This window comes from uncultured Pigmentiphaga sp. (assembly GCF_937950555.1).
Classification (GTDB): domain Bacteria; phylum Pseudomonadota; class Gammaproteobacteria; order Burkholderiales; family Burkholderiaceae_B; genus Pigmentiphaga.
This window is the reverse complement of sequence record NZ_CALFCW010000012.1, coordinates 1-115,343: the sequence shown is the minus strand read 5'-3', so window position 1 is coordinate 115,343 and position 115,343 is coordinate 1. Positions and strand designations below refer to the sequence as shown.

At 65.5% G+C, this 115,343-nt stretch carries 101 protein-coding genes, 2 tRNA genes and 1 pseudogene (1 of these 104 running past the window's edge); 62 read left to right on the top strand and 42 right to left on the bottom strand.

Annotation, left to right across the window (positions count from 1 at the left end):
- From Q0319_RS02045 to Q0319_RS02020, 6 genes are all read left to right on the top strand, one after another.
- Positions 1-599: the 3' portion of a 4-hydroxy-tetrahydrodipicolinate synthase gene (locus Q0319_RS02045; protein WP_299450574.1), read on the top strand. 337 nt of this gene lie to the left of the window's left edge; only the last 599 of its 936 coding nucleotides appear in the window; its start codon lies off the left edge, out of view; the stop codon is at positions 597-599.
- Between the two features lie 19 nt (positions 600-618).
- A complete protein-coding gene (locus Q0319_RS02040; protein WP_296470863.1) occupies positions 619-1,398 on the top strand; it encodes an SDR family oxidoreductase in 780 nt (259 codons plus the stop codon).
- 185 nt (positions 1,399-1,583) lie between these two features.
- Positions 1,584-2,588 carry a tripartite tricarboxylate transporter substrate binding protein gene (locus Q0319_RS02035; protein WP_299450572.1) on the top strand — a complete coding sequence of 335 codons (1,005 nt, stop codon included), beginning with the start codon at positions 1,584-1,586 and terminating at the stop codon, positions 2,586-2,588.
- 15 nt (positions 2,589-2,603) lie between these two features.
- Complete coding sequence (locus Q0319_RS02030) at positions 2,604-3,863, top strand: D-amino acid dehydrogenase (RefSeq protein WP_299450570.1); 1,260 nt, start codon at positions 2,604-2,606, stop codon at positions 3,861-3,863.
- A 103-nt stretch (positions 3,864-3,966) separates the two neighbouring features.
- Positions 3,967-6,153 carry a glycogen debranching protein GlgX gene (gene glgX / locus Q0319_RS02025; RefSeq protein ID WP_296470919.1) on the top strand — a complete coding sequence of 729 codons (2,187 nt, stop codon included), beginning with the start codon at positions 3,967-3,969 and terminating at the stop codon, positions 6,151-6,153.
- 98 nt (positions 6,154-6,251) lie between these two features.
- On the top strand, positions 6,252-8,168 hold the full coding sequence (locus tag Q0319_RS02020; protein WP_299450567.1) for a PAS domain-containing protein: 1,917 nt from the start codon (positions 6,252-6,254) through the stop codon (positions 8,166-8,168).
- Positions 8,169-8,264: 96 nt separating this feature from the next.
- Here the strand turns inward: Q0319_RS02020 and ppa are convergent, their stop codons facing one another.
- The 5 genes from ppa to hemC form a co-directional block, all read right to left on the bottom strand.
- A complete protein-coding gene (gene ppa / locus Q0319_RS02015) occupies positions 8,265-8,801 on the bottom strand; it encodes an inorganic diphosphatase (protein WP_296466294.1) in 537 nt (178 codons plus the stop codon).
- 71 nt (positions 8,802-8,872) lie between these two features.
- Positions 8,873-10,168 (bottom strand): heme biosynthesis HemY N-terminal domain-containing protein, encoded by a 1,296-nt coding sequence (locus Q0319_RS02010; RefSeq protein WP_299450566.1) that lies wholly within the window; start codon positions 10,166-10,168, stop codon positions 8,873-8,875.
- A gap of 2 nt (positions 10,169-10,170) precedes the next feature.
- The gene (locus Q0319_RS02005; RefSeq protein ID WP_296466299.1) at positions 10,171-11,325 is read right to left on the bottom strand and encodes a uroporphyrinogen-III C-methyltransferase; all 1,155 of its coding nucleotides are present in this window, start codon (positions 11,323-11,325) and stop codon (positions 10,171-10,173) included.
- Positions 11,322-12,152, bottom strand: coding sequence for a uroporphyrinogen-III synthase (locus tag Q0319_RS02000; protein ID WP_296466302.1), 831 nt, complete (start codon positions 12,150-12,152; stop codon positions 11,322-11,324). Before Q0319_RS02000 ends, Q0319_RS02005 begins: the two co-directional genes overlap by 4 nt.
- Positions 12,153-12,155: 3 nt before the next feature.
- Positions 12,156-13,079: a hydroxymethylbilane synthase gene (gene hemC, locus Q0319_RS01995; RefSeq protein WP_296466306.1), complete on the bottom strand. Its 924-nt coding sequence runs from the start codon at positions 13,077-13,079 to the stop codon at positions 12,156-12,158.
- Between the two features lie 164 nt (positions 13,080-13,243).
- Between hemC and ppc the strand changes: the two genes are divergently transcribed.
- Positions 13,244-16,087 (top strand): phosphoenolpyruvate carboxylase, encoded by a 2,844-nt coding sequence (gene ppc / locus Q0319_RS01990; protein ID WP_299450563.1) that lies wholly within the window; start codon positions 13,244-13,246, stop codon positions 16,085-16,087.
- Positions 16,088-16,336: 249 nt separating this feature from the next.
- Here ppc and Q0319_RS01985 read toward each other — a convergent pair whose 3' ends face one another.
- The 4 genes from Q0319_RS01985 to metE form a co-directional block, all read right to left on the bottom strand.
- Positions 16,337-17,065, bottom strand: coding sequence for a TerC family protein (locus tag Q0319_RS01985; RefSeq protein WP_299450561.1), 729 nt, complete (start codon positions 17,063-17,065; stop codon positions 16,337-16,339).
- A 440-nt stretch (positions 17,066-17,505) separates the two neighbouring features.
- Complete coding sequence (gene sucD, locus Q0319_RS01980; protein ID WP_296466316.1) at positions 17,506-18,387, bottom strand: succinate--CoA ligase subunit alpha; 882 nt, start codon at positions 18,385-18,387, stop codon at positions 17,506-17,508.
- A gap of 35 nt (positions 18,388-18,422) precedes the next feature.
- Positions 18,423-19,586: an ADP-forming succinate--CoA ligase subunit beta gene (gene sucC, locus Q0319_RS01975; protein WP_296466319.1), complete on the bottom strand. Its 1,164-nt coding sequence runs from the start codon at positions 19,584-19,586 to the stop codon at positions 18,423-18,425.
- A 371-nt stretch (positions 19,587-19,957) separates the two neighbouring features.
- Positions 19,958-22,261: a 5-methyltetrahydropteroyltriglutamate--homocysteine S-methyltransferase gene (gene metE, locus Q0319_RS01970; protein WP_299450558.1), complete on the bottom strand. Its 2,304-nt coding sequence runs from the start codon at positions 22,259-22,261 to the stop codon at positions 19,958-19,960.
- A gap of 114 nt (positions 22,262-22,375) precedes the next feature.
- Between metE and Q0319_RS01965 the strand changes: the two genes are divergently transcribed.
- Positions 22,376-23,302, top strand: a complete 927-nt coding sequence (locus Q0319_RS01965) for a LysR family transcriptional regulator (protein WP_299450556.1) — start codon at positions 22,376-22,378, stop codon at positions 23,300-23,302.
- Between the two features lie 61 nt (positions 23,303-23,363).
- Here Q0319_RS01965 and Q0319_RS01960 read toward each other — a convergent pair whose 3' ends face one another.
- The 8 genes from Q0319_RS01960 to Q0319_RS01925 form a co-directional block, all read right to left on the bottom strand.
- Entirely contained in the window at positions 23,364-24,986 is a 1,623-nt protein-coding gene (locus Q0319_RS01960) for a hemagglutinin (RefSeq protein ID WP_299450554.1), read from the bottom strand.
- 69 nt (positions 24,987-25,055) lie between these two features.
- Positions 25,056-25,346 carry a hypothetical protein gene (locus Q0319_RS01955; protein WP_299450552.1) on the bottom strand — a complete coding sequence of 97 codons (291 nt, stop codon included), beginning with the start codon at positions 25,344-25,346 and terminating at the stop codon, positions 25,056-25,058.
- A gap of 73 nt (positions 25,347-25,419) precedes the next feature.
- On the bottom strand, positions 25,420-25,902 hold the full coding sequence (gene recX, locus Q0319_RS01950; protein WP_296471340.1) for a recombination regulator RecX: 483 nt from the start codon (positions 25,900-25,902) through the stop codon (positions 25,420-25,422).
- A complete protein-coding gene (gene recA, locus Q0319_RS01945) occupies positions 25,889-26,959 on the bottom strand; it encodes a recombinase RecA (protein WP_296471337.1) in 1,071 nt (356 codons plus the stop codon). The genes recX and recA overlap by 14 nt, the downstream gene beginning before the upstream one ends.
- 117 nt (positions 26,960-27,076) lie before the next feature.
- A complete protein-coding gene (locus tag Q0319_RS01940) occupies positions 27,077-28,117 on the bottom strand; it encodes a MaoC/PaaZ C-terminal domain-containing protein (protein WP_299450548.1) in 1,041 nt (346 codons plus the stop codon).
- Positions 28,118-28,141: 24 nt separating this feature from the next.
- On the bottom strand, positions 28,142-28,996 hold the full coding sequence (locus Q0319_RS01935; RefSeq protein WP_299450546.1) for a CoA ester lyase: 855 nt from the start codon (positions 28,994-28,996) through the stop codon (positions 28,142-28,144).
- Positions 28,997-29,033: 37 nt separating this feature from the next.
- A complete protein-coding gene (locus Q0319_RS01930; RefSeq protein ID WP_299450544.1) occupies positions 29,034-29,771 on the bottom strand; it encodes a GntR family transcriptional regulator in 738 nt (245 codons plus the stop codon).
- An 11-nt stretch (positions 29,772-29,782) separates the two neighbouring features.
- A complete protein-coding gene (locus Q0319_RS01925) occupies positions 29,783-30,979 on the bottom strand; it encodes a CoA transferase (protein ID WP_299450542.1) in 1,197 nt (398 codons plus the stop codon).
- Positions 30,980-31,082: 103 nt separating this feature from the next.
- Here Q0319_RS01925 and Q0319_RS01920 point away from each other — a divergent pair, with 103 nt between their 5' ends.
- The 11 genes from Q0319_RS01920 (at position 31,083) to Q0319_RS01870 (ending at position 41,742) form a co-directional block, all read left to right on the top strand.
- A complete protein-coding gene (locus Q0319_RS01920; RefSeq protein WP_299450540.1) occupies positions 31,083-32,063 on the top strand; it encodes a tripartite tricarboxylate transporter substrate binding protein in 981 nt (326 codons plus the stop codon).
- Positions 32,064-32,139: 76 nt separating this feature from the next.
- Positions 32,140-32,829: a response regulator transcription factor gene (locus Q0319_RS01915; RefSeq protein ID WP_296462797.1), complete on the top strand. Its 690-nt coding sequence runs from the start codon at positions 32,140-32,142 to the stop codon at positions 32,827-32,829.
- Between the two features lie 15 nt (positions 32,830-32,844).
- Positions 32,845-34,317 carry a sensor histidine kinase gene (locus Q0319_RS01910; RefSeq protein ID WP_299450537.1) on the top strand — a complete coding sequence of 491 codons (1,473 nt, stop codon included), beginning with the start codon at positions 32,845-32,847 and terminating at the stop codon, positions 34,315-34,317.
- Positions 34,318-34,657: 340 nt separating this feature from the next.
- Positions 34,658-36,283, top strand: coding sequence for an MFS transporter (locus tag Q0319_RS01905; protein WP_296462914.1), 1,626 nt, complete (start codon positions 34,658-34,660; stop codon positions 36,281-36,283).
- 173 nt (positions 36,284-36,456) lie between these two features.
- A complete protein-coding gene (locus Q0319_RS01900; RefSeq protein WP_363322227.1) occupies positions 36,457-37,206 on the top strand; it encodes an ABC transporter ATP-binding protein in 750 nt (249 codons plus the stop codon).
- Between the two features lie 116 nt (positions 37,207-37,322).
- Entirely contained in the window at positions 37,323-38,123 is an 801-nt protein-coding gene (locus tag Q0319_RS01895) for an efflux RND transporter periplasmic adaptor subunit (protein ID WP_299450533.1), read from the top strand.
- Between the two features lie 9 nt (positions 38,124-38,132).
- The gene (locus tag Q0319_RS01890; RefSeq protein ID WP_299450530.1) at positions 38,133-38,888 is read left to right on the top strand and encodes an MtnX-like HAD-IB family phosphatase; all 756 of its coding nucleotides are present in this window, start codon (positions 38,133-38,135) and stop codon (positions 38,886-38,888) included.
- Between the two features lie 23 nt (positions 38,889-38,911).
- Positions 38,912-39,772, top strand: a complete 861-nt coding sequence (locus Q0319_RS01885) for an alpha/beta fold hydrolase (protein ID WP_296462812.1) — start codon at positions 38,912-38,914, stop codon at positions 39,770-39,772.
- A complete protein-coding gene (locus Q0319_RS01880; RefSeq protein WP_296462815.1) occupies positions 39,769-40,125 on the top strand; it encodes an EamA family transporter in 357 nt (118 codons plus the stop codon). The genes Q0319_RS01885 and Q0319_RS01880 overlap by 4 nt, the downstream gene beginning before the upstream one ends.
- Complete coding sequence (locus Q0319_RS01875; protein WP_296462818.1) at positions 40,125-40,532, top strand: EamA family transporter; 408 nt, start codon at positions 40,125-40,127, stop codon at positions 40,530-40,532. The genes Q0319_RS01880 and Q0319_RS01875 overlap by 1 nt, the downstream gene beginning before the upstream one ends.
- On the top strand, positions 40,519-41,742 hold the full coding sequence (locus Q0319_RS01870; RefSeq protein WP_299450527.1) for a DegT/DnrJ/EryC1/StrS family aminotransferase: 1,224 nt from the start codon (positions 40,519-40,521) through the stop codon (positions 41,740-41,742). Before Q0319_RS01875 ends, Q0319_RS01870 begins: the two co-directional genes overlap by 14 nt.
- A gap of 20 nt (positions 41,743-41,762) precedes the next feature.
- Here Q0319_RS01870 and Q0319_RS01865 read toward each other — a convergent pair whose 3' ends face one another.
- Positions 41,763-42,233 (bottom strand): DUF1854 domain-containing protein, encoded by a 471-nt coding sequence (locus tag Q0319_RS01865; RefSeq protein ID WP_296462824.1) that lies wholly within the window; start codon positions 42,231-42,233, stop codon positions 41,763-41,765.
- The gene (locus Q0319_RS01860) at positions 42,230-44,461 is read right to left on the bottom strand and encodes an ABC transporter ATP-binding protein (RefSeq protein ID WP_299450645.1); all 2,232 of its coding nucleotides are present in this window, start codon (positions 44,459-44,461) and stop codon (positions 42,230-42,232) included. The genes Q0319_RS01865 and Q0319_RS01860 overlap by 4 nt, the downstream gene beginning before the upstream one ends.
- Before the next feature lie 380 nt (positions 44,462-44,841).
- On the opposite strand from Q0319_RS01860, the pseudogene cphA (Q0319_RS01855) reads away from it, so the two are divergent.
- Together cphA (Q0319_RS01855) and cphA (Q0319_RS01850) are read left to right on the top strand one after the other, a co-directional pair.
- Positions 44,842-46,989 (top strand): annotated as a pseudogene (cphA, locus tag Q0319_RS01855) (cyanophycin synthetase); the annotation flags it as partial.
- Positions 46,990-47,067: 78 nt separating this feature from the next.
- Complete coding sequence (gene cphA, locus Q0319_RS01850) at positions 47,068-49,689, top strand: cyanophycin synthetase (RefSeq protein ID WP_299450524.1); 2,622 nt, start codon at positions 47,068-47,070, stop codon at positions 49,687-49,689.
- On the opposite strand, the gene Q0319_RS01845 is transcribed toward cphA (Q0319_RS01850), so the two are convergent.
- Genes Q0319_RS01845 through Q0319_RS01835 form a run of 3 tightly spaced genes read right to left on the bottom strand, consistent with a single transcriptional unit; the run spans position 49,643 to position 52,987 of the window.
- Positions 49,643-50,518, bottom strand: coding sequence for an arginase family protein (locus Q0319_RS01845; protein ID WP_296462832.1), 876 nt, complete (start codon positions 50,516-50,518; stop codon positions 49,643-49,645). The two genes, cphA (Q0319_RS01850) and Q0319_RS01845, sit on opposite strands and share 47 nt — an antisense overlap.
- Complete coding sequence (locus tag Q0319_RS01840) at positions 50,518-51,567, bottom strand: peptidogalycan biosysnthesis protein (protein WP_296462921.1); 1,050 nt, start codon at positions 51,565-51,567, stop codon at positions 50,518-50,520. Before Q0319_RS01840 ends, Q0319_RS01845 begins: the two co-directional genes overlap by 1 nt.
- Positions 51,568-51,610: 43 nt before the next feature.
- Positions 51,611-52,987 (bottom strand): aminotransferase class III-fold pyridoxal phosphate-dependent enzyme, encoded by a 1,377-nt coding sequence (locus Q0319_RS01835; RefSeq protein WP_296462836.1) that lies wholly within the window; start codon positions 52,985-52,987, stop codon positions 51,611-51,613.
- Between the two features lie 480 nt (positions 52,988-53,467).
- Here Q0319_RS01835 and Q0319_RS01830 point away from each other — a divergent pair, with 480 nt between their 5' ends.
- Positions 53,468-54,925 carry a TolC family protein gene (locus Q0319_RS01830; protein ID WP_299450521.1) on the top strand — a complete coding sequence of 486 codons (1,458 nt, stop codon included), beginning with the start codon at positions 53,468-53,470 and terminating at the stop codon, positions 54,923-54,925.
- Positions 54,926-54,928: 3 nt separating this feature from the next.
- Positions 54,929-56,053 (top strand): ABC transporter permease, encoded by a 1,125-nt coding sequence (locus Q0319_RS01825; RefSeq protein ID WP_299450520.1) that lies wholly within the window; start codon positions 54,929-54,931, stop codon positions 56,051-56,053.
- On the opposite strand, the gene Q0319_RS01820 is transcribed toward Q0319_RS01825, so the two are convergent.
- Together Q0319_RS01820 and Q0319_RS01815 are read right to left on the bottom strand one after the other, a co-directional pair.
- Positions 56,054-56,908 (bottom strand): fused MFS/spermidine synthase, encoded by an 855-nt coding sequence (locus tag Q0319_RS01820; RefSeq protein ID WP_296462844.1) that lies wholly within the window; start codon positions 56,906-56,908, stop codon positions 56,054-56,056.
- Positions 56,909-56,950: 42 nt separating this feature from the next.
- Positions 56,951-57,361: an RcnB family protein gene (locus Q0319_RS01815; protein ID WP_296462847.1), complete on the bottom strand. Its 411-nt coding sequence runs from the start codon at positions 57,359-57,361 to the stop codon at positions 56,951-56,953.
- A gap of 244 nt (positions 57,362-57,605) precedes the next feature.
- On the opposite strand from Q0319_RS01815, the gene Q0319_RS01810 reads away from it, so the two are divergent.
- The 3 genes from Q0319_RS01810 (at position 57,606) to Q0319_RS01800 (ending at position 59,250) form a co-directional block, all read left to right on the top strand.
- Complete coding sequence (locus Q0319_RS01810) at positions 57,606-58,058, top strand: MarR family transcriptional regulator (RefSeq protein WP_296462850.1); 453 nt, start codon at positions 57,606-57,608, stop codon at positions 58,056-58,058.
- Between the two features lie 142 nt (positions 58,059-58,200).
- Positions 58,201-58,626 carry an organic hydroperoxide resistance protein gene (locus Q0319_RS01805; RefSeq protein WP_296462853.1) on the top strand — a complete coding sequence of 142 codons (426 nt, stop codon included), beginning with the start codon at positions 58,201-58,203 and terminating at the stop codon, positions 58,624-58,626.
- Between the two features lie 240 nt (positions 58,627-58,866).
- A complete protein-coding gene (locus Q0319_RS01800) occupies positions 58,867-59,250 on the top strand; it encodes a WYL domain-containing protein (RefSeq protein WP_296462856.1) in 384 nt (127 codons plus the stop codon).
- Between the two features lie 19 nt (positions 59,251-59,269).
- Here Q0319_RS01800 and Q0319_RS01795 read toward each other — a convergent pair whose 3' ends face one another.
- The 3 genes from Q0319_RS01795 to Q0319_RS01785 are packed head-to-tail and all read right to left on the bottom strand — an operon-like array spanning position 59,270 to position 64,905.
- Positions 59,270-61,612 (bottom strand): sulfatase-like hydrolase/transferase, encoded by a 2,343-nt coding sequence (locus Q0319_RS01795; RefSeq protein ID WP_299450518.1) that lies wholly within the window; start codon positions 61,610-61,612, stop codon positions 59,270-59,272.
- Positions 61,613-61,625: 13 nt separating this feature from the next.
- Entirely contained in the window at positions 61,626-62,744 is a 1,119-nt protein-coding gene (locus Q0319_RS01790; RefSeq protein WP_296462861.1) for a formylglycine-generating enzyme family protein, read from the bottom strand.
- Positions 62,731-64,905, bottom strand: coding sequence for a sulfatase-like hydrolase/transferase (locus Q0319_RS01785; RefSeq protein ID WP_299450517.1), 2,175 nt, complete (start codon positions 64,903-64,905; stop codon positions 62,731-62,733). The genes Q0319_RS01790 and Q0319_RS01785 overlap by 14 nt, the downstream gene beginning before the upstream one ends.
- A 185-nt stretch (positions 64,906-65,090) precedes the next feature.
- Here Q0319_RS01785 and Q0319_RS01780 point away from each other — a divergent pair, with 185 nt between their 5' ends.
- Both Q0319_RS01780 and Q0319_RS01775 read left to right on the top strand, forming a co-directional pair.
- Positions 65,091-65,759, top strand: a complete 669-nt coding sequence (locus tag Q0319_RS01780; RefSeq protein WP_296462869.1) for a response regulator transcription factor — start codon at positions 65,091-65,093, stop codon at positions 65,757-65,759.
- Positions 65,760-65,815: 56 nt separating this feature from the next.
- Complete coding sequence (locus Q0319_RS01775; RefSeq protein ID WP_299450515.1) at positions 65,816-67,612, top strand: hypothetical protein; 1,797 nt, start codon at positions 65,816-65,818, stop codon at positions 67,610-67,612.
- Positions 67,613-67,720: 108 nt separating this feature from the next.
- Here Q0319_RS01775 and Q0319_RS01770 read toward each other — a convergent pair.
- Positions 67,721-67,797, bottom strand: a tRNA-Met gene (locus Q0319_RS01770).
- A 374-nt stretch (positions 67,798-68,171) separates the two neighbouring features.
- On the opposite strand from Q0319_RS01770, the gene miaB reads away from it, so the two are divergent.
- The 11 genes from miaB to gloA all read left to right on the top strand — a co-directional run bounded on the left by miaB (position 68,172) and on the right by gloA (position 79,465).
- Positions 68,172-69,545, top strand: coding sequence for a tRNA (N6-isopentenyl adenosine(37)-C2)-methylthiotransferase MiaB (miaB, locus tag Q0319_RS01765; protein WP_296462875.1), 1,374 nt, complete (start codon positions 68,172-68,174; stop codon positions 69,543-69,545).
- A complete protein-coding gene (locus tag Q0319_RS01760; RefSeq protein WP_299450512.1) occupies positions 69,542-70,561 on the top strand; it encodes a PhoH family protein in 1,020 nt (339 codons plus the stop codon). Before miaB ends, Q0319_RS01760 begins: the two co-directional genes overlap by 4 nt.
- Entirely contained in the window at positions 70,536-71,033 is a 498-nt protein-coding gene (gene ybeY, locus Q0319_RS01755) for an rRNA maturation RNase YbeY (protein ID WP_299450510.1), read from the top strand. The genes Q0319_RS01760 and ybeY overlap by 26 nt, the downstream gene beginning before the upstream one ends.
- Before the next feature lie 26 nt (positions 71,034-71,059).
- Positions 71,060-71,959: a transporter associated domain-containing protein gene (locus Q0319_RS01750; protein WP_296462883.1), complete on the top strand. Its 900-nt coding sequence runs from the start codon at positions 71,060-71,062 to the stop codon at positions 71,957-71,959.
- 8 nt (positions 71,960-71,967) lie between these two features.
- Positions 71,968-73,605, top strand: a complete 1,638-nt coding sequence (gene lnt / locus Q0319_RS01745; RefSeq protein WP_296462887.1) for an apolipoprotein N-acyltransferase — start codon at positions 71,968-71,970, stop codon at positions 73,603-73,605.
- A gap of 114 nt (positions 73,606-73,719) precedes the next feature.
- A complete protein-coding gene (gene glyQ / locus Q0319_RS01740) occupies positions 73,720-74,619 on the top strand; it encodes a glycine--tRNA ligase subunit alpha (protein WP_296462890.1) in 900 nt (299 codons plus the stop codon).
- The gene (gene glyS, locus Q0319_RS01735) at positions 74,619-76,748 is read left to right on the top strand and encodes a glycine--tRNA ligase subunit beta (RefSeq protein WP_299450507.1); all 2,130 of its coding nucleotides are present in this window, start codon (positions 74,619-74,621) and stop codon (positions 76,746-76,748) included. Before glyQ ends, glyS begins: the two co-directional genes overlap by 1 nt.
- Before the next feature lie 3 nt (positions 76,749-76,751).
- Positions 76,752-77,327 (top strand): D-glycero-beta-D-manno-heptose 1,7-bisphosphate 7-phosphatase, encoded by a 576-nt coding sequence (gene gmhB, locus Q0319_RS01730; protein ID WP_299450505.1) that lies wholly within the window; start codon positions 76,752-76,754, stop codon positions 77,325-77,327.
- A 3-nt stretch (positions 77,328-77,330) separates the two neighbouring features.
- Positions 77,331-78,074: a lysophospholipid acyltransferase family protein gene (locus Q0319_RS01725; RefSeq protein WP_296462899.1), complete on the top strand. Its 744-nt coding sequence runs from the start codon at positions 77,331-77,333 to the stop codon at positions 78,072-78,074.
- 37 nt (positions 78,075-78,111) lie between these two features.
- Positions 78,112-79,023 carry a SprT family zinc-dependent metalloprotease gene (locus tag Q0319_RS01720; RefSeq protein WP_296462902.1) on the top strand — a complete coding sequence of 304 codons (912 nt, stop codon included), beginning with the start codon at positions 78,112-78,114 and terminating at the stop codon, positions 79,021-79,023.
- Positions 79,024-79,069: 46 nt separating this feature from the next.
- Entirely contained in the window at positions 79,070-79,465 is a 396-nt protein-coding gene (gene gloA / locus Q0319_RS01715; RefSeq protein ID WP_296462905.1) for a lactoylglutathione lyase, read from the top strand.
- Positions 79,466-79,472: 7 nt separating this feature from the next.
- On the opposite strand, the gene Q0319_RS01710 is transcribed toward gloA, so the two are convergent.
- A complete protein-coding gene (locus Q0319_RS01710) occupies positions 79,473-80,630 on the bottom strand; it encodes an FAD-dependent oxidoreductase (RefSeq protein WP_296462909.1) in 1,158 nt (385 codons plus the stop codon).
- Positions 80,631-80,761: 131 nt separating this feature from the next.
- Between Q0319_RS01710 and Q0319_RS01705 the strand changes: the two genes are divergently transcribed.
- Together Q0319_RS01705 and Q0319_RS01700 are read left to right on the top strand one after the other, a co-directional pair.
- Positions 80,762-81,703: an AraC family transcriptional regulator gene (locus Q0319_RS01705; protein ID WP_299450502.1), complete on the top strand. Its 942-nt coding sequence runs from the start codon at positions 80,762-80,764 to the stop codon at positions 81,701-81,703.
- 78 nt (positions 81,704-81,781) lie between these two features.
- Complete coding sequence (locus Q0319_RS01700; RefSeq protein WP_296466174.1) at positions 81,782-83,011, top strand: spore maturation protein; 1,230 nt, start codon at positions 81,782-81,784, stop codon at positions 83,009-83,011.
- A gap of 16 nt (positions 83,012-83,027) precedes the next feature.
- On the opposite strand, the gene rsmA is transcribed toward Q0319_RS01700, so the two are convergent.
- The 4 genes from rsmA to Q0319_RS01680 are packed head-to-tail and all read right to left on the bottom strand — an operon-like array spanning position 83,028 to position 88,565.
- Positions 83,028-83,825: a 16S rRNA (adenine(1518)-N(6)/adenine(1519)-N(6))-dimethyltransferase RsmA gene (rsmA, locus tag Q0319_RS01695; protein ID WP_296466171.1), complete on the bottom strand. Its 798-nt coding sequence runs from the start codon at positions 83,823-83,825 to the stop codon at positions 83,028-83,030.
- The gene (pdxA, locus tag Q0319_RS01690) at positions 83,822-84,817 is read right to left on the bottom strand and encodes a 4-hydroxythreonine-4-phosphate dehydrogenase PdxA (RefSeq protein ID WP_296466168.1); all 996 of its coding nucleotides are present in this window, start codon (positions 84,815-84,817) and stop codon (positions 83,822-83,824) included. The genes rsmA and pdxA overlap by 4 nt, the downstream gene beginning before the upstream one ends.
- 8 nt (positions 84,818-84,825) lie before the next feature.
- Positions 84,826-86,307: a peptidylprolyl isomerase gene (locus tag Q0319_RS01685; RefSeq protein WP_299450498.1), complete on the bottom strand. Its 1,482-nt coding sequence runs from the start codon at positions 86,305-86,307 to the stop codon at positions 84,826-84,828.
- The gene (locus Q0319_RS01680; RefSeq protein WP_299450495.1) at positions 86,304-88,565 is read right to left on the bottom strand and encodes an LPS-assembly protein LptD; all 2,262 of its coding nucleotides are present in this window, start codon (positions 88,563-88,565) and stop codon (positions 86,304-86,306) included. Before Q0319_RS01680 ends, Q0319_RS01685 begins: the two co-directional genes overlap by 4 nt.
- A gap of 163 nt (positions 88,566-88,728) precedes the next feature.
- On the opposite strand from Q0319_RS01680, the gene Q0319_RS01675 reads away from it, so the two are divergent.
- From Q0319_RS01675 to Q0319_RS01590, 18 genes are all read left to right on the top strand, one after another.
- The gene (locus Q0319_RS01675) at positions 88,729-89,808 is read left to right on the top strand and encodes a phosphotransferase (RefSeq protein ID WP_299450493.1); all 1,080 of its coding nucleotides are present in this window, start codon (positions 88,729-88,731) and stop codon (positions 89,806-89,808) included.
- The gene (gene murU, locus Q0319_RS01670; protein WP_299450490.1) at positions 89,808-90,485 is read left to right on the top strand and encodes an N-acetylmuramate alpha-1-phosphate uridylyltransferase MurU; all 678 of its coding nucleotides are present in this window, start codon (positions 89,808-89,810) and stop codon (positions 90,483-90,485) included. The genes Q0319_RS01675 and murU overlap by 1 nt, the downstream gene beginning before the upstream one ends.
- A 30-nt stretch (positions 90,486-90,515) precedes the next feature.
- Positions 90,516-91,862, top strand: coding sequence for an aminopeptidase P N-terminal domain-containing protein (locus Q0319_RS01665; RefSeq protein ID WP_296466154.1), 1,347 nt, complete (start codon positions 90,516-90,518; stop codon positions 91,860-91,862).
- 21 nt (positions 91,863-91,883) lie between these two features.
- A complete protein-coding gene (locus tag Q0319_RS01660; RefSeq protein ID WP_296466152.1) occupies positions 91,884-93,077 on the top strand; it encodes an FAD-dependent monooxygenase in 1,194 nt (397 codons plus the stop codon).
- A gap of 109 nt (positions 93,078-93,186) precedes the next feature.
- The gene (gene dusB / locus Q0319_RS01655; RefSeq protein WP_296466149.1) at positions 93,187-94,191 is read left to right on the top strand and encodes a tRNA dihydrouridine synthase DusB; all 1,005 of its coding nucleotides are present in this window, start codon (positions 93,187-93,189) and stop codon (positions 94,189-94,191) included.
- A gap of 21 nt (positions 94,192-94,212) precedes the next feature.
- Positions 94,213-94,449: a helix-turn-helix domain-containing protein gene (locus Q0319_RS01650; protein ID WP_296466146.1), complete on the top strand. Its 237-nt coding sequence runs from the start codon at positions 94,213-94,215 to the stop codon at positions 94,447-94,449.
- Between the two features lie 59 nt (positions 94,450-94,508).
- Positions 94,509-96,095, top strand: coding sequence for a bifunctional phosphoribosylaminoimidazolecarboxamide formyltransferase/IMP cyclohydrolase (gene purH, locus Q0319_RS01645; RefSeq protein WP_296466143.1), 1,587 nt, complete (start codon positions 94,509-94,511; stop codon positions 96,093-96,095).
- A gap of 9 nt (positions 96,096-96,104) precedes the next feature.
- Positions 96,105-96,650, top strand: coding sequence for a crossover junction endodeoxyribonuclease RuvC (gene ruvC, locus Q0319_RS01640; protein WP_296466141.1), 546 nt, complete (start codon positions 96,105-96,107; stop codon positions 96,648-96,650).
- Positions 96,651-96,693: 43 nt separating this feature from the next.
- The gene (gene ruvA, locus Q0319_RS01635) at positions 96,694-97,269 is read left to right on the top strand and encodes a Holliday junction branch migration protein RuvA (RefSeq protein ID WP_296466139.1); all 576 of its coding nucleotides are present in this window, start codon (positions 96,694-96,696) and stop codon (positions 97,267-97,269) included.
- 240 nt (positions 97,270-97,509) lie between these two features.
- Entirely contained in the window at positions 97,510-98,577 is a 1,068-nt protein-coding gene (ruvB, locus tag Q0319_RS01630) for a Holliday junction branch migration DNA helicase RuvB (RefSeq protein ID WP_296466137.1), read from the top strand.
- A gap of 381 nt (positions 98,578-98,958) precedes the next feature.
- Positions 98,959-99,396: a tol-pal system-associated acyl-CoA thioesterase gene (gene ybgC / locus Q0319_RS01625; protein ID WP_296466135.1), complete on the top strand. Its 438-nt coding sequence runs from the start codon at positions 98,959-98,961 to the stop codon at positions 99,394-99,396.
- 48 nt (positions 99,397-99,444) lie between these two features.
- Positions 99,445-100,122 (top strand): protein TolQ, encoded by a 678-nt coding sequence (gene tolQ / locus Q0319_RS01620; protein WP_296466133.1) that lies wholly within the window; start codon positions 99,445-99,447, stop codon positions 100,120-100,122.
- Positions 100,122-100,568: a protein TolR gene (gene tolR, locus Q0319_RS01615; RefSeq protein ID WP_299450480.1), complete on the top strand. Its 447-nt coding sequence runs from the start codon at positions 100,122-100,124 to the stop codon at positions 100,566-100,568. Before tolQ ends, tolR begins: the two co-directional genes overlap by 1 nt.
- A 6-nt stretch (positions 100,569-100,574) precedes the next feature.
- On the top strand, positions 100,575-101,564 hold the full coding sequence (gene tolA / locus Q0319_RS01610; RefSeq protein WP_299450477.1) for a cell envelope integrity protein TolA: 990 nt from the start codon (positions 100,575-100,577) through the stop codon (positions 101,562-101,564).
- Between the two features lie 92 nt (positions 101,565-101,656).
- A complete protein-coding gene (tolB, locus tag Q0319_RS01605; protein WP_296470882.1) occupies positions 101,657-102,922 on the top strand; it encodes a Tol-Pal system beta propeller repeat protein TolB in 1,266 nt (421 codons plus the stop codon).
- A 180-nt stretch (positions 102,923-103,102) separates the two neighbouring features.
- Positions 103,103-103,636, top strand: coding sequence for a peptidoglycan-associated lipoprotein Pal (pal, locus tag Q0319_RS01600; RefSeq protein WP_296470877.1), 534 nt, complete (start codon positions 103,103-103,105; stop codon positions 103,634-103,636).
- A gap of 17 nt (positions 103,637-103,653) precedes the next feature.
- On the top strand, positions 103,654-104,427 hold the full coding sequence (ybgF, locus tag Q0319_RS01595) for a tol-pal system protein YbgF (RefSeq protein WP_299450474.1): 774 nt from the start codon (positions 103,654-103,656) through the stop codon (positions 104,425-104,427).
- An 86-nt stretch (positions 104,428-104,513) separates the two neighbouring features.
- Positions 104,514-104,589: transfer RNA gene (locus Q0319_RS01590), tRNA-Lys, on the top strand.
- Positions 104,590-104,612: 23 nt separating this feature from the next.
- Here the strand turns inward: Q0319_RS01590 and Q0319_RS01585 are convergent.
- Positions 104,613-105,638, bottom strand: coding sequence for a site-specific integrase (locus Q0319_RS01585; RefSeq protein WP_363322232.1), 1,026 nt, complete (start codon positions 105,636-105,638; stop codon positions 104,613-104,615).
- Positions 105,554-105,871: a helix-turn-helix domain-containing protein gene (locus Q0319_RS19335; RefSeq protein ID WP_363322231.1), complete on the bottom strand. Its 318-nt coding sequence runs from the start codon at positions 105,869-105,871 to the stop codon at positions 105,554-105,556. Before Q0319_RS19335 ends, Q0319_RS01585 begins: the two co-directional genes overlap by 85 nt.
- 212 nt (positions 105,872-106,083) lie before the next feature.
- Between Q0319_RS19335 and Q0319_RS01580 the strand changes: the two genes are divergently transcribed.
- From Q0319_RS01580 to Q0319_RS01570, 3 genes are all read left to right on the top strand, one after another.
- Positions 106,084-106,332: a hypothetical protein gene (locus tag Q0319_RS01580; RefSeq protein ID WP_299450469.1), complete on the top strand. Its 249-nt coding sequence runs from the start codon at positions 106,084-106,086 to the stop codon at positions 106,330-106,332.
- Positions 106,333-106,501: 169 nt separating this feature from the next.
- Positions 106,502-107,308 (top strand): DUF6036 family nucleotidyltransferase, encoded by an 807-nt coding sequence (locus Q0319_RS01575; protein ID WP_363322226.1) that lies wholly within the window; start codon positions 106,502-106,504, stop codon positions 107,306-107,308.
- Positions 107,309-107,418: 110 nt separating this feature from the next.
- Complete coding sequence (locus Q0319_RS01570; RefSeq protein ID WP_299450464.1) at positions 107,419-107,820, top strand: hypothetical protein; 402 nt, start codon at positions 107,419-107,421, stop codon at positions 107,818-107,820.
- 779 nt (positions 107,821-108,599) lie between these two features.
- On the opposite strand, the gene Q0319_RS01565 is transcribed toward Q0319_RS01570, so the two are convergent.
- From Q0319_RS01565 to Q0319_RS01535, 7 genes are all read right to left on the bottom strand, one after another.
- Entirely contained in the window at positions 108,600-109,187 is a 588-nt protein-coding gene (locus Q0319_RS01565) for a TrbM/KikA/MpfK family conjugal transfer protein (protein WP_299450461.1), read from the bottom strand.
- Positions 109,188-109,344: 157 nt separating this feature from the next.
- On the bottom strand, positions 109,345-109,785 hold the full coding sequence (gene pilM, locus Q0319_RS01560; RefSeq protein ID WP_299450458.1) for a type IV pilus biogenesis protein PilM: 441 nt from the start codon (positions 109,783-109,785) through the stop codon (positions 109,345-109,347).
- A 98-nt stretch (positions 109,786-109,883) separates the two neighbouring features.
- Positions 109,884-111,167 (bottom strand): shufflon system plasmid conjugative transfer pilus tip adhesin PilV, encoded by a 1,284-nt coding sequence (gene pilV, locus Q0319_RS01555; RefSeq protein ID WP_299450454.1) that lies wholly within the window; start codon positions 111,165-111,167, stop codon positions 109,884-109,886.
- 11 nt (positions 111,168-111,178) lie between these two features.
- The gene (locus Q0319_RS01550; protein WP_299450451.1) at positions 111,179-111,964 is read right to left on the bottom strand and encodes an ATPase, T2SS/T4P/T4SS family; all 786 of its coding nucleotides are present in this window, start codon (positions 111,962-111,964) and stop codon (positions 111,179-111,181) included.
- A gap of 194 nt (positions 111,965-112,158) precedes the next feature.
- Positions 112,159-112,632, bottom strand: coding sequence for a type 4 pilus major pilin (locus Q0319_RS01545; protein WP_299450449.1), 474 nt, complete (start codon positions 112,630-112,632; stop codon positions 112,159-112,161).
- Positions 112,633-112,637: 5 nt separating this feature from the next.
- Complete coding sequence (locus Q0319_RS01540; protein ID WP_299450447.1) at positions 112,638-113,771, bottom strand: type II secretion system F family protein; 1,134 nt, start codon at positions 113,769-113,771, stop codon at positions 112,638-112,640.
- A 9-nt stretch (positions 113,772-113,780) separates the two neighbouring features.
- Positions 113,781-115,343 (bottom strand): ATPase, T2SS/T4P/T4SS family (locus Q0319_RS01535; RefSeq protein WP_299450444.1); only part of this gene is annotated, 1,563 nt, incomplete at its 5' end.

The window sequence follows — 115,343 nt, the reverse complement described above, 5'->3', positions numbered from 1 at the left end:
GCGGCTCCGAGTCCGACATCGAGGACTATTTCCTGGAAGTGGCCGACGCCACCGACCTGCCCCTGGGCATCTACAACAACCCGCCGCGGGTGAAGACCGACCTGCACTGGGACAACCTGCTGCGCATCTTCAAACACCCCAACTACGTCGTGCACAAGGAATCGACCACCCGCGTGGGGCAGGTCGCGCAAGTGCTGCGTGCGCGCCCCGACGTCTCGGTGATGTGCTGCGACTCGCCCAACCTGGGGCTGGTCGTGCCCACGATGAGCCTGGGCGGACACGGCACGGCCAACATGACCGGCAACATCGCACCGGCCGAGATCGCCGTGATCTCCACCCCCTGGAAGACCCCGGACGTTTCGGTGACCTTCCGCGACATGTACCTGCACATGCTGCCCATGCTGCACTTCTCCTACTCCGCGATCAACCCGGTCGCGATCAAGTCGCTGATGAAGGCCGTCGGCCTGCCCGCCGGCGACCTGCGCAAGCCGCTCAAGGCGCTGGCGCCCGAAGCGCTGCAAAAGGGCCTGCGCATCGTCCGCGAACTCGAGCTGGACAAGAAGTACGGCTGGAGCTCACCCGAGCTGAAGTCGGCCTAAGCCTCACGGGAAACGGTTCATGGACCTCGGCATCCAAGGCAAGAAGGCGCTGGTGTTCGGCGGAAGCCGCGGCATGGGGCGCGCCTGCGCGCTCCAGCTGGCCAAGGAAGGCGTCCACGTCACCATCGCCGCGCGCACGCTCGCCACGCTCGAACAAGCTGCGGCCGAGATCTCGGCGCAGACCGGCAACCCGGTCACGTTCGCGGTGGCCGACATCACCACCGAGGCAGGCCGCGACGCGGCACTAGCGGCCTGCCCCGCGCCTGACATCCTGGTGAACAATGCCGACGGTCCGGCGCCCGGCGACTTCCGCAAGTGGTCGCGCGACGACTGGATCCAGGCGCTGGACTCGATGATGCTGGGGCCGATCGAAATGATCCGGCGCACCGTCGACGGCATGATCGAGCGCAAGTTCGGCCGCATCGTGAACATCGTTTCGCGCAGCGTGAAAACGCCGCAGGTCGAGTTGGGGCTTTCCAACGGCGCCCGCTCCGGGCTGGTGGGTTTCGTCGCCGGGCTGGCGCGCCAGACGGTGCGCCACAACGTCACGATCAACAACCTGCTGCCGGGTGTATTCGCCACCGACGCCCAGCGTCGTCACATCGAGGGCATGCTCGCCGATACCGGCAAGACCTTCGAAGAGCTGTGGGAAGAACGAGGGCGCAACAATCCTGCCGGACGCTACGGCCGCGCCGAAGAGCTGGGTGCGTTGTGCGCCTTCGTCTGCTCGGCGCATGCCGGCTACATCACGGGGCAGAGCATCCTGATCGACGGCGGCGGGTATCCCGGGACGTATTGACCTGTCCGGGAACGCGCGCGAGCCTCGCTCCGTGCCAGGTCAACGCCGAAAGGCAGGGCTGGCGACCGCCGGGTTTGCCCGCGGGAGAAGCACGTTGGGCTTACACCCTGAAACAAGCATTTTCTAATAACTCAAAAATCTAAGAAAAACGGAGACAATTTGCTTTTCGCAATATGGGGAACAACATGAACCGCTTTACCCGCCGTAGTTTTCTGAACACCGCCCTCGCGGCCGCCGGGCTCGCAGGCGCCGCCACGTTCGCCGCTCCCGCCCTGGCCCAAGGGGACTATCCCAACCGCCCGATCACTATCGTCGTCCCCCACGCCCCCGGCGGCGCGGTCGACAGCACCGCGCGCCTGTTCGCGGACAAGCTCAAGGACGAACTCAAGCAGTCCGTCGTGGTCGAGAACCGCGCTGGCGCTTCGGGGATGATCGGAGCCGCTCACGTCGCGCGCGCCGAACCGGACGGCTACACGCTCTACTTCAACGCGTCCATCCACGCCATCAACCCGCTGCTGTACAAGAAAACCATCAAGTTCGACGCTGTCAAGGACTTCGCCCCGGTCAGCATGTTGGCGCAAGGCGCGCTGATTTTCAGCGTGAACCCCAACGTTCCGGCCAACAGCGTCCAGGAATTCACCGCCAAGCTCAAGGCCGAACCCAAGAAGTACACCTTCGTCACCAGCGGCTTCGGCTCGGCCGGGCACCTGGCTGCGGCCCTGTTCCTGCACGAGACCAACCTGACCAAAGACATCCCCATCGTGCTGTACAAGGGGGCCGCCCCCGCGCTACAGGACCTGGTCGGCGGGCAAGTCTCGGCCATGATGGATCCGATGCTCTCGTCGCTGCCGCACGTGAAGGCCGGCAAGCTGCGCCCCCTGGCCGTGACCGGCCGCGAACGCAGCCCGCTGCTGCCCGACGTGCCGACCATGCGCGAATCCGGCTTCAAGGACTTCGAGTTCTATTCCTGGTATGGCCTGTGGGCGCCCGCCAAGGTGCCGGCCGAGATCGTGAAGAAGCTCGACGCTGCTTCGGCCAAGATCATGGCTTCGACCGAAGTCAAGGAGCGCCTGGCCTCCCTCGGCTTCGAATCGGCCTACAAGAACTCGGCCGACTTCGCCAAGTACATCGATGCTGAAATGGCGCGTTATCAAAAGATCATCGACGCCGCCAACATCACTGTCGAGTAAATACGCACAGCGTTCATGAAGGTTCTCGTGCTGGGCGCCGGGGTAGTCGGCGTCGCAACTGCCTACTACCTCTGGAAAAGCGGCCACGAAGTCACGGTGGTCGACCGCCAGCCCGGCCCCGGCCGCGAGACCAGCTACGGCAATGCCGGCGGATTGTGCCCCAGCTTCGCCGGCCCCTGGGCTGCACCCGGCATGATCGCCAAGGTGCTCAAGCAGTCGGTGCAGCCCAACTCCCCCATCCGATTCTCCCCCCTGCCCGAACCGCACAAGGTCGCATGGGTGCTGCAATGGATGCGCAATTGCAATGCCGAGCGCTTCCGCATCAACAAGCTGCGCATGCAGCGCGTCGCGCATTACAGCCTGCGCTGCTTGCGCGAGATCGCGGCCAGCGAACCGATTCCCTCGTTCGACTTCCACGAGGGTGGCGTGCTGCAAGTCTTTCGTACGCAAGCCGAACTGGACCTCGGCCGACTTGCGGCCAAGACGCTGGAAGAATACGGCGTGCCCTGGCGGATCCTGGCCCCCGAAGAGATCCCTGCTGTCGAGCCGGCCATGGCCCACAGCGAGGCGACGATGTCAGGCGCCCTGCACCTGCCGGCGGATGCTTCCGGCGACAGCCACAAGTTCGCCGTCGGCCTCGCGGGCTTGTTGCAACAGCGCGGGGTCGCGTTTCACTACAACGTCGAAATCCAGTCCCTGGTCCACGCCGGAGACGCCATCGCCTCGGTCCGCACGTCTCGAGGTGAACTGCATGCCGATGCCTACGTCGTCGCGCTGGGCAGCTACGCTCCCTTCCTGTTGCGCCCGCTCGGCCTGAACCTGCCGGTCTATCCGCTCAAAGGCTATTCCATCACCGTGCCCGTGTCCGAGCCCGATGCGGTGCCTCGCATGGCGGTCATGGACGAGCACTACAAGATCATGATCTCGCGCCTGGGCGATCGCATCCGCGCTGCCGGCATGGCTGAGCTCACGGGCTATGGCCTGTCTCTCGATCCCGCGCGCCAGGCCTTGTTGACCCGCGTCGTGCGCGAGCTATTCCCGCATGGCCTGGACTGGAGCCGGGTGGAATTCTGGGCCGGGCTGCGGCCCATGACGCCGGACGGCCCGCCCATCCTGGGGCGCACCCGGTGGGGCAACCTGTTCCTGAACAGCGGACACGGCTCCAACGGCTGGACCCAGTCGTGCGGCACGTCCAAGATCGTGGCCGACATCGTATCGGGCCGCACGCCCGAGATCGACCTGGACGGACTGACGGCCGAGCGATTCCACGCCTGACCTGCAAGCCTGCCTTGTTTCGCTTACTTTTTTTACCTCGCCGTAGGAGACGCCGGCCCGCGCCTGTAGCATGCTATGGGTCAGCTCACCGCGGAAGAAGCACATGGCAAACGGGCAATACCGGCTCGCCGAAGGCCGCCCCTATCCCTTGGGAGCGACGTGGGATGGAAAGGGCACTAATTTCGCGCTGTTCTCCGCCCACGCGACAAAGGTCGAGCTCTGCCTGTTCGACGCAGGCGGCCGCGAGATCGAGCGGATAGAACTACCAGAGTTCACGGACGAAATCTGGCACGGCTATTTGCACGGCCTTCAACCCGGAACCTTGTATGGCTACCGCGTGCACGGCCCCTACGTTCCGGACGAGGGCCATCGCTTCAACCCCAACAAACTCCTGCTCGACCCGTATGCGAAGGCGCACTCGGGACACTTGCAATGGGCACCCGAAGTCTTTGGCTATCGTATCGGCGACCCGGACGGCGACTTGTCCTTCGACGAGCGGGACAGTGCGCCTTTCGTCCCCAAATGCATGGTGGTGGACAGCGCCAGCGGCGAGCGCCCGGACCGGCTACGCGTCCCCTGGGACATGACGGTGATCTACGAGCTGCACGCGGCAGGCTATACCAAGCTGCATCCGGCCGTTCCGCCGGAGTTGCGCGGAACCATCGCCGGATTGCAGCATCCGGAAGTCGTCGGCTACATACGCAGCCTTGGCGTCACGTCGGTCGAACTGCTGCCGGTGCACACCTTCGTCAACGACAATCACCTGCTCGAGAAAGGACTGACCAATTATTGGGGCTATAACACCCTCGGATTTTTCGCACCAGACCCGCGCTATTTCGCCGGCCATCCTGTGCAAGAATTCACGAGCATGGTGGATCGCTTCCACGCCGCAGGACTGGAAGTCATCATGGATGTGGTCTACAACCACACGGCCGAGGGCAATGAGCTCGGCCCGACGCTCTCGTTCAAAGGCATCGACAACGCTTCGTACTACCGGCTGCTGCCCGATCAGCGCCGCTATTACATCAACGATACGGGAACTGGCAACACGCTGAACCTGAGCCACCCCCGCACGCTGCAAATGGTTACCGACAGCCTGCGCTACTGGGCCACTGAGATGAAGGTGGACGGTTTCCGTTTCGACCTAGCCACCATACTCGGCCGTGAAACGCATGGCTTCGACGAAGGGGGAGGATTCCTCGACAGTTGCCGCCAGGACCCTGTGCTCTCGAGCGTGAAACTCATCGCGGAGCCTTGGGATTGCGGGCCGGGCGGCTATCAGGTGGGCGGCTTTCCACCGGGATGGGCGGAATGGAACGATCGCTTCCGCGACACGGTGCGCAGCTTCTGGAAGGGAGACCCTGGAACTGCCGCAGACTTTGCCACCCGCATCACGGCCTCGGGCGACAAATTCAATCGGCGCGGGCGCAAACCCTGGGCCAGCGTCAATTTCATTACGGCGCACGATGGCTTCACCTTGAACGATCTCGTCTCCTACAACGAGAAACACAACGAAGCCAACGGCGAAGACAACCGGGACGGCCATTCCGACAACCGCTCGTGGAATTGCGGTGCCGAAGGGCCGACCGATGACCCGTCCATCCTGGCCCTGCGCGAACGCCAGAAGCGCAACATGCTGGCGACGCTGCTGTTGTCGCAAGGCACGCCCATGATGCTTGCCGGCGACGAATTCGGACGAACGCAGCGCGGCAACAACAACGCCTACTGCCAGGACAACGAAATCAGCTGGGTGGACTGGGAGGGGATAGACGATGCCGGACGCGCCCTGCAAGAGTTCGTGCGCAAGCTGACCTATTTGCGGCGGCGCCTGCCGGTGCTCAGGCGGAACCGCTTCCTGACAGGCGAGTACAATGAGGCATTGGACGTCACCGACGTCCAATGGCTTTCGCCTGCCGCCACGCCCCTGACGGGCGAGCAATGGGCAGATGAGTCCATGCGCTGCTTCGGCATGCTCATCGACGGCCGTGCGCAAGCGACCGGCATCAAGCGCCCCGCTTCGGATGCAACCTTGTTGTTGGTGTTCAACGCCCATCACGACGCCGTCAACTTCACGCTCCCCGACGTACCAGGACCCGACGTTTGGACCTGCCTGCTGGACACCAATATGCCGGTACGGGAAGACCTACCCGTATTCAGTGCCGGCGACGTTTACCAAGTCACGGCACATTCGCTTTTGCTGTTCGCGCTCGAAGCGAAGGGGGCTTCGGCACGCGTGTTTGCAACCATCGAAACGCGCCTGACGGACACCTCGGAAACGGCTGCCGGCTAAGCCCGCCCCAGGATTTTTCGTCTTTGCCCAACGCGGGTACAATGGCGCGCTCAACGTAAAAACGTAACTTTTTATTTCAGTTGATAGCGTCAACCCCGATGTCCGCCGACCGAGCGAGCCTGCATGGGAACGATGCGCGCGATGCCGCCCCCGCGTCGCGCATGGCTCGGCCCCGCCTGCGCGGACGCCGCCTCGTCTATTCGTTCTCGATCCTTGCGCTCCTGGCCTGCGCCGTCACCGGCGGCCTGCATTGGCCGATCGCCTTGCCGCTGATCGCGACACTCGTGGTCGGCGCCATCATCCTTCCGCTGCGCGAGTCGGCCTTGCTGGTCGTGGCATGCGTAGTATTCACGTCGCTGCTCGACTTTTGGCGCGCGATCATGGGCCCGGTGCCGCTCGTCTGGCGCATGCCCGACATACCGCCGGCCCCACTGTTCGCCATCACTGCCCTGCTGTCGGTCGCCATCGTCCACTTGTGCCTGCCCGCCCTGCAAGCCGCCATCGTCGAAGCAGCGGGCCACGCCGCACGGGCCGCGCCGCGCCAACCGGCAGCGCGCCTAGAGCCTTTGCTCGACGCCTTGCCGCACCCGATCGCGATCGCTGACGAGGATGGCATCCTCACCTACGCCAACGCTCCTTACCTCAGGCTACTGGACAAATCCTCCGCCATCGTGTTGGGCCGGACGGTCCGGGAGCTTTGGCCCCGCCGCGCCGCGTCGCTTTTCGCCGCCCCACTCGAGCGGGCCTCGCGCGGCGACGCGGTGAATTTCCGGCTGCCCTTCACGACGCCTGACAACGTACAACGCGAATTCGACGTCTTCCTCTCGCCTCACCAGGGCGAAGAGGGAACGGCGAAAGCGACGCTGATGATGCTGGTCGACGTGACGGACACCGTGCGGGCACAACACGGACTCGTCGAACGGGAATCGATGTACAAGGCCGTGATCGAGCATGCGCCCATCGGCATTCTCAGCCATGTCGACGGCCTGTTGATCTATGCCAATCCTGCCGCGCAGATGATGCTCTCGGCCGACTGGCCGGGCCGCGTCATCGGGCGGTCTTTCTCCGATTTCATCATCGAGAAAGACCGCGAAAAAGTACGCCGCCGCATCAACGATCTCTCCCAGGCTCCAGGTTTTGCCGAGTTCAAGCCGTACCGGCTCGTCGCGCTCGACGGCCAGAAGCGGGACATCGAGCTGGCCGCGATCAGCGTCACCCGCGACGGTAAACAGCGCGTGGAATTGTTCTGCGTCGACGTAACCGAGCGCCGCATGCACGAAGACAAGATACGCCAGCTGAATGAAACCCTGGAATTGCGGGTGGCCGAGCGCACCGCAGAACTAGAAGCCTTCACCAGTTCGGTCAGCCACGATTTGCGCGCCCCTGCGCGCCAAATCATGTCGGCGGCCGACATCATGCTACGCAAGACGGACAAGCCTGGCAGCGACCTCAAGCCCATGCTGTCCGCCCTGTTGACCACGGCCGAGCGCATGAACCGCACCATCGACGCATTGCTCGAGCTCTCCCGGCTCGGGCGCGCGGGCATCGTGCCTTCCCTCTGGCCGCTGGGCCCCATGGTGGAAGAAATCCGCGCAGAATTGAGCGCGAACCTCGGCGACCGCTCGATCACCTGGCGTATCGACGAGCTACCGCGGGTTTTCGCTGATCCCAATCTCATCCGCCTGGTCCTGGTGAACCTGATCGACAACGCGATCAAGTTCACCCGTTACACCCCCGATCCGCTCATCGAGATCTGGGCCGACGTATACGACCAAGCGACCGCGATCAACATACGCGACAACGGCGCCGGTTTCGACATGCGGCACGCGGGCAAACTCTTCACCATGTTCAACCGCCTCCATTCGAACCGGGACTTCGACGGCACCGGCGTCGGGCTGGCCCACTGCCGGCGCATCATCGAACGCCACGGCGGACGCATCGTCGCGCACGGCGAGCCCGGCAAAGGCGCGACCCTGCGCTTTACCCTTCCCCACGCTCCGGCCATCCAAGCATAAAAAAACTCCCGCGCACCCATCGAGCGGGTTCGCGGGAGTGCGTCGGGATGGGCGCGAAGCCTGCCACCTCGGCGCTTCGCACCGGCGCGCCGGCCTTTACTTGCCGGCTTGCTGGTGACGGGTGATGCCCTGCGAGATCTCTTGGCGGGCGGCATCGGGGCCGTCCCAGCCCTTGACCTTGACCCACTTGCCCTTCTCCAAGTCCTTGTAATGCTCGAAGAAGTGCTGGATGCGCAGCAGGTACTCGGGGGGGAGATCTTCAGGTTTCTGCCAGTCCCGATAGATCGGCAGGATCTTGTCCACCGGCACGGCCAGCAGTTTCGCATCGCCACCCGCCTCGTCGTCCATGTTGAGTATCCCGATGGGCCGGCACCGCACGACGGCGCCCACTGCGACGGGATGCGGCGTGATGACCAGCACGTCGACGGGATCGCCGTCGTCGGACAGCGTTTGCGGCACATAGCCGTAATTGCACGGATAGTGCATGGCCGTCATCATGAAACGGTCGACGAAGAGCGCGCCGGTCTCTTTGTCGATTTCGTACTTGATCGGATCCGCGTTCATCGGGATCTCAATGATGACGTTGAATTCTTCCGGCGCCTTCTTGCCGGGACCGACTCGATCGAGATTCATAACAGACTAAAACGTAGGACAAAAAAATCGGACCGGCCGCGAGCAGCCAGCATGGAGGGTTGGACGCCGGATCACAGTCCGGCGGCGCGATCGGGCGCGACGGCCTCTTCGCTTTCGAATTGCGGGCTCGCCGAGGTCGGCCCGAACAGCACCGCGTCGTCGGCCTTGAGCACGGGCACGCCTATCATGCCCTCGGTCGCTAGCCGCCAATGACGCACGGCTTCCGCAGCGCGATCGGTACGATCGTACAGGCTCGCCAGCAAGGCGTGAGTGCGCGGGTCGTCACGCTCGCCCAGGCTGCGCTCGAGATAACGTTGGGCCGGCCCCCACAGGCGGCCGCACAGGCAAAGCGTGCCGAGCGCCTGCAACAAGTCGGGATCGTTCGGAGACTCGCGCAGCCAGCCCTCCGCTTTTTCCAGCCGCGGCTGGATCTGGTCTGGGCTGCAGCGCGCATAAGCCCGCAAGAGCTCCGGCGTCAATTGCGCGTCGAGCGCATTTTCGAGAATTGTGCGCGTGCGCAGCTCGTCGCCGTCCGCCTCGAACACGGCGGCACCCGCCAGGGCCACCTCCGGCAGCACGCGCTCATCGTCTTTCAAGTCTTTCCAGATGGCACGCCGGGCGCCAGGGTCATTGGCGGAACGCAGCAGCTCGGCTGCCGCCTGGGCGATCATGCGGCTGCCTGCGACGGGATGCAGCGCGTTGCGCTTGGACAAGTTGCGCGCCAGCTTGAGCACCTCACCCCAATGCCCCAGGTCGCGATGCGCACGCAGCATCAGCCTGAGCGTATGCAAATGGCGCGGCCCGTTTTCATGGAGCTGCGACAGCAAGGCCAATGCCTCTTCCGGCCGCTGTTGGTCGAGCAACATCTCGGCCTCGACGATGGTCACTGCCGGCGTCAGGGATGCGTCGTTCCCGGCCGCCTCGCGCGCCTGCGCGATCAGCGCATCGCGCCGTTCGAATTCTTGCATGGCGTGTGCCGCGCGGGCCGCAGAGAGGCTGGACAGCACCCTGCGGGAAGGAACATCGGTCTGGCCAGCCACGCGGCTCATGTCGGACTCGGCCTTTGCGTAGCGCCCTTCCAGCAGGTTGATCCAGCCCCGCTCAAGCAGCTCCTGCTGCTGGGCAAGCGCGCGACGCTCGCGCCAGCGGCGCACCCGGACGGGCAATTGCAATGTCCACGCTATGGCCCGCAACGCGCCGTACAGCACCACAAACAAGACGACCAGGATCAACGCAGCCAAGCTGGCCGACAGCTCCACGCGGTAAGGAGGCAAGAGCAGCGCGACGTTGCCCGAGTGATAGCGCAGCCCCACCGCGACGCCCACGGCGGCAACCAGCAACAGCAGTGTCCAGAACCAGGTGCGCATGTCTACCTCTGCGCGCCCTGCGCCCCGCTGCGCGGCAACACCGACCGCACCGCCGCAAGGCTATCGTTGAGGGTGGGGAGTTCGATGGTGATGTCGGTGTCGCGTATCTGCTTGAGCAGCGCCATCGCGTTCCGCGTCGCCGGAGCGGCAGGGTCGAAATAAGCCTGCAGCGCCTGCGAGACCGCATCCAGGTCGGCACGCCACGCCTGCTCCTGCCGCGACAGCAGGGCGAGCCGGGCGTTGAGCAGGCGCAGCTTGAGATTCTCGCGCACGATGGCGCCTTGCTCGGGCGAAACCAGCAGCGCTTCGGGCTTGTCGATGCGACGGATGCGGATCAGGTCGCGCAGGTCGTGCATGAAACTGTCGCGCAGCGACGCCCACCAGGCGAAAGCCGGTTTCCACCAACGCTCATCTTCCACGGCAGGCTGCGGCTCGGCAGGCTCGGCAGGTCGAGCTTGGGCGGAATCTGGTTCGGCAGGCTGCACCGTCGAGAGCAGCGGCAGGCGGTCGAGCAAGGCGATCAGCTGGTCGAGCTTGACCACCAAGCCTGCGACGTCGATGGACGGCAGGCCGCGCAGGCGCTCCAGGTCCTGCGCGATGGCCCGGCGCACCGCCGCGAACTGGGGACGATCGGCGCGCGCCAGCCGGGCGTCGGCCACTTGCAGCGCGGCGATGGAATTCTGCACATTGCCTGCCAGCTGGAGCTGCTGTGCGGCGATGGAAAGCGCCTGCTCGACTTCGATCAGGATCCACTCATCTTCGCCACGCGACAGTTCCTGGTAGAGCTGCTCGAGCGCAGCCTGCTGGCTCTGGGACTCCAAGACCTTGGACTCGAGCACGGCAAGCCGGTCGTTCGTCCCCTGTGCCACGGACAGCGCTTGGCGCGCGCGTGCTTGCGCCTCCCGGGCGAAGGAATCGATTTCGTTGAAGCGGCGGGCAGATTCGCGGCCGATGGCATCGACCAGCTGCTGCTGGCGCCACAATGCGGCCGCGAGCACCACGATCACGATCAGTGCGAAAGCCAGCACCGTGCCGAGCCAAGGGAAGGAACGGTGGGAGCGCCCCTTCGGGAGGCGGTTGGCGCGCTCGGCTGCCGGACGGGATTCGTGGGGCGCGGAACCCTGGGAAGCGGGAGGAGCGTTCTCGGATGCAGTCATGACACCGATTCTATCGCGGCCAGGATGGCCTCATCCCTGGGCGCGCAAGTTTGTAACATTGGCGGTTCGCCGCGCTCCGGCCTGGCTTGGCCGAGCACTGCTATTAGATGCCGGGCGATGCGCGGATGGGTTGCTATCAGGCGACAATCCGCCCACCAGTCGAGCAGGCCATGCTCGCTCAATTGCGCACGCACGGCATCCACCCCTTCGGCACTGGTCAGCAGCCAGGTCACGGGCCGCCCCTGCCGGGCCAGCGCCCGTAGCGCCGCGAGCAGTTCCGGCGACCAGACGTGCGGCTGCCGGCAATAGGCCGCATAGACAGTGAGCACGACGCCAGCCTCGCGCAAGCGCTCCGCCAGCCATTCGCGACCGCTGCCCTGCCCGCCCTCGCGGCCACCGCGCACGATCAACGCCCTGGCGGGCAAAGGGTCGGCGGCCAGCACTTGCCACAGCGCCTCGGAATCGAACTGCGGGCTATCGTCGGCCGGCTGGATGACCCGCGGCGCCGCGCCGAATGCAGGATGGGCACGCAAGGCCCGGCCACTGGACGGGCCGACCACCGCTGCCGCGACGTGCCGCGGCCAAGACCAAGCGGGGCCGGCCGATGCCAGCCATTTGTCCAGGAAGAAGCGGACCGCGTTGCCGCTGACGAATACGACGAGCCCGAAATCCGCTGGGTCGGGTGCTGGGCCTTCCCGCGGCGTCAGGCGCAGCGCCGGCGCATCCAGCACCAGCCAGCCGCGCGCCGCCAGCGTCCTCGCCAAACTTTCGTTTTGGCCTTCGGGGCGCGTCAGGACGACAGTCGGCGCACTGGGCAACGAAAACATGGATCAGCCTAAAGCAGCGAGCAGTTCGGCCGCTCCGGCCCGCAAGAGATCGTCGGCCACTTCCAGGCCCAAGGCTTCCGCCTGTGAAACGGGACCGACCCGTTCGGCGCGCACCAAACGGGTGCCGTCAGGCATGGCCACCATCGCGCGCAGCCGCAGGACGTCTGCTTGCGTTTCCGCGTGCGCAGCGAGGGGCACTTGGCACGATCCCCCCAGCCGTCGCGACACGGCGCGCTCGGCGAGTGCCTGCGCCATGGTCGGCGCGTGGGTGAGAGGTGCCAGCAAGGCGCGCAGGTCCTCCCGGTCGGCGCGGATTTCTATGCCCAGCGCGCCCTGTCCGGCGGCAGGCAGGCTGTCGTCCGGCGACAGCAGCATGCGGATGCGATCGCCCAGCCCGAGGCGCCGCAGCCCCGCGGCCGCCAGGACGATGGCGTCGTATTCGCCGCGATCCAGCTTCGCCAGGCGAGTCTGCAGATTACCGCGCAAGGGCTTGACCTGGAGCTCCGGATAGCGCGCCCGCACTTGCGCCTCGCGTCGCAGGCTGGACGTGCCCACCACCGCACCCGGAGGCATCTCGGCCAAGCTGCCATAGCGCGGCGACACCAGCGCATCGCGCGGATCTTCGCGCTCCATGACGGCGCAGAGCGCAAACTCGGAAGCCAGATCCACCGGCACGTCCTTGAGCGAGTGCACGGCGAGGTCGGCACGCCCGTCCAGCAGCGCCGTTTCCAGCTCCTTGACGAACAAGCCCTTGCCGCCGACCTTGGACAGCGTACGGTCGAGAATGCGATCGCCGCGCGTCGTCATCCCGAGCAGCTCGACGCGGCATTGGGGATACAGCGCGCGCAGCTTCTCCTGGACGTGCTGGGCCTGCCACAGGGCCAACTGGCTTTCGCGCGTGGCGATGATCAAGCGATCGGTATTCAAAGGGAAGTCTCTGCTAGGTGGGGACGGGCGTTTGCGCATGCGGCCATGCCCGGGAAATTATAGAAGTATTCGATGCGGCGCCGCTTTTCGTGGCATGCTTGCCGTCGCGCCTCACCCAGCCCATGCAGCCACCCATGCCAACGACGACACAAGCTCGACGCGACATGACTTCCTCGCCTCACGACCCCGATCTTCCTCTACGCAACGACATTCGACTACTTGGCCGGCTCCTAGGCGACGTCATCCGCGCCAGCGAAGGCGCCGGCGTATTCGACACCATAGAAACCGTACGCCGCATGGCCGTGCGGTTCCGGCGCGACGGCAACGCCAGCGATGGCCGTGCGCTGGAAAGGCGCCTCAAGCAGCTCACGCCCGATGAAGCCAATTCCGTGGTGCGCGCCTTCACCTACTACCTGCACCTGGCCAATATCGCGGAAGACCGCGACCAGAACCGCCGCCGGCGCGCCCGCCTCCTGCGGCAGGATGCACCTGCGCGCGGCAGCCTGCAGGACGCCGTGACACGCCTGCGGGCGGCCGGGGTCAGCCAGGCACGGATGCGCCAACTCCTGGACGACGCACTAATCTCGCCGGTGCTGACCGCACACCCGACGGAAGTGCAGCGCAAGAGCACGTTGGACGTGCACAAGGAAATCGCCCACCTACTGCAGGGCCGGGACCTGCCGCATTCGACGGAGGAAGCGTTCGAGCAGACGCTGGCGTTGCTGGGCCGCATCGCGACCTTGTGGCAGACGCGCATGCTGCGCAACTCCCGTCTCACCGTCGCCGACGAGATCGAGAACGCGCTGTCGTACTACCGCAGCACCTTCCTGCCGGTCATCCCTCAACTCTACGCGCATTTATCGCGCCTCTTGGGCCGAGAACCGGGCGATCCGTTCGGCCCCCTGCCCGATCCGTTCAAGGCCTTCCTGCGCATGGGCAGCTGGATAGGAGGCGACCGCGACGGCAACCCCAACGTCTGCGCAGAGACCTTGAACTTGGCGCTACTGCGCCAAAGCGCAACGGTTTTCGAGTATTACCTCGACGAAACGCACGCCCTGGGCGCCGAGCTCTCCATGAGCTCGCTGCTGACCCCGGCCACCGGTGCCTTGCTGGCGCTGGCCGAACAGGGAGGCGACGTTTCCGAGCATCGCCGCGACGAACCCTACCGGCGCGCCTTGATCGGCGTTTATGCTCGCCTGGCCGCCACGGCGCGCGCCTTGACCGGTCGCGAGCTCGCCCGGCGGGAAGCCCAGCCGGCCCCGCCCTACGCGCGCCCCAGCGAATTCGCTGCCGACCTCGCCATTCTCGCGGAGTCGCTCGACGAACACCATGCTTCTCCCGTCGCCCGGCTACGCCTGGCTGGGCTACGGCAAGCCGTGGAAGTGTTCGGTTTCCACCTGGCCACCCTCGATCTGCGCCAAAGTTCCGACGTACACGAACGCACGGTGGCCGAACTCCTGGCACGCGCGGGCGTGGAAGCCGACTACGCGGCCCTGGACGAAGCGGCGCGCATTGCGCTCCTACGACGAGAGCTCGCCCAGCCCCGCCCGCTGGTTTCCCCCTGGATCTCGTACAGCGAAGAAACGACGCGCGAGCTGGAGATCTTCCGCGCCGCTGCGCAAGCTCGCGAGCGCTTCGGCACACAAGCGGTGCTCCACGCCATCGTTTCCCATGCCGAATCCGTGAGCGACCTGCTGGAGGTGCTCCTCCTGCAACAAGAAACCGGGCTCATCGCCCCCGGAAGCGGAGGCAACCGGGATCGCCCCCCGGCGGAAGGCGAGGGCTTGATGGTCGTGCCCCTGTTCGAGACCATTCCCGACCTCGCAGAGGGGCCCCGCATCATGGCGCAGTTCCTGGACCTGCCGGAAGTCCGGGCCCGCGTGAAGCGCGCCCAGCGCGGCGTTCAGGAGGTCATGCTGGGATATTCCGACAGCAACAAGGACGGCGGCTACCTCACCTCGAACTGGTCGCTCTATCAGGCCGAGCGTGCGTTGGTCGAAGTGTTCGCGGCGCGCAAGGTACGGCTCAGGTTATTCCACGGCCGCGGCGGCACCGTGGGCCGCGGTGGCGGCTCCAGCTACGACGCGATCCTGGCGCAGCCGCCCGGCACCGTGGCGGGGCAAATACGCCTCACCGAGCAAGGCGAAGTCATTCAGAGCAAATACAAAGACGCCGACATCGGCCGCTGGCACCTGGAGCTGCTGACGGCCGCAACGCTCGAGGCCAGCCTGGCCCACAGCACGGAAAGCGCCTCGGCCGAGGATGCGCTATTCGCCACGTATGGTCCGACCATGGATCGCCTGTCGAAAACCGCGATGGCGGCGTACCGCGCACTGGTGTACGAAACGCCGGGATTCGCCGATTACTTCTTTGCGTCCACGCCCATCTTCGAGATCGCAGAGCTCAACATCGGCTCGCGCCCTGCCTCGCGCAAGGCCACGAACCGCATCGAAGACCTGCGTGCCATCCCCTGGGGATTCTCGTGGGGACAATGCCGTCTGCTGCTCCCGGGATGGTACGGCATGGGTTCGGCCATCGAGGAATATCTGCGCCACGGAGAAGGAACCCGCCGCGCGCGCGTGCAGCACTTGCAGGCCATGGCCAGCGAATGGCCATTCTTCCGCACGCTGCTCTCGAACATGGAAATGGTGCTGGCCAAGACGGACTTGGTCATCGCTTCCCGGTACGCGCAACTGGTGCCGAACGCGGCGCTGCGCAAGCGGATTTTCAGCACCATTAGCGACGAATGGAAACGGACGATGAGCGCCCTCAAGCTCATCACCGGCCGCCGCCAGCTCCTCGCGGACAATCCCTCCCTCGCGCGCTCGATACGCGACCGCATCGCCTACATCGATCCGCTCAATCACGTGCAGATCGAGCTGCTGCGTCGCTATCGCGCCGAACGCGCCAGGCGGGGACACGCCAAAAGCGAGTCGGCAGGCAGGACCCAGAACGGCATTCACCTGACCATCAATGGAATTGCCGCCGGCCTGCGCAATAGCGGGTGACGGCGAATCGCCTGCGCTGGCCCCAGGAGGGATCAGCGCAGGTAATGCACCGCCACCGCAATCGCGACCCCCGCCACGCCGATCAGCACGAGCAACTGCATCAGCGTCAATCCCTTTTCTCTTCCGTGCATAACCACCTCTGGCACCGCCTGTGGGCGATGCAACTTGGATTCATACCCTACAAATGACGACGCCCTGCCAGGCAGGGCGTCGTCGGCGAAGCGGCACGCCAGGTGCCGCAGACTGCGATCAGGCTTGCTCGACAGCCTCGGTCTTCTTGCGCCGTGCCAGCCACGTGCCCACGGCAACGACGATCAGCGCACCCACGATTTCGGCAGCGTAGGTGATCTGAGTGTTGTACTGTGCGAGCGACGATGGCTGGATGAGGTTGTTCTGCACCGCGACGTCGGTCACCAACATGCCGCCGGCGATCCACCCCAGGAGCGCCCCGCCGAACGTGACCACGATGGGGAAGCGGTCGATCAGCTTCAGGACCAGCGTGCTGCCCCAGATGATGATGGGCACGCTCACCAGCAGGCCGAAGATGACCAGGCCAAGCTGGTGTGCCTCGTCCGCACGCTGGGCGGCGCCGGCGATGGCGATCACGTTGTCCAGGCTCATGACGAAGTCGGCCACGATGATGGTCTTGACCGCGCTCAGCAGCGTGGCGCCACCGTCGATGTTGTCGTGCGACTCATCCTCGGGCACCAGCAGCTTGATGCCGATCCAGAACAACAGCAAACCGCCCACCACTTTCAGGAACGGGATCTGCAGCATCGTGACTGCAAATGCGATGAGCACGACCCGTAATGCGATCGCCCCCGCCGTTCCCCACAAGATACCCTGCAAGCGACGCTTGGGAGGCAGGTTGCGGCATGCCATTGCGATGACGACCGCGTTGTCTCCGCCAAGCAGAACATCGATCAGAATGATTTGGAGTACCGCCGCCCAGCTGAGCGTCTGGAAAAATTCAAGCACGTATAAGCTCCCTTAGATAGATCCGGACGAGCCGCATTTCATCGAAAACCGGCCCTTCCAATTTCTTTGTATCCCATGCACGTCCGGAAAGCCCTCCCCCATGCGTTCGGGAAACGCCCCCCACCCCGGGAATGCGCCCTACGCTCTTCGCTGGGCGGGGCATACGATGACTAAGTTGTGACACAGCCGTCAAGCCGGGTGATTGCCTAGGCTGCACCGAGGCATCGGCACCGCCACGACGCCCATGGCAAGCGGCACTCGATCCATCTGGACCAACGGCCACCGCCAACCATCACAGGCGGAACACTGATGCCAAAAACCAACATCAACAACATTTGAACGAGGACCGGGATGAAGGCCATCGAGCCGGATTTCACGCCAACCTCCTTCAAACGGCAACGGGCGCGGCGAGGCCCGCCGCGCCCGTCACGTGCGGTCGCTTACAGCACGGACTTGAGCAGCTTACCCATCTCGGACGGGTTCTTGGTGGTCTTGATGCCGCAGGCTTCCATGATCTCGAGCTTGGCCTGCGCCGTGTCGGCGCCGCCAGAGATCAGCGCGCCGGCATGACCCATGCGCTTTCCGGGAGGTGCGGTGACGCCCGCGATGAAGCCGACGATGGGCTTCTTCATGTTGTCCTTGGCCCACTGGGCGGCGTTGACCTCGTCCGGACCGCCGATTTCGCCGATCATGATGACGGCGTCGGTGTCGGGATCGTCATTGAACATCTTCAGCACGTCGATGTGCTTGAGGCCGTTGATCGGGTCGCCGCCGATGCCCACCGCGCTCGACTGGCCCAAGCCCAGCTCGGTGACCTGCGCCACGGCTTCGTACGTGAGGGTGCCCGAACGGCTGACGATGCCGATGCGGCCCTTGCGGTGGATATGGCCGGGCATGATCCCGATCTTGATTTCGTCGGGCGTGATGAGGCCCGGGCAGTTGGGTCCGAGCAGCAGCGTGCGCTTGTTCTGAGCACGCATGCGATTGCGCACTTCCAGCATGTCGCGCACGGGGATGCCTTCCGTGATGCAGATCACGAGGTCCAGGTCGGCCTCGACGGCTTCCCAGATCGCGGCGGCAGCGCCCGCGGGCGGCACGTAGATGACCGACACGGTGGCGCCGGTGGCAGCCTTGGCCTCGGCCACGCTGGCGTAGATGGGCACGCCTTCGAAGTCTTCGCCGGCCTTCTTGGGATTCACGCCGGCCACGAAGCAGTTCTTGCCGTTGGCGTACTCGCGGCACATGCGGGTGTGGAATTGACCGGTCTTGCCGGTGATCCCCTGCGTGATGACCTTGGTATCTTTGTTGATCAGAATCGACATTTCGAGTCCTTAATATCCTTTGCTGAGCGCAACGATTACTTCTTGGCAGCGGCCACGACGGCGGTGGCGGCTTCGGCCATCGTGTCGGCGCTGATGATGGGCAGGCCGGAGTCGGCGAGCATTTTCTTGCCGAGCTCTTCGTTGGTGCCCTTCATGCGCACCACCAGCGGTACGCTCAGGCTGACGGCCTTGCACGCGGCGATCACGCCTTCGGCGATGACGTCGCAGCGCATGATGCCGCCAAAGATGTTGACCAGGATGGCTTTCAGGCCGGGGTTCTTCAACATGATCTTGAAGGCCTCGGTCACCTTCTCGGCCGTGGCGCCACCACCGACGTCGAGGAAGTTGGCCGGCTCGCCGCCGAACAGCTTGATGGTGTCCATGGTGGCCATGGCCAGGCCGGCGCCGTTGACGAGGCAGCCGATGTTACCGTCGAGCTGGATGTATGCCAGGCCGAACTTGCTGGCCTCGATCTCGGCCGGATCTTCCTCATCCGTGTCGCGGTATGCCACGATTTCGGGATGGCGGAACAGGGCGTTCGAGTCGAAGTTGAACTTGGCGTCCAACGCGACGATCTTGCCCGCGCCGGTGACGATCAGGGGGTTGATTTCCGCCAGGTCGGCGTCGGTTTCGACGTAGCAGGTGTACAGCTTCTGGATCTGCTCGGCCGCGTCGGCAACCGAAGCCTCGGGAACGCCGATGCCACGGGCCAGCTGCGAAGCTTCCTCGGTGGTCAAGCCGGTTGCCGGGTCGACGAACACCTTGAGGATTTTCTCGGGGGTGGCGTGGGCGACCTCTTCGATCTCCATGCCGCCTTCGCTGGAAGCCATCACGCAAACGCGCTGCGAGCTGCGGTCGGTGACGATGCCGACGTACAGCTCCTTCTTGATGTCGGCGCCTTCCTCGATCAGCAGGCGGCGCACTTTCTGGCCCTCGGGGCCGGTTTGGTGCGTGACCAACTGCATGCCCAGGATCTGGCTGGCCAGCGTACGCACTTCCTCGATGGATCGCGCAAGCTTGACGCCACCGCCCTTGCCGCGGCCGCCCGCGTGGATCTGGGCTTTTACGACCCAAACCGGACCGCCCAGTTGTTCAGCGGCCTTGACGGCCTCGTCTACCGAAAACGCGGGGATGCCGCGCGGAACGGTGACGCCAAATTTCTTCAGAAGCTCTTTGCCCTGATACTCGTGGATTTTCATGCGGAGCCTTCGCTGTCGGGGAGACGTTGAATGTTCGGTTGAAGATGACCAGCGCCATGAGGAGTCATGCGCCTGGCTACGGATGGAGATAGCGCCTTCGTGGCCACGGCCGGATGGACAAATGCCCACGCACCCGCGCTCGGGACGAGCGAGGCCGTGGGCGTTCGCATAGCGAGGCGGTCTGCGGTTACGGACATGCGCTAAAGGACGCCCGATTGCATCAGGCGCTGGCAAACGGGCGCAGCGTGGAAGCAATGGGCAGGCGATAAAACCCGGAGAGTATAACCCAGGCGGCCATGCCGGCCGCTCCCGGGGTTGCCCGGAACCTGCGGTCCAGGTTGTATCGCGTTTTTGCGCTGCCGGCAGCGGCCTTACGCCGCCTCGCCGCGCAGCCGATGTGCCGCCTCCACCATTTTGCTGAGCGCAGCCTCGGTCTCGGGCCAGCCCCGCGTCTTCAAGCCGCAGTCCGGATTCACCCACAGACGCTCCGGGGGCAACCGCGCCCGGGCCTTGCGCATGAGCCCGACCATCCATTCGACGTCCGGCACGTTCGGGGAATGGATGTCATAGACCCCAGGGCCGATGTCGTTGGGATAGCGGTAATCCTCGAAGGCCGCAAGCAGCTCCATGTTCGAGCGCGAGGTTTCGATCGTGATCACATCCGCATCCATCTCGGCAATGGCTTCGATGATGTCATTGAACTCCGAATAACACATGTGCGTGTGAATCTGCGTATCGTCCCGGACGCCCGCGGCGGCGAGCCGGAAGCAGTCTACCGCCCACCGCAGGTACCCTGGCCATTGCGAACGACGCAGGGGTAGCCCTTCGCGGAATGCGGGTTCGTCGATCTGGATGATCCGAATGCCGGCTGCCTCCAGATCCAGCACCTCTTCGCGCAGCGCCAGCGCCAGCTGGCGGCAAGTCTCGCTGCGCGGCTGGTCGTCGCGCACGAAAGACCACTGCAACAGGGTGACGGGTCCCGTGAGCATCGCCTTGACCGGCTTGTCGGTGAGCGACTGCGCATACGTGGTCCAGCCGACGGTCATCGGCGCCGGGCGCGAGACGTCTCCGTAGAGAATAGGGGGCTTCACGCAGCGCGACCCATAGCTCTGTACCCATCCGTTCCGGGTAAAGGCGAAGCCGGCCATCAGTTCGCCGAAGTACTCCACCATGTCATTGCGCTCGAACTCGCCATGCACCAGGACGTCCAGCCCGATGCGCTCCTGGAAGGCGATGCAGTCCGCGATGGCCTGCCGCAGCGCCTTCTCGTACGCGGCGTCGCTGAGCGAACCGTCGCGCCAAGCGCGCCGCAGGCCCCGGATCTCCGGCGTCTGGGGAAAAGAGCCGATCGTGGTGGTGGGAAAGCTGGGCAAGCGCAGCCGCGCCCGCTGCAACGCAATCCTCTCTCCGAAAGGTGGGCGCCGGAGGCTCAGCTCGCGGGACGCCGCCACGGCCTCCCAAACTCGCGGGTCGTGAATGCGGCGCGAACGGGCGCGCGCCTCAAGGGCGCGGCGCTGCCTCGCCAGCGCTTCGGCGACCGGCGATTCGGCGGCGCCCCCCGGGCCCAAGGCCTTGCGCAGCAGCGCCAACTCGTCGAGTTTCTGGTGGGCAAAGCTGAGCCAGCCTTTTAGCTCGTCGTCGAGCGCGTCCTCCTCGTCGAGGTCCACCGGCACGTGTAGCAGGGAGCAGGAAGGCGCCAACCACAAGCGTTCGCCCAGGGATGTCGCGACCGGCGACAGGCGTGCGAGCCATGCATCCAGGTCCGCCCGCCAGACGTTGCGGCCGTCTATGACTCCGGCCGACAGCACCTGGCCGGGCCGCAAGCCGGCCGCGACCGCCTCCAGCTGCTCGGGTGCCCGCACGAGATCAACGTGCAGCCCGGCCACGGGCAAATCCAGGGCGGCAGGCAGATTGTCCCCCAGCCCTCCGAAGTAGGTCGCAAGGAGGATGGGCGCCGACATGCGCGCCAGGCGCCCGTACACTCCCGCGAACGCGTTGCGCCAGCTCGCAGGAAGGTCCAGCACGAGTATGGGTTCGTCGATTTGCACCCATTGCACGCCCTCGGCCGCCAGGCGTCCGAGCACCTCTTCATAGACAGGCAACAGCGCGGGTAGCAGCGCCAGCTTCGCGGCATCGCCTGCCCCGGCGTAGGCCTCTCCCTTGCCCAGCCATAGCCAGGTCAACGGCCCCGGGATGACTGGCTTGACGGCATGGCCGAGCGCGTGGGCTTCGCGCACTTGGTCGAACAACGCCGTGCGCGCCACCCGAAACCGCTGGCCAGGGTGCAGTTCCGGCACAAGGTAGTGGTAATTCGTGTCGAACCACTTGGTCATCTCGCAGGCCGCCGCCGGCGCCCCGGCCGGGGCGCGGCCGCGGGCCATGCGAAACACGGTGTCCAGCGCCACGGGCTCGTCCCCTGGCTGGCCAAAGCGCGCAGGCACCGCCCCCAAGGTCGCCGACCATTCCAGCACGTGGTCGTACCACGCGAAATCGCCCACGGGCACCCAATCCATGCCAGCCTGCGCCTGGACTGCCCAATGGCGGGCACGCAGCTCGCGGCCCACGCGCTCGAGCTCGTCGGCCGAAATAAGGCCGGCCCAATAGCTTTCCAGCGCGCGCTTGAGCTCGCGTCGCGCGCCTATGCGCGGAAAGCCGAGATTGTGCAAGGTCGCCATGATGTCTCGATCCCCTATGCCGAAAAAGAAGAGGCAGACATTCTGCGGGCGCCATGCCGTGAATCAAAATCAAGTTCTACATATATAATATGAATTTAGTTCAAGTTTGCCGCCATGCTCGAGATCCGTCACCTGGAAACCCTCGTCGCGATACGCGACGGCGGCAGCCTCGTCGAGGCCTCTGAACGCCTGCACGTCACCCAGTCCGCACTCTCTCACCAGCTGCGCGAACTGGAAGAGCGGCTGGGCACGCAACTGCTCAACCGCCGCACCCGGCCGCTACGCTTCACTACCGCCGGCTTGCGCGTCTTGGCGCTGGCCGACGACGTCCTGCCAAGGATGCGCGCGGCCGAGCGGGAACTCAGAAAGCTCGCCGCCGGCCGCACCGGGCGCCTGCACCTTGCCATTGAGTGCCACTCCTGCTTCCAGTGGCTGATGCCGGCGCTGGACGTCTTCCGCGAACAATGGCCGGAAGTCGTGCTAGACCTGTCCGCGGCCTTCTCCTTCGCCCCCCTGCCTGCGCTGGTCCGGGGCGACCTGGACCTCGTCATCACGTCGGACCCGGTCAAGCTCGAGGCGGTGCATTACTTCCCGCTGTTCCGCTACGAACTGGTGCTGGCCGTCGCGCGCCACAGCCCCCTGGCGATGTACAAATACATTGAACCGGCGCACCTCCAGGACCAAACGCTGATTACCTACCCGGTGGAGCGAGACCGGCTCGACGTCTTCACCGCCTTCCTCGACCCGGCCGACATGGAACCCGCTGAAGTGCGGACGACGGAGCTCACGCCCATGATCGTCCAGCTCGTTGCGAGCGGGCGCGGGGTCGCCGCCCTGCCGAACTGGGCCTTGACGGAGTATCTGGACCAAGGGCTGCTACAAGCTTGCCGGCTGGGCCCGGATGGCATATGGCGCACGCTTTATGCCGGCGTGCGGGTGGAAGACCAGGAGACGCCTTACATCCAGAATTTCCTGGACATTGCGCGCGAGGTGACGTTCAAGACGCTGGCCGGGATACGGGCACCGCGGGCCGGGCGTTGAATGGGCAGCCTCCTAGCCCCCTACGCCCGGCCTGGGGTCGGCCCTGACCGGGGCACGCGACTTACTGCACGACCACCGTCAGGGCCGATCGAGGCGGCACCGCAACCGTTTCGGAATAGGTCGCGCCCGAAGGCCGCCGCACGACGGGGAAATGCCCCGAGGCCTTGAGGACGGATGGCGCACGCGCCGGCAGGTTGCGCGACGATGCATAGTCAGGACCATTGACGGCAGGTAGCACGTACCCATCCTCCTCGCGGCGCGGGTAACCGAAGCCGCTCGGCGACGTGGCCGGCAACAGGGCGAGCGCTGCCCCCCAATCGCGCAAGGCCGCGCGCACCCCTGCTCCGCCCGCTCGCTTGATCGCTTGGTCCAGCAACGTGAAAGAATCGGTCGAAGAGGTGCTGCGGACCAGGTCGCGATAAAACCCGATGCCGTAATGCCGTAGCAAATATCCTCCGAAATTGGCGGCGATGGGGTAGGAGAAGCAACTCGCGCCCGGGCTCGGCTCCCATGCCCGGATGTAGTCGCAATTCTGGCTTTGGCGTAGCCAGTTCGCGAAATCGCTGTCGCGCAGGGGATTGAAGCCGGGGATCACCCGCTCCGCGAGCAGGTCTTCCATCATGAGCGCCGAGGTTTCTTCCAGCCACACGGCGAAACGATAGTCCGGGCGTGCGCCGATGCGCGCCGCGCGCTGGTAGAAGTTGACCATGTGCGTCATTTCATGGGCCAAGGTGGTGTAGCCCGTGTTCCTGCCAAGCGCGCCCCCGAGGTACAGGGTTTCGGTATCCAGGAATAGCGCGACGGCTTCGTTGCTGAGCGGCTCGTAAGTCTTGAGGAAGGCGTTGGCGCTGAAAAAATAGCCCACCAGGCCCCAAGGAGCACGATCCGGCGTCAGGTTGGCCAGCACGATGTGCAGATCCTGGTCCGGGCCGATGAAGCCACCGCCCACGGTCTCCCCCCAGGGGGCCCCGACGAGATCGGTCACGATGGGATAGATGGAGTTCTGGTTCGAGGAGAACTTGGCCTGCATCGAGTCGAGCAGGGCATCGCTGATCTTCGCATCGCCCCGCTCGCCGTCCTGGACCCAAATGTTGAGCATGCGGCCGTCCGTGGCCGCCCACCGCCGCGCAAGCGTGGCCAGGAAAGACCTGCCGTCGGCATCCAGCCATTCTCGCGTGTCGCCTTCCGCTGCGGCGCTGACGGCCGCCACGACCCTATCCTGCCTCGGGGCCTGGCTGGCCCGCTCGATGGGTGGTTGGTAATCGCGAATGTGCGGGGGAATCACGTTGACGCCAGGCATGCGCATGACATCGCCCGGCTTCTGCTGGGTAGCCGACGAGGGGGGCTCCACCACCGACGCACTGATCGCAGGCATGGTGACGTCGTTGTCCGACACATTGGTAAAGACCAGCGTGACTGTACGGCCGCTTACGCCGCCCAACGCGATAGGCACCGAAGCGGTGGCACCGGACGCACTATTGTCGTAACGCCAGACACCCACTCCGCTGCCGCGATACGTCTGGGCATCGGCAGCTCCGCATTGTGCGCCGCTGCACGCAACGGATAGCGCCCCCGGGATCGAGCCGCCACTTCCGCCATCCCCCCCGCCGCCGCACGACGCCAGTACTGCCAACGCAAGCCCGGCCAGCAGCCGGGACACAACCATGGTGTAGCGATTCATCATGCCCCCGCCAAAAGATGTTTGGCCGCAACATACCATGTCTACCAGCAGGCCAGCCGACGATGGCACGGCTCAACGTATGGTGTTCACCTGCAATTGCGCGGGGCTCCCGTCGCCCGGAGCGCGCACGACCGTACCGATTACGGCCACCGTGCGCGATTGCACTTCCAAGATCTGCGACCGGGTCAAACCGAGCAGGTCCCAGTGTCCCTGTTCGGTTTCCAATACGGCGACCGCAAACGGCTCGTTTCCCTTGAGCGTGACGCGTCCCTCTACGGCGATCACGTCGCCGGGCTTAGGATGGGAAGGCGCGCAGGCTGATAGGAGAACGCCCAAGGCCAGGATGACGGACAAAGCTCGCATGAGTGTCTCGCGACGGCGTGGAAACGGGACGAGGCGCCGATGGCGCTGCGCATGATTCCTGCGCGAGGCGCGGTCAGTCCTCGACGAGATCGTCCAAGTCTACGCCGCGCAGCACCTGCCGGATAGTGGCTAATCCGAAGCCGCGGGACATCAGGAAGCGTACCTGCTTCGCCCGCTGCCCCGCATCGGTGGGCAACTGGCCGAAGCGCTTGCGCCACACCTCGCGGGCGCGGGCAAGCTCGGTGGATTGAAGTTCGTTGCGCAATTCGGAAATCTGCGCATCGCTGACACCATGCTGGCGCAGCTCGCGCACGATGCGCAAGGTACCCTGCTTGGCGGCAAGCCTGTGCACTACGCTTTGCGCGTAGCGCTCCGTGGACAGCCAACCTTCCTTCTCCAGGCTGTCGAGTACCGCGCGGACCTCGCTTTCCTCGCCGAAGCGGGCGAGCTTGCGCTCGAGTTCCACGCGGCTATGCTCGCGCCGGGACAAATAGCCTACCGCCCGGGCCTTCAACGAAAGCCCGGAAGCAGGCTTGCGGCCGTCATTCGTCTCCAAGCTCTTCGGCAACGTTACCGGCGACGCGCGCCGCAACGCCCAGGCGCTCGCGGACGCGGTTTTCGATCTCGAGCGCCATTTCCGCATGTTCCTTCAGGAATTCGCGGGCGTTGTCCTTGCCCTGGCCGATCCGCTCGCCGTTATAGCTGAACCACGAGCCGGACTTCTCGACGATGCCGGCTTGCACCCCGAGGTCTAGGATCTCGCCTTCGCGCGAGATGCCTTCGCCGTACATGATGTCGAAATCCGCGCTCTTGAACGGTGGCGCCACCTTGTTCTTGACGACCTTGACCCGGGTTTCGTTGCCGATGACCTCGTCGCCCTTCTTGATGGAGCCGGTGCGCCGGATGTCGAGCCGGACCGAGGCGTAGAACTTCAGCGCATTGCCGCCCGTGGTGGTTTCGGGGTTGCCGAACATGACGCCGATCTTCATGCGGATCTGGTTGATGAAGATCACCATGCAGTTGGTGCGCTTGATGGAGGCAGTGAGCTTGCGCAGCGCCTGGCTCATCAGGCGCGCCTGCAGGCCGGGCAGGGAATCGCCCATCTCGCCTTCGATTTCCGCCTTCGGCACCAGCGCCGCCACCGAGTCGATGACGATGAGGTCTACCGCGCCGGAACGCACCAGGGCGTCGGTGATCTCGAGGGCCTGCTCGCCGGTGTCTGGCTGCGAAATGAGCAGATCGGTGAGGTTCACGCCCAGCTTGGCGGCGTATTGGACGTCGAGGGCATGCTCGGCGTCGATGAAGGCGCAGGCCCCGCCCAGTTTCTGCATCTCGGCGATGACCTGCAGGGTGAGCGTGGTTTTCCCGGACGATTCCGGACCATAGATCTCGATGACGCGGCCGCGGGGCAAGCCGCCCACGCCCAGCGCGATGTCGAGCCCGAGCGACCCCGTGGAGACGACCTGGATATCGTGCTCGACCTCGTTGTCGCCATAGCGCATGACCGAGCCCTTGCCGAACTGCTTTTCGATCTGGGAAAGGGCGGCGGCCAGCGCCTTGGTTTTTTCGTTCTGGGCTGCGGCAGCCGCCTTGGAAGCTTTGGTGTCGTCCATTCTGGGATCCTTGGGTTGATGGGCGAATTATGGCACTGCCAGATACTGTATAAAAAAACAGTATGACATCGCAAGGCCCAAGGCCAATTAACAACGGTTCCGGATGTCCCGCGCCCCTCAATAACCCGCCTGCGAGTACACGGCAGCCGCGCGCCGGTAAACCATCAAGGCGCGGCGGAAGCGATTGACCATTTCGCCGCGCTGGTTCCTCGCCTCGGTCAGCACCGTCACCACGCCTCGGTCGGGACGCGAGCCGGAAGGCCGCGCCCCTTCCACCGTGGACCGCGCCTCGAGGGTGTCGCCCGGCATGAGGTCGACGCCGAACTCCACGTCGGTCCAGCCCAGGTTCACGGACACGCGGCCAAAGGTGCGGGTGGAAAGCGCCACCGCCACGGCGACTCCCCACGTCTGGGGAACGACGGGCGCAGGCAAGCCGATCGCGTGCGCGAACGCGTAATCGTGGCTCTGGGGCTGCCACTCCATCGACCGCAAGGCATGCAGCGTGGCTTCCTCGGCCAGCAAGGTCTTGCGGGGAGCATGGATGATGGTTTCCCCGCGCCTCAGGTCTTCGAAAAACAGCCCCGTCTGCTCGACCCAGGCTCCGTCGTCGCGCTGCACGTGCGACAGGAAACGCTCCTCCGTCGCCGGCCGCGCATCCGGTACCCTGTCCGGGCCTGTTGTGCTGCGCCACAGCTCGACGACATAGCGCAGCTCCGCCACCTGTTCGCCCCGCTGGTTGAAGCCGCGCGTCAACAGGCTGGCCCGCCCCGACTCCGCATCGACGGGCTCGGCGGCGAGTACCTCGGTTTCGGCGTAGAGCGTGTCGCCGCCGAACACGGGACGCGTCAGCGCAATGCTGGACATCGACGCAATGCGCCGCCTCCGGCCGAAGGTTTTCGCCGTCATGCCGATCAGCCGCTGCAGGGTCAGCGTGCTGACCATCAGCGGCCGGCGCCATTCGGTCTGCGCCGCATAGTGCTCATCGTAATGCACCATCGCCGAATTGACCGAGTCCAGCGCCTCCTCCACGTTGTCCTGCTGCGAAAAGGTCATCCCGGGGCGGTGGATATAGCGCTGCCCGGGAGCCAGGTGCTCGAACCCGAGGCCAAAACGTTCGGCGTAGATGCCGTCTCCCAATCGATAGTAGGCGGTATGCATGGCAATCTCCCCCAAGGAACTCCGTCAGGCGGCGGCCCGCTGCAAGATGCGGCAAGCGCGCCGGTACACCGGTTCGTCCACCATGACGGCATCCACGACGCAGGCCCTCCCTCTCGCAGCCTCGTATCCCGCAACGACGCGGCGTGCCCACTCCACCTGCTGGGGGTTGGGAAGGAAAGCTTCCATGATGATGGGGCACTGGCGTGGATGGATCGCCAGCTTGCCGTGGAAGCCCATCGCCCTTGCGCGCTTGCAGTCGAGGCGCAGGCCGGCATCGTCATCGATGAGCAGGTGCGGCACGTCCAGCACCGGCACGCCCGCGGCCGCGGCTTCGAAAATCAGGCGCCCCCGTACGTAGGCCAACGCCTCCCAACTGCCGTCTATCCCTGTCTCGGCGCAAAAGTCGGCCGCCCCGAACGCGAGGGCCGCCACGAAAGGCCCGGCCATTGCGATCTCTTCGGCGCATCGCACCCCCCGCACGGATTCGACCAGCGCCATCACGCGCACATCGGGATTGCGGCGTGCGAGGTGCGCATGAGCGGACCTCACCTGCGCCGCCTCCTCGGCCTTGGGCACGACGATCCAATCGAGCGCCGGCAGCATGCCTGCCACCCGCAGCGCGTAAAGATCTTCGAAGCCGGATTCGGACTGCGGCGGCGATATCCGCAGGCCTATCGCCGGCGTCCCCGGCCGCCGCATGGAAAGCCCTGCCAGCCAATCCAGGACCGCATGGCGCGCAGCCTCCCTCTCCTCGGCAGGCACGGCATCCTCGAGATCAAGGATGATGCCGGGTGCGCCGCTGCGCAGCGCCTTGTCGAACCGATCGGGCCGATTGCCCGGACAGAAGAGAAAGGTCGAAGGAACGACGGTGTGGGTCACGCTGGCTCTCCGTACGGATGCGGCCGGCGCGACCGCGTCAGCCGGTCGCTTCGCGCCGCATGGTGGTCGTAAACAGATGGCGGCCTTCCGGGAAGAGGCTGATCGAGGCCACGATCAAGTCTTTCTTCGCGCCGTAATACCAAGTGCGGGTACGCAACGTGGGCGTGCCAGGATGGGTTTCGAGCAGCCTGGCCTGCGCCTTGGTAAGCCGGACGGCATCGATTTCCTGCCGGATCTCGCAGACCAGGTCGCCCCGTCTTTCGGCCAGCAGTTCCGCGATCGACGCGCGATGCCCCTCGAGCTGCCCGACCGCATCCGCATACAGCGAGGGAACATGGTGCTCGCTGTACACCACGGGCGGCGCGCCATCGCTCTGCCTGAGGCCGGTCACCCGGATGAAGCGCTGCTCCGCCGGCAACCTCAATGCTTGCGCCGACGGCGCGCTTCCGTCTACTTCGCGGATCTCCACGGTCTGGAAGCGAAAACCCCGGGTAAAGCGCAAGATGTCGTCCACCGTACTGCCGACGTGGACGAAGCTGCCCGTGGGCTGGGTAGACTCTACCCTGGTGCCTATGCCCGGCCGGCGGCTGACCAGGCCCTGTACCTCCAGCTCGCGCAGCGCCCCCCGGACCGTGATGCGGCTCACGTTGAACTGTTTGCCGAGCTCGTTTTCGGTAGGCAGCAAGCTGCCGGCCGGATACTCGCCATCGCGGATCCGCTTGATCAAGGTCTGGGCCAGCAGCTTGTACTGCGAACCCGCACTGCGCTGGAACATGGGGAGACACGTCAGAGTACGCCGAGGGATCTAAGTCTACCTTGCTCCTCTTCCCCTACGCCGATCGAGCGGAGCAACGACTCGGTGTCCGCTCCCATCGACGGCGCCGCGGCGAGCGGGACCGCTTCGCGCGAGGTCTTGATCGGGCTGGCCAGCACGCGCATCCGGCCGCCATCATCCAGCACGACGTCTCGGATGCAGCCGCCCGCCCGCGCGAGCGGCGCCTCGAGGGCCTGAGCCACCGACAACACAGGCGCCGCAGGAACCGCGCCACCGAAAATTTCCATCCAATCCGCCGTCGTGCGCGTCCTCAGCACTTCGTCCAGCATTGCCGTCAGCACCTCCCGGTGCTCGGCGCGCCGGGCAAAGTTGGCGAAACGCGGATCGTCCGCCCATTCCCTGCGCCCGATGCATGCGCAGAGCGCGCGCCAGAATTTCTCTTTGTTGCACATGAGATAAATCCAACCGTCGCGGGTCGGGTAAAGCTGGCACGGTGTCAGCGAAGGGTGGGCCGAGCGGGCTTGCCGCGCGGTGTCGACGCCCATGTTCAGGTACCACGCCGCCACATAGTTCAGGTTGTGCAGCGCGACGTCATACAGGCTGGTGTCGATGTCGCCGCCCCGTCCCGTGCGCGCCGCGTCCAGGAGGCCGCTCACCAGCCCCAGGGCCATGACCACGCCCGTCATGTAGTCGACCAGCGAAAGTCCCATGCGGGCCGGGGGCGTGCCGGGTTCCCCCGTCAGCGCGAAATATCCGGCCTCCGCCTGCACGAGATAGTCGTAGCCGGGCCACGTCGCGCGCGCCCCTTCCCGGCCGTAGGCCGAGATGTGTGTACAGACCAGGGCGGGATTGGCATCCTTGAGCTGGTCGTAGGTCAGTCCCAGCTTGGCAGGGACGTCGCCGCGCAGGTTATTGACCACGCCGTGCGACGTGGCGGCAAGCCGGCGGAACAGCGCGCGCCCCTCTGGATGCGAAAGATTCAATGTCAGGCTCTTTTTGCCCAGGTTGAGGCTTTGGAAGAACAGGCTTTGGGCGCTCGCCGGCAGGCCGGGCAAAAAATGCGGGCCGACTTGCCGCGATACGTCTCCCTGGCCCGGCTGCTCGATCTTGATGACCTCGGCCCCCAGCGAAGCCAGCAATTGGGTGCCGAACGGCGCCGCGCCATACTGCTCCACGGCAAGAATGCGGAAACCTCGAAGCACGGACATGGATGCTCACCGAATGAGAGGCGGTTCTTTACTTTGTTATAACAATATAACAAAATAGCGCCACAAGAAAAGCCTTTCGGGCACCATCGAGGAGGAGATCATCATGAAGAAGCTGCTGCTGCCGCTTGGGCTCTTCGCGTTCCTGGCCGGGCTTCCCGCCGAAGGCGCAGACCGGGCGTTTCCGGACAAGCGGGTACGCGTCATCGTTCCGTTTCCGCCCGGCCAGGGCTCTGACGTCCTCGCCCGCGCGATCGGCGACAAACTCGGGCAGAAATGGGGGCAGCCGGTCGTGGTGGAGAACCGGGCCGGTGCCAACGGCGCGATCGCCCTCCAGGAGGTCGCGCGCGCCACGGGCGACGGCCACACGCTGTTGGTGACGTCCAATTCGCCCGTCGTCATCAATCCCAGCCTGTACAAGCAACTGCCCTATGACGTCGGGCGGGATTTCCGGCCGGTGACGCTGCTCGCCGCCACCGACATGCTCATGGTGGTGAACGCCCAATTCCCCGCCACGACGCTGCCGGAAGTCATCACCCATCTCAAAGCGCATCCGGGCGAATACAGCTACGGCTCGCCAGGCACGGGCTCAACCAGCCACCTGAGCATGGAGATCTTCAAGCAGCTTGCCGGCGTGGACGTCGTTCACGCCCCCTACAAGGGCAGCGCACCGGCGCTCACCGACCTGATCGGCGGCTCGATCAAGCTCATGATCGACGCCTTGCCGAGCGCCCTGCCGCAGGTCAAGGCCGGCAGAGTCCGCGCCATCGCGATCACGAGCAACGACGAACCGTCCACCATCATGCCCGAAGTACCGCTCGCCAGCGCCGCAGGCCTGAAAGGGCTGCCCGGGCGTGCCTGGTACGGCATGCTGGCTCCCAAGGCCACGCCCACCGACATCATCGACAAGATCGCCGCCGACGTCGAAAGCGTGCTGCGGTCTCCGGAGATCGCCGCCAAGCTGCCGCAGCTGGGCTTGGAGCCGGTCAAGCCGATGACGCCCGCCGAGTTCGGCCGTTTTCTCGACAAGGAAATGGCGTACTGGGTCGACGCCACGCGACGCACCGGCATGTACCAGGTGGAATAGCGCTAGTGACTCCGCCCACCGGCTGAGAGAAAATGGGGAGGGCCGCGACGCCAAAGCCCGACGCTACAATCCTCCCATGCGCATCCTCATCGCCGAAGACGACAACATCCTTGCCGACGGCCTGTCCCGCTCGCTGAGGCAGGGAGGCTACGCGGTCGATGCCGTGCACGACGGCGTGGAGGCGGACTCCGCCCTCGCTGCGCAGCCGTTCGACCTGCTGATCCTGGACCTCGGCCTGCCCCGCCTCTCGGGCATCGAAGTGCTGCGCCGCCTGCGCGCCCGCAACTCGCACCTGCCAGTGCTCATACTCACGGCAGCCGATAGCGTCGAGCAGCGCGTCAAGGGGCTGGACCTGGGCGCCGACGATTACATGGCCAAGCCGTTCGCGCTTTCAGAGCTCGAGGCGCGCGTGCGTGCCCTGACGCGACGCGGCGCGGGCGGCGGGCCGACCGTGCTGCGCCATGGGCGGCTGTCCTTCGACCAGGTCGGGCGCGTCGTTTCCATCGACGACCAGGTCGTGGAGTTGTCGGCGCGCGAGGTCAGCCTCCTCGAGGTGCTCTTGGCGCGCAGCGGGCGCATGGTCAGCAAGAAACAGTTGGTGGACCACCTCTGCGAATGGGGCGAAGAAGTCAGCACCAACGCCATCGAAGTGTACGTACACCGGCTGCGCAAGAAGCTGGAGCCGGGCGACGTGAAGATCGCGACGGTGCGCGGCCTGGGGTATTGCCTGGAACGCGACCCTGCCGCCCAGCGCGGCGCCGGCTGACCCCTCGCGCCGCGCATGGACGACGACCGCAGGGGCCTGACGCCCGTCCCGGCTCTCGAACGGCCGGCCCGGTCGCTGTTCGGCGAAATCCTGGATTGGATGCTGGTGCCGTTGTTCCTGCTGTGGCCGATCAGCGTGGCCATCACTTACGTCGTGGCCCAGTCGATCGCCGTGGCGCCCTACGATCGCGCCCTTGCCAACACCGTCTTGGCGCTGGCCCAACAGGTCCAGGACGTCAATGGCCGGGCCCGCCTGCAACTGCCGGATTCCGCCCGCGAGATGCTGCGCGCCGACGAAACCGACAGCGTTTTTTACCTAGTGCTGGGCAGCAAGGGTGAATACCTGGGCGGCGACCGCGAATTGCCCCTGCCTTCCCTGGAGCATCCGCTGCCGGGGATCGTGCAGTACCGGGATGACGTCATGCGTGGCTTTGCGGTGCGGGTCGCCTACACATGGGTGGCGCTACCGACGTCGCCAGGCGCGCAGCCGGCGCTGGTGCAAGTGGCCGAAACCCTGGAAAAGCGCTCGCAGCTGGCCAACGAGATCATCAAGGGCGTGATCCTGCCCCAGGTCGTCGTGCTGCCCCTGGCCGTGGTGCTCGTGTGGTTCGGGCTCTCGCGCGGCATCGCGCCCCTGGGCAAGCTGCAGGAACGGCTGCGGGCGCGCCGCCCGGACGACCTTTCGCCCATCGACGAGCGCGAAGTGCCGCAGGAGATCGCCCCATTGGTCCGGGCCATGAATGAGCTGCTGCAGCGCTTGTCGGCCAACGTGGCGGCGCAAAAGCGCTTCGTGGCCGACGCCGCGCACCAGATGAAGACGCCGCTCGCCGGCATCCGCACCCAGGCCGAGCTGGCGCTGCGCAATGATAGTCCCGAGGACATGCAGGCCAGCCTGCGCCACCTCATCGCCGGCGCGGAACGCGCCACGCGGCTGGTCAACCAGTTGCTCGCGCTCGCCCGCGCCGAGGATACCGGCAGCCCGCTCGACACCTCGATCCGCGTGGATCTCCAGGCGATCGCCAGCGAGCAGACGCAAAACCGGGTGCAGGAAGCACTGGCCAAGGGCATAGACCTCGGGCTGGAAGGTTCCGAGACGCCGGTCGAGGTCTCGGGCAATGCCTTGCTGCTCGCCGAGATGATCAGCAACCTCATTGACAACGCACTGCGCTATGCGCCAAGCGGCGCCGTGACCGTCCGCGTGACCGACGACGAAAAAGGCCCCCTGCTCGAGGTCGAAGACTCGGGCCCGGGCATTCCGGCCGAAGAGCGCGAGCTCGTCTTCGACCGCTTCTACCGCATTCTCGGCTCGGAGGCCGCTGGCAGCGGGCTGGGCCTGGCCATCGTGCGGGAAATCGCACAACGCCACCGGGCTGTGCTGTCGATCTCGGACAACCCGCGCAGCACGGCCCCGGGCATGCCCGGCACGCGCATCAGTGTCCGGTTTCCGCCCCACTCCGGTGGGCGGGCAGAAAATGCCATGACGGCGTAAGGCCTTCCCTCCGCCGGCGTGCTGGCATGGGCGCCCTGGCTGGCCGCCCGGCGCCGGTTGCCACGCTCCTGTGCCCGCGAAGACATCCCGCAGGGGCCGGCGCTTCCCTTCCCCGTTGGGGGAAACAGACATTCCTCACCATTCGGTGAAAATTCAGCCTAGCGTCAGCAATCCGTCAGTTTCGCGTCAGTGAGTATTTCTACCCTGAAATTTGAGTCCGGGCCTCGACGTCCGGGCCAAACTGCAATAACACCCTCAAGGCAGTACCTCACCGAGGAGACACCCATTCATGAGCTCCACCGCCAGCAGTACCGGGGCGCCCGTTCCGGCGTCACGCCCCATGACCAAGGAAGAGCGACGCGTGATTTTTGCCTCTTCGCTCGGCACGGTATTCGAGTGGTATGACTTCTATCTATATGGATCACTTGCCGCCATCATTGCGCGGCAATTTTTTTCTGGGGTCAACGAAACAGCAGCCTTCATCTTCGCACTGCTCGCATTCGCCGCCGGGTTCGCCGTGCGGCCCTTCGGGGCGCTGGTGTTCGGGCGGCTGGGTGACCTGGTCGGCCGCAAGTACACCTTCCTCATCACCATCCTGATCATGGGGTTCTCGACCTTCCTGGTCGGCGTTCTCCCTTCGTACGCCACGCTAGGCATCGCTGCGCCCATCATCCTCATCGTGCTGCGGCTCGCCCAGGGCTTGGCGCTGGGCGGCGAATACGGCGGCGCGGCCACCTACGTCGCCGAGCATGCACCGCACGGCAAACGGGGAGCGTATACCAGTTGGATCCAGACCACCGCGACGCTGGGCCTGTTCCTGTCCTTGCTGGTCATCCTAGGCGTGCGCACGGCCACGGGGGAAGAAGCCTTCGCCGCCTGGGCCTGGCGCATCCCGTTCCTGGTGTCCATCGTCCTGCTGGGCATATCGGTGTGGATACGGCTGCGGCTGAACGAATCGCCGGCCTTCCAGCGCATGAAGGCCGAAGGCAAGCAGTCCAAGGCGCCGCTGACGGAGTCTTTCGCCCGCTGGGGCAACCTGAAGATCGTGCTGCTGGCGCTGTTCGGCCTGACCGCCGGGCAAGCGGTGGTGTGGTACACCGGCCAGTTCTACTCCCTCTTCTTCCTGACCCAAACCCTGAAGGTAGACGGCTCCACGGCCAACATCCTGGTCGCGCTCGCCCTGCTCATCGGCACGCCCTTCTTCGTGATCTTCGGCTCGCTCTCCGACCGCATCGGCCGCAAGCCCATCATCATGGCCGGCTGCCTGATCGCGGCGCTCGCCTACTTCCCGCTGTTCAAGGCGCTTACGCACTACGCCAACCCGGCGCTGGAGGCCGCGCAGGAAAAGTCGCCGGTCGTGGTGGTGGCTGATCCCAAGACCTGCTCCTTCCAGTTCAACCCGGTCGGGACGGCCCAGTTCGTCAGCTCCTGCGACCAGCTGAAGTCCTTCCTCGCCTCCAACGCGGTGAACTACAGCAACGAGGCCGCGCCGCCGGGAACCCTGGCGCACGTGAAGATCGGCGACACGGTGATCCAGTCGTTCGAGGGCGCCGGCCTGCCGGCCGCCGAATTGAAAGCCCGCAGCGATGAGCTCCGGGCGCGGCTGACGGCGGAGATCCGCAACCACGGCTATCCGGCCAAGGCGGACCCGGCCCAGATGAACAAGCCCATGCTGGTGCTACTGCTCACGCTGCTGGTGATCCTGGTGACCATGGTGTACGGCCCCATCGCGGCGATGCTGGTGGAACTGTTCCCCACCCGGATCCGCTATACCTCGATGAGCCTGCCCTATCACATCGGCAACGGCTGGTTCGGTGGTTTCCTGCCCACCACGTCGTTCGCCATCGTGGCTGCCACGGGCAACATCTATAACGGCCTGTGGTACCCGATTGTCATCGCGCTCATGAGCCTGGTGGTCGGAACACTCTTCATCCGCGAAACGAAAGACAACCGCCTGGAGGCTTGATCTATCCAATAGGCGAGGGGCAAGACACCCCCGCCTACCGCGCGGCGCCTGTACAACAATTCCTCCCGGGCGCCGCGCCCGCCTTCCCGTCCTCCCACGTCTTGGGTTATCGTACGGTTGGTTACAACCCCGATGCGTGCGGGGTTTTGTTTTATCAGCCGTGGAGACTTGCCATGCGGGCAAACGAGCCCCGGGCCCCTCATCGCCCCCAGGGGAGCGCGCCGAGCCTCGTTGCTGAGTCTCTCAGCAAATCCTTTCTGTCCGGTAATGTTCGAGAACGGATCCTGCGCGACTTGTCAGTTAGCATTATGCCCGGCGAGCTCACCCTGATCTCCGGGCCTTCCGGCTGCGGCAAGAGTACCTTGCTGGCCATCCTGAGCGGCATGCTCCGCCCGGATTCCGGCACGGTTCGCGCTCTCGGACAAGACCTCGATTCGCTACAGCCGCGAGAGCTCGAACGATTCCGGCTCATGCATACCGGCTTCGTCTTCCAAGGGTTCAACCTTTTCCCGGCGCTCACTGCCCTCGAACAGGTTATGTTGCCTTTGCGCTACATCGGCCTGAATGCGGACCGCGCCAAGGAACGGGCCTGGTCGGCGCTCGAAGAGGTGGGCATGGAAGGGCGGGCCGGGCTGCGCCCTGCAGGCCTGTCGGGCGGCGAGCAGCAGCGCGTCGCCATTGCGCGCGCGCTCGCCAAGGAACCCGAGTTGCTTTTCGCTGATGAACCCACTAGCGCGCTCGATGCCAAGAACGGCATGAAAGTCATCGACATCCTGCACCGCATCGCCCGCCGGCACGGGGCCACGGTTTTGTGCGTCAGCCACGACCCTCGCCTGATCAGCCACGCGGACCGCGTCCTGACCATGGAAGACGGCCGCATCCTGGACGATCGCCGCACTGAGGCCGAGGCGGCCGCCATTTAGGAATTTGTGATTACGTGACTACGCTGTTTTCGTCCTTCGGCCTTGGAGTCCTCACGATATCGGCTGCTAGCCTGATGATGACGGGATGTTCCCGCCAACAGGAGCCCACGCAGAGCATGGCGGAACAACCGGCCTACGTCGCCGTCGCGCGGGGCCGCGTCGACGTCGAAGGCGGCCTGGTGCGCGTCGGCGCGGCGGTGGACGGGACGGTCATGCGCGTGCACGTGCGCGACGGCGACCAGGTCAAGAAGGGTCAAACGCTGATCGAACTCAATCCCGCCGCCGCGCAGTTGGCCGTGGACGCCGCCGAAGCAGAACTGCGGCAAGCCCAGGCGCAGGAACGCGTCCTGCGCGCCCGCCTGCCCGGCCTGCAGGAGCGAGCCCGGCGCCTGGCCGAAGCGGCCGCCGGCGGCGCGATAGACGGCCAGACCGCCGATGACGCCCGGCACGAAGTCGTCCGGTCCGAAGCGGAGGTTGCTGCCTCCCAGGCGGCTGTCGACGTCGCGCGCCAGAAACTGCGCGCCGCGCAATGGACGCTCGAGCGCCAGCAGGTGCGCGCCCCCGTCGACGGCGAAGTGGTCGGACTGAATGCCCAGGTCGGCAATGCCGTCGCGGCCCAGACGGAGCTATTGCGGCTGCTGCCCAAGGGCCGGCTGGTCGTCCGCGCAGAAGTCAACGAAGCCTATGTCGCTCCGCTGAAAAAAGGCATGCAGGCCGAAATCGTGGTCGAGGCCGCACCCGGCAATCCCCCGATAGCCGCTCGCCTCGAACGCATAGGCAGCGTCTTCCAGGTGATGGCGCCCAGCGACGATCCACAGGAACGGATCAGCCGCCGGGGCGTCGAATGCCTGTTGTCAATAGAAAATCCCGATAAGCTGCGTGTCGGCCAACGGGTACTGGTTCGTTTCCTTCCCTAAAGGCTTGTCATGTTGCTTAGTCAGTACGTCGCCGAAAACCAGCCTGGAGCCGAGTGGATCGTCTTGTGCGATTTCGACGGCACCATCTCGAAACGGGACGTCACCGACACCTTGCTGGAGCATTTCGGCAAGCCGGGATGGGAAGACCTGGAAGCCGCGTGGGAGCGCGGAGAAATCGGTTCGCGCGAGTGCATGGCCAAGCAGATCGCGCTCATCGACGCCAGCCGCGAAGAACTGGACGAATTGGTGGCCGGCATCGAGATCGATCCGCACTTTCCCGCCTTCGTGGCACGCGCGCGGGAGCTTGGCACGCCCGTGCACGTCGTGAGCGACGGCCTTACCTCGGTGATCACTGCCATCCTGGATCGCCACGGGCTGGCCGACCTGCCGGTCGTGGCGAACCGCTTCGAACAAACCGGCCCGCGCAGCTGGCAGTTGGCCTTTCCCTACGCGGATGGCGCCTGCCGCAAGGCGAGCGGCACTTGCAAATGCTCATACGGCTCCGTCGTGCGCACCGCCCACGACAAGATCCTCTACGTGGGTGATGGTGCCTCGGATTTCTGCGTGTCCGGCACGGTCGACCTGGTGCTCGCCAAGCACCGCCTGATCGAACATTGCCGCGAGCACGGGCTGGTCCACATTCCCATCGCGGGCTTCGACGAAGCACGCAATGCGCTCGATTTCATCCTGAGCGGTCAGCTGCACGCCATCGCGCAGCCTCCGCGTGGATTCGCGACATCGTCCGCCGCGGCCAGCACGGCTTGACGGCGGGCGCCACGACACATCTCATGATCAAAGCTGCGGATTATTATTTGAAGGGCGGCCGGGCCGGCGTGCTGCTCATTCACGGATTGACCGGCACCCCCAATGAAATGCGAACGGTCGGCAAGGGGCTGCACCGAGCCGGCTTCACCGTGTACGGCATGCAACTCGCAGGGCACTGCGGGGACGTCGAAGACCTCGTGCGCACGGGCTGGAAAGACTGGTACGCCAGCGTGCTGGAAGCAGTGGACCGGCTGCGCCAGGACGTCGACCACTGCTTCGTGGCCGGGTTGTCCATGGGCGCCGTGCTCGCCCTCAAGGCGGCGGCCGACAGGCCCGATGACATCGACGGCGTCGGCGTCTACGGCGCCACGTTCCGCTACGACGGGTGGAACATCCCGTGGTACCGGTGCTTTTCCTTCCTGCTGCCCTGGTTCAAGCGCTTCAACCTCTTTCAAGACCGGGTCTTCGAAGAAGAGCCGCCCTACGGGCTGAAAGACGAGCGCCTGCGCGCCTCGATTTCGTCCAGCATGCTCAGTGGCGACAGCGCCGAGGCAGGCTTGCCCGGCAACCCGTTCCCCTCCCTGGCCGAGCTGATCCAGTTGTCGGCCACGGTACGCAAGGAGCTGCACAAGGTCCGCTGCCCCTGCTTGATTATTCATGCAGCCGAAGACGACATGGCGAGCGTCAGCAACGCCCATCTGGTCATGAAGCGCGTGAGCGGGCCGACCAAACTGGTGCTCTTGCACGACAGCTATCACATGATCACCGTGGATCGCGAGCGGCGCGAGGTCATCCGCGAGTCGGTCGAGTTCTTCTCCAACATCGCCGCGCAGCGCAAGCACTCGGTCGAGGCGCAAGGCGTCCGGCTGGCCGCAGCACGATGACGCCGCTCGTCGCCCTGCTCTGGACGCTCAACGTCCTGGTGGACACTGGCGGCCAGCTCGCCTTCAAGGCCGCCGCCACCACTCCCGCGAGCGGGACCGGGCTGCAATACTGGCGCCAGCTGGCAAGACGGCCCTGGATCTGGATAGGCATAAGCTGCTACGTATTCGAGTTCGTCGTCTGGCTCGCCTTTCTGTCGCTCGTTCCGCTCTCAGAGGGCGTGCTGCTGGGTTCGATCAACATCGTTGCCATCATGATCGCCGGTCGCTTCTTCTTCCATGAGCGCCTGACGCCGCTGCGGGTCGCGGGCATCGTGCTGATTGCCATCGGCGTTGCCGTAGTGGGGCTGCCCTGATGCATCGCTTCTATCTCATCGGATTCGGCCTGCTGATGGCGTTCGACACCCTGGCGCAGATCAGCTTCAAGTACGCAGCCAACCAGGCCATGCCGCTCGCCGCGGACCTAGACTGGCTGCTGCGAGTATTCGGACAGCCCTGGATATACGGCGCGTTCATCGGATACATCGGCGCCTTCTTCACTTGGATGTCGCTGCTCAAGCGCGCTCCCATCGGCCCGGCCTTCGCCGCATCCCACCTCGAGGTCGTCACGGTCATGCTGGCGTCGGTATGGCTGTTCGACGAGCGCATCAGCGCCAGCCAGGCGTTCGGCGCGCTGCTCATCATCGGCGGCATCGTCTGCCTGGCCTTAGGCGAAGCGCAGGAAACCCGTAGCGCCGCGGAGCCCGGCCGTGCAGACCCCTAGCGTGCACCGCGCCGGCATCGAGGTTCCGCCTACCGCGGGCCTGCCGCTGCGCTGGCGCGACCTGCTTCCGGGCGGGCCAGCCGACCTGGAAGCCTGGCTCGCCGCCTGGCTACGCGTGCCGGCACTGCAGCTGGAATGCTCGGGCACGGCCTGCCTCATCGTGGCGCTGCGGACGCTGGCCGCCCGCAGCCCGCGCAAGACCGTGGTGCTCCCCGCCTACACCTGCCCACTGGTGGCACTGGCGGTTCACCACTGCGGGTTGCGAATGCGCTTGTGCGACTTGGCGCCGGATCATTTCGATTTCGATCCTGGGGCGCTGGAGAGCGCCTGCGATGACGATACGCTCGCCATCGTCGTCACGCACTTGGCAGGCCGGGTCGCAGACGTCGAATTCGCGCGGCGCTGCGCCGAGAAATGCGGCGCCGCCCTCATCGAAGACGCAGCCCAGGCGCTGGGCGCGCGCAGGGCGGGACAAAGCGTCGGCCTGGACGGCGACATCGGTTTCTTCAGCCTGGCCGCCGGCAAGGGGCTCAGCATTTTCGAAGGCGGCCTGCTGGTGGCCCGCGATCCCGCGCTGCGCCGCGCCTTGCAAGCGACCAGCGACCGCGTCGTCGGCCGTCACCTGGGATGGGAGCTGCGGCGCTGCCTGGAACTCATGGGCTACGCGGCGCTTTATGGGCCGCGCGGCATGCGGCTCGCCTACGGCCGGCCGCAGCGCGCAGCCCTGCGCGCCGGCGATCCCGTCCGGGCGGCAGGAGATGACTTTTCCTTCGACATTCCGGTTCACCGCGTAGGAGCGTGGCGCCGCGCGGTCGGGGCCAAGGCGGCAAGGCGGTTGCCTGCCTTTCTCGACCAGGCCACTGGGCGCGCCGCGCAGCGGCTTGCGCGCCTGCAAAGCCTGCCCGGCGTGACAGTGCTGCAGGACAGACCGGGAGAGCAAGGCGTCTGGCCGTTCTTCATGCTGGTCCTGCCCGATGCTGACACCCGTGCGCGCGCACTGGAGCGGCTCTGGGGCACCGGCCTGGGAGTCGGCCCGCTATTCGTCCACACCCTGCCCGACTACGATTACCTGCGCCCCATCGTCCCGGACGCCCCGCTTCCCCACGCCCGCGATTTCGCCGCGCGTACGCTAAGCGTCACTAACAGTCACTGGCTGGACGAGGAGCTTTTCGGCGCGGTCTGCCACGCCTTGGAATCGGCCTTGCGCTAACCGTCCCGCCGCGCCCGGCTTCAAAGAAAGCGGTCCAAGATCCGCCGGCTGTTCCTGTCAAGGCGCTCCAGGTCCCGTATGAGGAAGTGAATGCCGTGGCCATCGGAAATGAGCAGCTTGGACGACGAAATGCGCCGGATGTCTTGCTCGCTCTTGAGCCAGAGCTGCGTCTCGCCGCGATGTGTCTCGACCGTCCAGGTGGTGGGGGTGATGTAGCTGGCCACGCTCACGATGCGCAGGATCTCGGGCATGAACTCGCGACGGCCGAGCTCTTCCCGAATCAGGCGGGCGACATCGCCGGGCAAGTCGGCAAGGCGGGATATCCATGCCACCTCGTGCCCCCCTGGCCCGACCAGGGAGATGTGCTCTGATTCGGCATGGATGGGGAAGGCGCGAACCGGCACTACTTCTTCCGCCTGGCCGCCCTCCGCAGGGGTGTACACCAGCTTGCCGAAAGCGTTGCGGCTCAGGGTGAATGCGCCGTGTGTCATGCCTCTTCCCCGTCCGGTTCGTCGCTGGCTTCGGGATCGAGCTGCCGCATCTGCGCCTGGTGCAGGCGGTAATACGCTCCCCCCTTGGCGATGAGCTCCTCATGGCGGCCTTGCTCCACGATGCGGCCACGGTCCAACACCACCAGCCTGTCGGCGCGGCGCAAGGTGCTGAGCCGGTGCGCGACGGCAATCGTCGTCCGCCCCCGTACCAGGTTGTCCAGGGCTTTCTGGATCTCCTGTTCGGTCGACGTATCGACCGAAGAGGTCGCCTCGTCGAGGATCAGGATGCGGGGATCGATGAGCAGGGCGCGAGCGATGGAGATCCGCTGGCGCTCGCCGCCCGACAGCGCCTGCCCTCGCTCGCCCACCAGCGAATCATAGCCGTGGGGCAGGCGCAGGATGAACTCGTGCGCGTGGGCGGCACGCGCGGCGGCGACGATCTCCTCGCGCGTCGCATCCGGCTTGCCGTACGCGATGTTCTCGGCCACCGTGCCAAAGAAAAGGAACGGTTCCTGCAGCACTACGCCGATGTTGTGCCGGTACGCCGAAAGCGACAGCGAACGGATGTCCACCCCGTCCACCTCGATCGCCCCCTGGGACACGTCGTAGAAGCGGCAGATGAGGTTGACGAGGGTGCTCTTGCCGGACCCACTGTGCCCCACCAGCCCGATCATCTCGCCCGGCGCTATGTCCAGGTCGATGCCTCGCAGCACCGTTCGCGTGCCGTAGCGGAACCCCACGTCTCGCAGCCGGATCCGTCCCTGAAGCTGCTTGATCGGAATAGGATGGGCCGGTTCCGGGACACTGGATACGCGGTCCAGGATGTCGAAGATCCGCTTGGCGCCCGCCGCTGCCTTTTGCGTCACCGAAACAATGCGGCTCATGGAATCGAGGCGGATGTAAAAGCGGCTGATGTAGGCCAGGAACGCTGCCAGTACGCCGACCGAAATGCGATGGTTGGCGATCTGCCAGATGCCGAATATCCAGACCACCAGCAGGCCGACTTCCGTGAGCAGCACGACCGTGGGAGAAAACATCGACCACACCGTATTGACCCGGTCGTTGACGACGAGATTGTGGTTATTGGCTTCGCGAAAGCGTGCCACTTCCCGCTTCTCCTGCGCAAAGGCCTTGACCACCCGAATGCCCGGAATGGTGTCGGCCAGCACGTTCGTGATCTCGGCCCAGTTGCGGTCCACCTTCTCGAAGCCATGGCGCAGCTTGTCCCGCACTAGGTGGATGAGCCAGGCGATGAAGGGCAGCGGAAGCAGCGTGACCAGCGCCAGCCACGGATCAATGGAAACCAAGATGGCCGCGGTCATCAGGATCATCAGCACATCGGTGGCGAAATCCAGCAGGTGCAGCGACAGGAACACGCAAATGCGGTCCGTTTCGTTGCCAATGCGCGCCATCAAATCCCCGGTGCGCTTGCCGCCGAAATACTCCAGCGACAGCTGCTGCAAATGCTCGTACGCCGTCGTCCGCAGGTCCGCCCCGATGCGCTCGCTGACCCAGGCCAAGAGATAGGTGCGCGACCACCCCATCCCCCACGCTAGAACCGCCGCACCAAGCAAGCCGGATAGATACAACGCGGCCAGCTCATAGTCGATGGGCTTGCCGTTCTGGAACGGAATCAGCACCTCGTCCATCAGCGGCATGGTGAGATAAGGCGGCACCAGCGCGGCGGCGGTGGAAAGAATCGTCAGGATGAAGCCGGCGAACAGCCGGCCCCGGTATGGGCGCGCGAAACGACGCAGCCTCAACAGGGCCCAACCTTTGTCGGCCGCGGGAGCATCCGCTTCGCACGCTGGGCAGCGCGTCTGGTGTGCAGGCAGTGGCGCTTGGCAGCTCGGGCAGGCGGCCTCCGGCCGGGCAGCCACCTCGCCCCGCGCCAAGGCCTGCAATTGCCTGTCGAACTGTTCGACGAACCGCACCACGCCCGCATGCTGGGCCATGGTGGTTCGCCACTGCGCCCGGCGTTCGCTCGGCGTGAGCAGCTCCAGCGTCACGACGCCTGCGTGGTCGGACAGCGCCAGCTTCAGGTCCTGCGCCAGCGGCCAATCCGTCCAGCCCGATGCCGTCCCCGACAAGAGCCGGCTCTCGGTCAACACCAGTATGCCGCGGGCATAGCGCAGCTCGGTGTCGAGGTCCAGCTCGACCCAGGCGCAGACGGACTCGTCCGCCGTCAGCTGCGGGGCGGAGGCGCCCAGCCAAGCATGCGGCAGCATGGCAAGCGTGGGGGGAAACGTCATCGACAGGCGGCCTGAACCGGCCCAGAAAGTATTTGTAACAATCTATGATTCGTGGAATTATGTCAGACTTCTGTAAGCATTAGCGCTGCGATCATTGTCGCGCGTCTGGAGGAGAAATGCGTTGTAGCGCCGCATCGCGGGGTTACCCTAGGCGCTCGCGCCGCCCTTGCTTGGCGTGCGGGCGGGCAATACATTTGCGCTCATCCACCCACATCACCGGATCGATCGAGTACGCCGCGAGAGCGTACGCAAACTTATTACTTCACCGGACACACCCGTCCCAACACTGCACGCATCGCATACCCGCCCATCTACCCGCTTGCGCACGCGGCGCCCGGCCCGACTCAACTCGCATCATGAATCGCAAACGCATTGAATTCCTCGATGTGCTGTCCCTGCGCGGGCCCAGCATGTGGACGTATCCACCCGTCCTCGAGGCTTGGATCGACATAGGGGATCTCGAAGACTATCCGTCCAATCGCATCCCCGGTTTTTACGAGCGCCTGGAGGCCTGGCTGCCGTCGTTGGTCGAACATCGCTGCAGCTATGGGGAGCGGGGAGGATTCCTGCGCCGGGTGCGCGAAGGCACCTGGCCGGGCCACATACTGGAGCACGTCACGCTGGAGCTCCAAAACCTGGCTGGCTTGCCCGGCGGATTCGGCAGGGCGCGCGAAGCCTCTCCCCGCGGCGTCTATCGCGTCGTCGTCAGCGCCTACCAGGAGGAGGTCACCCGGGCCGCGCTGTACGCCGCGCGCGACCTCATCATGGCGGCCATCGAAGACCGTCCCTTCGATGTCGGCGCCGCGGTCGATTCCCTGCGCGAGCTCGTCAACCGGCATTGGCTCGGGCCCAGCACGGCCAGCATTGTGTTTGCGGCGCAGGAGCGCTGCATCCCTTCCATTCGCCTGAACCAGGGCAATCTGGTCCAGCTCGGCTACGGCGCTGCCCAGCGCCGGATCTGGACCGCCGAGACCGACCGCACGAGTGCGGTCGCCGAAAGCATCGCCTGCGACAAAGACTTGACCCGTCGCCTGCTCCAGGCTTGCGGCGTGCCCGTTCCCGAAGGACGCATGGTGGAGAGCAAAGAAGATGCTTGGGAAGCCGCACAAGAGATCGGCCTGCCCGTGGCGGTCAAGCCCTGCGATGGCAACCATGGGCGCGGCGTCTTCCTCGACCTGCACACCCGGGAAGCCATCGAAACCGCCTTCGACGTAGCCATGCAGGAAGGCAGCGGCGTCATCGTCGAGCGCTTCATTCCCGGCAACGAGCACCGGCTTCTCGTCGTGGGCGACCGCATGGTCGCCGCGGCCCGCGGCAAGACTGCCGTGGTCGTCGGCGACGGAAAATCCACGATCCGGGAACTGATCGAGCTCCAGCTGAACTCGGATCCTCGGCGTGGCACCACCGAAGAACACCCGCTCAATCCCGTGACCCTCGATTCCGCCGCCCGCGTCGAACTGCAGCGCCAAGGCTATCACGCCGATTCCGTGCCGCCTGCAGGCGCGGAAGTGCTCATCCAGCGCAATGGCAACGTCGCTTTCGACGTGACCGACGAGGTGCACCCTTCGATCGCGGACCACGTGCGGCTCGCGGCACGCATCGTCGGCCTGGACATCGCCGGCGTGGACCTGGTGGCCGAAGACATTTCCCGTCCGTTGGAGGAACAGGGCGGCGCCATCGTCGAGGTCAACGCGGGGCCTGGACTGCTCATGCACCTCAAGCCCGCCGAAGGCAAGCCCAGGCCCGTGGGAAAAGCCATCGTGGATCACCTCTTCCCAGGCGACGCCGACGGCCGGATCCCGCTCGTGGGCGTCAGCGGCAGCCACGGCACGACCGAGATCGCGCACCGGGTGGCGCATTTCCTGCAGCTGGCGGGACGCCGCACGGCCCTCGCCTCTGGCCTGGGCCTCTACTTCGACCAACGCTGCGTCGACACCGCACCGGCCCGATGGGAGTCCGCGCGCCGGGCCTTGATGAACCCGATGATCGAAGCGGCCGTCATCGAAAACGGCGCGCGAGCCATCCTGACCGAAGGCCTGGCGTACGACCACTGCGAGGTGGGCATCGTGTCCGGCCTCGATCCCGCGCATACGCACCCCGACCTGTGCATCGTCGAGCCCGAACAGATCTACAGCGTACTGCGCACGCAGGTCGACGTGGTGCTGCCCCGGGGCCATGCAGTGCTCAACGCCGCCGATGAGCGGGTGGCCGAGATGGCAAGCCTATGCCCCGGCGGCATCGTGTTCTTCGCGCTCGACGGCGGCCTGCCGCGCATCGTCGAACACCGTGCCGGGGACGGACGGGCCGTTTTTCTACGCGGCGAAGCCATCGTGCTCGCGCAAGGGCAAGCGGAAACCGTGCTGGACGGCCTCGCCTCGGCGGTCGGGCTGAACAATCCACGCGACGGACGTGCGATCGCGAACGTGCTGGCCGCCGTCGCTGCCGGCTGGGCGCTCGGCCTGTCCCTCGATTGCCTGCGCGCCGGCGTCGAAACGTTCAGCATGTCGACCGGGCCAGCGACTGCGGCCTGAGGCAAAGGAAAGACGCCCGGCGCGGAGCGCCGGCAATCAAGGAAACCGTTCATGAAAGTCTCACGCATCCGCGCCCTGCGCGGCCCGAATCTCTGGAGCCGCCGCACGGTGCTCGAGGCCATCGTCTCGTGCACCGAAGCCGAACGCGCCATCGCCGGCATTCCGCATTTCGAGACTCGGCTTCGCGCGCGTTTTCCCGCCATCGGCTTGTTGCAGCCGGTAGGACAAGACGAGGCGGTCTCCATGGCGGCCGCGCTCGGGTTCGCCACGCTAGCGCTGCAATCGCAGGCGGGCTGTCCCGTGACCTTCTTGCGCATCGTGCCGACGGTCGAAGCCGGCATCTACCAGGTCGTCGTGGAATACAGCGAGGAAAAAGTCGGCCGCCTGGCCCTGGATCTCGCTCTGCAACTGTGCGAGGCTGCCGAACAGGACTCGCCATTCGACCTGGACGCTGCCCTCAGGCAATTGCGTGACCTGGACGAAGACGTGCGTATCGGCCCGAGCACGAGCGCCATCGTGGAAGCGGCGATACAGCGCGGCATCCCCTACCGCAGGCTGACCGACGGCAGCCTGATCCAATTCGGCTGGGGCAGGAGGCAGCGACGCATCCTGGCTGCCGAAATGGACCGCAGCAGCGCAATCGCCGAATCGATCGCGCAAGACAAGGAGTTGACCAAGGCCCTGCTGCATGCGGCTGGCGTGCCCGTCCCCCGGGGGCGTCCCGTCTCCGATGGAGAAGATGCGTGGAAAGCCGCGCAAGAGATCGGCCTGCCGGTGGTGGTCAAGCCGCGCAACGGCAACCAGGGCAAAGGCGTCGCCGTCAACCTCGTGACCCGCGAGCAGGTGGAAGCTGCCTATGCCGTAGCGGCGAAATACGGTACGCAAGTGCTCGTCGAGCGCTACGTCCCCGGCCACGATTTCCGCTTGCTGGTCGTCGGCAACACCCTGGTCGCCGCGGCGCGGCGCGATCCGCCCCAGGTGTATGGCGACGGCGTGCATACCGTCCGGGAACTGGTTGAGGCGGTCAACCGGGACCCACGCCGCGGCGAAGGCCATGCTACCAGCCTGACCAAGATCCGGCTGGACGACATCGCCCTGGCCACGCTGGCAAAAGCCGGCTACACCCCCGACTCCGTGCCGCCCAACGGCACGCTTGTCATCTTGCGCAACAATGCCAACCTGAGCACCGGCGGAACCGCGACGGACGTCACGGACGAGGTGCATCCCGAACTGGCCGCGCGCGCCATCGAGGCCGCGCGGACGGTAGGCTTGGATATCTGCGGGGTCGACGTGGTGGCCAATACGGTGATCGAGCCGCTGGAGAGCCAGGGCGGCGCCGTCGTGGAGGTCAACGCCGCGCCCGGCCTGCGCATGCACTTGGCGCCTTCGTACGGAAAACCGCGCGCCGTGGGCGAAGCCATCATCGCCGAAATGTTCGCGCCCGGGGACAACGGCCGCATCCCCGTCGTCGCCGTGGCCGGCACCAATGGCAAGACCACGACGGTGCGCCTGATCGCACACTTGCTGGGCGCGAACGGCCACCTCGTGGGCATGACCAACTCGGACGGCGTCTACATCGGACGGCGCCGCATAGATGTGGGTGACTGCAGCGGGCCACGCAGCGCGCGCAACGTCCTGCTGCACCCGGACGTCGACGCCGCCGTATTCGAGACAGCGCGCGGCGGCATCCTGCGCGAGGGGTTGGCATTCGATCGCTGCGACGTGGCAGTCGTGACCAACATCGGCACGGGCGACCACCTTGGCCTCAACTTCGTCAGCACGGTCGAAGATCTTGCCGTGGTGAAGCGGGTAATCGTGGAAAATGTCGCCCCGGCGGGCACGGCGGTGCTCAATGCGACCGACCCCAATGTAGCCAACATGGCAGGCAGCTGTCCGGGTTCGATCATTTTCTTCTCGAACGACCGGCAGCATCCGCTGATTACCGCACATCGCACCAAGAACCAACGCGTGGTCTACCGGGACGGTGATGCCATCGTGGCCGCGCAAGGCCCAGAGGAATATGCCATCCCGTTGTCAGAAATCCCGCTGACTTACGCCGGCGCCATCGACTTCCAGGTCGAGAACGCCATGGCGGCCATCGCGGCGGCCTGGGCGCTCGGCCTGGACTGGCAAGTCGTGCGGCGCGGGCTGGCGGGCTTCGTGAGCGATGCGCAAACCGCCCCCGGGCGCTTCAATCAGTACGAATTCCGGGGTGCAACCGTTTTCGCGGACTACGGCCACAATCCCGACGCCATCCAGGCATTGGTGCGGGCCATGGACCGGCTGCCTGCCAAGCGGCGCTCGGTCGTGATCAGTGCGGCCGGGGATCGCCGCGATATCGACATCCGCAAGCAAACCGAAATACTCGGCGCCGCATTCGACCGCGTCGTGCTGTACGAAGATCAATGCCAGCGCGGGCGCGCCGACGGCGAAGTCCTCGCACTGCTCCGGCAGGGCCTGGAAGGCGCCGCCCGCGCGCGCGACGTACGGGAGGTCCGGGGCGAATTCCTGGCCATCGACATCGCCATGGATGCGCTTGAACCGGGCGATTTGTGCCTGATACTCGTAGACCAGGTGGAAGCGTCCCTGGCCCACATCGAGCGGCGCATCGCTGCCGACGTCTCCGTCAATCCCCCGATGCGGCCGACAGCAGATCGATCAATCGCGCATTGAGCGCATGCTGCTGCGCCTGCCATTGCGCCAAGCGCCCGGCCGACGGTGCCTCCTGCCCGTCGGCGGCGCTGAGCCAGCGCTTCCACCACGTGCGGTATTGATAAAGCGAGACTTCGCCGGTGATGTCACTCCCGATCAGCTGCCCGGCGAGCACCTCCAGTGCCTGCGCGAGATGCGACTCTGCGAGGATGCCCTGGTCCCAATTGGTGCGCGCGACTTCGGGACTGAACACATCCTTGTCGATGGACAGGTACGTTGGCTCCCGCGATGCGGCCAGCGCGGACGACACCGCCTGCATCATTGCCTCGGGCCCGTCGAAGCTGCGCACCGCATGCCCCAACCCCAACAGCCGGGCCCAGCCGACGTCCACGTTCATGCACCAATAGCTGAGCTTGCCCGAAGCCAGCGGGCGCAAATAGTTTTCCCAACTATGCCCCCATCCAACGTCGGAAGAAGTGATGCCAATGACGTGCACGTGCGTGACAAAAGGCAGCGCGGCCACCCTCCGCACCCAAGAACCGCAGTGGATCCCGAACAAATAGCGCATGTTGTCGGGGTGGTTGTCGAACACCACGACCCGGAACGGCCCCCGGTCGCGCAGGCGTTCGATGAGCGGCCAGCTCAGGTGGTGGAAATCGCCACTTCCCATCAGCACCGGCCCATGGGCGGCAGGCAGCATGGCATCCAGCTCGCGCCACAGCGCACGGAAGGTAGACAGCGAGCAGCCGAAGCGGACGGCCTCCTGCCATCCTTGGAGGGGCAACACCACGGCCCCCTCGGTCGGACCGCACGCGCCGTCGAAATCAAGGATCAGCGGCCCGCCATTCATTAGGAGCGCTCCTCGCTCCAGGCCCGATCGCCCTCGAAGCGCCCCGCAAGACGGCGCAACACGGCGCGCAGCAGCGGATTGCGTATGTACACGGCATGCCGGGTGAAGGTGAACGATGCGCCCAGGTAGGACTTCACCTGGGGATCGGTCCAACCCGCGATGTAATAGCGCAGCCCGCGCTCGCGCGCGTACTCGAGGTTTACCATCCAGCTGACGAAATACAAGTTGCACTCCCGGGCCTCGGGATAGCGCAAGCCGATGTATTTGTCGACCAGATTGCCCTCGCACTCGAAGCAGAGGTTGTACCCGATCATCTCGCCGCGGCGGCGGTAAATGAAAACGATGCCGCCGCTGTCCCCGTCCTGTAGCACCCGCTCGAAAAACGCTTCGGTCAGGCGGTCGAAATGGATTTCGCTCTGCGCATATACGTTCATGTATAGCGCATAGAACTCCTTGAGCACTTCGGGATCACGAAACCGCGGATCGCCGGTCCTGGCCTGCTCGATCTCCAGCTCCGCACGCCTTTTCAGCTTGCGCCGGATATCCTTGCGCCGCGAATGCGAGAGGCGCCCGAGATAGGCGTCCTGGCTGTCGAAGTCGATCGGTACATACGCGAGCGCCTGCCCTTCGACCAACACATAGCCTTCCTTCTCGCAGGCACGGGCCAGCGCCGCAGCATGCTCGTTCTCTTCCCGGCTCAACAACGGAGACGACTGGGGCAAATCCTTGACGATCAAGAACGGGTGCTGGCCTCCGTACTCCGCCTTCCATTGCGCAGCCAAGCGGTCGGGATCGCTACCGCTCGCCAGCAGCGCATATTCCGTCACGGTCGTGCCGACAAAAGCGGTGAGCGGCTGCAGGAAGCGCCGCCACCAGCGAAATCCCGGCAGGCGTCGGAGAAAGCGCTTGGCATCGTCATCCGCGGTCGTCAAGAGATCGAACCGCGCACGAAACATGGGACCGCCGTACGCGGTCACCCAAGCGGAAAAGCCCTCAGGCGGGCAGGCCAGGAAATGGCCCACCAGCCCTTCGGGCTCCAGTCGATTCAGGTAAGGCCGGAGAAAGTCCGGGGTCGCCCCCGGACCCGTGCCATCAACCGCCTTTCTTTGCACGGGTCAACAGCTGGTCGAGCAGCGCCAGGCCCTGGTCGATTTCTTCCGGCGTGATGTGCAGAGACGGCGCGAAGGTAATGACGTTCTTGTAGTAGCCGCCGACGTCGAGGACCAGCCCCATCTTCTTGCCCTTGTAGTCCAGGTCGCCGGACAGGCCGATGTCGACCATGCGGTCGAGCAGCGGCTTGTTGGGCGTGAACCCGTCTTCGGTGCAGATCTCCGCACGCAAGGCCAGGCCCAGGCCGTCCACGTCGCCGATTTCCGGATGGCGCTTCTGCAAATCCTTCAAGCCTTCCAGGAAATGAGCGCCGCGCGCCATGACCATGGACTCGTAGTCCACCTCGGCCAGCATCTTCATGGTTTCCAGGCCGACGGCGGTGCCGAGCGGATTGGATGCGAACGTGGAATGGGTCGACCCCGGCGGGAAAACCGTGGGGTTGATCAGCTCTTCCCGCGCCCACAGGCCGGCCAGCGGATTCAATCCGTTGGTCAGCGCCTTGCCGAACACCAGCACGTCCGGCTTGACCCCGAAATGTTCGATGGCCCAGAGCTTGCCGGTTCGATAGAACCCCATCTGGATCTCGTCGACCACCAACAGGATGCCGTACTGGTCGAGCACCTTCTTCAGGCCCTTGAAGAAGCCAGGCGGCGGAATGACATAGCCGCCCGTGCCCTGGATGGCCTCGACGTAGAACGCGGCATATTCGGCCTGGCCCACCTTGGGATCCCAGACGCCGTTGTACTCGGTCTCGAACAGGCGGGCAAACTGGGCCACGCAGTGCTCGCTGTATTCCTCAGGCGTCATGCCGCGCGGACGGCGGAACGGATAGGGGAACGGCACGAAATACGCACGCTCGCCGAAATGGCCGTAGCGGCGGCGATAGCGATAGCTCGAGGTAATGGCCGACGCACCAAGCGTGCGGCCATGATAGCCGCCCTCGAAGGCGAACATCAGGCTCTTGCCGCCGGTGGCATTGCGCACCAGCTTGAGGGAATCCTCGATGGACTGCGAGCCACCTACGTTGAAGTGCACGCGCCCCTTGTAGCCGAATTTGCGCTCGGCGTCCTGGGCGATGACCTTGGCCAGCTCGATCTTGGTGGGATGCAGGTATTGGCTGGCCACCTGGGGCAGGATGTCCAGTTGGCGCTTGAGCACATTGTTCAGGCGCTCATTGCCGTAGCCGAAGTTGACGGCGGAGTACCACATCTGCAGGTCGAGATATGGCGTGCCGTTGGCATCGAACATGTAGCTGCCTTCGCAGCGCTCGAAAATCTTGGGGGGATTGACGTAATGGACGGTATCGCCGAACGAGCAGTATTGTGCCTCGTCGGCAAGCAGTTGGGATTCGGTGGTCATTAAAGGGAAACCTCGGGGGAGATCAGTTACAGCCGCAGTCAGTTTTTGGGCCGAACGCCCAATGCTTGTCATTGTGATGATGGGGGGTTTACGGAAACGTCACCACAACCCTTCGCGACCCGCATCGCGAAGTATCGCAGAAATACCGCCATCTGTAGGTGTCCGACCCCTCCAGCCGCCGTCTTTGTTGTAATGGACGCATAGCTAATCGGAACACCGGGTTGCGCGCGGCGCGATACATTACTATTTGGCCAGATTGTTTGCACGGCGGCGCGACCTCCCCGTCGCACGGTAACTAACAGTAAGATCACGTCTGGCCATAACCCCTTCGCCTGCCCGGCGCCGCCGCCAGGCCGAACCGCCGCTTCCTACGTCATGCCGTTTTTCCGTTTCCTGCCGCCGGCCGCCCGGCTCCCGGTTCGTCCGGCGCTACGCCTCATGCTGCTTTTCGCGTCCGCGGCCCTCGCCGGATGCATGAGCATGCCCGAGCCCTCCTTGCCGGCAGGCGCGCCCAGCCAATGGCGCAACGCCACTGATGCCCCGGCCCCCGACCCGGCGTCCTGGTGGAAAATCTACGGCGATCCGACCCTGGACCAGCTCGTCGAACAGGCGCTCGCGGACAACCTCACCGTGGCCGAGGCCCATGCCCGCCTCCAGGCGGCCCGGCTCCTGCATGGAGTAGCCGAAGGGCCCTATCGCCCTGAATTCGCCTTCCGCACGCGCGATGCGGTTGCCGCCGATGCGCGCAGCTCCTACTTCCAAGCCGGCTTCGACGCGACCTGGGAGCTCGGGCTCTTCGGCCGGGCCGAAGCCGCCGAGCGCTTGGCCCGCGCCGACGTCGATGCCGCCGCGGCGACGCTGCAAGGCGCGCGCATCAGCGTCGTGGCCGAGGTGGTCCGCGCCTATCGCGAATTACGCCACGCGCAAATGCGCGAGCGATTGCTCAACGAGGCCGTCGCGCTGCGGGCGCGGCACGTGGAACTGGTATCGCTGCGGCATCGCACGCGCCTGGCGTCCGGGGCGGATCTCGATCGCGCACGCGCTGCCCTGGAAGAGGCCCGCGCGGCGCTCGCCGACCCCCGCGTGGCGATACGCCAGAGTGCGCTGCGCCTGGCCACGCTGCTTGGCCGCAGCGAACCGGACCCATCCTGGACGAAGGCGCCGGCCGCCACGGCGCTTCCCCCGCTGCGGGCCGCCATACGCAGCACGCCGGCCGACCTGCTGCGCGCACGGCCGGACATCCGGATGGCGCAGGCCCGCGTGCTCCACGCCGCGGGAGCGCTCGGCATCGCACGCGCAGACCTCTACCCGCGCCTGGGGCTGGGCGGCTCCCTGACCATCGCCAGCAATTTCGCCAACAACTTCAATCGTCGCAGCGAATCCAGCACGAGTACGCAAGCCATCTTCTCGCTCGGACCCTTGATCGACATCCCCCTGTTCGACTACGGACGCCGGCAGGCCGCCGAACGGGCCCGCAGCGCTGAACTGGATGCCGCCCTGCTAGCCTACCGGCAAACGGTGCTGAGCAGCGCGGCGGAAGCTGAAGCGGCCTTGATAGAGCTCGATGAATATCGCAAGCGCCGCGAAGCCGAGGAAAAAGCCGTCCAGGCGCTCGACGGCGCGCTCGAGCGGGCACGCCGGCTCGAGGCCGCCAAGCTTGCCAGCGAACTCGACCACCTCGATCTCGCCGCACGCCGCATCCAGGCGCAATTGGCCGTGTCGGCCACCACCCTGGCGCAGGACCTGGCCTTCATCTCGCTGCACAAGGCGGTGGGCGGCGGCCCGCTTCCCGCCGATACTCCCGGATTGGGCCTCAGCGGCGACGAGCCCGCAGGCTCTCTCCCTCCGTCCGCGTCTCGCTCCACGGACGCGGCCGCCCCTGCGGGGTCGCTGCCGGGTCCGCGCTGTGCCGGATGCACCCTGGCCCAACGGGATTGAGACATGCTGGCCCGCAAGACCCTCATACACGAATGGCCCCGCTTCCTGCCCGCCGTCATCGCGGTGGCCTTCTCGGGGCTGCTGCTGCTCGCGCAAGCCGCGCTGGTGCTCGGCATCTTCGGCAACGCAGCGGTCTACGTCAACGGCTCCCGCGGGGATCTATGGATAGGCTCGCCCGGGACGCAAAGCATCGACCAGGGGCTTCCCTTGAGCCCCGAGATCGAAATGCCCCTGCGCATGGACCCGGGCATCGCGGCGGTCGAACCTTTCTACCTGCGCTATGCCGAATGGCGCAGCCCCGAAACCCGGGGCGGCATGAGCGTCGCCGTATCCGGCATCAACGTGCGCCCCGACGGCCTGCTGTTTTCCCGGGTCTTGCCACTGGACCTGCGCGAGCGGCTGGCCGAAGTCGGCGCCATCATCGTAGACCGCGCCGACCTGCAAAAGCTGCGCACCCGGCCCGGTGGCCAGGCCACGCTCAACGGCCATCCCGTGCGCGTGGTCGGCGTGGTCAACGGACTGCGCGCGCTGGACGGCGCCAACGTCCTCGCCTCGGCCGAGACCGCGCAGTTGATCAGCACGCCTGAGGAAGGCAGCCTGCCGACCTACTTCGTCGCCGAAGTGCGCGACCGCACCCAGGTTGCAGCCGTGCGCGAGCGCCTGTCGCAGCACCGCAGCTTCGGCGCATATGAGGTCTGGACCAGCGAAGCCTTCTCCAGAAAGACCCAGCTCTACTGGCTGCTGCAAACCGGCGCGGGCGCGGGCGTCCTTTTCCTCGCCGCGGTGGTGTTCGTCGCAGGGGCTGCCATCACCAGCCAAACGCTGATTGCCGCCATCGCCGGCTCCATGCGCGCCTACGCCACGCTCAAGGCCATGGGGGTAGGGGTGTCCGCGTTGCGCAACGTCGTGCTACAGCAGGCCTTGGGCGTGGGCCTGACCGGCACCGCGCTGGCCGCCATTCTGTGCGCTGCGCTGCTCGCGGTGGCGCACAATCAAAACGTGCCGGTGCGCATGACCCCCTTCGTGGCGCTCGTTTGCGCGGCCCTGGTCATGGGCATCGCCCTCATCTCGGGGCTATTCGCCGTGCGCCGGGTGCACCGGGAAGACCCGGCCAGCCTGCTACGCTGATCAGTCGCGCAGCGGCTTGGCGTCGCCGGGCCAATCGCGACGGGTAGAAAACATGGGTAACAGGCGCGCATCGTCCACCTTCATCGGCGCCAGCCGCGGCCGCAACGCGCGGGCACGCTCGGCCAGCGTCTCGCGGTCGGGCAAGCCGCCGGTGGAGGCGAGGATGACGCGGTTGGCGCTGCGCAGGTTGTAGAACTCGCCGAAGACCTCGGCATAGGTAGCCGATTCGCTGGCATACGAAGCGCTGGAGGCAAAGGTATTGGAGGCGAGGACGCCTCCCGGCACCAGGATCGCGCGCACTTCGCGCATGAACTCCACGGTCGAAAGGTGGCGGGGAATATAGGTCTCGTCGAAGGCGTCCAGCATGACGAGGTCGTAGCGATCGCCGCTGCGGCCGGCCGCCTGCACGAATTCCCGGCCGTCGGCCACGTGCACCCGCATGTTCGGCCCCTCCCGGAAGCCGAAGAACTGGTGCGCCACGCGCACCACGGCCGGATCGATCTCGACCACGTCGATCCGGGCCTGCGGGACGGCGCTCGCCAGCGCCGTGGGCAGGCTGCCTCCCCCGAGCCCGATGATGAGGATGCGTTGGGGATCCGGCCGCAGGTAAAGCGCCCCCATCATCATGCGGGTGTAATCGAAGAGCAGCTCGTGGGGACGCTCGGGCAACTGGCAGCTCTGGCGGCCCGGCGCGAACACGCTGCCGAACTTCATGCAGCGCTCGCCGCCGGCCTCATAGACCACGATGTCTTCAAAAGCGGATTTTTCGCTGTGGAGAATGGTCTGGGCGCACAGCGGCGTGGCCGCCAGCACCAGCCACGCCGCTGCACAGGCTTTCAGGCGTGCGTACCGCATGGACATGGATCCTGCCCCGATGTCCAGGCGGACCGGCGGGGACTACTGGTTGAGGATGATGGCGGTGATGATACCGGAGGCAACGGCCACCAGCAGGTATTCGGACCCCACGCGCACCCATTGGTGGCCCGGGTGGGGACGGTACAGCCGATGGGCGTGCCAGTCATGGATCACGTGGTAGCCGCCGCGGTGGAAATGCGGCAAGCGGTCCCCGCGCGACCAATGACGCGGAGGCGGCGTCCACACATGATGGTGGATGATCTTGGGAGCACGCCCGTAACCGTGGTGGTGACCCTTGTGCTTGTGGTGCGCGCGGGGCCCGTGCTTATCGAAGTGGCTATGGCCATGGCCGGGGCCGTGCCCATGGCCCCGGCCGCGATCCTTGGCCTCCGCGACAGCGCCGAACGCCAGCCCGGCACAGGTCAACGCGACGATCAATGTTTTCCTAATCATGATCCGTTCCCGAGGAAACTGAAGCCTGCGTGCTGCCCACTCCGCGAACACACAAAGCTTTCGTGAAACTGACTGTACACCGGCCCTATGTGACGCGGGGACTACCATACGTAATCAATCGTGACCCCCAGGCGCCCAAGGCCGCGAAGGGCTTAGGCACCGAGCGCGCTAACTGTTGCCATTTCCAGCGCCGCCGAAATTAAATCGCTTGCGATTTAATTTCGAGCTATTCATAATGACGGGCATGGACACGCCTTCCTCGAAATTCAACGCGCTGTTGCTGGACAATTTGCTGTGCTTCGCGCTGTATTCCGCCAACCTGGCCATGCACAAGCTGTACCGCCAGCTGCTCAGCGAGCTGGGGCTGACCTATCCCCAGTACCTCGCCATGCTGGTGCTTTGGGAGCGGGATGACCTGACCGTTTCCGAACTTGGCCAGCGGCTGTTCCTGGATTCGGCCACGCTCACGCCCCTGCTGAAGCGGCTCGAGGTCATGGGGCTGATTGCGCGCACGCGCAGCAAGGACGACGAACGCCAAGTGCTCATCACCTTGACTCCCGCAGGCCGCGAGCTCAAGGCGAAGGCCACTTCCATCCCGTCAGCGGTGCTGTGCGCGAGCGCATGCAGCCCGGCACAGCTAGCGGACCTGAAACAACAGCTGGAAACCTTGCGGAACAATCTGCTCAAACATGTTTGAGCCTGTCGGTCCATAGTGGAATGGACGTGCCCATGACTTAAATAGCACGCGATTTAATCGTCAAAGACTTATGCAGCCGATCCCGGGCGCGCCGGTTGCATCCTGAACAGCGCCCTCGCCACATCAACGAAGGAGCTTCATCATGTCTATCGAGAAAGTCCTATACGTCGCGCATGCCACGGCCACCGGCGGCCGTGACGGCAAAGCCGTCTCCTCGGACGGCGTCCTGGACGTGCGGTTGTCCACCCCCAAAGAGCTGGGCGGCGCAGGCGGCAACGGTACCAACCCCGAGCAGTTATTCGCTGCCGGCTACTCGGCGTGCTTCTTGGGTGCGCTGAAATTCGTGGCGTCCAAGGAAAAAATCACCCTGCCCGCCGATGCGAAGATCGATGGCTCGGTAGGCATAGGCCCCATCCCGACCGGCTTCGCCATCGAAGTGGAACTCAAGATCTCGCTGCCGGGCATCGACCGCGCCACGGCCGAGTCGCTGGTCCAGAAAGCGCACGTCGTATGCCCGTATTCGAATGCGACGCGCGGCAACATCGATGTCACGCTTACGGTCGTGTGAAGCGCCAGCCACGCCCCGCGCCCACGCCGGGTTTTCGTCGGGGCGCCGGGGCGTCCTCGCGCCGGCGACGCGCAAGCCTGGGGAGGGCATGGCCTGGGCGATTTTCCGCACCACATCAGTGTTTTTCGCGCGCAGGGATGGTGCACCCTGAACCCGATTTGTGCATCGCAACATTTTTGTGGCGATCTTGCTTTTCTGGCGCTACCATCAAGGCGATCCCAACAGGATTACCGTACTGCAATGCACAACGAAACACGCTGTTCTCTTTTGTCCGCCGCGATCGCAATCCGGTCCGAGCTCCAGTTTCATTACCATGGCGCCACGCGCGTTGCGCATCCCCATTCATTGGGAACGACGACTGATGGCACGCTGATCGTGATTGCATGGCAGCTCGACGGCCGGGCGGGCGATCCCCCGGGCTGGCGCTTGTACAACGTCGACAAGATGCACCGCATCGTCCGTACCGGCCGGCGCTTCGATCCCCTGCCTTCTCCACCGTACAAACTGGCAGGCTTGATCAGGAAGCCGTACGAATCGCCCTGCGACGACGACGGCCCCTTCCCGCTGCCGCCGCTGATCACGCAGCAGCGTAGGACCCGCACCCGCTGGCTGCGGGCGGTTTGAGCCCGCAGCCCCGGCGACGTCAACCGGCCGCGACCAGTTTGCAGGTCTTGCCCAGGTTGTTCTGGATGATGGCCCGGTCGGCATCATCCGTCTTGCCGTCGTGGTTGAAGTCGTACCAGCTGGATTGGGCAACGCCTTCGTACTTGTTCAGCTGACTCAGCTCAGCCCAGTTGTCCAAGTCCTGCTGGTCGACCACGCCGTCGCGATTCCCGTCCCCCGGGCAGTGGACAGTGTCATAGTTGTAGTAATAGCTCGCGACTTCGTCCCGCTCGTCCAGCTCGGCCTTCAGCTTGAGATAAGCCGCCTGCGCTTCCGGATCGAGCGGATCGGTAATGGTGGGCGAACCGATGGCGATGGCGCTGCCCTCCCTATCCAGGGTGGGGTTGGGAACGCTCATCTCGATCCGGTAGAGCTCGTCCGTATTTTCATTGCGCAGGTACTCAGAGTTCTCCGGATGTTCCGTATCGATGGAGTAGGTCTTGCGGTTCACGCGCACCAGCTTGTACTTGCCGTCGCTGGCCGCCTTCTCCGAGTCGGCGAAGACCAATACCGGCTCCTCGCCCTTTGACATGAGGTAGGAGTTCACCTGTCCGCAATGCATGTAGCCCTCCTCCGGCACGCCGGCCAGGCCAGAATTGGCGCCGTACCACACCCCGCTTTGGTCTGAGCACAACTCCTTGTTCGGGAAGATGGTGAAGCAGACGTTGGCGGCCTCGACCACGCACGGCTGCGGCGTGATGTCGGTAGACGGGTTGGTGAAGTTCGTTCCCACCTCAGCGAAGTTCAGCTCGCGGATGGGGCCTTGGCCGGGGTCGGTCAGGTAGGCCAACATGGGCCGCGCGTCCACCGGGCGATAGGCGGGAATATTGCCCTCGACGTCGGCGCCCGCGATCTCGGCGAACAGCCGGTAGAGATCGGGCGCGCTCACCTGGTGCTCCACCTCGCGTCCGGGATCCTTCACCAGCGGGCCGGCCACCAGCAGGGGCACGGCAACACCGGTCTGGTACGCCGATCCCTTGGAGCGCACGGGGTCGAACTTGCCCGGCTCGGTGAACTTCACGCTGTTCACGTAGGTGCCGTTGTCACCCATGACGACCACCATGGTGTTGGTTTTTTCCGGCTGGTAATTCAGCGAGCCGTCCTCGTTCCAGGTGGCCAGCCCCAGCTCGACCAGCAGGCGCCCGATCTCGCGGTCCATGGCCTCCACCATCAGGTTGGTGATGAGGTGGGCCTCGACGAGGTCCGTCACCTTGGTTATGCCCGGCGCGCCTTCAAAATCGCTGGCCGGCGAGCAAGGCAGCAGGTCGTTGCGGCCCGGCGTGGTCTCGGAGATCAGCGAAAGCGGCGGCAATTGCAGCGGCGCGTGGATGGCCGAATAGCCCACCGACATCATCCACGGCTTGTCGCCAGACTGCTGCTTGGCCCAGGCGATCGCGCGGTCGGTTTCCATCGTGGTGCGATAGCCGCGCGCCGAAGGATCAGAGACCGGTATCTTGTTCGTCCTGCCGTCGGCCCAGCTCTGGATGAACTCGCCAGTGTAATAACCGTTCTGCGCGGTGAAATCGATGTAATCCGGCACCTTGGCCTGGCACGACGCGCCCGGATCGAAAATGCCGCCCCGCTCCATGCAGGTGCGCCCCGGCGTGACGATGTCGCCGCCCCGGGCGAGGGTCTCGCAGGCGCCGGTGGCGAAATAGCACGCCCCTTCGTCGGCCCCGTTTTCCGCATCCATGGTCGTGTTCGGGACGAAGCCGCACTTGTATGTCCCTTCCTCCACCGTGGTGCGTCCGGCCCGCGTGTCGATCGGATACGGCGCGCCGTCCAGGTAGCCATCAAAATAATCCCACCCCAGCTTCCACATGGTCTGGTGGCCATAGGGCAGATTGGCGGCGGTGCCGAGATCCGAGCCCGTCAGGTGCATCTTGCCGATCAGCGCACTCACGTAGCCTTGCGTGCGCAAGAGCTTGGGCACGGTGACCTCATAGGGGGATATCTCGGAATTGGCGAGGTCCGTGGACACCACCGCGTTCAGCACGTTGGTGACCGAGGGATAGCGCCCGGTGAAGTAGCTCGCGCGCGTGGGCGTGCAGGTGGGCATGGCCCAGGCGTTGCGGAACTGTACGCCGGCCCTGGCGATCGCGGCGAGGTTGGGCGTCTTGGGGGGCGCGGCGCCGCCGTACCCGTAGAACGTCAGCTGGTCGAGGCCGAAGTCGTCGAGCACGATGAAAAGAATGTTGGGCTTCTGCTCTGCCACGGGTTCGGACTTGGATCCGTCGGAGCAGCCCGAGAGCAGCGCCGCGGATGCCAGGAATGCGGACAAAATGGCCGCCCGCCTCCCATGCGGATGGATCTTTGTTCTCATAGTTGCGGTTCCTTTAGCTCATAACCAGCCGAAAGCCCAGGTGAGACATCGGGCTATAGGGGTCTGCGCCTCTCCGGGCGCTCGGTCGATAAGACAAGCAGTAGTCTTCGTTGCACAGGAACGAGCCGCCGCGTATCACCCGCTTGGGCGCATTGGCCGGCACGCCCGGTTCGCTCGGATCGAAGCAGTCCGATGGCCCTTGGGGATTTTCGATGGGCTGGCGCAACTTGGCCTGGCGCGCGAAGTAATCGGCGCGGTACCAGTCCGCCACCCATTGCCAGGCATTGCCCGTCATGTCCAGCAGCCCATAGCCGTTGGGCGGGAAAGAGCCGGCCTCGAGCGTGCCGGTCGCACCGCCGGCGCGGGGGCTGATCACTGGGAAGGGGCGCTCGCGCACATCCCAATAATTGGCCTGGCGCGCGCCGTCGACCAGCAGCTCGTCCCCCCAGGCGTACGTTGCCTGCTCGAGGCCGCCCCGCGCCGCGAACTCCCACTCCGCCTCGGTGGGCAATCGTTTGCCCGCCCACTTGGCATACGCCAACGCATCGGCGTAGCTCACCTGCACGACCGGGTGCCCGCCCTTGCCTTCGATGGAGCTGCCCGGCCCTTGCGGATGGCGCCAATTCGCGCCGGGAACGAAGCGCCACCATTGGGAATAGTCGTCTAGCCGCACGGGCCTGTCGGTACCCACGAACACCATGGCGCCCGGCACCAGCATATCGTCCGGCGGGCGCGGGGTGCCCGGCGGCAATTGCACCCGTATCGTTTCCCAATCCGGTTTTTGTTCGGCCGTGGTGACGTAACCCGTCTCTTTGACGAACTGGGCGAACTGGTCATTGGTGACGTGCGTGACGTCCATCCAAAAGCCCGGGACGCGGACGCGGTGCGTGGGACGTTCATTGGGATAGGCCAGCTTGTGATCGCTGCCCATGAGGAATTCGCCGCCGGGCACCCAGGCCATGCCCTTGGGCGTCTTCACGCCGTCGCCGAGCACGACGCGCGGTTTTTCCGCGGGGCGGCTGCGCCAGGCCTGCCAGCCCAGCACGCCTGCGACGCCGGTGCCTGCCGCGGCCAGCGCCACGCCGCCGGCCAACAGGCGCCGGCGGTTGCGTTGTGGATCAATAGAGTCCATAGGTCTTGGGGCAGATCTTGCCGAGGTTGTTGCGGACGACCTGGCCATCGGCGTCGTTGGTCAGCCCATCGCGGGCCGTGCCAGTCACGAAGTCATAGACGCTGGATAGCCCCCACTCTCGCGCGATGCGGCTCCAGTTGGACAGGTCTTCTTCATCGACCACGCCATCGCGATTGCCGTCCCCCGGGCAATCTGGATCGGCGGCCAGCATCTGTTCGAGCTTGGCCCGAAGGTCCGCGTAGACGGCTTCGATCTCCGGCGTAGGCGCAACCAGCAGGTTGCGCTCGGCCTTGTCGAGCTGCGGGATGGGAGCGGCCTGGTCGACCTCGTAGAGCTCGTCGGTGACCACGGAAGTACCGCTGTCGCTTGCCGGATCATAGGCCTGCGTGGTGTTGCGAACCAGCTTGTAGCGGTCGTTGCGGATCGCGGCCGAGATCTCCGGCATGATGTCGATCAACGGCCGCTCGGCCTTGAAGAGCGCCTGGTTGACGGCCCAGCAGGTCTGGTAGCCCGCGCCGTCGTTGGGGATGACCGAAGGATCGTCATAGCCGGCTCCCCACCATACGCCCTGGTTGTCCTCGCACACGCTCTTGGAGACCGGCGTCTGGTTGCAGACCGTGCCGATGACGCATGCGCCATTGCGCGTGCCATTGGCCTGGATGTTGTAGCCCCCTATGGCGAAGTTCACCGAGCGCAGGCTGGGCTGCTCGGGGTTGGTCAGGTACGGCATGAGCGAGACGGAGTCGATCGTGCGCGGCACTGCCGCGTGCGCGTCGATGCCCGCCGCCTCCCCGAAGAACTGGAACAGGTCTACCGCATTGACCATGCGGTCGACTTCGCGGCCGGGCTGCTCCACCTGCGGCCCGGCGATGATGAGCGGCACCCAGATGCCCGTCTGGTAGGCGGTGGCCTTGGCGCGGTCGGTGCTGAACGGCGCCTTGACCGCCGAGCCCAGCGTGCCGTTGTCGCCCACGATCACGATGATGGTATTGCTGGCCTTCGGGTCGTATTGCAATCGGCCGTCCTCGCCCCGGCGCGCCAATCCGGTTTCCACCAGCAAGCGGCCGAATTCCGTGTCCATGGCCTCGGTCATCTGGTCCTGGATGAGGCGGCCCTCGAGCGTCGCGCGGCAGTCCCAAGCGTCGGACCCGGCATGGCCGCTCGCGGGGATGAGGCTGCGGGGCGGCTGCTGCCAGGGCGTGTGGGCCGCGCTATAGGTAACGGAAGCCATCCATGGCTGTTTGCCCGAGCGCGACTTGATCCATGCGATGGCGGCGTCGGTCTCGATGCGGGTGCGGAAACCGCGCGAGCGCGGATCGCTGAGGGGCACGCGAGTCACTTTCCCTTGATCGACGATCACGAGCGGCGAAACGTAATGCGCGTTCTCGCGCTCGAAATCGAGCGTGGCGGGCGGCTCGCCACACGCTTCGTCCGGCACGAATATGCCGCCCGCATCCAGGCACTGCAGGCCCGCAGCGTCTTGCAACGCCGACGTGCGCCGCATGATGCTGCAGCTGCCGTCGGGCCTATAGCAGGCGCCGTGGTCTGCCCCGCCCGCCGCCTTGCCCGGCACGAATCCGCAGGCATAGGTTTTCTCGGGCGCAACGCCGCCGGCCGTCGTATCGATGGAACCAGGCAGGCCGCCGAGCCAGCCGTAGAAATAATCCCAGCCGAGCACCGCAGGCGTCGCGTACTCGGCCTCGTTGTTCTCCGGGCCGGCCAGGTGGAACTTGCCGAACATCGCGCTTTCGTAATTGGCGCGCTTGAGCAGCTTGGGCACGGTGACCTCGTACGGAGACACCTGCGAATTGGCGAGGTCGTTGGGCCCAATGGCCTGGTAGATGCCGGTGCGCGTAGGATACCGGCCGAGGAAAAACGCGGCGCGCCCCGGTGAACACTCGGGCATGGACCACGTATTGCGGAAACGCAGGCCGGCATCGGCAACCGCCGTCATGTTCGGCATGCTGGGCGGCGTGGCACCGCCGTAGCCGAAGGCGGCCATCTGGTCGATGCCCACGTCGTCCATCACCACGAACAGGATGTTGGGAGCACTGGCGCCGGGCCCGTCGTCCGGGCCTCCCCCATCCGACGACCCGCCACACGCGGCGAGCCCCATGAGCGCGGCAACCCCCGTCGCCGCGAGATACTGGATACTCCTCATTACCTTCCCCCAGGGCACCGACAGGGCGCCGGCTTTTGGGCATGTTACGCACAACGGCGCGTCTGCCCAATACCATATCCATGGTATTTATCGTGCGCACCGCTCTGCGATACTGTGTTCAACTGAAAAAGTGCACTCGACGTAACCCCAGGTGGCGATGCGCAGAGTGCGGCAGGAGATCCAAGATGACCACGGGTGCACTCAGAATTCTTCTGGCAGAAGACGACGACCCCATACGCGAACGACTCGCCCGCATCATCGGCAATTGGCCCGAAGCGCAACTCTGCGCCGCCTGCCCCAACCTAGAGGAAACTCTGATCGCCATCGGGGCCAATGACATCGACCTGCTGATCACGGACATCAACCTTCCTGACGGCAGCGGCATCGACGCCATCCGCTACCTGGCCAAACGCCGCCCCAAGGCCGAAGCCATGGTCATCTCGGTGCTGGCCGACGAACGCTCCGTCCTCGACGCCATCGAAGCCGGCGCGTCGGGCTATCTGCTCAAAGATGCCGACTCCATCGACCTGGTCGACGCGATCAAGGACGTCATGGCCGGACGCTCGCCCATTTCCTCGCGCATCGCCCGCGTGCTGGTGCGCCGGCTATCCGAACTCGGGCACGCGCCCGAACATCCCGAGGCGGCCAAACCCAAGCCTTCGCTGACCGATCGCGAAATGGACATCCTATGGGGCATCGCGAAGGGCTTCACCTACGGCGAGCTGGCCGACAAGCTCGCCATTTCGCGACAAACGGTGCCGGTCCACATTCGGAACATATACCGCAAGCTCCAAGCCAGCAATCGCTCCGAAGCGGTCTTCGAAGCGGCACGGCTCGGGCTCATTAAGCTGTAATGGCCGCGGGCGGGCGTCCCCTAGGCCGCCGGGGCAAGGCGATCGCCTGGATCGCCTTGGTCACGCTGACGATCGCGATCGGCTTGCTTCCCTATCTCATTCATGTCGGGGCACCTACGGATGGCCTGACGCTGGCGACGGCCCGCTTCATCCAAACAGGTGAAAACACGGAACGCGTCGTCTCGCTCCCGCACCGCTGGACACCGGAAAACCTGTTCGAACTGACCACCGGCACCTACCGGCTCGCATTCCGCCTGGAAACCGTCCCTGACGAACCGCTGTTCATTTTCATTCCGGCGGCGCGCCACCAGGTCGAAACCTGGGTGAACGGCCAGCGCGCGGACCCCGTGCCCGACACCGCATGGCCCACGCCGACCAGCGGCTACTCCTTCCTCGCCCGCATTCCCCGCGGCACGCTGCATGCGGGCGACAATGAGCTCGTGGTTCGCCAGACGCGCAAGGTGGGCTGGCTACCCGGCCGGTTGTCGGAGGTGAGCATTGGAACGGCGGACCAGGTCATGCCGGCCTATCGCCTGTCGGATTTCCTGATCGAGGAAATCCGCGCGATGACCTTCGCATTGCACATCGCGCTGACCATAGGCATTGCGACCATCTGGATCACCCGCCGCCACGATGCGGTGTTCGGGTGGCTGGCCACGCTTTCCGTGACCAGCATCCTGGTCGTCCTGACGCAGGCGCCGCAGCACGCGCTCGGCCCCGTCGATCAGTTCCGCTCCATCGCTCTGACGCCCGCCGTGGGCCTGATGGCGATAGGCATGGCCCTCGCCATCGCGGGCCTGCCGCGGCCGAAATGGCTGGTCCCGGCCGTCGTGCTCCTTCCCCTCGCCCTCCTGCTGCTCGGGCAAACCGGGACGGTCCCGTTCGCCATTGTCGGACTCGTGAGCGCTTGTTTCCTGGCCGCCGCATACTTCGTCGCAAGCGCCATCCTGGCCCATCGATTCGCGCGCGAGGAAAACTGGGACGCCGCCATCATGATGGGGCCGTGCGCCCTGACCGGCTGGTTCGCGCTGCACGACGTGCTCGTCGTGACCGGCATCCACGACGCCCCCTTCCTGCACGCCCCCTACGCGCGCACCCTCCTGCTGCTCGCCATCACGGTGGTACTGATGGGCCGCCTCGCGCGCAGCCTGAACAGCCTCGACAACGCGAACGAGACGCTACGGCAGCAGCTCGCAGCCCAGGAATGGGAGCTGGTGTTGATGCACGAGAAAGAAAAGATCCACGCCAACCGCATGGTGCGCGAAGAAGAGCGCCGGCGCCTGATGCGCGACCTGCACGACGGCATGAGCGGCCATCTCGTGACCATCATCGCGCTCGCCGAACGCGAGGGCGAACGCGGCAAAGACATCGAACAGGCTGCGCGGGCCGCGCTTGACGACCTCAGGCTGGTGGTGCATTCCCTCGATCTTGGCGACGGCGACCTGGGCGTGGCGCTCGCCGCCTTCCGCGAGCGGCTCGAACCGCAAATGCGCCGGCTGGGCATCGATTTGCATTGGTCGACCGAGAAACTGCCGGCCGTCACCGGAGTCACGCCGCAGAACGCCCTTTCCGTGCTGCGCATCCTGCAGGAGGCAGTCACCAACGCGATCCGCCACGGTGCTGCCCGCAAGCTATCCATACAGGGACAAACCGCCCCGGACGGGCAAGCCCTGCTTTGCGTCTTCAACGACGTCCACGGCACCGCCCTGCAAGACCGCAGCAACATCGGCAACGGTCTGCGCAACATGCACCGCCGCGCCCGCGAGCTCGGTGGACACATCGAATTCCTGGTGACGGAAAACGCAGCGACGCTGCGGCTGTCTTTCCCCCCGCATCTGCCCGGGCTACAGTAAATTGCAGGTCGCCATGCCCGTCCCTCCCGCTCCCGCGGGGGTAGCGAAACCAGGAAAGCGGGCAGCAAATGAAAAAGGGCCCAACCGTGGTTGGGCCCTTGCGTATCCTGGTGGCGCATCCCTGATTCGAACAGGGGACCTGCGGATTATGATTCCGTCGCTCTAACCGGCTGAGCTAATGCGCCAAAAGCTAAGACCGCGATTATATAGTGTTCCCGGGCTGCGCGCAAATGGCTCTGCATCGCGAAAAAAAAGGGCCCGACAGCATTGCCGTCGGGCCGACAGGGAGCACACAATGCCGCGCCTCAAAAGCTCGCGGGGGAAGCGCGGTATCGGTGTCGGATGAACCGCTCTGCCAGGCGTCGGGAGCTGCGGTCTCACCGATGCCCTTTGCGGCAAAGCAATCACCTGAGCCGTCAGTCTAGCCCCTACCCACTGACAGAGACCTGAACGGGTGTACCCCGCCTGCCGCGCCGGGCAGCCACCCGCGTAACCCTCTGATAAAATGCCATATTCCGCATTTGTGCCCGCGGGCTATAACCCCGTCACGGCAATCGAGATGACCCAAGCCACTCCCCGCAAACTATACATCCGCACGTTCGGCTGCCAAATGAACGAGTACGACTCGGACAAAATGGTAGACGTGCTGAACGCCGACCAGCCGTTGGAACTCACGGACCGGCCGGAAGACGCGGACATCATTCTCTTCAACACCTGTTCGGTGCGCGAAAAGGCGCAGGAGAAAGTTTTCTCCGACCTCGGCCGCGCCAAGATGCTCAAGCGCGAAAAGCCGGACCTGGTGATCGGCGTGGGCGGCTGCGTCGCCAGCCAGGAAGGCGAGGCCATCGTGGCGCGTGCACCGTATGTCGACGTGGTGTTCGGGCCGCAAACGCTGCACCGGCTGCCCGAACTGATCGCCAAGCGGCGCGCGTCCGGCACGCCGCAGGTAGACATCAGCTTCCCCGAAATTGAAAAGTTCGACCACCTGCCGCCCGCCCGGGTGGAAGGTGCGACGGCCTTCGTCTCCATCATGGAAGGCTGCAGCAAGTACTGCAGCTTCTGCGTCGTGCCGTACACGCGCGGCGAGGAAGTCTCCCGGCCGTTCGAGGACGTGCTCACCGAGATCGCCGACCTGGCCGACCAAGGCGTCAAGGAAGTCACGCTGCTCGGGCAGAACGTGAACGCCTACCGGGGCAAGATGGGCGACACCGACGAAATCGCCGATTTCGCGCTGCTGCTGGAATATGTACACGACATCCCCGGCATCGAGCGCATCCGCTATACGACCTCGCATCCGAAGGAAATGACGCCCCGGCTGATCGAGGCCTACGCCCGCCTGCCCAAGCTCGTGTCCTTCCTGCACCTGCCGGTGCAATCGGGCAGCGACCGTATCCTGATGGCGATGAAGCGCGGCTACACGGCGCTCGAGTTCAAGTCCATCGTGCGCAAGCTGCGCGCCGCACGCCCCGGGTTGACGCTGTCTTCGGACTTCATCGTCGGCTTCCCCGGAGAAACCGAGGAAGACTTCGAGAAAACCATGCGATTGATCGACGACGTAGGCTTCGACACGGCGTTCTCGTTCGTTTATTCGCGCCGTCCGGGTACGCCGGCGGCGGACCTGCAAGACGATACGCCGCAAACGGTCAAGCTGGCCCGCCTGCAGCGCCTGCAGGCGCGGATCAATGAGCAGGCGGCCGCCATCAGCGAAAGCATGGTGGGCACCACGCAGCGCATCATCGTCGAAGGCCCCTCGCGCAAGAACCCCGAGGAGCTCATGGGCCGCACTGAAAACAACCGCATCGTGAACTTCCCGGCGCCGCCGCGGCTCATCGGCCAGATGATCGACGTGCGCATTACTGCGGCGCTGCCGCACACGCTGCGCGGCGAAGTGGTCACTCGCGAAACCGACGCGACCGAGGCTTTGTCCGCATGACGGCAGCACCCTCCCGCGGCGCTCACCGCCGCCCCGCGCCGGTCGTCGTTTCCCTGGGGGACGACAACACCCGGCTGTCGAACCTGTGCGGCCCGCTCGACGAAAACCTGCGCCAGCTGGCGACGGCCTACGGGGTCGAGCTGGCGCGCCGCGGCCACCGGATCACCCTGGAAGGCGAGCGCGCCGACGCCGCATCGGCGGCGCTGCAATACCTCTACGAGCACGCCGACCACCCTTTGTCGGTCGACGAGCTGCAGTTGAACCTCGTGGAACTGGGCGCCATGACCGCCGCCCACGACGCGGACGAAGAAACGCCGCCCCAAGGAGCACCCGGCGAGACGGAAGTGGTGTTGCGCCTGCCCCGCCGGCAGGACTTGCGAGGCCGCACCCCGCGCCAGCGCGACTACCTGCGTAACATCCTGGCGCACGACATTACCTTCGGCATGGGGCCCGCCGGCACGGGCAAGACCTACTTGGCCGTCGCGTGCGCCATCGACGCGCTGGAACGGGAATCGGTGCGACGCATCGTGCTTACCCGGCCCGCAGTCGAGGCGGGCGAGCGGCTGGGCTTTTTGCCCGGAGACCTCACCCAGAAGGTCGATCCCTACCTGCGACCGCTCTACGATGCGCTGTACGACCTGCTCGGCTTCGAGCGGGTCACCAAGCTGTTCGAGAAGCAGACCATAGAAATCGCGCCGCTGGCCTACATGCGGGGGCGAACGCTCAACCATGCCTTCGTCATCCTCGACGAGGCGCAGAACACGACGCCGGAACAGATGAAGATGTTCCTGACGCGCATCGGATTCGGCAGCAAAGCGGTCATTACGGGCGACCCGTCGCAGGTGGACCTGCCCAGGGGCCAGCGCAGCGGCCTACTCGACGCCGCGCAAATCCTGGCTTCGGTCCAAGGCATTTCGTTTACGCAGTTCACCAGCGGGGACGTGGTACGCCATCCCCTGGTGGCGCGCATCGTCGACGCCTACGAAAAGCATGCCAAGACGTCCCAGGACGGCTGAAGCGACCGCCGTGCCGACGCTTTCCCTCGCAGTGCAATATGGCAAAGAGGAGCCGCGCCTGCCGCGCTGGCGCCTGCGGCGCTGGGTCGCCCAGACGCTGCGCGCGCCCGAGCTGGCCGGCATCCCGGGCGTCGCCTTGACGCTCCGCCTGGTCGGGGCTGCCGAAGGCCGCCGCCTGAACCGCGATTTCCGCCAGCGGGACTACGCCACCAACGTGCTGACCTTCGAATACGGCCCGGGGCCGGACGGGGTGGTCGGCGGCGACATCGTACTGTGCGTGCCGGTGCTGGCAGCTGAAGCCAAGGCCCAGAAAAAGCCGTTTTTGCATCACGCCGCCCACCTGGTCGTGCACGGCGTCCTGCACTCCCTGGGCTACGACCACCTGAACGAACGCGACGCCCGGCGCATGGAGGCGCTGGAGACCCGCATCCTGGCTACGATGGCCATCCCCGACCCGTATCAGGTATCCTAAACTTTTCCAACTGTCCTCCCAGGACGATGTCAGATACATCCCCTAGTCCGGCGTACGCCCAGCGTACGCCCAAGCACACACCCAAGACCTTCTTCGAGCGCCTTTCAGCGCTGATCCACCGCGAACCGGAAGACCGCGAGGATCTCAAGGCCGTGCTCGAGGCGGCCTACGGCCGCGACCTGCTCGATGCCGAGGCCTTGTCCATGATCGAGGGCGTGCTGGCCGTGTCCGAACTCACGGCCGGCGACATCATGATCCCCCGCTCGCGCATGGACATGCTCGAGGTGTCGCAGCCCATCGACGCCCTGCTTCCGACCATCATCGAAACTGCCCATTCGCGCTTCCCGGTCTACGAGGACACCCGGGACAACGTGATCGGCATCCTGCTGGCCAAGGACCTCCTGCGCTACATGGTGGATCGCGAGCTGGACCTGCGCACGCTCCTGCGCCCGGCAGTCTTCATTCCGGAGTCCAAGCGCCTGAACGTCCTGTTGCGCGAATTCCGCAGCAACCGGAACCACATCGCCATCGTGGTCGACGAGCACGGGGGCACGGCGGGCCTCATTACCATCGAAGACGTGCTGGAGCAGATCGTCGGCGAAATCGAGGACGAGTTCGACGATGCCGCCGTGGAGCAGTCCATCTTCCCGGACGGCAAGAATCGCTGGCGCGTCGTCGCGCTGACCAGCATCCGGCGCTTCAACGAAACTTTCGGCTCGTCGCTGGACGACGACGAGTACGACACGGTCGGAGGCTGGCTGGCTGGCACCTTGGGCCGCATTCCGCGGCGCGGAGACCGCATCGAGCGCGACGACCTGCGCATCGAGGTCATCCGCGCCGATGCGCGCCGCGCCCTGTGGCTGCGCGTGTCGCGGCTGACGCCCGGCTCGGCGCCCTCGTCCGCCGTGATGTCCAACCCAGGCTGAATCGACCCGTGTCCATCCCTCACGCCGCGCTGGCCGGTGCGCTGATTCTTGGCATGCTGCATGGGCTGGCCTTCGCGCCAGCCCCCTTCCCCGCTTGGTCCCTGCCCATGCTCCAATTGGCCGCCTTCGGCGCCCTGAGCCGGCTGGCATGGCGCGCCCCGTCGGCAGGAAGAGCGGCCTGGATCGGCGCGCTGTTCGGCGCCGGCACCTTCGCGGTCGGCATTTCCTGGATCTACGTCAGCCTGCACGTCTACGCCTACATGGCCGCCCCCCTCGCGGCGCTGGGCGTCGGCCTGCTGGCGGCCTACCTGTCCCTCTACCCTGCCCTGGCCACCGGCTTGGCGTGGTGGCTGAGCCGCCGGCCGAACGGTCGCGATTCCCGTGGCGCCGCATCGGGGCTCGTCTACGTGCTTGCGCTCGCCGCCTGCTGGAGCGGCGCGGAATGGCTGCGCGGCGTGCTCTTCACCGGATTCCCCTGGCTCAACATCGGTTACGCCCACGTGGACGGTCCGCTGCACGGCTGGGCGCCCCTGCTCGGCGTCTACGGCGTCGCGTTTGCGGCCGCCCTGACGGCGACCGGGCTGGCCTGGATCGCAGCCGCAGCGTGGCGGCGCAAGGAACCCGGCCGGCGCGGCGCCGCCCTGCGCGCCGGCTGGCCCGCCCTGGCAGCCGCGGCAGGCGCCTTGGCAATCGGAATCGCCGGGGGGGCCTGGACCTGGGTGCAGCCTTACGGCCCGGCGCTGGACGTGCGCCTGGTGCAAGCCAACATCCCACTCTCAGACAAATTCGACCCTGCCCGCATCTGGCATGGCATGGACACGCACCGGGGCCTGGCCATGCTTCCCAGGGCCGACGGCCGTTCCGCCGCCCTCACGCTGCTGCCCGAGACGGCGGTGCCGGTTTTCCAGGACCAACTCACGGCCGAAGCCTGGCAAGAGTGGGTGGACAGCGCCGGCGTACAGGGCGGCACCTTCGTGCTGGGCGTCGCCATGCGCGACATCCATCCCGACCGCGACCGCTATTACAACAGCGTCATTTCGCTAGACGGCACCACGGCCCCCGAGCGACTGGTCAACGGACAGGTCGACCGACGCTACGACAAACGGCACCTAGTGCCGTTCGGGGAGTTCATCCCGCCCGGCTTCCGCTGGTTCGTCGACGAAATGGTCATGCCGCTGGGCGATTTCGACCGGGGCGCACCGCGCCAGAAGCCCTTCGACATAGGCGGCCAGCACATCGCCCTGAACATCTGCTACGAGGACGTTTTCGGCGAGGAACTCCTGCCCGCGATACGTCCCGGCCCGTCCGACCCCGGCGCCACCATCCTCGCCAACATCAGCAACCTGGCGTGGTTCGGAGACTCCCTCGCCTTGCCGCAGCACCTGCAGATGTCCCGCATGCGCGTGCGCGAAACCGGCAGGCCCCTGCTGCGGGCGACCAACACGGGCATGACCGCCGCGGTGGACGCCCAGGCCCGGATCGTGGGCCAACTCGAGCCGCATACCGCGGGCGTACTCGACATCACGGTCCAGGGAACGACGGGCCTGACGCCCTACGTCCGCACGGGCAATGCGCCCATCCTGGTCCTCGTGGCCGCCCTGCTGGCCGGACTGGCCTGGCTGCGGCGTGCATCCGCGCGGGAATGACCACCTTTGCGCCCACCGGGCGCGCCCGGTGCGGCGCGCTTTTCGCGCGGGCCAGTTAAAATCCCTGGTTTGGCCGGGCCGATGGCCGCACGCGGCCGCATTGATTCCAAGACCATGCTGACATTTCAACAGATCATCCTCCGACTCCAGGAGTACTGGAGCCAGCAAGGCTGCGCCCTGCTGCAGCCCTACGACATGGAAGTCGGCGCCGGCACCTCGCACACCGCCACGTTCCTGAGGGCCCTGGGGCCCGAACCCTGGCGCGCCGCCTACGTCCAGCCCTCGCGCCGCCCCAAGGACGGCCGCTACGGCGAGAACCCCAACCGCCTGCAGCACTATTACCAGTACCAGGTGGTGCTCAAGCCCTCGCCGCCTAACATCCTGGACCTCTACATCGGCTCGCTGGAGGCACTGGGCATCGACCCCAAGGAACATGACATCCGTTTCGTGGAAGACGACTGGGAGAATCCCACGCTGGGCGCGTGGGGCCTGGGCTGGGAAGTCTGGCTCAACGGCATGGAAGTGACGCAATTCACCTACTTCCAACAAGTCGGCGGCATCGATTGCAAGCCCATCATGGGCGAGATTACCTACGGCCTGGAGCGCCTCGCCATGTACCTGCAGGGCGTGGAAAGCGTCTACGACCTCGTGTGGACGCAAGCGCCCGACGGTACGCGCGTGACGTACGGCGATGTCTACCACCAGAACGAAGTGGAACAGTCCAGCTACAACTTCGAGCACTCTTCGCCCGAGATCCTGTTCCGCCACTTCAACGACTACGAAGCCCAGGCCAAGCGGCTGGTTGAGGTGCCGCTCGCGCTGCCGGCCTATGAGATGGTGTTGAAGGCCGCGCACACGTTCAACCTACTGGATGCCCGCGGCGCCATCAGCGTCACCGAACGGGCCGCCTACATCGGCCGCATCCGCAACCTGTCGCGCGCCATCGCGCAGGCTTACTACGACTCACGAGAACGACTGGGCTTTCCCATGCTTGCACGCAAGGAGGCCGCGTAATGTCGGCCGCTCAACCCCTCCTGCTGGAACTGTTCACCGAGGAACTCCCGCCCAAGGCCCTGAACCGGCTGGGGCAGGCCTTCGCCGACGGCATTGCGGCCGGGCTGCAAAGCCGCGGGCTGCTGGCCGGCGGCAATGCCGTGACGGCTTACGCCACCCCGCGGCGCCTGGCCGTCCACCTGTCGGCCGTGCTGCCCCAGGCCGCCGATACCGAATACTCCGAAAAGCTGATGCCCGTGTCCGTGGGCCTGACGGCCGACGGACAAGCTACGCCGGCCCTGTTGAAGAAATTGGCCGCCAAGGGCTTGCAATCGGTCGACGTCGCGAGCCTGGCGCGCGAATCGGACGGCAAGAATGAGCAGCTCGTCTATCGCGGCATCGCCAAGGGCGCCGCGCTGCAAGCCGCGCTGCAGACCGTGCTGGAAGAAACGCTCGGCAAGCTGCCCATCCCCAAGGTCATGAGCTACCAGCTCGCCGACGGCACGACCACTGTCCGCTTCGTTCGTCCGGCGCACGGACTCGTCGCGCTGCACGGCGATCGGGTCGTGGACGTGACCGCGCTCGGGCTGCGGGCAGGACGCTCCACCTACGGCCACCGCTTCCAGTCCGAGGGCCCGATCGAGCTCGCCTCGGCCGACGCCTACGAAGACCGCCTGCGCGAGCAAGGGCGCGTCATCGCATCGTTCGCCAAGCGGCGCGACGCCATCGAGCGGCAATTGCGCGACCAGGCCGCCCGCCTCGGCGCCTCGCTGGGGGATGAAGCCGACGTAGCTGCCCTGCTCGACGAGGTGTGTGCCCTGGTGGAATACCCCACGGTTTATGTGGGCGAGTTCGAGTCCGAATTCCTGGCCGTGCCGCAGGAATGCCTGATCCTGACCATGCGGCTGAACCAGAAATATTTCCCGCTGTTCGACGCCGCGACCGGCAAGCTGACGCATCGCTTCTTGATCGTCAGCAACATGGAGCTGGCCGACCCCTCCAACATCATCGAGGGCAATCAGCGGGTGGTGCGCCCGCGCCTGGCAGACGCACGCTTCTTCTTCGAGACCGACAAGAAAGTGCCCCTGGCCGAGCGCGTGGAACAGCTCGGCACCGTCGTGTATCACAACAAACTGGGTTCGCAGCTCGAACGCTCGCAACGCGTCCGTGCGCTGGCGCGCTGGGTAGCCCAAGCCATCGGCGCCGACCCCGGCCGCGCCGACCGCGCCGCCTTGCTCGCCAAGGCGGACCTGGTGACCGGCATGGTGGGTGAGTTCCCGGAACTCCAGGGCATCATGGGCGCGTACTACGCCGAAGCCGACGGCGAAGCGCCGGACGTGGTGGAAGCCATCCGCCAGCAATACCGCATCCGCCTGGAAGCGCCCGTGACCGATGCCAGCGCCACGGCAGCCGCGCTGTTCCTGGCTGAGCGCGCGGAAACGCTGCTCGGTATCTGGAGCATCGGCCTCGCCCCCACCGGCGACAAAGATCCGTACGGCCTGCGCCGGGCGGCCCTGGGCCTGATCAGCGCCTTCGAGCAGCTGGAGGCCGGCGGACGTCTCGCGGGCGACTCGGCGCTGACGCTCGATGCCCTGCTCGCGCAGGCCGCAGCGGGCTTTGCCACCCCGCCCACGCCGAAACAAATTGACGAGGTCCGCGCCTTCATCTTCGAGCGGTACCGCAACCAGCTCGCAGGACAGTTCGACCGCGCCGCGGTCGATGCCGTGATCGCCGTCGCACCGCCGCTCGCCCAGGTGCCCGCCCGGGTGCGGGCCGTGGTGGCCTTCTCCGCGCTGCCCGAAGCCGCTGCGCTGGCCGCCGCCAACAAGCGCATCGGCAACATCTTGAAGAAGGTCGAAGGCGACCCCGGGCAGGTGAACGAGGCGCTGCTCGCCGAACCGGCCGAGAAGGCACTGGCCGAATCCGTGCGCACGCTCCGGCCGCAGGCCGAAGGCAAGTTCGCGCAAGGGGACTTCGCGGGCGCGCTGTCGGTGTTGTCGCAGGCCCGCGGCCCGGTCGACGCTTTCTTCGCCGACGTCATGGTCATGGCCGAAGATCCTGCGATCCGGGCCAACCGGCTGGCACTCCTGGCCGAGTTGCACCGCGTCATGAACCACGTGGCCGATTTGTCTCGCCTGGCGGCTGCCTAAACGATGCCAAGCGTCCTGACTCGTCCCAAGCTGGTGATCCTGGACCGCGACGGCGTCATCAACCAGGACAGCCCCGACTTCATCAAGTCGCCCGACGAATGGATCCCATTGCCCGGTGCGCTCGAAGCCATCGCGCGCATCAACCAGGCGGGATACCGCGTGGTCGTGGCAAGCAACCAATCGGGGCTGGGCCGCGGCTTGTTCGACGCGGCCACGCTCAACGCCATCCATGCCAAGCTCAAGGCCCAGTTGGCCAAGGTGGGTGGCGTCATCGACGCCATCTTCGTTTGCCCGCACGCACCCGACGCCGGCTGCGACTGCCGCAAGCCGCTGCCGGGCATGTACCGCGAGATTGCGCGGCGCTTCGAAATCGACCTGCACGGCGTTCCCTCGGTGGGCGATTCGGCGCGCGACCTCGAAGCCGCGGCGGCTGCAGGCTGTACGCCCTGGCTGGTCCTGACCGGAAACGGCCCCAAGACGCTGGCCAAGGGCAACCTGCCGCCGGGCACCGTCGTTTGGAAGGACCTCAGTGCGGTCGCCGATGCGCTGGAGGCGTCCGCCCAGCCCGAGGAACACTGATTGATGCGCTGGCTACGATCGCTGCTGTATTCGATCTTTTTCATCGGCACCATGGTGCCTTACGCCATTGCCTGCGTGCTTTGGCTTCCGCTCCCCTTGCATTGGCGCTACCGGCTCACCATCGGCTGGCCCCGGCTGGTGGTGTGGGGCGCGCGCTGGATCGCCGGCATACGGTGGCGCGTCAAGGGTTGGGAGAACCTGCCCGACCGGCCCGCCATCGTACTTTCCAAGCACCAGTCGACCTGGGAAACGCTGTTCCTGGCCGGCTGGCTGCCGCACCAGATCTGCTACGTCTACAAACGCGAGCTGAATTGGATCCCCTTCTTCGGCTGGGGCCTGGCGAGCCTGAGCATGATCGCCATCGACCGCAAGAAAGGCAGCGACGCCTTCGAACAAGTCGTCACCCAGGGCCGCGAGCGCCTGGCGGCCGGTCGATGGATCGTCATGTTTCCCGAAGGCACGCGCGTCGCGCCCGGCAAGAAGGGCAAGTACAAGAGCGGCGGCGCCCGCTTCGCAGTGCGCACCGGCGCCGTGGTCGTTCCCATCGCCCACAATGCGGGCGAGTGCTGGCCGCGCAGGACGTTCGTGAAGCGCCCCGGAACCGTTACCATATCGATCGGCCCGGCCATCGATCCCCATGGCCTGACGGCGGACGAAATCAATCGCCGCGTCGAAGACTGGATCGAAGGCGAAATGCGCAGGCTCAATCCCGAACGTTATCCCGACTCCCGGAGCCACGCCGCCTGACACCGGGCACGGCTCTTCGCGAACGGATCCCAACGCCATGGCCAAACGTCCCGCTACCGCTCCCGCCGCTCGCCCGGCCCCACGGCGGGAGGCAGAACTCGCCTCCGCGCAGCTTGACCTGTTCGCCGACCTGGCGCCCGCGGACGCGCCGCTCGTCCCGGGCAGGCCGGCGCCACAGCCCCATTCGATCCAACTTCCGCCCGGCGCACGCTGGCGCGAAGTGATGGCCGAAGGGCAATTGATCCGTTTCGTGCTCCAGCGTTCTCGCCGGCGCACCATCGGTTTTCTAATCGGGGACGACGGGCTGCGGGTCACGGCACCCCGGTGGGTCGGCCTCGCCGAAATCGACGCTGCCGTGCGGGAGAAGTCCCGCTGGATCCTCTCCAAGCTGCGCGACTGGCAACAACGCAAGGAGCGGCTGGCGCTCAACCAAACGCGCTGGGAAGACGGCGGCGAGCTGCCCTATCTCGGCCGGCGCGTGGTCATGCGGCTCGATGCGCAGCGCGAGACCGGGCTCCAGAGCGTCGATCCGGACGCCCCTGCCGATGGCGACATACTATGGCTGGGCCTGCCGCACGACGCGGAAGCCGCACGCATACGCGATGCCGTCCAGGCCTGGCTGCAAGGCCGCGCGCGCAGCGTGTTCGACGCCCGCCTGCGCGAGTTCCTCGCGCGCACCGGCCTGGCGATCAAGCGCTGGAAACTGTCGTCGGCCGCGACCCGCTGGGGATCATGCACCAGCGAAGGCAGTATCCTGCTCAACTGGCGCCTGATCCATTTCCCGCTGGACATCATCGACTACGTCATCGCGCACGAACTGGCCCACCTGCGCGAAATGAACCATGGCCCGGGCTTCTGGGCCGAAGTCGGGCAGTTGCTGCCGGGTTTCGAGAGCGCGCGCGACGTACTACGGCGACACGACCCGGCCAGCCTTCCGCAATTCGATTGAAGGCCCGCACGTGCCGGGCCTCTTCCCAACTCTACGCGAGGCATCCATGCGACTACTTCACACCATGCTCCGAGTCGGCGACTTGCAGCGTTCCATCGACTTCTACACCAAGGTCCTCGGCATGCGCTTGCTGCGCCGCAAGGACTACCCCGACGGCAAGTTCACGCTCGCCTTCGTGGGCTACCAGGATGAACAGGACGGCGCCGTGATCGAGCTGACCCACAACTGGGATACCGACAAGTACGACCTCGGCAACGGCTACGGCCACATCGCCATCGAAGTCGACGACGCCTATGCCGCCTGTGAGCGCGTCCGCCAGCTGGGCGGCAAGGTCACCCGCGAGGCCGGCCCGATGAAGCACGGCAGCACCGTCATCGCCTTCGTCGAAGACCCCGACGGCTACAAGATCGAGTTCATCCAGGCCAACACCCGCCAGGACTGAGCGCCCTTCAGCGCAGGCGGTCCAGCGCGGCAAAGAAGGCGTCGACCTTGCCTTGTCCGTCGCGCCGCAGCTCGGCGTCGCGGCGCGCGCAATCGTCGGCTGCCTCCAGCGCACCGGCCTGCCCTACCTGGCGCGAGACGTCCTGCACCAGCTTGCACATGGGATGGCGGCGCGCAGCGAACGCCTGGAGCGCCTCTTCGAGCGACCCCGGCCCGGTCAGCAACTTGGCGAGCACTACCGAGTCTTCCAAGGCCATGGCACCGCCCTGCCCCATGAAAGGCGTCGAGGCATGCGCGGCGTCGCCGATGATCACCACGCGCCCGCGATGCCAGGGAACCGGGGCGATGATTTCTTCCACGGCGGTATAGAGCACCTCGCTGCCGGGGCCGAGCTGCTCGAGAAACTGCGCCGCCGGGGCGCCGAAGTGGCCGAAGCGCTCGCGCATCAGCAGGGGCCAGTCGGCGGGCTCGTACCAGGCGTCCTTGGGCTCGAGCATGACGCCGAACATGTAAAGCTTCTCGTCGCTGATCGGCATGATGCCGAGCCGCTTGCCTACGCCCATCATCATGATTTTCGCGTCGAGGCCGCGCGGGCGGTCGTGCACGCTGCGCCACACGCCGAAGCCAGAATAAACGGGCTCGATGTGCGGGAACACTTCGGCGCGGACCTGCGATCGTATGCCGTCGGCGCCGATCACCAGGTCGAATTCGCCTTGCGTCCCGTCGGACAAGTTCACGCGCATGGGGCCTTCGCCTCCGGCATCCGACATGCGCGTGACCGTCGCCCCCAGCTTGACCGTCACGCCCAGCTCGGCAATGCGGCTTGCAAGCACGCGGTGCAATTCCGCCCGCTTGATGCCTACGATGGCCGGCAGGCCTTCCGGCGAGGGGTAAACCGTCTCGACGATGAAGGTTCCGCTTTCATCGAAGTACTGATTGCGTCCGCCGCGGACGGCAAACCCCGCCTCGAGGATCTGCGGCAGCACGCCGAGGTCGCGCAGGACGCGCAAGCCATTGCTATAGATAAATAGCCCAGAGCTCTGGAACTTCCAGACCTGCTGTTTCTCCACCATGGTGACGCGCACGCCTTGCTGGGCGAGCGCGATCGCCGTCGAACATCCGGCAATGCCGGCGCCGACGATCAGGGCGTGGTCGATTCGAGGCATGATAATCTCCGTGTCGAGGCCCGTAGTGTCGGCGCAAGAGGGCAAGGCCTCAACCCTCGGGACGCCGGAACGGGGAACCGACCGTACGGAAATCGCCGCGGTCCGCCGCCAAGCCTGCCTTTCCTGCCTTCATGCATGCACGTCCCAGCGATCTCCTGAGCCGCCTGCTGACCCACTGGCGTGCCGACCGGGCGGTCACGGCCCGCTTTTCGCTCTCGGCGCCCTGGGCGTTGAGATCGGCCGGCGTCGAAGGAGCCCTGATCCGGATGTGCGCGGGCGCGCCTTACTTGCTGGCCGTGAAAGACCAAGCGCCCGAGCGCCTAGAGGCCGGCGACATCGCCATGCTGCCCCATGGCGACCCCCACACCATCTCGTCCGGGCCCGATTTGCCGCCCCAACCGTTCCAGCCGTTGATTGCGGCGCACCAGGTAGGCGCGCACGGCGACCAGCCCATCGTCTTTGCGCACGGGGGCAACGGCCCCGCCACCGAGATGTTCTCGCTGCACCTGTGGCTGCCCGACAGCCTGCGCGCGCTACCGCATGCCCTGCCCGCCCTCATCGTGATTCGCCGGAGCGAAACCCCCATGACTGCCGCGCTAGCCACGGCGATGGAATCACTCGTCAACCAAACGCTCGAGCAGCCGCCCGGCTGGCAGCTCGCCACCGCGCGCTTGGCCGATCTCCTGCTCGTCCACATCCTCGGCCAACACCTGCGCTCGCCGGCCCAGCGCCGCGCCAGCGTGTTGCGGGGCATGCAGGACCAAGGCATCGCGCGCGCCATGCAGCAGATCCACGCACACCCCGAAAAACCGTGGACCGTGGCGACGCTGGCGGCCGCGAGCTATTCGTCGCGCACGGTGTTCAGCGAGCGCTTCCGGCGGCTCGTGGGCATGACGCCCATGCAATACCTGTCCTCTTATCGCATGGTCGTGGCGGCGGAAAAACTCAAGGAACCGGGCGCGACCCCTGACGAGGTCGCGCAAGCCGTGGGCTACGAATCCGCCAAGGCTTTCTCGCGCGCTTTTCGTCGCTGGAATGGCGTCACCCCAGCCCAATATGCCCGCCGCGCCTGAGCTGGGGGAGCGAGTCGCTACAATCAGCGGGTTTGCCGGCTTCCGGCCCCACCCCGAACAGACAGCGTTTCTGCCCGCATGCTGAACAGACTCTGGCTGGGTTTCTTCCTCGCCGCGGCGGTCGCCGCCTTCGCCCGCTGGGGAGCGGGACACGATCCCTCGGTGTTCCAGTCCATGGTCGGCGCGCTCTTTGCGATGGCCAAGCTTTCGGTAGAGGTCATGGTGTTGCTGTTCGGCACCATCACGCTCTGGCTCGGCTTCCTGAAAATCGCGGAGCGGGCAGGATTGGTCGATGCGCTCGCCAGGCTGCTGGGGCCGCTCTTCGCACGGCTCATGCCCGAGGTGCCCCGCGGTCATCCTGCCGTAGGCCTCATGACCTTGAACTTCGCCGCCAACGTGCTGGGCCTGGACAACGCCGCCACGCCCATCGGCCTGCGCGCAATGAAGTCGCTGCAAACGCTCAACCCGAACAGCGCGACGGCGAGCAACGCGCAGATCTTCTTCCTGGTGATGAATGCGTCGTCCCTGACCCTGCTGCCGGTGACGATCTTCATGTACCGTGCGCAACAGGGGGCATCCGATCCCACCTTGGTTTTCCTGCCCATCCTGCTGGCGACGAGCGCCTCCACCCTGGCGGGATTCCTCGCCGTCGCCATCGTGCAGCGCCTGCGCATCTGGGATCCCGTCGTGATGGCTTGGATGGCCGCGGCCGTGTTGCTGCTCGGAGGCTTCATGGCGTTTCTCTCCACCCTCTCGGCCGCGGCGCTAGGCGCGCTTTCGTCCCTACTCGGCAACCTGACGCTGTTCGCCCTGGTCCTCGCGTTCCTCGTCGTGGGCGCCCTCAAGAAAGTGCCCGTCTACGAAAGCTTCATCGAAGGCGCGAAAGACGGCTTCGACGTGGCCAAGGGCCTGCTGCCCTATCTGGTCGCGATGCTGTGCGCCATCGGCGTGCTGCGCGCATCGGGCGCGCTGGACTTTGCGCTCGAAGGCCTGCGTGCCGCCGTGCAATGGCTGGGATTCGATACGCGTTTCGTCGACGCCCTGCCCACCGCCCTAGTCAAGCCATTTTCCGGCAGCGCAGCGCGCGCGCTGATGATCGAGTCCATGCAGAACTACGGCGTGGACAGCTTCCCGGCACTGCTCTCGGCCACGATACAGGGCAGCACCGAAACGACGTTCTACGTGCTGGCCGTGTATTTCGGCGCGGTGGGCATCCAGCGCACGCGGCATGCGGTAGGGTGCGCCCTGCTGGCCGACCTCGCGGGAGTGCTGGCGGCAATCGGCGTGTGCTATTGGTTCTTCGGCTAAAGGCTGGTTAAAGGGGCTACACGCCGTGCCCCGCACCGACCACGCCCGCCTCATGCAAGACGTCCGCCAGCGCGATGAACTGCGCCACAGAAAGCTCTTCGGCGCGCGCCGTCTCCTTCACGCCCACTTCGTCCCAGGGCACGAGCGCCGCCCACTCTCCCAGGCCGCGCCGCAACATCTTGCGGCGCTGCGCGAACGCCTTGGCCACGACGGCCGAGAATGCCGCGTCGCTACGCGCCCTCGGGCGATCCGCACCGAGCGGGATCATGCGCACCACGGCCGACACCACGCGCGGCGGCGGGTCGAAAGCCTCGGGCGGCACGTCGAACAATTTTTCCATGTCGTAGCGTGATTGGAGCATGACCGAAAGCCGGCCATAGTCGGCATCGCCTGGCTGCGCGACCATGCGGTCGATGACTTCACGCTGCAGCATGAAATGCTGGTCCCGCACCTGGTCCGCATAAGGCATCAAATGAAACAGCAACGGACTCGAGATGTTGTAGGGCAGGTTGCCGACGATCCGCAGCGGGGCGCCGAACTGCGCGAAATCCACGGTCAGCACGTCGGCTTCGGTCACTTCCAGGCGCTCGGGCGGATACTGGCTGCGCAAGCGCGCGGCAAGATCTCGATCGATCTCGATCACTTTCAGGCGGTCGACCCGCTCGAGCAGCGGGCGCGTGAGTGCGGACAGGCCGGGGCCGATCTCGACCACGTTGTCGCCGGATCGCGGGTTGACCGCACGCACGATGGATTCGGTAATGCTGTCGTCGACCAAAAAATGCTGGCCGAAGCGCTTGCGCGCCTGATGCTTCATGCGGAAACTCCGGCGCCAGCCCGGCTGCCGGCGCTGATCATTTGGATGGCGGTGACGATGGCCTGTTGCAGGCTGCCGGGATCGGCCCTGCCTGTCCCCGCCAAGTCGAGCGCGGTGCCGTGGTCCACTGAGGTGCGGACATAGGGCAGGCCCAGCGTGATGTTGACGCCATGCCCGAAGCTTGCGTGCTTGAGCACGGGCAGCCCCTGGTCGTGGTACATCGCGAGCGCCGCATCGAACCCGGCTAGATGCGCGGGCACGAACAGGGTATCGGCGGGCAAGGGTCCTTGCACATCGATGCCGGCGGCGCGTGCCCGAGCGATGGCCGGCGCAATGATGTCGATCTCCTCGCGGCCCAGATGCCCGCCCTCGCCGGCGTGCGGATTCAAGCCGCACACGGCGATGCGGGGCCGGGAAAGGCCGAAGCGGCTGCGCAGGTCGGCATCGAGGATGCCGAGCACGCGGTCGAGTGTTTCGGGGGTGATGGCATCGGGCACGGCGCGCAGCGGCAGGTGCGTGGTCGCGAGCGCCACGCGCAGGCCGCCGCCCGCCAGCATCATGACGACCTTGTCTACGCCTGCGTGTTCCTGCAGATATTCAGTGTGGCCCGAGAACGCGACGCCGGCATCATTGATCACGCCTTTGTGGACAGGAGCAGTGACAATGGCTTGCGCCTCCCCTGCCGAGACCATGCCTATGGCCATGTCCAGGGTATCGAGCACGTACTGCGCATTGGCCACCGCGAGCCGCCCCGGTTCGGACGGGACGCGCAGCGGCACATGACGCACGGCGACGCCAGGCAGCGACGTCAGGTCCACGCCGCCCCGCGCCGCGAGGAGATCCCCGTCGCCGACGAGCACGAGCTGCGTATCCGCAGGCACCTCCGCCCGCCCCCGCTGGCTGGCGAACCAAGCGGCCGCCGCGGCCGACAGCTCCGGGCCGATGCCCGCGGGCTCGCCCGTCGTCAATGCCAAGGTGCGTCGTCGGTCCATTGCGCCAGTCAAGAGGGGTTCTCTGATGGGCTGTCGCCCAGCCTGATCTCCACGTACGCTTTGTCGCGCAGCTCGCGCGCCCAGTCTTCGTAGAGTTGGTCCAGCTTGCGCTGGAACAAGGCCTGGCGGGCTGCCTGGCGTTGCCGCTCGCGCCCGACGTCCTGGGTGCGCCGCTCGATCACTTGGATGAGATGCCAGCCAAAGGGAGACTGGATGGGCTCGCTGACTTCGCCCGGCTTGAGTGCATCCATGGCACGCTCGAACTCGGGCACGGTTTCCTGCGGCGACAACCAGCCCAGGTCGCCCCCCTGGGGAGCCGAGGCATCGTTCGAATATTGACGCGCCATGTCCGCGAAATTCGCGCCGCCCTGGACGATGCGCTGGCGGATGTTCACGAGGCGTTCCCGCGCCTGCTCGGAACTGAGCACCGCGGTGGGCCGGATCAAGATGTGGCGCGCGTGGGTCTGCTGCACCGGCATGGCCGGGCTGCCCGGGCCGCCGGTGCTCTTGCGGTCGACCAGCTTGAGAATGTGAAACCCATTGCCGCTCTGGATGATTTCGCTGATGCCGCCCGGGCTCAGTTGCGAGACCGCCTCCACGAACAGCGACGGCCAGCGGTCGGCCGGGCGGGTGCCGAGGTCGCCCCCGCGTAGAGCCTCCTCGCCGTCGGACGAAGCGGCAGCCAGGCGCGCGAAATCAGCGCCATTGCGAAGTTGTTCCAGCAGCGCCTCGGCCTTGCGCCGCAGCCGGGCCACCATGTCGGACGAACTGCCCTCGGGTACCCGCACCAAGATCTGCGCCAAGGTCATTTCAGACGGCGCCGCTTCATGTTCCTCGGCAAGATAGGCGTCGATCTCGGGCTCGGAGACCTGGATCTGGCTGTCCACCGCCCGCTCGCGCAGGCGCAACAGCGTCAGCTCCTGGCGCAGGTCCTCGCGGTAGACCGAGAACGGCACGCCCTCGCGCTCGATCTGGTCCCGCATCTGTGACACCGTCACGTGGTTTTGCTCGGCAATGCGGTTGATGGCGCGATCGAGCTGCATGTCGTCGATGCGGATGCCAAGCTGGGCCGCTTCCTGGAGCTGCGTTTTCTCGACGATCATCCGTTCGAGCACCTGGCGCTCCAGGGTGTTCCGGTCGGGAGCCGGGATCTGCTGCCGCGCCAGCGTCGCCAGAGCCGTCTGCACCCGTCCATCGAGCTCGCGCCGCGTAATGACGTCGGAATTCACGATGGCCACGATCGCGTCGCCCAATTGGATACGCGACGAAGACGTCCCGCCAGGAGAGGAAGTGGCGCCCGAACCGGAAGAGGAGGACGGGCTGGAGGCGGGAGCCCCGAACGGCGCGGTCAAGGCAGGCCCGCGGCCGGACTCTCCCGGCAGCCGCAGTCCCTGCGCCGCTGCCTGCCCGCCGGCCAGCAGGGCCAGGCAGCTGAGTGCGACGCCGCACTTCGCTTTCGTCATGGTGGGCAATACCTTGAAAACCATCATTCGTACCTTTCGAACACCGTCCCTTTCTCAGGAGGCGGGTTGATGACCTGATAACCGGGAATGCTACGACGCAAGGTCGTCATCGGACTGGCCCCGATGCCGCCGAAGCCGGTCAGCTCGAGCTGGAAGAAAACTGCGGTGGTGGCGTTGTTCTTGGCCACCGCGTACCGCTGGCCGACCAGGCGGAAAGCCCAGCAACATCCGCCGTTGTATTCGATTCCGGCCACCGATTCGGCGATCCGGTTCTCGAGCAGCGAGTAATTGATGCGGCCGATGCCGAACCAGCGCGGCGCCAGCGGCCACTGGAAAGCCACGTCGATCAGCTCCTGCCCCGGCACACTGACCGACTCTCGCTTGTAGCGATAGGCGAGCGAAATGGTGCTCAGGCGCTGGGGGCTCCAGCGCGCGCCGATGGTGGACCGGGTCACGCGCTCGATCTTGGGATTGTATTGCACCGTGGTTTCGCCGCTCAGCGTGGACGTCAGCGCGCCGTACACGGAAACGAGGAAATCAGACCGTCCGTCGGAATTGGGCGCTTCGCCAGGCAACGTGACCCGTTGATCGCTGAAGTACAAACGCTGCGCCCCCATGATCCTGGCGCGCTCGACGCCGGTCTTGGGATCGAGCCAGCGCGTGGTCAGCGCGGCGGTCAGCTGGTTGGCCTCGGCGATGCGGTCCCAGCCCGCGTACAGGTTCTCGGAGAAGATCTGCGCAAAATTGAAATCCGCGAGCGCAGTGTCGTAGATGGGCAGGTTCGACTGATTGCGGTAGGGCACGCGCAGGTAGTAGAGGCGCGGCTCCAGTGTCTGCCGGGCCGGTTGGCCCAGCAGCGAGCTGTCCCTCTCGAAGATCAAGCCGGTATCCAGCGACATGATCGGCACGGTGCGCGACGCGTTGCTGGACGGCGCCCCCTGGAAGGAATCGGTGTTGTAGCGGGTAGCGTGGATGCCGATCTTGGGAATGAAGAACCCACCCGGCCGGATGATGGGATACGACACCGAGGGGTACGCGTAGGCGCGCTCCCCCGTCACCGCGTCATGGCGGCGGAAGCGCGTCGCGTCCGCCTCCAGGCGCAGGTCGAGGCCGTTCCAGTCGAAGCGCTGGCCCGTCAGGTGCAATTGCGGTTCACGGCCGTACGGCGGCACGATGGGCGCGAGCGGATCCTGGAGGGTTTGATAGCTCACTACGCGGCCGAACGCGTTCCAGTACCCCTGGTTCCAATTCAGGGTGAACGAACGCTCCAGGGTCGCCGTCGAGGCCAAGCCCGTGCCGAGCACCGACAAATCCCGGAAATACGCGTCATCCGAGGCCTTGGAGAAGTTCCAGTTGAATCCCAGGTTGGGCGACAACTGCTGGCGGTGCTGCGAACTGAACAGATAGCGGTCACGATTCGCGACACGGTCGTTCGGCAGGTAGCTCAGGCGCGTCTCGCCGCTGAACGAAGGCTCCAGGTAGCGGAACTCGCCGGAGAGCTGCAGGCCGCGGCGCAGCATCACCTTGGGCGTCAGCGTCGCATCGCGGTTCGGCGCGATGTTGAAGTAATACGGAATCGAGAACTCCGGGCCGCTCTTGCTGGTGAGCCCGAAAGTCGGCGCCAGGAATCCCGACTTGCGGTCACGCGAAATCGGGAAAGACATGATGGGCGCGGCCAGGATGGGCACGTCCTTGAAATACAGCACCCCGCCATAGCCGAGCGCCTGCCCCGAGTTGTAGTCAAAGTCCACTCTTCGCGCGCGCAGCTCCCAATCGGGATCGTCGCACGAGCAACCGGTATAGCGGACGCGCTCGGCGCGGATGCGGTTCTGGCCCAGCAGGCGAATCTGCTGCGCCGAGCCGCTGCTGCCATTCAACCCGAAGAAAAACCGCGCGTCGCTGACCTCGCCCGTCCCGCTGCTCATGTTGAGCTTCAGTCGCGGCCCAGTTAGCAGGTTGCCTTCCCGGAGCAGGCGCACGTTGCCCAGGGCCTCCAGTTCATCCTCGACCTGGTCGTATTGGATGCGGTCGCCTTTCAGGATGGTGTCGCGGCGCCGTACCTGCGCATGGCCTTCCAGCCTGACGACGTCCTGATCCTCGACGGTCAGGGAGTCCGCCTCCATGAACACCGGCAACTGGTCAGGATCGTAGGTATGCGTGCGCAGGCCGGGCGACAGGCGCAGGCCCGGCACGGAGACGCCGCCGGAAGGTGGCCCCTCTTGCGCATGGGCCAACGGCACTGTCGCAAACACGGCAAATAGGCAGAACCACCGGATCGATCGCACGGGCCTTCTGGAATCAAAACGAAAGTCGAAGAATACGCGACCCGGCGGCCGCGCGCGGTAAAAAAAGATAGCGGGCCCGCATCCTTCGGCGGGAGCCGGAGTCCTCGTCTCGGGAAGGGAGCCTTCGTTCCGGGATCCGATATCGGTCGGTATTATAGGAGGCATGAATGCCACCACCGATCTTGCCGCCGGCCCGTCCGGCGCCGATGCCCGCCTTGCGCAGCTTTCGGGCTGGATATCCGGGCTTCCTGCCGCTCTCGAGCTCAATCCTGCTTCCCTGCGCCCCGCCTCGAGCGACGCCAGCTTCCGCCGCTACTTCCGCGTCGAGATGGGCGCCGGCACAGCCGTCGTCATGGACGCCCCGCCGGGCAAGGAGGATTGCCGCCCGTTCCTGCACGTAGCCGGCCTGCTGCGCGATGCGGGTGTCCACGTGCCCGCCGTCCTCGCCCAAGACGTCGACCAAGGCTTCCTGCTGCTCTCGGACCTCGGCTTTACAACGTACTTGGACTACCTACGCGGCCAGACGACGCCGCACGACATACACCGCATCTATATGGATGCCCTGGCGTCGCTGGTGAAGTTGCAACAAAGCGCAACCACCGGGCTGGCGCGATACGACAAGCCGCGGCTCATCGCCGAGCTCGAACTATTCCCCGAGTGGTACGCCGCCCGCTACTGCGACCGCCCGCTCGACCCGCCCGAGCGAGACGCGTTGAACGGAGTCTTCGAAGCACTGGTCGACGCCAACCTCGCCCAACCTTTCGTCCTCGTCCACCGGGATTACCACTCGCCCAACCTGATGGCAACAGACCTCCCGAAGGAGGGGCCGAACTACGGCCCCAACCCGGGCGTCATCGACTTCCAGGACGCCGTGGTCGGGCCCATCACCTACGACCTCGCTTCCGTGCTGATGGACGCCCGCTTCACCTGGGACGAACCGCAGCAGCTGGACTGGGCGATCCGTTATTGGGAAATGGCCCGCAAGGCAGGACTGCCGGTGCCTGACGACTTCGCCGAGCTCCATCGCGCCTACGAGTGGATGGGGTTGCAGCGCAACCTGCGCATCCTGGGGGTGTTCGCCCGGCTCGCCCACCGCGACGGCAAGCGCCACTACCTGGATCACATCCCGCGCGTCAACGCCTATGTGCGACAGGTTGCCGAGCGTTACCTCGCCTTCAAGCCGCTGACCAAGCTGCTCGACAAGCTGGAAGGGCGCCAAGCCGCGGTGGGATACACCTTCTGATGCGCGCGATGATTCTCGCGGCTGGGCGCGGCGAGCGCATGCGCCCGCTCACCGATGCAGTCCCCAAGCCGCTTCTTCCGGCAGGCGGCAAGCCATTGATCGTCTGGCACATCGAGCGCCTCGCGGCGGCCGGATTCCAGGACATCGTGGTCAACCACGCCTGGCTAGGCGAGCAGATCGAACAGGCCTTGGGCGACGGCAGCCGCTGGGGCGTGCGGCTGCGCTACTCGGCCGAGGGCCGCGCGCTCGAGACCGCCGGCGGGATACGCCAGGCGCTGCCCCTATTGGGGGAGGCGCCGTTCCTCGTCATCAACGGTGACATCTGGACGGACTGGGATCCATCCGCCGCGCGGGCTGCCGCCCAAACGCTCGAACGCGACGAGCGGCTGGCTTGGCTCGTGCTGGTGGACAACCCGGATCATCATCCCGAAGGCGATTTTCACCTCGGTGCGGACGGCCTCGTCCGCGACCAGGAACCCCGCCTGACCTTCGCCGGAATCGGGGTTTACCGTCCCGAACTCTTTGCGTCATTGCCGGCCGGCGAACCGGCCAAGCTGGCCCCGCTGCTGCGCGCCGCCATGGCCGAAGGACGCGTGGGCGGCAGCCGGCACCCCGGCCGCTGGACCGACGTCGGCACGCCCCAGCGCCTGGCCCGGCTCGACGCGAGCCTACAATAGCCTTCAGTTATTTGCGTACGGATACGCCTCATGAGCATTCCCGCCCAGGACATCTCTCCTTTTGCCGCGCGCCGCAAACGCTTGCTGGAAGCCATGCATGCCCAGGGCGGCGGAATCGCCATCCTGCCTACCGCGCGCGAGTGCGTGCGCAACCGCGACGCGGAGTATCCCTATCGCTTCGACAGCGACTTCTTCTACCTGACAGGCTTTCCCGAACCCGAGGCCTGGATGGTGCTGGTCGCGGGAAGTCAAGACCGGCAGATCCTGTTCTGCCGGAGCAAGAACCTCGAGCGCGAAATCTGGGATGGCTACCGGATCGGCCCGGACGCAGCCGCGGAGCAGTTCGGCTTCGACCAAGCCTATCCGGTGGAATCCCTTTCGGATGAATTGCCCAAGCTCATCGCCGACCAGCCAGCGCTGTTCGTGCCGCTGGCCAGCGACCGCCTGTTCGACCTGAACCTGCGCACGTGGCTGGACAAAGTCCGGGCGATGGGCCGCTCGGGCGCCACGGTGCCGGGCCGCACCTACGATCTGCGCGCCATCCTGGCGGAAATGCGGCTCGTCAAAGATGCCAGCGAGCTCGAGACCATGCGCCGCGCCGCGGCCATCTCCGCCGGCGCGCACGTGCGGGCCATGCGCGCCGCGCGCCCGGGCATGCGGGAATACGAGATCGAGGCCGAACTGCTGCATGAGTTCCGCCGCCACGGCTCCCAGTCCGTCGCCTACAACTCCATCGTGGCCACCGGCCGCAATGCCTGCGTGCTGCATTACCGCGCCGGCGACGCCGAACTGAAAGACGGGGACTTGCTGCTCATCGACGCAGGCTGCGAATTGGACGGCTACGCCTCGGACATCACCCGCACCTTCCCCGTCAACGGACGCTTCAGCGGTCCGCAGCGGGCCCTCTACGACATCGTGCTGGAAGCGCAGCGTGCCGCCGCCTCCCGGACCCTCCCCGGCGCTCGCTGGAACGAAGGCCACGACGCCGCGGTGCGCGTCCTGGCGCAAGGGATGATCGACGAAGGACTGCTGGCCGGCTCGCTCGACGGCGTGCTGGAATCCCAGCAGTACACCCGCTTCTACATGCACCGCACCGGCCACTGGCTGGGCATGGACGTGCACGACGTGGGCGACTACCGAGAGCCGGGCCCGGCGCCTGCCGGCGACACGCAGCGGCCGTGGCGCACGCTGCGTCCGGGCATGGTGCTGACGATCGAGCCCGGCATTTACGTCCGTCCGGCAGACGACGTTCCAGAACGTTTTTGGGACATCGGCATACGCATCGAAGACGACGCCGTCGTCACCGAGACCGGGTGCGAGCTGATCACCCGGGGCGTGCCCGTCGCCGCCGACGACATCGAAGCCTTGATGAAATGAGCCCCCGGCTGCGCGCTTCGAATGCACGGCATTGACATGCACGCGGACGTTACCATCCTGGGCGGCGGCCCCGTGGGCGCCACCCTCGCGCTCCTGCTCGCCCGCGCAACGGCGCGGCCCGGAAAAATCGTGCTTTGCCGGCCGCAGCGTGCCGCCGCGCCCTCCGCCACCCCGCCTGCCGATCCGCGCGTGATGGCCCTGAACCACGGTAGCCGCGTACTGCTCGCGTCCATCGATGCCTGGCCGGCAGGCGGCGCGGACATACTCGACGTCCACGTGTCCCAGCAAGGGCGCCTGGGCCGCACGCATATCTCGCGCGACGACTTCGGCGTACCCGCGCTCGGCACCGTGCTGCCCTACCCGACCATCGTGCAAGCACTCGATGCCGCGCTCGAACGCACCGGCGTGACCATCCGGGCCGGATCCCCCGCTACCGTCCTGCGGGACGAAGGGCGACGCGCCGTCGTGCGCCAGGACGACCGGGAATGGACCACCACGGTCTGCATCCACGCCGAAGGCGGTACCTTCGACCACCAGGCGCGCAACGATTTGCACCGCAGCTACGACCAGCACGCGATCCTGGCCATCGTGCGCGCCGGGCGTCCGCGTCCCGGGTGGGCCTGGGAGCGATTCACGCGCGAAGGGCCGCTGGCGCTGCTTCCCTATCCGGCCGGGCCCACCCGCGACGCCAGCCGCTACGCCCTGGTCTGGTGCGTCCGGCCCGAACACGCCGACGAGCTCATGGCCATGGACGACGCGGCGTTCGGCCGAGCGCTCGGCAGCGCCTTCGGTTCCCGGCTCGGCGATCTCGTGCTTGCGGGCCCCCGCCATCGGTATCCGCTCGGAATCAACCTGCGCCGCCGCCTCGTCGACGGCAACCGCGTCGTCATCGGCAACGCGGCCCAGACCCTGCACCCGGTGGCGGGGCAGGGCATGAACCTGGGCCTGCGCGACGCGGCGCGCCTGGCCGAGGCCCTTGCCCCGCTGCTGCGGGACGCCGAAACGCCTGCCCCGCCCCTGCTTGCCGCCTACGCCCGCGCGCGTGCAGCCGACCGCTGGCTCACCAGCGGCCTGACGGACTTTTTGCCCCGCATATTCTCGACCGGCATGGCGCCGGTCGAACACGCCTGCGGCCTCGCCCTGCTCGGGCTGGACCTGTCCCGTACCCTGCGCGGCCCCCTCGCGCGACAATTGATGGAGGGGATCAGGGGGTGATGTAACAACTTCCCCAGCCCCGACGGCGGTACAATCGCTGCTTCCCTCAGATTTTTTTGCCCACGCGCGCCCTTCCCCTCCGTGAGTGAGGCGGATGGCGCATTCAGTCATGCGCATCGGCCCCTACGAACTCCCGAACAACGTTTTCGTCGCCCCCATGGCGGGCGTGACGGACCGTCCGTTCCGCCAATTGTGCAAGCGGCTGGGCGCGGGCCATGCGGTCTCCGAAATGGCGGCCAGCAACCCCAAGCTCTGGAACAGCGTCAAGACCTCGCGCCGCCTGGATCACGCCGGCGAAAGCGAACCCATCGCCGTCCAGATCGCCGGGAGCGACCCCGACATGATGGCCCAGGCCGCGGTCTTCAACGTGGGCAAAGGCGCGCGCATCATCGACATCAACATGGGATGCCCGGCCAAGAAAGTCTGCAACGTCGCCGCGGGCTCGGCCCTGCTGCGCGACGAAGACCTGGTCGCGCGCATCCTCGAGGCAGTCGTGCGCGCCTGCACGCCGCTCGGCGTGCCGGTCACGCTCAAGACCCGCACCGGCTGGAGCCGCGCCGAACGCAACATCCTGCGGGTGGCCCGCCGGGCCCAGGACATCGGGATCGCCGCGCTGGCCCTGCACGGCCGCACGCGCGAAGACCTCTACATGGGCGAAGCCGAATACGAAACCATCGCCCAAGTCAAGGCCGAGCTGTCCATCCCGGTCATCGCCAACGGCGACATCGACTCGCCCGAGAAGGCGCGGAAGGTGCTGGAGGCGACCGGCGCGGATGCCGTCATGATCGGCCGCGCCGCGCAGGGCCGCCCCTGGCTGTTCCGGGAAATCGATCATTACCTGCGCACGGGCTCGCTCCTACCCGGACCGACGCTCACCGAAATGCGGGAGCTGCTGCTGCAGCACCTGGACGACCACTACCGTTTCTACGGCGAATACACGGGCGTGCGCACCGCACGCAAGCACATTGGCTGGTATCTGGCTTCGCTGCCGGGCGGGCCGCAGTTCTGTGCGCAACTGAATTTGATAGAAAACACACGCGACCAATGGCACGCGGTGGCCGCCTGGTTCGATCGCTCGATCGAGCGCGACGCCGCGCCGCGGCTCGCTGCCTAGGCCGCGCATCAAGGAAGACATATGAAAGAACATACGCTTGAAGAATGCGTACGCCACACCCTGGACCGCTACTTCAAGGATCTTGACGGGGAGCCGACGAGCGGCATCTGGGACATGGTGCTGACGGCCGTCGAGCGCCCCATGCTCGAAGTCGTGCTGGAAAAGGCAGACCGCAACCAGTCGCGCGCCGCCGAGATGCTGGGCATCAACCGCAACACCCTGCGCAAGAAGCTCGACTTTTACCAAATCAAGGTCTAACTCGGCCGCCCCAATCCATTTCACGTGCCGGCCCTGGCACGCCATCTTGACTACTCAACATGAAAATCGAACGCGCGCTTCTCTCCGTTTCCGACAAATCCGGCATCGTCGACTTCGCCAGGGCCCTGCACGACCGTGGCATCCAGCTCCTGTCGACCGGGGGCACGGCCAAGCTGCTGGCCCAGGCCGGCCTGCCGGTGCAGGAGGTGTCCGACTACACCGGCTTTCCCGAAATGATGGACGGCCGTGTCAAGACGCTGCACCCGAAGATCCACGGCGGCCTGCTCGCCCGCCGCGATTCGCAGGCCCACCTCGACGCGATCGCTAGCCACGGCATCGGCCGCATCGACCTGCTGGTGGTCAACCTCTATCCCTTCCGCGAAGCCATCGCCAAACCCGGCTGCACTTTCGCCGACGCCATCGAGAACATCGACATCGGCGGCCCCGCCATGCTGCGCGCGGCAGCCAAGAACCATGGCACGGAGGCAGGCGGCGTCACCGTCGTGATCGATCCGGCCGACTACGCGCAGGTCCTTGCGGAAATCGACGCCACCGGCGGCACCTCGTACGCCCTGCGCCTGAACCTGGCCAAGAAGGTATTCGCCCACACCGCTGCCTACGACGGGGCGATCGCCAACTACCTGACCAGCCTGACCGAGGCCCCGGCCCAAGATGCCGTGCCGGCGCGCGAGGCCTACCCCGAAACCCTGACCTTCCAGGTCTCCAAGACCCAGGCCATGCGCTACGGCGAGAACCCCCATCAATCGGCCGCGTTCTACCGCGACGCAGCGCCGGCCGCCGGGTTGCTCGCCAACTACCGCCAGCTGCAGGGCAAGGAACTCTCCTACAACAACATTGCAGACGCCGACGCCGCCTGGGAGTGCGTGCGCACGTTCGAGGCACCCGCCTGCGTCATCATCAAGCACGCCAACCCCTGCGGCGTGGCGGTCTCGACCGACCCGCTGCACGCCTACCAGCAGGCATTCAAGACCGATCCGACGTCCGCGTTCGGCGGCATCATCGCCTTTAACCGTCCCGTCGATGCCGCCACGGCCCAGGCAGTGAGCAAGCAGTTCGTCGAAGTCCTGCTCGCGCCCGGCTATGACGACGGCGCGCGCGAAATCTTCTCCGCCAAGCAGAACGTGCGCCTGCTGGAAGTGCCGCTCGGCGACGGCGTCAACGCCTTCGACGTGAAACGCGTGGGAGGCGGCTGGCTCGTACAGCAGCCCGACGCCTTCAACGTGTCGCGGGACCAGCTCAAGGTCGTCACCAAGATCGCCCCCACCGAGGCCCAATTGGACGACCTGCTGTTTGCGTGGAAAGTCGCCAAGTTCGTCAAATCCAACGCCATCGTCTTCGCCGGCGGCGGCATGACCCTAGGCGTGGGCGCAGGCCAGATGAGCCGCATCGACTCCGCCCGCATCGCCTCGATCAAGGCGGAAAATGCCGGGCTGTCGCTCAAGGGCTCGGCGGTTGCGTCCGACGCCTTCTTCCCGTTCCGCGACGGCCTGGACGTGGTGGTGGACGCCGGCGCGACCTGCGTCATTCAGCCGGGCGGCAGCGTGCGCGACCCGGAAGTCATCGCCGCGGCGGACGAACGAGGCATCGCCATGGTATTTACCGGTACCCGGCACTTCCGTCATTGACATCGCATCGTGCGCATACTGGGCGTGGACCCCGGCCTGCGGCGCACCGGCTTTGGGGTAATCGAATCGAATGGTGCGCGACTGCGCTACGTCGCCAGCGGCACCATCGTGGTCCCGCCGGAGGATGACTTGTCCGTGCGGCTGAAGGTCATCCTCGACAACCTGCGGGAGGTCGTGCGCGACACCGCGCCCGACTTCGCCGCAATCGAGAAAGTCTTCGTCAACGCCAACCCGGTTTCGACCCTGCTCCTGGGCCAAGCGCGCGGCGCCGCGCTGTGCGCCCTGGCCGACAGCGGCCTCACAGTGCACGAGTACACGGCCTTGCAGATCAAGAAATCGGTCGTCGGGACGGGCCGCGCTGCCAAGGCCCAGGTGCAGGCCATGGTGCAGCACCTGCTGTCGCTGGACGGCGCACCGGCGGCGGACGCCGCCGATGCGCTTGCCTGCGCCATCTGCCATGCGCATATCGCGCCGCTCGGCGACCGCCTGCGCGAGAACGGCGCCCTGGCCCTGCGCAGCCGCGGCACCCGGCTGCGCGCGGGCAGGCTGGTCTAGGACGCCCCTGGTATGCTGCGGGAAATTCGTTGAAGGCCATTTCATGATCGGACGCCTGACCGGTATCCTCGTAGAGAAGCAACCGCCCACCATTTGCCTGGACGTCAACGGCGTGGGCTATGAACTCGACGTTCCGATGAGCACGCTGTATTCCTTGCCGGAGGTCGGATCCAAGGTCACCTTGCTGACCCACCTCGCGATCCGCGAGGACGCGCACGTGCTGTACGGTTTCGGCACGGCCGCCGAGCGGTCGACGTTCCGCGAACTCATCAAGGTCAGCGGCGTAGGCGCCAAGATCGCGCTGGCGGTGCTGTCCGGCATGACGGTGGCGGAGCTGGCGCAGGCTGTCACGCTGCAGGAAGCGGGGCGGCTGACGCGCGTGCCCGGCATCGGCAAGAAAACCGCCGAACGGCTGCTGCTGGAACTCAAAGGCAAGCTAGGGGCCGACCTCGGCGCCGCGGGTGGGGCAACGGTCTCGGACGGCCAGTCAGACATCCTCAACGCCCTGCTGGCGCTCGGCTATTCCGACCGCGAGGCCTCAGCCGCCGTCAAGAGCCTGCCCGCCGGCGTCGGCGTTTCCGAGGGCATCAAGCTGGCGCTCAAGGCCCTGGCGCGCTAGCCGGCGCATTGCCGCCCGGAATACGGAGGGACGCCACGCTCAGGACCCCGTCATCGACGACGCAGGCACTGTCGTATGGGAGTCAACCACGTGCGCGCATGATACCGGCGGCTCCAAGAGCTCCCGCCGTATCGCGAACGCGTCATGGTCCCGTTCGGCGAGCCATACGGCAAACTCGATAGCTGACGACGCCGGGCGGGAACCGGCTAACATACAGCCAGTTCAAGGCACGATACCCCCATGGCGATACAGCCCGACAAACTCTCCGCCCGCGACGACGCTTTCGACACCCGCGTCATCTCCCCCCGCGCCGCCTCCCCGAACGAGGAAGCGATAGAGCGCGCCTTGCGCCCCAAGGCGCTCGAGGAATACGTCGGGCAGCGTCGCATCCGCGACCAGCTCGAGATCTTCATCGCCGCGGCGCGCAACCGCCAGGAATCCCTGGACCACGTGCTGCTGTTCGGCCCGCCCGGCCTAGGCAAGACCACGCTGGCCCATATCATCGCCCGGGAAATGGGCGTGCAATTGCGGCAGACCTCGGGGCCCGTGCTCGAGCGGCCGGGCGACCTCGCCGCCCTGCTCACCAACCTCGAAAAAAACGACGTCCTCTTCATCGACGAGATCCACCGGCTCTCGCCCATCGTCGAAGAAATCCTCTATCCGGCGCTGGAAGACTTCCAAATCGACATCCTCATCGGCGAAGGGCCGGCCGCGCGCAGCGTCAAGCTCGACCTGCAGCCCTTCACGCTGGTGGGCGCGACCACGCGCGCGGGCATGCTGACCAACCCCCTGCGGGATCGCTTCGGCATCATCGCCCGCCTGGAGTTTTATACGCCCGAGGAACTGGCGGCCATCGTTACGCGCAGCGCGAACCTGCTCAACGCCGCCATCTCCGAAGACGGCGCCCGGGAAATCGCCCGCCGCTCGCGCGGCACGCCCCGGATCGCCAACCGGCTGCTGCGCCGGGTGCGCGACTACGCCGAGGTCAAGGCCGGCGGGCGCATCACGGGGGAAGTCGCGCATGCGGCGCTTTCCATGCTCGACGTCGACCCGGCCGGCCTGGACATCATGGACCGCAAGCTGCTGGAGGCGATCGTCTACAAATTCGACGGCGGCCCGGTCGGCCTGGACAGCTTGTCCGCAGCGATCGGCGAGGAGCGCGACACCATCGAAGACGTGATCGAACCCTACTTAATCCAGCACGGCTACGTGCAGCGCACGCCGCGCGGCCGCATCGCCACGCAGGGCACCTACCGCCACCTGGGGCTGACACCGCCCCCGCAGGCACACAGCGGCGAACTATTCTGACCGTCGCGCTCGGGAAAAAACAAGGCCCGTGCTGGGCATCCCCCAGTTCACGGGCCCGGCTGCTCCCAGCGCAGCCTCATCAAAAAAAATCGTGCCGTCGCCCATACGGTAACTAAGCACGGACACCGACACCATCAGCAAAAGGGTGGAAGCGTCGATCACCCGAACGGCGCCACCCACGCACCCGAAGCCGCACAGGCTGGCATCAACGCTTCCTCCGGTCAGACGCGCCGGCGGGGCTAAAGTTCCCCCTTTACAAGCCGTCACAATTCGTGGAAGGTTGAAAGAGGACTGCATGCCCGCAGACCACGGGTTGTTTACAATTCCCGGCCGGGACCGCCGCGGCCCCGCTCACTAGATTTCCATATCAAGGTTCGCCCTGTGTCCAACCCCGCCAGTGACGATTTTCGGTTTCCGATCCGTGTGTATTACGAAGATACCGACGCCGGCGGCGTGGTCTACTACGCAAACTATCTGAAGTTTTTCGAACGCGCGCGTACCGAGTGGCTACGCCGCCTCGGCGTGGAACAGCGGGTCCTGGCCGAGGAGACCGGCTGCATTTTCGTCGTACGGGGGATCGAAGCCCAATATCGCCGGCCTGCCCTCCTGGACGACCTCCTCACCGTCCGCAGCCGGATAGCGCGGCTGGGCAGGGCGTCCATCGATTTCCTGCAGTTCTGCGAGCGAGGCGATGAACTGCTCGCCACCGGCAATGTCCAGGTAGGATGCGTCGACCGCTCGACGATGCGGCCGCGCGGCCTGCCCGCCGAAGTGGCGGAAAAACTCGCCGCGCTGGCGGCGGCTCGCACAACGGATTAACACGATCAACTCCAGGCCCATTCTTCCCTTCGCCCCAAAGGACTTTGCATGAACGTCAACCAGGACATGTCTATCCTGTCCCTGATACTCCAGGCCAGCTTTACGGTCCAGTGCGTGATGGCCATCCTGGCCATCGTCTCGCTGATGTCCTGGACCTACATTTTCCGCAAGCGCTTTGCGATCAAGCGGGCGCAGCAGCAAACCGACCGCTTCGAGGCCGACTTCTGGTCGGGCGGCGACCTGAACATGCTGCACCAGGCCGTCACGGCGCGGCGCGGCGAACAAGGTGCGCTGGCACGCATCTTCGAGGCCGGGATGGCCGAGTTCGTGAAAAGCCGGCAGAACAAGCTGAATGACGTCAACGCATTGCTCGATGGCGCTCGCCGGGCAATGCGCGCCGCCTACCAGCGCGAGATGGACGCGTTGGAATCCCACCTCGCTTTCCTCGCCTCGACGGGATCGGTAAGCCCTTACGTCGGCCTGTTCGGCACGGTGTGGGGCATCATGCATGCCTTCCGCGGCCTGGCCAACGTGGAACAGGCAACCCTGGCGAGCGTCGCGCCCGGCATCGCCGAGGCCCTGGTGGCCACGGCCATCGGCCTGTTCGCGGCGATTCCTGCCGTGGTCGCCTATAACCGCTTCTCGCACGACATCGACCGGCTGTCCATTCGCTTCGACAGCTTCATCGACGAGTTCCAGAACATCCTGCAAAGACAGGTGCGCTGATGCCTTCCATCCGCTCCAGCAACCGCGGCGGCCGCAGCGGGCGCCGATCCATGAACGAAATCAACGTCGTCCCCTACATCGACGTGATGCTGGTGCTGCTCGTGATCTTCATGGTCACCGCGCCCATGATGACGCCCGGCGTCATCGACCTGCCCACCGTCGGCAAAGCCTCGCAGGTGCCGGTCAAGCCGCTGGAAGTCATCCTGGCCGCGGACGGCAGCGTCTCCATCCGCGACCGGGAACGCGGCGACACGTCGCCGCAGGCCATCCCGCGCAGTGACCTCGCCCGCGTGGCGCGCGACCGCCAGACCCAGCATCCCGACCAGCCCGTCGTCATTTCTGCCGACCGCAAAGCCCAGTACGAATCCGTCCTCAAAGTGATGGACGAACTGCAGAGCCAAGGCGTGAAGCGGGTCGGCCTGCTGGTCAAGCAACAAGGCTCCTGATCGCCCATGGCGCCCAACGATCGTTCCCACCGTCCCCTGCCCCAACCGCCCGAGCCCGGCAAATGGAAAGCCTTCGCCTTGGCCGTGCTGATGCACGTCCTGCTCGCCTTGGCGCTGATCTTCAGCCTCAACTGGAACCGGCGCACGCCAGGCCCGGTGCAGGCTGAGCTGTGGACGGCACTTCCCTCGCCCAACCAGCCCGAGCCCCCGACGCCGGAACCTGAACCCGAGCCGCGGCCTGTGCCGCCTCCCCCTCCTCCTCCGCCGCCGAAGCCCGAGCCCCAGGTGGAGCAGGAGAACCCCGACATCGCCATCGAGCAGGAAAAGAAACGCCAGGAAGAGCGCGCGCGCCGCGAGGCCGAAGAGGCCGAGCGCCAGCGGCAGAAGCAGCTAGAAGAAAAACGCCTGGCCGAAAAGCGCGAACAGGAACGGAAGGAAGCTGAACGCCGCGAAGCGGAGCGCAAGGAAGCGGAACGGAAAAAGGCCGAACAATTGGCGGCAGAAAAAGCCGCTGCCGAGAAAGCCGCTGCGGAGAAGAAGGCAGCCGCCGAGAAAGCTGCTGCCGAGAAAAAGGCCGAAGCGGAACGGAAAGCCCAGGCCGAGCGTGATCGCAAACTACGCGAAGCCTTGCGCAACGATGCCGCGCGCGTCGCCGGCCTCGAAGGCGGCCGCGAGGGCGGCACCGCCAACCGCAATCAGGCGGGCGGCGGAGGCGGAGACCCCGGCTACGCCGATCTGGTGCGCGCTTGCATCAAACCCGGAGTCATTTATAGTGCAACTGGCAGTTCTGCCGGCGGGAACCCGACGGCCGTATTCCGGGTCCAGTTGCTACCTACGGGAGAGCAGGCAGGCCCGCCGCGCCTGGTCCGCTCATCCGGCGTGGAAGCTTTCGACCGTGCGGTAGAAAACGGAATTCGGCGCTGCAATCCCTTCCCGCGTCCGTCTTCCGGCCGGTACGAGTCCAACATAGAAGTTCAATATCGGATGTTCGACTGATGACATTTGCAAATACCGCTACCCTTTCCTCGCCGGCCACGCCTGGCAGTGTCCGGCTGCGAGACATCGGCGGCCGGCTCGGACGGCGGCTGATGCAATGCGCCGCCGCGCTGGCCGCGACCGCCTTCGCCCTGGGCTCCCAGCCCGCGCAAGCCCAGCTCACCGTGCAAATCTCAGGCGCCGGCGCCAACCAGTACCCGGTCGCCATCGCCAACTTTGAATCCACCGACCCCCAAGGCCGGGCGATCGCCGAGATCATCCGGGCCGACCTGAACCGCACCGGCCTCTTCCGGCTCATCGACACCGGCGACACGGCGCTGTCCGAATCGGCCATGATCGGCTTTGCCGCCTGGAAAACCCGGGGTGCCGACGCGTTGGCGGTGGGCAGCGTGCAGCGCACCGCCGACGGCCGCTACGATGTCCGCTATCGCCTGCTCGACACTATCAAGGAAGTGCAGATAGACGGCGTCGCGTTCTCCTCCGGCCCCAACGAAATGCGGCGCACGGCCCACCAGATCGCCGACCGCATCTACGAAAAGCTGACGGGCGACCGTGGCATTTTTGCAACACGAATCGCATACGTGCTCAAGCGCGACAACATCTACGAATTGCAGATCGCCGACGCCGACGGCCAGAACGCCCAGACCGCCCTGCGTTCGCGCGAGCCCATCATCTCGCCCACGTGGTCGCCCGACGGCACGCGCCTGGCGTACGTGAGCTTCGAGACCCGCAAGCCTGTGGTCTACGTGCACACCATCGCCACGGGCCAGCGCATCCCGGTCGCGAACTTCAAGGGCAACAACAGCGCCCCGGCTTGGTCCCCGGACGGCAGTCGCCTGGCCGTCGTCCTCACGCGCGACGGCCTCTCGCAGCTCTACATCATGAATGCCGACGGTTCCGGATTGCGGCGCCTGACGCAGTCGCCGGGCATCGACACCGAGCCCGCGTTCACCAACGACGGCCGCGCCATCCTCTTCACGAGCGACCGCGGGGGCAGCCCGCAGATCTACCGCCTCAACCTGGAAAACAACCAGGTCGAGCGCGTGACGTTCAAAGGCGCTTACAATATTTCTCCCCAGTTGTCGCCTGATGGCAAAACCTTGCTGTACGTCACCCGCCGTGCCGGCTTCCAAATAGCTACGCTAGACCTTGCCACCGGTAATGAGCTCATCCTCACCAACGGCGGCAGGGACGAATCGCCCAGCTTCGCACCCAACGGAAAGATGATTCTGTATGCAACATCGCAATCCGGACGCGGTGTGCTAGCTGCGGTTTCGAGTGATGGTCGCGTCACCCAGACACTATCCGTGCTCAACGGGGACGTGCGCGAACCTACCTGGGGACCTTTCCTGAACTGAAACAATCGATTACCTGGAATGGCCATGGTCGCGGCTGTGCATCGTTGTCACTTCTTGCAACGCTGCGGCGCAGGGTCCATGTGACACTTTAGGATCACGTTTCCCATGTGACACTTTAGGATCACGATTCCATCTAGTCATTTGTTGCCACCCTTATCGCCTCGAAACCAAGGAAACACCATGTCTACTCGTGCCTTCAAAATGTTCGTCGTCGCGAGCGTTGTCGCGGTAGTCTCGGCTTGCAGCAGTCCCGTCAAGCTCGATGAAAGCAGCAACGTGCCGGTCGAAGACCGCTCCGGCCAAGCCGCCTCGGGCACCAGCTCGAGCGGCGTCGCGCGCGTCGATGCGACCCAGCAAGGGCTCGACCCCATCAACGATCCGAAGCTAGCGCAACGGTCCGTGTACTTCGATTTCGACAGCTACGTGGTCAAGGACCAATATCGCCCGATCATCGAAAACCACGCCCGCTTCCTGACCAACAACCGAGACCGCAAGGTCGTGATCGAAGGCCACACGGACGACGTCGGCAGCAGCGAGTACAACCTCGCGCTGGGCCAGCGCCGTTCCGAAGCCGTCCGCCGTATGATGCTGCTGTTGGGCGTGCGCGACGACCAGGTCGAAGCCATCAGCTTCGGCAAGGAAAAGCCCAAGGCCATCGGCACGGATGAAGCCTCCCGCGCCGAAAACCGTCGCGCCGACATCGTCTACCGTTGATCGCTAAGGACCTGCCTATGACGCTCCGCATTTCCCGCCTCCGACTGCTGGCAGCCGGCGCCTGCATCGGCGCCAGCCTGTCGGGGTTCTCGGCCCACGCGGCCCTGTTCTCCGACGACGAGGCGCGCCAGGCCATCATCGACCTGCGCAGGGAAGTGCGCGAGCGGGCCGATCAACAGGCCCGCAAGCTGGACGAAGAGCTGGCGCAGAGCCAGCGCAGCCAGCTGCAGCTCGCTTCGCAGATCGAGCAACTGCAGCAGGAAATCGCCCGGCTGCGCGGCCAGATAGAAATCCTGACCAAGCAAGTAGCCGATACCCAACAGGCGCAGAAAGACATCTACCTGGATATCGATACGCGCCTGAAGCGCGTCGAGCCGCAAACAGCCTCGATAGACGGACAGGAAACCACCGTCAGCGCCGAGGAAAAGCGCGCCTACGATGCGGCAATCGACATATTCCGCAACGGAAACTACGCCGAAGCCATTCGGGCTCTTTCGGCCTTCGTGCGCCAGTATCCCCAAAGCCCCTATGCTCCCGCAGCCCAGTTCTACATCGGGAGCAGCCATTACGCGCTCAAGGACTATAAGTCCGCCATCGCCCAACAGCAGACGATGGTGAAGAATTACCCCAACAACGTCCGCGCCCCCGACGCATTGCTCGTCATTGCCGGCAGCCAGGTCGAGCTGAACGACCGGCGCGGTGCACGCGCCACGTTGGAGCGCATCATTCGCGAGTACCCGGGGGTACCTGCCGCGCAAACGGCAAAAGAACGACTCGAGCTCCTGAAGTAGTCGGCCACGGCAGACCAAGCCGCGCGCCCTGTTTTCAGGGCACTTTATTGACAAGGCCGCCAGGACTTGTCATAATTTTGAGCTTCGGGTCGTTAGCTCAGTTGGTAGAGCAGCGGACTTTTAATCCGTTGGTCGCGCGTTCGAGTCGCGCACGACCCACCAGAATATGCTTGATTTTCAAGTCGTTATGCCGCCCTCTGGGGCGGCATTTTTTTCTGCTCTGGCGAGTTTGACCAAAAATTGACCGTCTCCGCGTGGGTGGCCATGTGGCTGGGGGCAAGGTGAGCGTACTTCTGGACCATCTCCAGGGTCTCCCAGCCGCCCAACTCCTTCAGAACCATGAGGTGCGTTCCGCGCTGCACATGCCAGCTCGCCCAGGTATGCCGCAGGTCGTGGAAGCGGAAGTCCTTGATGCCCACTGCCTCACAGGCGCGCTTAAAGCATCGCGCGTCGATCTGACTGATCTTGCGCACCTTCCCATCCCGAGACGGTCGCTCGAATACATACTTCTTGGCTTTGGGGATGCGTCGCTGCAGGACTTCCATCGCGTCCCGATTGAACGGCACGGACCGCGCGTAGCTGTTTTTCGCTTCTTCGGCTACGACCCAACCCGTGCACTGCTGCAAGTTGACGTGGCACGGTTCAAGCGACAGCAGCTCGTCTTCCCGCATGCCGCTGGCAACAGCGACGAGACTGACGTCTCGCATCCATTCCAGCGTCATGGCTTCGATCAGTCGCTGGATAACTTCAGGCGGCTCCCACCTGACGCGAACGTCAGGCTCTTTGAACTCTTTGAACACCGGACACTCCGGGATCCACTTCCACTCCTTGCAAAGCTTCAGCAGCCGGCGCATCGTTGCCAAATACCGATTCTTGGACCCGTTGCTGAGCGGCTTCGGCTTGCGATGCTTATGCGTCGTATGCGTGGGCAGCTTCTGGCAAATTTCGTCGAAGGTTAAAGAGCGGACCGTTCTTCCAGCGAACTGGGTCTTCCAGTATGCAATGTGACGACACTTTCCCGTGTAGTCGTCCTGACCCTCCCACAAGTCCAGGCACAACAGCGCAGCCTCTTCGAACAGGTGGTCAGGCTCTTCGCCCAGCACGTCCTTGCGCCAAAGCTGGGCCTTCAGGTGGTCGTGATATTCCCTCGCCGCTTGCTTGTCGCTTGTGCGAGCCGAGCATCTAATTCTTTCGCCGCTTGGCGAGCGGATATCGATCTGGTAGATGCCGGAATTTTTATCTCTGCGGATGGCCATGGTGTATCTCCCACGACCCGCATCGATAGCCGGGCCACATTGTTGTCTTTTTTGGAGATGCAGGCAAGGCGCGAGGGCCATACTCGCCACCTGCCGCGCTTCGTGAGCTGGAAACCGATCTGCTTGCGATATGCGTAGATCGTGCTGTACGAAAAACCCAGATAAGCAGCAGCCTCCTGCAGCGTCATCGGACGTTCGTCCTGAGCGCCAGCAGCTGGCTGTACTGCCTGCTGTGTAGTCATGACTTACTCCATCAATTGGTCAATCCAGCCGCATGGCTTCGGCGCGATCCAGCGGCCTTGCCGCTTGGAGACCGCAGCGACAGTTCCGCTGCTCATGGTTCACACTGACGCTCCACTGAGAGTCGAGTACGATGTTGGCCCGATAGGGGGATGTAGCCATGGGTACACACAACCCGATATTCATAAATGACTATCGCGACGGCTACAGCTATGCCGTCCATTGTGAGCGGCATGGTCAGGGCCCTACGCCATGGACTATGGCGGTAGAGGTGTTCCGCGATGATGTGTTGGCGCTGCCGCGTCGTCTAGACCATGGCCGTGCATTTGCTACCTACGACGATGCGAGGGCGGCAGGGGTGCAACTTGCCACTAAGCTGATCGACCAACTTCTGGAAAGCGCTCGTTAGTTTGCACGCTGCAGGCGGCCTGCGAGGGCCGCTCCGCTACAGGATAAGCAGGATGCCGATGAGCGTGCCGACGAGGATCATGGATCCGAGGCCGAATTAACGTGTCGCCGTGGGCGACTGTGTTGCTCGCGACCGGTAGCGCGCCGCCCAGCGCCGGGCTAGGTATGCAATGAGCATCTGCTGGCAGGCGGCCTTTTCGCTCGCTATGACTGCCCCCGTGACGGCATATGTCGCGGGCGGAGTGGCGGTGCATCTGTACACTGCGTACCGGGTCAGCAGCGACATCGATGCGGAGTTCAGCCACCGGGTGCTCATCCCGGACGATTTGTATATTGAGGTGCCAACGGCCCGCGGGGTGCCCCAGCTGCTGCACTTCGACCAGAACTACAACTCGACCTTCGCGCTCATGCACGATGACTACCGGGAGGCTTCCATACCGGTGCCGTTCGACGTGCCGCATTTCAAGGTGCGTGCCCTAGCGCCGGTGGATCTCGCCGTGAGCAAGATTTCGCGGTTTGTGGAGCGCGATCAGGCGGACATCCAGATGCTCGTGGAGCACCGCTTGACGAATGCGGCAGCGATCGAGGCGCGTGCAATGGAATCGATACCGAATTTCGTGGGCCGGCGCGAATGGCTGGAACTCAACATCCGTGACGCCGTGCGCCTGGCCCTGAATGTCGAACTACGGCAACTGGGCTACACGAACGAAACCATCTCACCGTCCGAACCTGGCAAGACCTACCAGGGCTTGGTCGTTGCCGTGCTGCGCGACCAGGTCATTCAGGCCACGCCCCAGGGCGTGGTGGCGCACAGCCGGCAGAGCCTGGTCGATTCAGACCTGTTGGCCGCGGGCCGCCACCTTGAGATTGCGTATCCCCATGGCCACGCCGGTCTGGTTCAGGTGGTGGAAGCGCAGCGCGAGGCAGGGCGCGAGGATCTGCAGCGGCATCGGCAAGGGCCGGAACTCGACAAATAGGGCAGCGGGCCGGATGGCAAGCCGGCGGCGACCGTCCGCACGTCCGCGCCTATTGGCAAATACCTCCCATCACAGCTATAACGATCTTCTCGTAACAAAAGGAAACGCAGATGGACGGCAGAATCGCACAACAAATATTCAAGTGGCTCTGGGTGATCCTGCAGCCTCAGATCGAGCAGCTCCTGCGCGATCTGGCCGACAAAGGCGCTGAGCGTGTTCGAGAGTTGAGTCGCCGCCTTGATACCCGAGCCGAGGTCACCCAGGATTTATCCAAGCGTGCCGACATACTCGCGCGCGAAGCGGAGGTTGCTGATCCCATCGAAGCCGCCTACCAGCGCGGGCGAAAGGAAGCCTATGCGGAAATGGCCATGGCTTACGGAATCGATGCCGAGGCCCTGAAGGCCAGCGCCGAAGAGTTGCGGGAAGAGATGATTGCAACGGGTGATCGGCGCACAGAACAACTCCAGCGCGCCAGCAAGAAACGCGTCGAAGCTCTCCCCGACGAAACGTAGCCGGCGCGAGCTCTTGCGGTCGCCTCCCGCCGTGCGTCATAGCCGACCACAGCTGCTTCTGGACCAGCGCCGCACGGATCTTCGCATCGAGCACTGGGGCCTCTGGGAGGCTATCCGCGGCCCAACTCGGCTTAGCCAATTCCTGAGCGCGGCACGATACCAGTGCGGGCATCGACTTCCGCAGTCCGCGAGAAGTGTTGTTTGCGCCCGGTCACCAGCTCCACGGCTGAGCTGGCGCGAACGCCAGCAGTCGGCGTGGGCATCACAGCAGCAGCCTAGCCTAGGCACGACAGATGGTCTCAATGATGGCACGTGCGCCAACACGTCGACCAGGCCGGGGGCAGGTCGGCGAGCATCTTGGCCCTGCGCGCGCCAGGCGCAAGGGGCTTTCGCGGCATAAAGCCGCTCGCTTGCGCTCGCTTTTTATTCCACGTCCCCTTGCGCCTGGCGCCTGCTGCGCAGCGCCCCAGTGCTCCCGTCCCGCCACCCGGCAGGACGCCTGATCTGGAGCACCGTCATGCAATATCGACTCGACTTCGACACCGCCGTGCCTTCTACCGCCTTGACACACCGCCACCGCACCTTGCTGGTACAAGACGCAACCGGCACCGTGCGGGCCGCGACCCCGGAAGCTGTCCTAGCCGTTGCGCGCGAGCTCGTCCAGCAAACTACGCATCCTGGCCAGCCAATGATCTCGACGACCACTGTGCGCGAATTCGTTCAGTTGCGGCTAAACGCCGCCGTGGAACGCGAGATCTTCGGCGTCACGAAGTCCATGGTCAGTTGCCTCCGCTCTCGTACTCCCGCCGGCGCCGCTCAGCCTCCTTGCGGGCGGCTAGCGCTTCCTGATACTTCACCAGCTCGGCCTCGTAGTCGTCGGCCGGCACCCAGTAGCCTTCCTCGTCCGGAGTCCCCACGTATCGCGGCATTGCCCCGGCCACGTCGGTGTAGAGGTGCCCGCTGTAGACGCTGCAGTAGTTGGGCATTCGGTCGGCTACCACTCGGCGCTCGTTGCCGTTACTGTCGGTCATGTACCGCATCAGAACACGGTTAAGCGATTGGGCATCGCACCGGCCGGCACCGCGCGCTATCGCACGAGCGAGATCACGCATTTCGCCAGACGCCGCGACCGTCGGGCACTGGTTCAAAAAGGCCTGCCGCGCATCCAGGGTGTCCGATAGCTTGCGCTTGTGGATCCCGAAGTAGCGTGACAGCGCCGGTCCACATTCGCCCGGCCGCGTACTGCTGGATAGGCATAGCAGCGCTTCGCACGCCAGCCTGGGCGTGCCTGTCAACACCTCGTCGGCCTGAGCGGTAGAAGCCAGTATGGCGCTGGCAATCAGCACGATGCGGATGAACGTTCGCATGATGATTTCCGTATGAACATGGTGGGTCGTGCCCGGAGCGCGGTAAACCGGGACGTGCGTAAGGCCTCGCTGCCGTGGTCGGAAAGCGGGACGCACGGCCCCTCTGCGCGACTAGGCAGCGGGAGCACCAGGGGTGGTTCGGCTGGGAAAGTCTGGCTCAGACCATCAACACGACGCTTCCGTCCGGAATGCCGGCAGGCAGTGCGATCGTGGTCGGCGAGCCGAGTGTGCGCATGATGCCGGACACGGCCAGGCCGAAGGTGGCTGGCGCGGCGTTGCCTGCCATAGCGCGCAGCGACGGCACGGCACCTTCCGGCGGCATGTAGTAGACCCAGCCGCCGCTTGCGGTCAGAACGTGGCCGAAACGCCCATGCTTGGCATACCAGGCGGGCAACCCGAGTGCGGAGTCCGGCACGACGCCGGTCGCCGAGGGGTGCGTCGCCTTGTAAGCCGCCACGGCGTTGCGGTAGATCGCCAAGCTCGCATAGATGCTGCGGCTGGCGCCGTACTCCACTTGGGCTTCGTCGCGGCTCAGCGTCGTCTGCTGCATAGTCAGGGCCAGCGCGACAGGGATGGCAAGGATGGCAAGAAAGACCATGAGCGCGTTACCAATAAGTTGCCAGCACGCGGCCCACCTTCGGTGGAGGTCGCGAATCTGGGAAGAGGTTCACATCACATGTAATGGCGTTCGTCTGACTACCGCAGGCAGAGAGCCTGACACCACGTCGTGCCAGTGTCCGCCATCGTGATTAGCTGCCAGTTGCTGCCCGAGGTCCGTACGTTGCAGCTGTGGGAGAAGTTGAAGCCGCTATGTATAAGATCAGCGGCCGAGAATCGCTGATATGCAACGGAGCAATAGCGGAACTGCGATGTTGCTCCAAGCACGTCTGTTCTCGATTCCGACGGCACGTCGTTGCCCGTCCGAGTGTTTGACGTGATGCTGTACGTCGGGCTAAACCAGACGTCGCCGGTTCCCGCCGCCCACCATCTGCCGGACGTGCAGGAAAGAATTGCGCCGGCTGCATTGCGAGCGATCAGACCGTTGGTCGGGCAGGTTGCGCCCTCCGTCGCAACTCTTGCCAAGTGAAGATACTCATTGACGCGAAGCCGTGCATCGGCAGTAAGCGTGCCGTACACGGTCGCGGTGCCCTGCACGGACGCATTGCGATTCACGCGTAGATCGCGCCCGCTCTGCACGTCCCGGCTCGTAACCAGGTCACGTCCCACTGTGATGTCGGCGGTGCTAGACAATGTCCTGGTGGCGATCTCGTCAGCTTGAGCAATGTCTTGGCCACCCATGTTGAGCGTAGTGTTCATTCGGTTGAGTTCGGGCCGCCCCGGCACCGCAGATCGGTACAGATAGGCCCCCTCGCCAGCCGCCGCATCCAGATAGAACATGGCCACAGCTACCCGGCCCGGACCTGGATTGACGCCGTAGCTGGCCAGGTTGATCGGGCCCCAGCTGCCCTGGAACCCGCGGGCCAGCGCGCTATTGCCCGGATCAACAAACCCGCCGCCCGGAACTCGTGCAGCGATGGCGCGCAATTCGCGCTCATTCAGCTCGCGCCCACCGGTTGTAACGAGCACGGGCTCCAGAACATTGCGCACATTTGTGCCCGAGCCCTGTGTCACATAGCGCACGCCAAGTGTGTAGCTTTGGCCGTAGTTGTTGAGCGTCTGCGCACCGCCAATGCTCGGATGCAGTGCGCCGGCTGTCTTGAGCTGCGCCGCCGAAATCGTCGTCGGCGCTCCGTTCAGGGGCAGCGATGCGGTTAGCGTGCCGTAATTGTTCTCGACGTAGCGCTGTGCGGCGGCCAGCACCTGCTCCAGTTGCTGACTCGCCGCGCCGACCTGCGTTTCTTCCATCGCGCGGTTCAGAGCAGGCACCACCACTCGCTGCATCATCACAGCGAAGAGGCCGACGGCAAGGATGGCGCCCAGCAGCATGTATCCGCCCTGGCGCTGTGGCAGAGCATTCACGGCAGTACTCCTCAATGACGGGCAATGTGACCGCTCAGATTGCGACGGGCGGCCTGGGCGGCGATGTCATCCTGCAAGTCACCGAACCTTCCGTCCCGAATCTTGGCGCGTGGGCTGTAAGAACCCGGGTCACGCTTGTCCAATAGGAGCGTGCGGGGCACGAAATCGACCCGGAAACCTCCGGCAGGATTCGGGATCACTTGGCGCGTAAGATGAACCACCGCGACGATGGCCATCTCCATGTAATGGTGCACCTGCTCAGCCGTGGTGTTGGGACCCAGGCAGTAGTTGCGGAACTTCACAAGGGCGGCTTCGATCGAGTTGCTGTGGATCGTCGACATGACTGGGATATCGGCATTGCCGATGTCCAGTACGCCCGCGGCCTCGTCACCACCGCGGATCTCGCCTACCATCGCCAGCTGCGCCCGTGAGCGCTTTGCCAGGTGCAAGGCCCACTGATACCCGCCCTCGGCCGTCGAGACCGGCACTTGGATGATCCGACCTTCGCCGACGCGCCCGTCCATGGCCAGTTCAGGTCCAGGGTCCTCGAACACCATACCCACGCCGCCAAGCGTTGCGATCCGATGGTGAACGAGCGAGGACACCGCCGTTGTCTTGCCGGCCCCGAAACCGCCGGCCAGCAGGATGATGCCCTCCAGGTCGGGCCGCTTGGCCAGCTCGATCACGTCGCTGGTCAACGTGAGCCTGTCCACGGGCAGCACGCGGGCGCCGGAACGTGACATCATCCACAGCGGATCCCCGGATTCGCCCACAAACTCGACGACCCGGAATTTCACGCCGTCCAGTCAGGCAGCGAACTCGGGGCCACCTCCCCGTGCGTCCAGGCACGCTTGTCTCAGGCGCTCAACGTCTTGCAAGCAGGCCTCCGGCGCCGGCGTCAGGCCCGGCCTACTGTCCAAGTCCTTGATTTCGCAGTATGTCGTGCCCAGGACGAGATCAATGAACTGTAGCTCCACCAGTCGCATGGCCGTTACCGGTTGAACGTGAATACCAGCGTGCTGGGACCCGAGCTCGCGCACGTCGGCAAAGGTGCGAGCAGATTGCCGGTGAGCCTGACCTGGTTAAGGAACGCTTGGCAGCTGGCTTCCGGAACATCGGCGTAAGTGACGCTCCATGAGTCGGTTGTGCCGGCAATCGTGACTGCGCCACCCCAGCTATTACGCAAAGTGCTGCCAGGCTGGGCGCCGCTCATGCCGCTTACACACTTGGCGCGCTGAAACATCTCCGTGTCGAAGGCGGCAAAGCTGCCGTTCTCCTGCAGGTTGGCGGCGCAGGCGCGAATGCCAGCGACATTGCTAGCCTCCGTGCTTTCCGAGTAGCGCGTCTCCGCCGTGTCTTTGCGCCCGAACGTGATGGAATACAACACGCCGATGATCCCCACGACGATGATGACTTCGATCAGGCCGAAGCCGCGCTGCTTGATAGGGTCTGAATTCGTACTCATTTTGTTCACCTTGCAATGCGAGAGTTGATGATTTCTTCGCTGGCGTTCAGATAGATCAGGAGCACGCCAAAGACGATCAGAAACATGACAAGATTGGCGATGTCCGCCATGAACTTGATGGAGGCCTCCAGATCGTCCAGCCGCTCTTGCGCCTCCACGCCAATGAGTTCGGCCGCGTTGCTCTGTTCAGCGTGCGTTTCGATGATGGGTAGCATCTTTGGATCAGGAAAGCCGAACCCTGCCCGTCGCAAGGCCTGCCCGATATTGAGACCTTTGTCGACACCTTGATAGATCAGGTACTCGATACGCTCACGCAGCCATGGGCGTGCACTGTTGCGCATGAGGACCAGGGCGGTGCGAACCGGAAGTCCCGCGCGGATCATCATTGAGTACGAGATCAGGAACGTGCAGCCCTGGATGAGTCGGTACAGGCGCCAGATCGCAAAATGATCGAACAATGTGCGCAGCCGTCCCCGCCAAATGGGCAGGCTGACGAATGATGCGACCGTGAGCGCGCCGAGGCCGCCGACGTAGAGTTGCCAGTAGTCGCGAGCTTGAAACGACACCCACAACAAGATCATCGTCTGCGTGGACAGGCGGCTCATGTCGTCGCCATCCATCAGTTCGAGCATTGCGACGCCTTGTGTTCGTAGAAGCACGAACACGCCAACAACGAGCACGAGCGGATAGAAGAGGGCGGTCATGAGCTTTTGCCATGTCGACTTCTGCCGGCCCAGGTACTGGATCAACGTATCGTAGGCATCCGCGACCTTGCCCGATACCTCGCCGGCCAAGAGTAAGTCACGCTCAGTCTGGGGCAGCCATTCCTGCAGCGACCGCCCAAGCAGCAACCCGGGCGCGGCCAACGCATCGTCGGCCACGCGGGCGATCACGGGCCGCATGATCGGCTCCCGCGCACGCCAGCGCACGGAGGCGATCTTATTGACCACACGCGCGTACCAGGGCGCATGGCGCTCATGCGTGTCGCGCACAAGCTGCAGCGCAGTGAGCTTGCGCTGGCCTCCTCGATGGTAGCTACGTAGTGCTTTGTAAAAGGCCAGGCGCTTGGCGCGGCCGAACTGCATGCGTTTGTTCAGGCCGTCCAGCCAGTCCAGCGCGTCATAGATCAGGGTAAACATGCTGTCTCGCTACGTCTCGTCTTCCCACAGCGCTGAATCCTCGTCCAGGAGGGCGACAGCGCGCTCCCCGTCGGTCGGGCACACCAGGCCGGCGTTGATCTTCTCGATCAAGTGGGCAGTCTTAGTCCTGCCACCTGCTCGAACCCAGTTTCGCCGCATGGCAAAGGCGCCGTGCGCGCGATAAACCTGCAGATCCCTCGCTGTGGGCTGTATCACCTCGGCACACACCGTTCGTTCCCGGATGACCCCGCGCCTGCCATGCCCGCGCGGTGTTGCTCCCCTGGCAATCTGCAGTGCAGGCATGCAGCTCGCGCAACCGTGCGGGTTGCGCAGGCGTACCGTCTCGACAGTGCAGTGCTGCTCGATGCGCCGGCGCTGCTGCGGCGGCAACGTGGCCGCCCCATCTCGATACGGAATGGCGCAGTGGGGGCACAGCACAGGAGCCAAAGACTGATTGACCAGTAGCCGGATCAGACTGACGTCTGTCAGGTATGACATCTCGATTCCTGCTTCATTGAGCCTATCCAGAATCGCATCGGCCCTGGCTGCGTGGATCGTGCTCAGCGTAAGGTGCCCCGATATCGCAGCGGCCATGGCCAGGTGCATGGCCGCTTTCAACCGCAGCTCGCTCGGCAGGATCCAGTCCGGTTTCCAGCGAAGTGCCGTCTCGAACGCCATGACCCAGGCTAGCTCTTCTGCCTCGCGCCCGTGGCCGCGGCGTGTGATGGCCTTGGGCAGGATTCCCGGCACGCCCAGCTCTGGTGGGTCAGCGAGCTCTAAGGCCTTCTTCGTGTCGCCATGCTGGGCCAGTACGTGGCCACACACATTCGCCAGCGCCGTCGTTTTGCCGGATCCGGTCGCCCCGCTGAATAGCACCAGTCCGTACGGGTGCGACAGTGCGTGCTCGATCTCGGATTGGTGCGAAGGCGAGTAGCCTAGTTCTGTCAGCGGCTGCGGTACGCCGATCATCGGCTGCAGACGCAGGGTCATGTGCGTGCCGTCGTCATCGAGCGGTCCGCACTGGACGCGAACTTGCGACACACCGAGCTGCTCGATGAATGGTCGTGACAGCCGCGCCGATTGATCGCGTGTCGGGTCGTATTGCGGATCGCTGGGCGACACGCACATCGAATCGATGATGGTGCGGATCACTGCCTGCGCCCGCTCGGCCGACAGCCGAAACCGTGCCTCGACATCGCCGGCCACCCTGTACGAGATCACTGCGGCAGTGCCGATGGTCGTGATATCGACGTCGCTTGCTCCGACCTCGACGGCTTCTTTGAGAAACGCCATCGCTTCGTTTTGCTCAAGGGTGCGCCGGTCACTGGTTGCTGCCACCGCCGCAACGGCCGTATCGGCCGCGTGCGCGGCGTAAAGTTGGCGCAGTTCCGTGTGCGAGATGACACGCTTTTCCGTATAGGCCACACGGCCCTGCGCCGCAGCCGCTCGCGTGATCCTGGACATGTACGACATGACCAGCAGTTCGCGCTCGGCACCGTCGACCACATACAGCACACCATCGTCGCTGAGTGCCACCAAGTTGCGCACGGACTCCGAAGCGTGGTACTCGCT

What these genes read in the sequence shown, in the direction of transcription:
- Q0319_RS02040 (WP_296470863.1), top strand. Translation starts at nt 619, where the DNA reads ATGGACCTCGGCATCCAAGGCAAGAAGGCGCTGGTGTTCGGCGGAAGC.
- Q0319_RS02035 (WP_299450572.1), top strand. Translation starts at nt 1,584, where the DNA reads ATGAACCGCTTTACCCGCCGTAGTTTTCTGAACACCGCCCTCGCGGCC.
- Q0319_RS02030 (WP_299450570.1), top strand. Translation starts at nt 2,604, where the DNA reads ATGAAGGTTCTCGTGCTGGGCGCCGGGGTAGTCGGCGTCGCAACTGCC.
- glgX (WP_296470919.1), top strand. Translation starts at nt 3,967, where the DNA reads ATGGCAAACGGGCAATACCGGCTCGCCGAAGGCCGCCCCTATCCCTTG.
- Q0319_RS02020 (WP_299450567.1), top strand. Translation starts at nt 6,252, where the DNA reads ATGTCCGCCGACCGAGCGAGCCTGCATGGGAACGATGCGCGCGATGCC.
- ppa (WP_296466294.1), bottom strand. Translation starts at nt 8,801, where the DNA reads ATGAATCTCGATCGAGTCGGTCCCGGCAAGAAGGCGCCGGAAGAATTC.
- Q0319_RS02010 (WP_299450566.1), bottom strand. Translation starts at nt 10,168, where the DNA reads ATGCGCACCTGGTTCTGGACACTGCTGTTGCTGGTTGCCGCCGTGGGC.
- Q0319_RS02005 (WP_296466299.1), bottom strand. Translation starts at nt 11,325, where the DNA reads ATGACTGCATCCGAGAACGCTCCTCCCGCTTCCCAGGGTTCCGCGCCC.
- Q0319_RS02000 (WP_296466302.1), bottom strand. Translation starts at nt 12,152, where the DNA reads ATGTTTTCGTTGCCCAGTGCGCCGACTGTCGTCCTGACGCGCCCCGAA.
- ppc (WP_299450563.1), top strand. Translation starts at nt 13,244, where the DNA reads ATGACTTCCTCGCCTCACGACCCCGATCTTCCTCTACGCAACGACATT.
- sucD (WP_296466316.1), bottom strand. Translation starts at nt 18,387, where the DNA reads ATGTCGATTCTGATCAACAAAGATACCAAGGTCATCACGCAGGGGATC.
- sucC (WP_296466319.1), bottom strand. Translation starts at nt 19,586, where the DNA reads ATGAAAATCCACGAGTATCAGGGCAAAGAGCTTCTGAAGAAATTTGGC.
- metE (WP_299450558.1), bottom strand. Translation starts at nt 22,261, where the DNA reads ATGGCGACCTTGCACAATCTCGGCTTTCCGCGCATAGGCGCGCGACGC.
- Q0319_RS01965 (WP_299450556.1), top strand. Translation starts at nt 22,376, where the DNA reads ATGCTCGAGATCCGTCACCTGGAAACCCTCGTCGCGATACGCGACGGC.
- Q0319_RS01960 (WP_299450554.1), bottom strand. Translation starts at nt 24,986, where the DNA reads ATGATGAATCGCTACACCATGGTTGTGTCCCGGCTGCTGGCCGGGCTT.
- Q0319_RS01955 (WP_299450552.1), bottom strand. Translation starts at nt 25,346, where the DNA reads ATGCGAGCTTTGTCCGTCATCCTGGCCTTGGGCGTTCTCCTATCAGCC.
- recA (WP_296471337.1), bottom strand. Translation starts at nt 26,959, where the DNA reads ATGGACGACACCAAAGCTTCCAAGGCGGCTGCCGCAGCCCAGAACGAA.
- Q0319_RS01940 (WP_299450548.1), bottom strand. Translation starts at nt 28,117, where the DNA reads ATGCATACCGCCTACTATCGATTGGGAGACGGCATCTACGCCGAACGT.
- Q0319_RS01930 (WP_299450544.1), bottom strand. Translation starts at nt 29,771, where the DNA reads ATGTTCCAGCGCAGTGCGGGTTCGCAGTACAAGCTGCTGGCCCAGACC.
- Q0319_RS01925 (WP_299450542.1), bottom strand. Translation starts at nt 30,979, where the DNA reads ATGTCCGTGCTTCGAGGTTTCCGCATTCTTGCCGTGGAGCAGTATGGC.
- Q0319_RS01920 (WP_299450540.1), top strand. Translation starts at nt 31,083, where the DNA reads ATGAAGAAGCTGCTGCTGCCGCTTGGGCTCTTCGCGTTCCTGGCCGGG.
- Q0319_RS01915 (WP_296462797.1), top strand. Translation starts at nt 32,140, where the DNA reads ATGCGCATCCTCATCGCCGAAGACGACAACATCCTTGCCGACGGCCTG.
- Q0319_RS01910 (WP_299450537.1), top strand. Translation starts at nt 32,845, where the DNA reads ATGGACGACGACCGCAGGGGCCTGACGCCCGTCCCGGCTCTCGAACGG.
- Q0319_RS01905 (WP_296462914.1), top strand. Translation starts at nt 34,658, where the DNA reads ATGACCAAGGAAGAGCGACGCGTGATTTTTGCCTCTTCGCTCGGCACG.
- Q0319_RS01900 (WP_363322227.1), top strand. Translation starts at nt 36,457, where the DNA reads ATGCGGGCAAACGAGCCCCGGGCCCCTCATCGCCCCCAGGGGAGCGCG.
- Q0319_RS01895 (WP_299450533.1), top strand. Translation starts at nt 37,323, where the DNA reads ATGGCGGAACAACCGGCCTACGTCGCCGTCGCGCGGGGCCGCGTCGAC.
- Q0319_RS01890 (WP_299450530.1), top strand. Translation starts at nt 38,133, where the DNA reads ATGTTGCTTAGTCAGTACGTCGCCGAAAACCAGCCTGGAGCCGAGTGG.
- Q0319_RS01885 (WP_296462812.1), top strand. Translation starts at nt 38,912, where the DNA reads ATGATCAAAGCTGCGGATTATTATTTGAAGGGCGGCCGGGCCGGCGTG.
- Q0319_RS01880 (WP_296462815.1), top strand. Translation starts at nt 39,769, where the DNA reads ATGACGCCGCTCGTCGCCCTGCTCTGGACGCTCAACGTCCTGGTGGAC.
- Q0319_RS01875 (WP_296462818.1), top strand. Translation starts at nt 40,125, where the DNA reads ATGCATCGCTTCTATCTCATCGGATTCGGCCTGCTGATGGCGTTCGAC.
- Q0319_RS01865 (WP_296462824.1), bottom strand. Translation starts at nt 42,233, where the DNA reads ATGACACACGGCGCATTCACCCTGAGCCGCAACGCTTTCGGCAAGCTG.
- Q0319_RS01860 (WP_299450645.1), bottom strand. Translation starts at nt 44,461, where the DNA reads ATGCTGCCGCATGCTTGGCTGGGCGCCTCCGCCCCGCAGCTGACGGCG.
- cphA (WP_299450524.1), top strand. Translation starts at nt 47,068, where the DNA reads ATGAAAGTCTCACGCATCCGCGCCCTGCGCGGCCCGAATCTCTGGAGC.
- Q0319_RS01845 (WP_296462832.1), bottom strand. Translation starts at nt 50,518, where the DNA reads ATGAATGGCGGGCCGCTGATCCTTGATTTCGACGGCGCGTGCGGTCCG.
- Q0319_RS01835 (WP_296462836.1), bottom strand. Translation starts at nt 52,987, where the DNA reads ATGACCACCGAATCCCAACTGCTTGCCGACGAGGCACAATACTGCTCG.
- Q0319_RS01830 (WP_299450521.1), top strand. Translation starts at nt 53,468, where the DNA reads ATGCCCGAGCCCTCCTTGCCGGCAGGCGCGCCCAGCCAATGGCGCAAC.
- Q0319_RS01825 (WP_299450520.1), top strand. Translation starts at nt 54,929, where the DNA reads ATGCTGGCCCGCAAGACCCTCATACACGAATGGCCCCGCTTCCTGCCC.
- Q0319_RS01820 (WP_296462844.1), bottom strand. Translation starts at nt 56,908, where the DNA reads ATGCGGTACGCACGCCTGAAAGCCTGTGCAGCGGCGTGGCTGGTGCTG.
- Q0319_RS01815 (WP_296462847.1), bottom strand. Translation starts at nt 57,361, where the DNA reads ATGATTAGGAAAACATTGATCGTCGCGTTGACCTGTGCCGGGCTGGCG.
- Q0319_RS01810 (WP_296462850.1), top strand. Translation starts at nt 57,606, where the DNA reads ATGGACACGCCTTCCTCGAAATTCAACGCGCTGTTGCTGGACAATTTG.
- Q0319_RS01805 (WP_296462853.1), top strand. Translation starts at nt 58,201, where the DNA reads ATGTCTATCGAGAAAGTCCTATACGTCGCGCATGCCACGGCCACCGGC.
- Q0319_RS01800 (WP_296462856.1), top strand. Translation starts at nt 58,867, where the DNA reads ATGCACAACGAAACACGCTGTTCTCTTTTGTCCGCCGCGATCGCAATC.
- Q0319_RS01795 (WP_299450518.1), bottom strand. Translation starts at nt 61,612, where the DNA reads ATGAGAACAAAGATCCATCCGCATGGGAGGCGGGCGGCCATTTTGTCC.
- Q0319_RS01790 (WP_296462861.1), bottom strand. Translation starts at nt 62,744, where the DNA reads ATGGACTCTATTGATCCACAACGCAACCGCCGGCGCCTGTTGGCCGGC.
- Q0319_RS01785 (WP_299450517.1), bottom strand. Translation starts at nt 64,905, where the DNA reads ATGAGGAGTATCCAGTATCTCGCGGCGACGGGGGTTGCCGCGCTCATG.
- Q0319_RS01780 (WP_296462869.1), top strand. Translation starts at nt 65,091, where the DNA reads ATGACCACGGGTGCACTCAGAATTCTTCTGGCAGAAGACGACGACCCC.
- miaB (WP_296462875.1), top strand. Translation starts at nt 68,172, where the DNA reads ATGACCCAAGCCACTCCCCGCAAACTATACATCCGCACGTTCGGCTGC.
- Q0319_RS01760 (WP_299450512.1), top strand. Translation starts at nt 69,542, where the DNA reads ATGACGGCAGCACCCTCCCGCGGCGCTCACCGCCGCCCCGCGCCGGTC.
- ybeY (WP_299450510.1), top strand. Translation starts at nt 70,536, where the DNA reads ATGCCAAGACGTCCCAGGACGGCTGAAGCGACCGCCGTGCCGACGCTT.
- Q0319_RS01750 (WP_296462883.1), top strand. Translation starts at nt 71,060, where the DNA reads ATGTCAGATACATCCCCTAGTCCGGCGTACGCCCAGCGTACGCCCAAG.
- glyQ (WP_296462890.1), top strand. Translation starts at nt 73,720, where the DNA reads ATGCTGACATTTCAACAGATCATCCTCCGACTCCAGGAGTACTGGAGC.
- glyS (WP_299450507.1), top strand. Translation starts at nt 74,619, where the DNA reads ATGTCGGCCGCTCAACCCCTCCTGCTGGAACTGTTCACCGAGGAACTC.
- gmhB (WP_299450505.1), top strand. Translation starts at nt 76,752, where the DNA reads ATGCCAAGCGTCCTGACTCGTCCCAAGCTGGTGATCCTGGACCGCGAC.
- Q0319_RS01725 (WP_296462899.1), top strand. Translation starts at nt 77,331, where the DNA reads ATGCGCTGGCTACGATCGCTGCTGTATTCGATCTTTTTCATCGGCACC.
- Q0319_RS01720 (WP_296462902.1), top strand. Translation starts at nt 78,112, where the DNA reads ATGGCCAAACGTCCCGCTACCGCTCCCGCCGCTCGCCCGGCCCCACGG.
- gloA (WP_296462905.1), top strand. Translation starts at nt 79,070, where the DNA reads ATGCGACTACTTCACACCATGCTCCGAGTCGGCGACTTGCAGCGTTCC.
- Q0319_RS01710 (WP_296462909.1), bottom strand. Translation starts at nt 80,630, where the DNA reads ATGCCTCGAATCGACCACGCCCTGATCGTCGGCGCCGGCATTGCCGGA.
- Q0319_RS01705 (WP_299450502.1), top strand. Translation starts at nt 80,762, where the DNA reads ATGCATGCACGTCCCAGCGATCTCCTGAGCCGCCTGCTGACCCACTGG.
- Q0319_RS01700 (WP_296466174.1), top strand. Translation starts at nt 81,782, where the DNA reads ATGCTGAACAGACTCTGGCTGGGTTTCTTCCTCGCCGCGGCGGTCGCC.
- rsmA (WP_296466171.1), bottom strand. Translation starts at nt 83,825, where the DNA reads ATGAAGCATCAGGCGCGCAAGCGCTTCGGCCAGCATTTTTTGGTCGAC.
- pdxA (WP_296466168.1), bottom strand. Translation starts at nt 84,817, where the DNA reads ATGGACCGACGACGCACCTTGGCATTGACGACGGGCGAGCCCGCGGGC.
- Q0319_RS01685 (WP_299450498.1), bottom strand. Translation starts at nt 86,307, where the DNA reads ATGATGGTTTTCAAGGTATTGCCCACCATGACGAAAGCGAAGTGCGGC.
- Q0319_RS01675 (WP_299450493.1), top strand. Translation starts at nt 88,729, where the DNA reads ATGAATGCCACCACCGATCTTGCCGCCGGCCCGTCCGGCGCCGATGCC.
- murU (WP_299450490.1), top strand. Translation starts at nt 89,808, where the DNA reads ATGCGCGCGATGATTCTCGCGGCTGGGCGCGGCGAGCGCATGCGCCCG.
- Q0319_RS01665 (WP_296466154.1), top strand. Translation starts at nt 90,516, where the DNA reads ATGAGCATTCCCGCCCAGGACATCTCTCCTTTTGCCGCGCGCCGCAAA.
- Q0319_RS01660 (WP_296466152.1), top strand. Translation starts at nt 91,884, where the DNA reads ATGCACGGCATTGACATGCACGCGGACGTTACCATCCTGGGCGGCGGC.
- dusB (WP_296466149.1), top strand. Translation starts at nt 93,187, where the DNA reads ATGCGCATCGGCCCCTACGAACTCCCGAACAACGTTTTCGTCGCCCCC.
- Q0319_RS01650 (WP_296466146.1), top strand. Translation starts at nt 94,213, where the DNA reads ATGAAAGAACATACGCTTGAAGAATGCGTACGCCACACCCTGGACCGC.
- purH (WP_296466143.1), top strand. Translation starts at nt 94,509, where the DNA reads ATGAAAATCGAACGCGCGCTTCTCTCCGTTTCCGACAAATCCGGCATC.
- ruvA (WP_296466139.1), top strand. Translation starts at nt 96,694, where the DNA reads ATGATCGGACGCCTGACCGGTATCCTCGTAGAGAAGCAACCGCCCACC.
- ruvB (WP_296466137.1), top strand. Translation starts at nt 97,510, where the DNA reads ATGGCGATACAGCCCGACAAACTCTCCGCCCGCGACGACGCTTTCGAC.
- tolQ (WP_296466133.1), top strand. Translation starts at nt 99,445, where the DNA reads ATGAACGTCAACCAGGACATGTCTATCCTGTCCCTGATACTCCAGGCC.
- tolR (WP_299450480.1), top strand. Translation starts at nt 100,122, where the DNA reads ATGCCTTCCATCCGCTCCAGCAACCGCGGCGGCCGCAGCGGGCGCCGA.
- tolA (WP_299450477.1), top strand. Translation starts at nt 100,575, where the DNA reads ATGGCGCCCAACGATCGTTCCCACCGTCCCCTGCCCCAACCGCCCGAG.
- tolB (WP_296470882.1), top strand. Translation starts at nt 101,657, where the DNA reads ATGCAATGCGCCGCCGCGCTGGCCGCGACCGCCTTCGCCCTGGGCTCC.
- pal (WP_296470877.1), top strand. Translation starts at nt 103,103, where the DNA reads ATGTCTACTCGTGCCTTCAAAATGTTCGTCGTCGCGAGCGTTGTCGCG.
- ybgF (WP_299450474.1), top strand. Translation starts at nt 103,654, where the DNA reads ATGACGCTCCGCATTTCCCGCCTCCGACTGCTGGCAGCCGGCGCCTGC.
- Q0319_RS19335 (WP_363322231.1), bottom strand. Translation starts at nt 105,871, where the DNA reads ATGACGCTGCAGGAGGCTGCTGCTTATCTGGGTTTTTCGTACAGCACG.
- Q0319_RS01580 (WP_299450469.1), top strand. Translation starts at nt 106,084, where the DNA reads ATGGGTACACACAACCCGATATTCATAAATGACTATCGCGACGGCTAC.
- Q0319_RS01575 (WP_363322226.1), top strand. Translation starts at nt 106,502, where the DNA reads ATGAGCATCTGCTGGCAGGCGGCCTTTTCGCTCGCTATGACTGCCCCC.
- Q0319_RS01570 (WP_299450464.1), top strand. Translation starts at nt 107,419, where the DNA reads ATGGACGGCAGAATCGCACAACAAATATTCAAGTGGCTCTGGGTGATC.
- Q0319_RS01565 (WP_299450461.1), bottom strand. Translation starts at nt 109,187, where the DNA reads ATGCGAACGTTCATCCGCATCGTGCTGATTGCCAGCGCCATACTGGCT.
- pilM (WP_299450458.1), bottom strand. Translation starts at nt 109,785, where the DNA reads ATGGTCTTTCTTGCCATCCTTGCCATCCCTGTCGCGCTGGCCCTGACT.
- Q0319_RS01545 (WP_299450449.1), bottom strand. Translation starts at nt 112,632, where the DNA reads ATGAGTACGAATTCAGACCCTATCAAGCAGCGCGGCTTCGGCCTGATC.
- Q0319_RS01540 (WP_299450447.1), bottom strand. Translation starts at nt 113,771, where the DNA reads ATGTTTACCCTGATCTATGACGCGCTGGACTGGCTGGACGGCCTGAAC.